Below are 111899 nucleotides of genomic sequence, written 5' to 3'. Positions count from 1 at the left end.
CGACGCGGCCTTAGTGCCCGCGGAACAGATTCATGATGTCCTGCTTCTCCTGCTCGCCGACCTGTTCCGGCGCGGCGGCCGCGGCGCTCGCCTGGGCGTCGAGCGTCGCCTGACTGACGCCGACCGTTGCGATGAAACCGTGGCCCGGCGTGAAATCGTCGAAATAAAGTTCCGAGCCGATTTCGCTGACGTCGTCGGGGCGTGCCATCTTGTACTCGGGCACGCCCTTCAGCGCGCGTCCCATGTACTCGATCCACACCGGCAGCGCGAGGCCGCCGCCGGTTTCCTTGTCGCCGAGGCTGCGCGGATTGTCGTAGCCGATCCACGCGATCGCGGTGAGCGTGTGCTGATAGCCGGCAAACCACGCGTCGCGCGAGTCGTTGGTCGTGCCGGTCTTGCCGGCGAGATCGGTGCGCTTGAGCACGTTGCTCTTTGCGCCGGTGCCGTGCTGCGCGACGCTTTGCAACAGACTGTTCATCACATAGGCGTTGCGCGGGTCGATCGCATACGGCGCGTTTTGGCCGGCCACGAGCGGATGCGCTTGCGCGACGACGCCGCCGCGCTGATCGGTGACTTCCGCGATCAGGTAAGGATTGATCCGGTAGCCGCCGTTGGCGAACACCGAGAACGCGCCCGCCATCTGCAGCGGCGTCACGAGGCCCGCGCCGAGCGCCATCGGCAGATAGGCGGGATGGCGGTCCGCGTCGAAGCCGAAGCGCGTGATGTATTGCTGCGCGTACTTCGGGCCGATCTGATTCAGGATGCGGATCGACACGAGATTCTTCGATTTCTGCAGCGCGGTGCGCATCGTCATCGGACCGTCGAAGCCGCCGCCGTAGTTCTTCGGTTCCCACGCCTGGCCGCCGGTTTCGGCGGCGCTGAAAAAGAGCGGCGCGTCGTTGATGATCGTCGCGGGCCCAAGGCCTTTTTCGAGCGACGCCGAATAGATGAACGGCTTGAAGCTCGAGCCCGGCTGACGCCACGCCTGCGTCACGTGATTGAACTTGTTCTTGTTGAAGTCGAAGCCGCCGACCAGCGAACGGATCGCCCCGTCCTGCGGCACCACCGAGATGAACGCGCCTTCCACCTGCGGCAATTGCGTGATCGACCAGTCGCCCTCGTCGTTCTTCACGAGCCGCACGATCGCGCCGGGCCGGATGCGCTGATTCGGCTGCGCGCGCGGGCCGAGCGCGAACTGCGCATAGCGCAGGCCATCGCCCTGAATCGTTGCGACGTTGCCGTCGATGAAGGCCGCCTGCACCTCCTTCGGGCTCGCCGCCGTGACGACGGCCGCGATGATTTCGCCGTTGTCGGGATGCTCGAGCAGCGCGTCGTCGATGGCCTGCTCGCGCTCGTCGGCGTCGGCCGGCAGATCGATGAACGCCTCCGGGCCGCGATAGCCGTGACGGCGCTCGTAGTCCATCAAGCCTTTGCGCACCGCGTGATAGGCGACGTCCTGATCGGCCGAGTCGATCGTGGTCACGACGTTCAGGCCGCGCGTGTAGGCTTCCTCGCGATATTGCGCGTACATCATCTGCCGCACCATTTCCGCGACGTATTCCGCGTGCACGCTGTACTCCTTGCCCATGCCCTTCACGACGAGCCGCTGCCGGCTCGCCTCGTCGTACTGTTCCGGAGTGATGTAGTGCAACTCGTACATGCGCTGCAGGATGTACTCCTGGCGCACCTTCGCGCGCTTCGGATTGACGACGGGGTTATACGCGGACGGCGCCTTCGGCAGACCGGCGAGCATCGCCGATTCCGCGAGCGTCAGGTCTTTCAGATCCTTGCCGAAGTACACGCGCGCGGCGCTCGCGAATCCATACGCCCGCTGACCGAGATAGATCTGATTCATGTACACCTCGAGAATCTGATCCTTGCTCAGCTTCGACTCGATCTTGTACGCGAGCAGCATCTCGTAGATCTTGCGCGTATAGGTTTTCTCGCTGGACAAAAAGAAGTTGCGCGCCACCTGCATCGTGATCGTGCTCGCGCCTTGCGTCGCATGGCCGTTGGTCAGCGCGACGATGCCGGCTCGCGCGATGCCGGTCAGGTCGACGCCGCCGTGTTCATAGAAGCGCGCGTCCTCGATCGCGAGGATCGCTTTCTTCAGGCTGTCGGGCACGTCCTGAATGTGCACGATGTCGCGCCGCTCCTCGCCGAATTCGCCGATCAGCACGTGGTCGGCCGTATAGATCCGCAGCGGCACTTTAGGTTGGTAGTCGGTCAGCGCATCGAGTGACGGCAGGTTCGGCGTTGCGACGACGAGCGCGTAGCCGAGCACCAGCGCTACGCACACGATGCCCGCCACTATCAACCCGACAAAGCCGAGGATCAGCTTCAGCCATAGCGGACGTTTGCGCTTTTTCGGCGCGGGCGGCGGAGACGTAGGAGACGTGGCTTGCATAGGAGTACCGGAAAAACAGTCCCGCGATTATAGCCGCCAGGGTTTTGCTGCTTTCGGAAGCCTTACGAATGGCGTGCAATCGGCACTCGCCAGGCGGCGCGGGAACGACTTCGCTGTAGTCCCAACTGTAGTCGCTTTGATGCCGCTCGGGGCGGCTTCGCAGCCGCGTTGGCCATTCGGCTGAATGTCGTTAGGACGCGCGTCTGCCGACAATGATCCCTCGTTATTCGCGTTCCGAGGGAGGACGGTATGGCTTATAAAAATTCATGGCTTCAGGCGGTGCGGGAGGGCCGGCAGCGTTTCGCCGCCGGCATCGACGTCGGCTCGCGAAACGTGCGTCTCGTGGTGGTGAGTCAACGCGCACGGGGTGCGCTGCATCTCGAACATATCAGCACGGTGCCGCTCGCGGCCGGCGTAATGGCGGGCGCGGAGATAGCCGATCGGCAGGCCGTTTCGCGGGCATTGCGCGATGCGTTCGCCGGCTTGCCGCGCGTATGCGCGACGCACGCGCTGCGCTGCGCGATGGCCGTGCCTTCGTCGGCCACGCTGACGACGACAGTGCCGCTCGCGCGGCTCGCCGCACAGAGCGACTGCGAGGCGGAGGACGGTGGCGTTGCGCTCGCCGGACTTGCGCCCGCGGTGATGGGCGAAGCGGAGCGTATCGCCGGGCTCGAGCGTCATGCGCTCGCGGTCGACTGGTACGTCGACGAGACGCCGTCGCCGCAGCGCTCGGTCAGGATCGCGGCGACCTCGCGTCAGCATCTGGAAGCGCGGATCGAATGCGCGGCGACCGCGGGCATTTCGTTATCCGCTATCGATGGCGAACCGCACGCGGCATTGCGCGCACTGCGCCATGCGGCGAGTCGCGAGCTCGACCCGAACGAACCATACGCGGCGGTGTGGGTCGGCACGGACGGCGTGTACGGCTGGAGTGTCGTCGATGGCGCGAACGTCGGCGAGATGCGCTATCCGGCGCCCGAGCATGCCGATCTCGCCGACGCGTTGCGCGATCTCACGCACGGGCCGGAGTTCGACTGCGCGCTGATCGGCGGCGAAATCGATCTGCTCGACGGCGTCGGCTTCTCGCTCGCCGATATCGGCGACGTGCTCGGCTGCTCGGCCCTCCCGTTCGAGTGCGCGCTGCTCGGCAGCCACGCGCGGCCGCTCGACGACGCGTTGCTGCACGAGCCGGCTGGCGCGGTCGCGTTTGGGCTCGCGTTGCGCGGGGTGCTGGAATGAGGGGCGTTCTGTCGTTTTCTTCTGGCGTGGCAGCGAGTCCCGATCGGGGTGATCAGCGTGCCGCTGTGCCGTGGCTCGGCGGCTTCAATTTGCTGCCGTATCGCCAACGCAACGCGCGACTCGCGCGGCGCCGCTGCATGCGCGACTGGGCTGTGGCGGCTTGCGTCGGTGCCGCAGGCGTGTTGCTCGTCGCCGGTTGGCAGAGCTTCGCCGCGGCGCGGTTGGATGCGCGGCGCGCTGCGATCGAACAGGCGTTGGCCCCGCTCGCCGCGCCGCTCGCGGAGCACGCGAAGTTGTCGCGGGCTGAACAGGAGCAACGCGAAGCCGCGGCGCGCGCCGCGAGTCTCGCGAAGCCGCTCGCGCATCTGCGGAATCTGCTCGACGCGCTGAGCTTCGAGCCCGGCGATCGCATCGTGTTGCGGCAGTTTCGGCAGCGCGAGTACGAGACCGAATTGCTGGCGACTTCGAGCGGCCATATCGCATCGGCTGAGTGGCTCAAGCGGCTCGGCGCGATCCACGGCGTGCAGGGTGCGGAGATGCGCGATTTGCGTCGGCCGACGGGGAAGGGCGGCGCGTCGACGGAACCGGCGATTGGCGGACCGGTGGAATTCGATGCGCGCCTGCGCTGGGGCGATCCGCCGCCCCGGGCGACGCACGCGTCGAGGGCCGCACGAAAGGGAGGGGCGCAATGAGCACGACCTTTTTCGAGCCGGGCGGTGCGGCGCACGGCACCGCGGTTTTGTCACGCTGGGTCAAGCGGGCGCGTATGCCGCTCGAGGCGTGGAGCTCGCGCCGTCGCTGGCTCGTCGCGGCGGCGATCGCTGCGCTCGTGTTCGGCTTCGGCGCGTACAGTTGGAACACGGCCGATCTCGCCGGTCTGGAAGCGAGCCGCGCGGCGCTCGCGCTCAGCTCGCAGCGTCTCGCGGAGGCGCGGCACGCGCTCGCACAGCTGCCGTCGCTGCGCCGGGCAGCCGCGGCGATGTCGGCCACGGTGTCGAGCGCCGTGTCGTGGAATTCCGCCGACGACGTGCGCATCGTCTCCGAACTGGCCACGCAGAGCGGCGTCGCGTTGCTCGCAGTTGAACCGGGCGCGGCGAGCGGCGAGGGCGTCGAACGCAAGCGCGAGCTGCAGTTCACCGCGCGCACGGACTTCGTCCATCTGATGGCGTTTTTTCACGGGCTCGCGCAACTGCCGGTGCTGATCGTTCCCGCCGACGTGACCGTCAAGCAGGACGGCAAAGGTCTCGCGGTGGCCGCGACGCTGCAGGTGCACGACGCGCTGCGACCGGCGCCTGAGACCCCGGCTGCGAGCGCCGGCGTAAGCACTGACGCCGACGATGACGACGAAGGCCTCGTATTCTTCGATCCGTTCGCGAAGCCGCAGATCTCCGCGAGCGGCGAGCCGGGCGATGTTTCCGAGTTGCGCCTTATTGGTCTGCTGCGCGATCGTACCCGCGGGCTCGCCCTGCTCGACACACCAGACGGCACGACGACGGTCGCGGCCGGGCAGCAACTGGGCGTCGAGCGAGTCACGCAGCTCGACGCGCTCGGCATTACGCTCGCGAACGGCGGCGCGACGCGCACCCTGACGCTGACGCAGACGGAGGCGTCATGATGCGCATACTCAAACGATGGAGCGTGGCGAGGTTGACGGGCGAACGCGAGGTCCGCGTCGTCGCCGGGCTGTGTTTTGGGCTCTACGCCGCAGCGACGCTCGGCGCGGGCGTCGCACGGGCAGCCGCGCCACCGCTGCTGCCGCCGTTGCCGACTTACGCCGCGCTCGACGATCCAGCCGCATCGACCGAGACCGCCCATGAGACAGCGCCGCTGCCGAGCGGCGGCATCGGTCAGGCAGCGAATCCGTTCGCCTACGTCTCTGCGTCAAGCGCGGCCCCGGAACCGGACACCCTCGAGCCGGCCCCGCGTGCCGCCGTCGCGCCCGACGGTTCCCCGGACGACGCCGCCAACGGCCCGAATCTGCCGCCGCCGCCAAAACAACCCGCGGCTCCGGCTCGCGACGACGGCGCCGGCACGCCCAGTCTGGAGGGCCCGCCGGTCCCGCTGCCGCCGCGGCCGCGCCTCGCCGACGCAGCGGCCGATGCCGACTCGGGCCTTCCCGCGGGCAACAAGCCGATCTCGCTGAACTTCCAGCATGCGCAACTGGGCGCGGTCCTGAAAGCGTTCGCCGAGTTCACCGGCCTGAACATTGTCGCCAGCGACAAGTTGCGCGGCGCCGTGTCGATACGGCTCGATCAGGTGCCGTGGCGCACCGCGTTCGACACGCTGCTCGACGTCAACAATCTGGCGATGGAGCGCCACGGCAACGTCATCTGGGTCGCGCCCGCCGCCGAACTCGCCGCGCGCGAACGTCAGCGCTTCGAAGCTCACGCGCGCGCCGCGGACCTCGAACCGCTCGCGAGCCGCACGTTCGAGCTGCACTACGCGCACGCCGAGGACGTGCGGCGCCTGCTGACCGGTTCCGGCACCCAGCGCGTGCTGTCCAAACGCGGCGCCGTCACCGCCGATCCGCGCACCAACCTGCTGTTCGTCACCGATCTCGCGGGGCGGCTCGAGCAGATCGCGGCGCTGATCGCCTCCGTCGACCGGCCGACTCGCCAGGTGCTGATCGAGGCTCAGATCGTCGAAGGCGACCAGGGTTTTTCGCGCAATCTTGGGGTGCGGCTGTCGCTGGCCGGCACGAGCGCGGATGGTACGTCGAGGGGGCTGACGGGAGGAACGGACGGCACCGTGTACGATCTGTCGGCCCGTCCGATCTCCGGATTCGATGCCGCGACCGCTGGCCTCACGCTATTCGCCGCGCACGCGACACGGCTGCTGAATATCGAACTCTCGGCGCTCGAATCAGAGGGACATGGGAAAATCGTGTCGAGCCCGCGGGTTGTCACGGCGGACCGGATGAAGGCGATCGTCGAGCAGGGCACCGAGCTGCCATATCAGGCGAAGGTCGGCCAGGGCGTATCTGGCGTGCAGTTTCGCCGCGCGACGCTCAAACTGGAGGTCGAGCCGCAGATCATGCCGGATGGCCGCGTAGTGCTCGATCTCGACGTCGCGAAGGACAGCGTCGGCGAGCAGACCGACGCCGGGCCCGCGATCAACACCAAGCACGTGCAAACGCGCGTCGAGGTCGAGGATGGTGGTACGGTGTCGATCGGCGGAATTTACGAGACCGATGACCGAGACGACGTCGAACGGGTGCCCATCCTCGGCAAAATACCGGTTCTGGGCGCGTTGTTCCGCCATCGGACTCATCGCGACACGCGCAGCGAACTGGCGGTTTTCATCACGCCGCGCGTGGTGCGGGAAAATTAGGGCATATAGGGCAAGCTTGCGCCGCCGTCCGTCGGCGGCGCGCAGGCTCGACAAGGCAGCCGCTTTGCCAGTAAGCTGCGGCACGAACTACACCGGATTAGCCAGAGGACACCGTTGCAAGCGCGGGACGCACACGCCAATGTTTTTTTCGTAGGGCTCATGGGGGCAGGAAAGACCACTGTGGGTCGGGCGGTTGCGCGCCGTCTCGAGCGCCCGTTCTTCGATTCCGACCATGAAATCGAGGCGCGCACGGGCGCGCGCATTCCCGTGATCTTCGAACTGGAGGGCGAAGCGGGCTTTCGCGATCGCGAAGCGAGCGTGATCTCGGAGCTGACCGCGCGCGACAATATCGTGCTCGCGACCGGGGGCGGCGCGGTGCTGCGGCCGGAAAACCGCGAAGCGCTGAAAAGCCGCGGCCTCGTGATCTATCTGCGCGCCAATCCGCATGACCTGTGGCTGCGCACGCGCCGCGACAAGAATCGTCCGCTGCTGCAAACGGAAGACCCCAAGGCGCGCCTCGAAGCGCTCTATGAAGTGCGCGACCCGCTGTACCGCGAATGCGCGCACTTTGTGATTGAAACCGGCCGGCCCTCGGTCAACGGGCTCGTCAACATGGTTCTGATGCAGCTCGAGATGGCCGGCGTCGCCAAACATCCTGCGTCATAATGGACCGTATGATTACCGTCAACGTCGAACTGGGCGAGCGCGCCTATCCCATTCATATCGGTGCCGACCTGATCGGCCGGACCGATCTGTTCAAGCCGCATATCGCCGGCAACTCAGTCACGATCGTCACCAACAGCACCGTCGATCCGCTCTACGGCGACAAGCTGCGCGCCGCGCTCGCGCCGCTGAACAAGCAGGTGTCCACGGTGGTTCTGCCGGACGGCGAAGCGCACAAGAACCTGCAGACGCTGAACCTGATCTTCGACGCGCTGCTCGGCTCGCGCGCCGACCGCAAGACCACGCTGATCGCGCTCGGCGGCGGTGTGATCGGCGACATGACCGGGTTTGCCGCCGCGTGCTACATGCGCGGCGTGCCGTTCATCCAGGTGCCGACCACGTTGCTGTCGCAGGTGGATTCGTCGGTCGGCGGCAAGACCGGCATCAACCATCCGCTCGGCAAGAACATGATCGGCGCGTTCTACCAGCCGCAGGCAGTGATCGCCGACATCGGCGTATTGCGGTCGCTGCCCGCGCGCGAACTCGCTGCGGGCATTGCGGAAGTCATCAAGACCGGCGCGATCGCCGATGCCGGTTTCTTCACCTGGATCGAGGCCAATGTCGAGGCTTTGAACCGCTGCGAGCCGGCGGCGTTGACCGAGGCGGTCAAACGTTCGTGCGAGATCAAGGCGTCGGTGGTGGCGCAGGACGAGCGCGAAGGTGGTCTGCGCGCGATCCTGAACTTCGGCCATACGTTCGGCCACGCGATCGAAGCCGGACTCGGCTATGGCGAGTGGCTGCACGGCGAGGCGGTCGGCTGCGGGATGGTGATGGCGGCGGATCTGTCCGTGCGCCTCGGCCATCTGGACGAAGCGTCGCGCAAGCGACTCGTCGACCTGGTGCTTGCCGCGCATCTGCCCGCGCGTGCTCCCGCGCTCGGCACGGATCGCTACGTCGAGCTGATGCAGATCGACAAGAAAGCAGAAGGCGGCACGATCAAGTTCATTCTGCTGAAGCGTTTCGGTGAGACACTGATCACCCGCGCGCCCGACGCCGAAGTGCATGCGACGCTGGCCGCCGCCGTCTAGATTCAACACGGCCCTGCAGCCACGCTTCACGCACCCGCGTCACGAGGCGCCGCCCATGTTTCGGAGAACCCGGTGACTGACAGGCGCAGCGACGATATCCAGCATGACGCGGCAAGCGCGCGCGCGGGCGCCGGGAACGGCGCCATCGGCGCCACGGCCATCGCCGCGGATGCCGCTGCCGCGGTGGCCGCACCCGCCGTCCCCGCGCCGACCCAGCAGGCGCTCGAAGCGCATCTCGCGCCGTACGCGGCGCATTCGAGCCAGTCGCGTGGACGTCGCTATGCGGAAACCGCGCCGAGCGCGCGCACCGAGTTTCAGCGCGACCGCGACCGCATCGTTCACTCCACCGCGTTCCGGCGGCTCGAATACAAGACTCAGGTATTCGTCAATCACGAGGGCGACCTGTTTCGCACGCGTCTTACCCATAGCCTCGAAGTTGCGCAGATCGCGCGCTCGGTCGCGCGTAACCTCCGCGTCAATGAAGATCTCGTCGAAGCGATTTCGCTCGCGCACGATCTCGGCCATACGCCGTTCGGTCACGCCGGCCAGGACGCGTTGAACGAATGCATGCGCGAGCATGGCGGCTTCGAGCACAATCTGCAGAGCCTCGCGGTCGTCGATGAACTTGAAGAGCACTACGGAGCATTCAACGGCCTGAACCTGTGTTTCGAGACGCGCGAGGGCATTCTCAAACATTGCTCGCGCGACAACGCGCGCCGGCTCGGCGAGTTGGGCGAGCGTTTTCTCGAAGGACGTCAACCGTCCCTCGAAGCGCAGATCGCCAACGTCGCTGACGAAATCGCGTACAACAATCACGATGTGGACGACGGTTTGCGCTCCGGTCTGCTGTCGCTCGAGCAACTCGCCGAAGTGGAGCTCTGGCAGACGCATTGTGAGGCGGCGCGCGGCGACTACCCGCAGATCGAAGGGCGTCGGCTGATTCACGAGACGGTGCGGCGCGTGATCAATACGCTGATTGTCGATCTGATCGAGACGACGCGGGCCAATCTCGCGCGCTACGCACCGGCGTCACTCGACGACGTGCGCGCGGCGCCCCCGCTCGTTGCGCACAGTGATGCGATCGCCGCGCAGGCCGCGGCGCTCAAGCGCTTTCTGTTCAGAAACATGTACCGCCACTATCGCGTGATGCGCATGGCCAACAAGGCACGCCGCGTCGTGGTCGGGCTGTTCGACGCGTTCACCGACGATCCGCGCCTGCTGCCGCCGGACTATCAATCGAGCGATGCGGCGCGCCAGCCACGTCTGATCGCGCATTACATCGCGGGGATGACCGATCGCTACGCGTTGAAGGAGTATCGGCGGCTGTTCGTGATCGACGATAACTAGTCGCTAGCGGCTAGCTGCGGCAAGGGGGGCAACGTTCGACCTTGCCGCATCGAAGCGGCCGTCGCGCCTCCTTGCCAGCACCCTCAAACCGCGCAAGCCAGCGTCATCGCGAACGCGACGCGAACAGCGCCCCCGCCACCAGCGCAAGCCCGCCGACGATCGCAATCGTCTGCCACGGATTCTCATGCACATAGTGATCGGCGTCCGAGATCGCGACGCCCGCGCGGTCGCGCATTGCATCGCGCGTGTCGTTCAGCCGCTCGCGCGCGGCGTCCAACTGTTTGCGCAGCCTGCCGCGCAAAGCCACGGCGTCGGCCTGCGTGCCGTCGGCCAAGGTCGATTCGAGTTCCGACAGCAGGGTGCGCAACTCGACCGCGATATCTTCGGCCGCATGGCGGCTATGGCGAGCGATGCGCCGCGCACGGCGACTCGCGCTGGTCCAGGATTCGCCGAGGGCGTCTCGCGTATTTGGAAGTGCTGTCATGGTCGCTCCGTCGATGAGTTGAAAGGCCCCGCGCATCGTCGCGCGGACACGCTATGCGCAGACGCAGTATCACGTCGCAGCGTAGGAAACGCCATCCAACGCAACTTCGATGCCAAGCGTCGCATCGCCCGTAACGTGGCAGCGCGCGCCTCGCGGCACGCTTCGCGTGGCCATAACGTTGCCAGATATTGCACGCAGGCGCGTCGCATTCGCGTCAAATTTACAAACGCCGATGCCGGATGACACTGCTATGCCGATGCCACCGCGACGCCAAACAAGAACGCCGTCATCTGCTCGATGACGGCGTACCCCAGGGCGCGAAAATTCGACTACCCTAATTCAAGCCACCTGCTGTCGCGATGCGTTAGAAACGGTAACCGATGTTGACGTAGGTGACGATCGGGTTCAGTTTGATCTTGGTTTGCGATTGCACGTTCAGCGTGCCGACGGGCGTGGTCGCTGCCGAATTGAGCTTCGCGGTCGTGCTGAGCGGCAGGTACGAGATCGACACGCCGGCGAACCAGTGTTGATTGAAGGAGTAATGGAAGCCCGCATTAAACACGGGTTCCCACGAACTATCCGTCGAGACACTGGTCGGACCATGCAGAACGTTGGCTTGGAATGAGCTGTTGGTGATGTGCTCGTCGGTGAACCAGATGCGGCTCACACCCACACCGAGATACGGCCGGAACGCAGCGGTCGGCGCGTTGAAGTAGTACTTGAACAGCAGAGTCGGGCTCCACTGTTTGGCCTGCCCGATCTTACCGAACTGCGCGAGGCTGCCCGTGCCTGACAGGTCGAAAGTAGGCGGCACGCCAATGACGAATTCGGTGGCGATGTGGTCGGTGACGAAGTATCCGGCGGTGAAGCCGATGGTGTCGGCCGAACCCAGCGAAGCGCCGGTGTTGGCTTCGGTGATGTTGGTTGGGCTGCCGCCAATGCTGGTCACGGTCAGCGGGTCGCTGCTCGATTGGGGCGCCAGGTGGAACCAGCCCGTCGTGACGTAAAAGCTGCCGGCCGATTGTGCGTGCGCTGCCGTGCTCATGCAGGCAAGCACTGCCATCCCCGTTACGGCCTGTTTTAATTTCATATGTGCTCCTCCAAAAAAGGCCCGCTCATTATGACTACAACGTTTGAAACAAACCATACGCGGCGGTTAGAGTTTTCTCCCTAAGCGCCGCGTGGTTTCTGGCTTGGCCGCATGGCGCCGAACCTTGCGCGCATGCGGATCTTCGGACCTTCGGGTATATACCAACGCGACTATTGGACACTCCAGCATGGCACGGCTTGCACGTCTTTATGTCCCCGACCAGCCGCAGCACGTCATCCTCCGCGGGCTCGATCAGCAGCCCGCCTTCGTCGACGACCAGGACTACGAGCTTTTCATCGACTGTCTGAAGGCGGCTTCCCGGGACCATCACCTTTCCATCCACGCTTACGCCTTGATGCCGGGCGCCGTGCAACTGCTCGTGACGCCCACCGAGGAGTCGAGCCTGCCCAAGGCGATGCAGGCTGTCGGGCGGCGCTACGTCGCGCACTTCAACCGGCGCTATGCGCGTCGCGGCACCTTGTGGGAGGGCCGTTACCGGGCCACGGTGATCGAAGGTGAGCGCTACTTCCTGCTGGCGAGCCGGGTGGTCGAAATGTGTCCGGTGCGCTTGCAACTGGTCAACGCGGCCGAGGACTATCGTTGGTCGAGCTATCGTCATCACATCGGCCTTACCCTCGACAGCCTGATCACGGATCACCCTCTCTACTGGTCGCTCGGCAACACGCCGTTCGAGCGACAGCGTGCTTATCGCGAACTGTGCGAGCAACCGCTCGACGAGCGCGAAGCCAGTCAGCTCCAGCAAGCCACATTGAAGGGTTGGGTACTCGGCAGCGACACTTACCGCGAGTGGGCGGCGCGCGCCGCGAACCGACGCGTGTCGCCGCTTCCGCGTGGCCGGCCACGCAAGGTGCGCGAGACGCCGCATACGCAGTGACGCGGCGACGCTTGCTACCCAGCGCCGCCGATAGAGCCGCTTTAAATCGGAATAAAGCGTTTTGCATCAAAGGACTGCATGAAGACGGCATTTCGTATGCCGTTTTCTTTTGCTTCAAATCGATGTGGCACCAATAAAAAATAGCCGCAATGCACCAATTTGATAATCGGGGGCGGATCACTACGTTTTATTTGCTATTTCCTTGATTCGTCGCGTATATTCCGATTTCCGACGCTTTTCGTCCCCGCGCAGTCTTGCTGCCAGAAGAGCGCCGTCGTGGTCGCGAAGCGCACTGCGGCAAAAAAATAATGGTTTAACGGCCTGTCCGGCCTCCTCACAGACGGTGTCCCCATGAACGACCACCAGCAACCGATTCACCCGGTTCCCGCCGCCCAAGGTCTGTACGACCCGCAAAACGAGCATGACGCTTGCGGCGTCGGCTTCGTCGCCCATATCAAGGGCCACAAGAGTCACGAAATCATCCAGCAGGGCTTGAAGATTCTCGAGAACCTCGACCACCGGGGCGCCGTCGGCGCCGATCCGCTGATGGGCGACGGCGCGGGCATCCTGATCCAGATTCCGGACGGCTTCTATCGCGAAGAGATGGCCCGCCAGGGCGTGACGCTGCCGCCCGCTGGCGAATACGGCGTCGGCATGATCTTCCTGCCGAAGGAGCACGCGTCGCGCATCGCCTGCGAACAGGAGCTCGAGCGCACGGTGAAGGCCGAAGGTCAGGTCGTGCTCGGCTGGCGCGACGTGCCGGTCGACCACGCGATGCCGATCTCGCCGACCGTGAAGGCGAGCGAGCCGCTGATCCGCCAGATCTTCATCGGCCGCGGCAAGGACATCATGGTGACCGACGCGCTCGAGCGGAAGCTGTACATCATCCGCAAGACCGCGAGCCACCGCATCCAGGCGCTGAAGCTCAAGCACGGCAAAGAATACTTCGTGCCGTCGTGTTCTGCACGCACGGTCGTCTACAAGGGTCTGCTGCTCGCGGGCCAGGTCGGCGTGTACTACCGCGACCTGCAGGACGAGCGCGTCGTGTCGGCGCTCGCCCTTGTGCACCAGCGCTTCTCGACCAACACGTTCCCGGCGTGGGAACTGGCACACCCGTACCGCATGATCGCCCACAACGGCGAAATCAACACGGTGAAAGGCAACGTCAACTGGCTGAACGCGCGTACCGGCGCGATCGCCTCGCACGTGCTCGGCGACGATCTGCCGAAGCTGTGGCCGCTGATCTATCCGGGCCAATCGGATACGGCATCGTTCGACAACTGTCTCGAACTGCTGGTGATGGCCGGCTATCCGCTCGTTCACGCGATGATGATGATGATCCCGGAAGCCTGGGAACAGCACACGCTGATGGACGAGAACCGCAAGGCGTTCTACGAATACCACGCCGCGATGATGGAACCGTGGGACGGCCCCGCCGCGATCGCGTTCACCGACGGCCGCCAGATCGGCGCGACGCTCGACCGTAACGGTCTGCGTCCGGCGCGCTACATCGTCACCGACGACGACCTCGTCATCATGGCGTCGGAAGCCGGTACGCTGCCTATTCCCGAATCGAAGATCGTCAAGAAGTGGCGTCTGCAGCCGGGCAAGATGTTCCTGATCGACATGGAGCACGGCCGCATCATCGACGACAAGGAACTGAAGGACAACCTCGCCAACGCCAAGCCGTACAAGAGCTGGATCGACGCCGTGCGCATCAAGCTCGACGAGATCGAGCCGAAGGCCGAAGACGTCGTGACGGAACGCCGCGAAGCTGCTGCGCTGCTGGATCGCCAGCAGGCGTTCGGCTACACCCAGGAAGACCTGAAGTTCCTGATGGCGCCGATGGCGCAAGCGGGTGAGGAAGCCGTCGGCTCGATGGGCAACGACTCGCCGCTCGCGGTCATGTCCAACAAGAACAAGACGCTGTACCACTACTTCAAGCAGCTGTTCGCGCAGGTCACGAACCCGCCGATCGACCCGATCCGTGAAAACATGGTGATGTCGCTCGTGTCCTTCATCGGCCCGAAGCCGAACCTGCTCGACACGAACAACATCAACCCGCCGATGCGTCTCGAAGTGTCGCAGCCGGTGCTCGACTTCAAGGACATCGCGAAGATCCGCGCGATCGATCAGTACACCGGCGGCAAGTTCAGCTCGTACGAACTGAACATCTGCTATCCGGTCGCCTGGGGCAAGGAAGGCATCGAAGCGCGTCTCGCGTCGCTGTGCGCCGAAGCCGTCGATGCGGTCAAGTCCGGCTACAACATGCTTATCGTGTCGGACCGCAAGACCGACCGCGACAACGTCGCGATTCCGGCGTTGCTCGCAACCGCCGCGATCCACACACACCTCGTGCAGCAAGGTCTGCGCACGAGCACGGGTCTGGTCGTCGAAACCGGTTCGGCGCGTGAAACGCACCACTTCGCGTTGCTCGCGGGCTATGGCGCGGAAGCCGTGCACCCCTACCTCGCGATGGAAACGCTGAGCCAGCTCGCGGCCGGCCTGAAGGGCGACCTGTCGGCTGAAAAGGCGGTCTACAACTTCACGAAGGCAGTCGGCAAGGGCCTGCAGAAGGTCATGTCGAAGATGGGCATTTCGACCTACATGTCGTACACCGGCGCGCAAATTTTCGAGGCGGTCGGTCTTGCTTCGGATCTGGTGGCGAAGTACTTCCACGGCACGTCGTCGAAGGTCGGCGGCATTGGTCTGTTCGACGTCGCGGAAGAAGCGATCCGTCTGCATCGCGAGGCGTTCGGCGACAACCCGGTTCTCGCCAACATGCTCGACGCGGGCGGCGAGTACGCATACCGCGTGCGCGGCGAAGAACACATGTGGACGCCGGATGCGATCGCCAAGCTGCAGCACTCGGCGCGCAGCAACTCGTACCAGACGTACAAGGAATACGCGCATCTGATCAACGATCAGACCAAGCGTCACATGACCTTCCGCGGCCTGTTCGAGTTCAAGTTCGATCCGACCAAGGCGATCCCGCTCGACGAAGTCGAGCCGGCGAAGGAAATCGTCAAGCGTTTCGCGACCGGCGCAATGTCGATGGGCTCGATCAGCACCGAAGCGCACGCTACGCTCGCCGTCGCGATGAACCGCATCGGTGGCAAGTCGAACACCGGTGAAGGCGGTGAAGACGCGAACCGTTATCGCAACGAACTGCGCGGCATTCCGATCAGGAACGGCGACACGATGAAGTCCGTGATCGGCGACGAAGTGGTCGTCGACATTCCGTTGAAGGAAGGCGATTCGCTGCGCTCGCGCATCAAGCAGGTCGCGTCGGGCCGCTTTGGCGTGACGGCGGAATACCTCGCATCGGCCGACCAGATCCAGATCAAGATGGCGCAAGGCGCGAAACCGGGCGAAGGCGGTCAGCTGCCGGGCCACAAGGTGTCGGACTACATCGGCAAGCTGCGTTACTCGGTGCCGGGCGTCGGCCTGATCTCGCCGCCGCCGCACCATGACATCTACTCGATCGAAGACCTGGCACAGCTCATTCACGATCTGAAGAACGTGAACGCATCGTCGAGCATCTCGGTGAAGCTTGTGTCTGAGTCGGGCGTCGGTACGGTTGCCGCCGGTGTCGCGAAGGCGAAGGCGGATCACGTCGTGATCGCCGGTCATGACGGCGGTACGGGAGCGTCGCCGCTGTCGTCGATCAAGCATGCGGGCACGCCGTGGGAACTGGGTCTCGCCGAAACGCAGCAGACGCTGGTGCTGAACCAGTTGCGCGGCCGTATCCGCGTGCAGGCCGACGGTCAGATGAAGACCGGCCGCGACGTCGTGATCGGCGCGCTGCTCGGCGCTGACGAATTCGGCTTCGCGACGGCGCCGCTCGTCGTCGAAGGCTGCATCATGATGCGCAAGTGCCATCTGAACACGTGCCCGGTGGGCGTCGCGACGCAAGATCCGGTGCTGCGTGCGAAGTTCCAAGGCCAGCCGGAACACGTCGTGAACTTCTTCTTCTTCGTTGCGGAAGAAGCGCGCGAAATCATGGCGCAACTCGGTATCCGCAAGTTCGACGACCTGATCGGCCGCGCGGAACTGCTCGACACGAAGAAGGGCATCGAGCACTGGAAGGCGAAGGGTCTCGACTTCTCGCGCGTGTTCTATCAGCCGCAAGTGCCGGCCGAAGTCGCACGCAAGCACGTCGACGTGCAGGATCACGGCCTCGACCGCGCACTCGACCACACGCTGATCGAGAAGGCGAAGGCCGCGATCGAGAAGGGCGAGCACGTGTCGTTCATCCAGCCGGTGCGCAACGTGAACCGCACGGTCGGCGCGATGCTGTCGGGCACGATCGCGAAGAAATACGGCCACGAAGGTCTCGCGGACGACGCGATCCACATCCAGCTGAAAGGCACCGCGGGTCAGAGCTTCGGCGCGTTCCTCGCAAAGGGCATCACGCTGGATCTGGTCGGCGACGGCAACGACTACGTCGGCAAGGGTCTGTCGGGTGGCCGCATCATCATCCGTCCGACCAACGATTTCCGCGGCAAGTCGGAAGAGAACATCATCTGCGGTAACACGGTGATGTACGGCGCGATCGAAGGTGAAGCCTTCTTCCGCGGCGTCGCGGGCGAGCGTTTCTGCGTGCGTAACTCGGGCGCGACGGCGGTCGTCGAAGGCACGGGCGATCACGGTTGCGAATACATGACGGGCGGCACGGTGGTCGTGCTCGGCGAGACGGGCCGCAACTTCGCGGCCGGCATGTCGGGCGGTATCGCGTACGTGTTCGATCCGGACGGCACCTTCGCGAGCAAGTGCAACAAGTCGATGGTTTCGCTCGACCCGGTGCTGCAACAGGCCGAACAGGAGCGCACGGTCGACAAGGGCGTGTGGCATCGCGACACGACCGACGAAGCGCTGCTCAAGGGGCTCATCGAGCGTCACTTCCAGTTCACGGGCTCCCCGCGCGCGAAGGCGCTGCTCGAAAACTGGGACGCGGCACGCCGTCAGTTCGTGAAGGTGTTCCCGACCGAATACAAGCGCGCTCTCGGCGAACTCGCCGCGAAGAAGGCGAACAGCGAAGTGCTCGCCGCCTGAACTGCCGTCGCAAGTCACATTTAGACGTACCCGCCGCGTGCCGATCGATCGACGCGCGGCGGGTCCAGATTACCCCTAGATACAGATAGAGAAGAGAACCACATGGGCAAGGCAACCGGTTTTCTCGAGTTCGAACGTCGCCACGAGACGTACGAGGCTCCGCTCACGCGTGTGAAGCACTACAAGGAATTCGTCGCGGCACTGACCGACGACGAAGCGAAGATTCAAGGCGCGCGTTGCATGGACTGCGGCATTCCGTTCTGCAACAACGGCTGCCCGGTCAACAACATCATCCCGGACTTCAACGACCTGGTGTTCCGTCAGGACTGGAAGAACGCGATCGAAGTGCTGCACTCGACCAACAACTTCCCCGAGTTCACGGGCCGCATCTGCCCGGCGCCGTGCGAAGCGGCGTGCACGCTCGGCATCAACGACGACCCGGTCGGCATCAAGTCGATCGAGCACGCGATCATCGACAAGGCTTGGGCCGAAGGCTGGGTCGCGCCGCAAACGCCGAAGCACAAGACCGGCAAGAAGGTCGCCGTGGTCGGCTCGGGCCCCGCGGGTCTCGCGGCTGCCCAGCAGCTCGCGCGCGCCGGTCATGACGTGACCGTGTTCGAGAAGAACGACCGGATCGGCGGTCTGCTGCGTTATGGCATCCCCGACTTCAAGCTGGAGAAGTGGCAGATCGACCGCCGCATGCGCCAGATGGAAGCCGAAGGCGTGACGTTCCGCACCAACGTGTTCATCGGCAAGCCGGACTCGCTGCCGGCGCACATCGGCAACACCGCGAAGGAAACCATCACGCCGGCCGAATTGAACGAACAGTTCGACGCGGTCGTGATCGCCGGTGGTTCGGAAACGCCGCGCGATCTGCCGGTGCCGGGCCGCGAGCTCGAAGGCGTGTACTACGCGATGGAGTTCCTGCCGCAGCAGAACAAGGTCAACGCCGGCGACAAGGTGCCGAACCAGCTGATCGCGAAGGGCAAGCACGTCGTCGTGATCGGCGGTGGCGATACCGGTTCGGACTGCGTGGGTACGTCGAACCGTCATGGCGCAAAGAGCGTCACGCAGTTCGAACTGCTGCCGCAGCCGCCGGAAGAAGAGAACAAGCCGCTCGTGTGGCCGTACTGGCCGATCAAGCTGCGCACGTCGTCGTCGCACGAGGAAGGCTGCGAGCGCGATTGGGCGGTTGCGACCAAGCGCCTCGAAGGCAAGAACGGCAAGGTCGAGAAGCTGATCGCCGCGCGCGTCGAATGGAAGGACGGCAAGATGGTCGAAGTGCCGAACTCCGAATTCGAAATGAAGGCCGACCTCGTGCTGCTCGCGATGGGCTTCACGCAGCCGGTCTCGCCGGTGCTCGAAGCATTCGGCGTCGACAAGGATGCGCGCGGCAACGTGCGCGCTACGACCGAGGGCGACAAGGCGTACTACACGTCGGTGGACAAGGTGTTCACGGCGGGCGACATGCGTCGCGGCCAGTCGCTCGTGGTATGGGCGATCCGCGAAGGCCGTCAGTGCGCACGTTCGGTCGATGCGTTCCTGATGGGCCATTCCGAACTGCCACGTTAAGCGTCTTCAATTTCAGGAAGACGCGGAGACGACAAGGTGCCCCAAGAAGGGCGCCTGTAGCGGTAAAGCGATGCAGTAAAAAAGAAACCGGGCTCGCCTGAAAGGGGGAGCCCGGTTTTCTTTTTGCCTCGCCGCAGTGCGTTCTGTCCGCCTCATTTGCGATGACGCGCGAGCGTCACGCGGTATGTGTTGGCGCGCGCCCGGCCCTCTTTTTTCTTACTAAACCCTACGATGTAACGCAAAACTTATTGGTCAACGTTAAACTGCGCTTGCAGCCCGGCTGCCCACCCGACCCTCCTATAACCCGTCGCCCCCGATGCCCGTCACCGCGAAAAACCGTTCGCCTTTCCGCGCCCTTACGAGCACGACCGTGCCCGTGGAGCGAGGCGTGCTGGGCGAAACCTCTGCGGCGCGGCGACGCTTTCTGAGGGGCTCCGCCGGTGCGATGCTGGCCGCGGGCTTCGGCAGCACGCTGCTGTCCGCGTGCGGCGGCAGTCTCGAAGCCGAGCAGCCGGCTACGCCGCGACTCGTGTCGGTCAGCAATTTCCGCGATGTCGGCGGCGCGGCGGCCGGCTATCTGACCGTCGACGGCAAGCAGATGCGGCGCGGCGTGTTCTTTCGCGCGAATGCGCTGACGCTGAGCGGCACGGACGCGGCGACACTCGGCAGGCTCGGCATCGTGTCGGTTTTCGACCTGCGCACGCCCGCCGAAATCGCGCGCACCGCCGACGTGCTGCCGGGCGGCGCGACATCCGCCACGCTGAATGTGCTCGGCACGAACGACTTCGTCACGCCCCCGGTCGACTCGTCCGTCGACGCCGTCGCATTCATGCAGGCGCAGGCGCGCGCGTATGTGACGGGCGCGCCGCAGCGAGCCGCCTATGGCGCGTTGCTCAGCGCGCTGGCCAACGGCACGGGCGCGCAGCTATTCCATTCGAGTGCGGGCAAGGACCGCGCGGGATGGGTCGCGGCACTGCTGCTCAGCATCGCCAACGTTCCGCTCGACGTGATCATGCAGGACTACCTGCTCAGCAACGTCTATCTCGCGCCGTCGATAGCTGCCCAAACCACCACGTTGCGCGCGCAGGAAGGCGCGGCCATCGCCGCGGCGAGAGCGCCGTTGTTCGACGTCGACGAGAATTATCTGCAGGCGGGCTTCGACCAGGTCCAGGCGAGTTACGGCACGATGGCGAGCTACCTGACGCAAGGCCTCGGCCTTTCCACGGCAACGGTCGACGCGCTGCGCAATCGGCTCGTGCATTAACGCGCTTGGGCCGTCCGATGGCGAAAAAAAGTCCGCCCCAGAGGAGCGGGCGGACGGAGAAGGGCGGCATCGAGGTTGCCCGGGGGCAACTATAAGGCCGCAACCCGCGCGACAGCCGATGCGGTAAGGACAGGTAAGTGCCCTTAGCGCGCCCCCTTACCTACGCGCATCCTCACGTCAGCGCCGGGTCCACCGGCAATTCGATCCGTACGTCGAGCCCGCCCCGCGCGTGATTGCGCACGAGGCAGCGTCCACCGCGATGGTGCGCGAGCCGCGCGACGATCGCGAGACCGAGGCCGCAATGGCCTTCGCCGCCGCGCGCGGCGTCGAGCCGCACGAACGGCTTCATCGCCGCGGCGATGCGGTCGTCGGGAATGCCGGGGCCGTGGTCGCGCACGCTGATGATCCAATGCCCCTCGTTGCACGCGGTTGAGATTTCCACCGGCGGCATGCCGTGTTCGAGCGCGTTGTCGACGAGGTTCGTCACCAGCCGGTCGAGCAGCGTGCGCGGCAGCGTGAACGACGGGCCGGCGCGCAAGTCGAGTGCGAAGAGCGGGGTTTCGGCGGGGTCCGCGGCTTCGGCGGGTTCAGCGGCCTCCGGGTAATCGCTCGAGGAAAACTGCTCGCGCAAGAACTCGTCGACTTCGACCGGCGGGCCGGCGTCCGCCGATTGGCCCGCGAATTCGAGGAACTGCTGGACGATGTTGGTCAGCGCATCGACGTCGCGGATCAGGCCCGCGCGCTCGTTTTCATCGACCAGCACGCTTGCGCGCAGCTTCAGGCGCGTAAGCGGCGCCTTCAGATCGTGCGCGACGCCGGCGAGCATCACCGCCTGGTCGTCGCCGGCTTCGTTCAGGCGCCGCATCATGTCGTTGAACGAGCCGATCAGATCGCGCAGTTCGCGCGGGCCCTGCACCGGCACGGGTTCGGGCCGGCCGCCCGAGCCGAATGCGCGCGACGCATCGGCGACGCGCAGCAACGGCCGTTGCATCTGCCAAACCGCGAACAGCGACAGGATCAGTCCGGCGGCCAGCATCGAGACGGATTCGATCAGAAAGCGCGGCGGCGGCGGAACGTCGACCGGAACGACGACCCAGTTCGACTTGCCCGGAGACAACACCCACAGTTGCGGCGGACGCAGATCGTCGACGGCGATCTGCGTGCCGGCCGGCAGGTTCTCGCGCAGATGCCGGCTCAGCTCGATCAGCATATGCTCGTGCGGCTCACGCAGATGCACGCTGGTCGGCATGTTCCAGGTGGGTACCAGATGCACGCGCATCGCCGGCGCGAGCGCGGCGCCCTTGATCGGCTCGCCGTTGATCGCCTGCAGCACGAGCAGAATGCCGCGCGCGAAGCCGTCGATTTCATGGCGCGGCGGCTGCATCGTCACCAGCACGAACCAGCTCGCCTGAATCGCGAACAGCACCGCCGCCGACAGCAACGCCATTCTGCCGAACAGCGTGTTCAGCGGGTTTCTCATGCGCTCGGGGTGGCCCCGTCCTCGAAGGGGGTGCCGTTGGCGTCGGGCACGAAGACGTAGCCCTTGCCGCGCACCGTTTGCACGTAGCACGGGTTCGACGGATCGTCCTCGATCACGCGGCGCAGGCGCCAGATCGGCACGTCGAGGCTGCGGTCGCGGAAGGCGAGATCGTCGCGATGCACGAGATCATGAATCAGCACGCGCGAGAGCACCTTGTACGGATTGTTGACGAAGATCTTCAGCAGCGCGAATTCGCTGTCGCGCAGCGGCAGCTTGGCGTCGTCGCGGCTCAGCGAGCGCGTCGCGAAGTCCAGTTCGAACGGACCGAAGTGATAGCGCTTGCGGGCTTCGGGCGCGCTCGTGGTGGACGGCCCGCGCCGGCGCAGCACGGTCTGGATGCGCACCAGCAGTTCGCGCGGATCGAATGGCTTGGTCAGATAGTCGTCCGCGCCAAGCGACAGACCGACGATGCGATCGGCCACCGTGCCGCGCGCGGTCACGAAGATCACCGGGATGTCGTCGCCGGCGGCGCGCAACGCGGTGAGCGCGCGCAGGCCGTCGGTGTTCGGCATCATGATGTCGAGCACGACGACCGACGGCCGCTCACGCTCGAGACGACGCTGCAAATGAGTGCCGTCATGCAGCACGGACGCATCGAAACCGTTGGACTGCAGAAACTTGCAAAGCAGATCGCGTACGACCGGATCGTCGTCGACGATAAGGACCTGTGGATTCATGGCGAAATTCTAGACTGGCGCGCCCGACGCGCGACCGCGCATTTCCTTACCAACGCTTACTGTGCGCCGCGGGGCGCTGGCGGGCGCGCGCCGTGGCGAATCAGCGAAGGTTCCGCGCCTACTGTAGCACTGCCTGCCCCTGCTCTCCGCAACGACCGCCACGCGATGACCACGCCTGGCAAGCACTGGAAAGTCCTCGCAAGCCCACGAAACGGATCGTAACAACCGCGCGAAAGCGTGCTTTGCTTGGCCCATCGTCGGCACTTGCGCGGCGCGATGATTCGTTCCGCAGCAAGTCGCTCCGCACGCCGAACGAGGTCCGCTGCCTCGGACGACGGCGTGCGTCGTTCAACCGACACCAGCGCGCAATGCGCACCTTCGCGAGGTCCATCATGACGATCCACAACACTCTCAGTTCCGCGCCTTTCTCCACGCTGGCGAAGACGCCAGCCACGGAAAAGTCCTCCAGTTCGGGTTCCACCAACGCAGCGGCGAAATCGCAGCAAAGCAGTGCGCTCCAGCAGCCTGCACTGCCTGTGCCGGGGACGGGGCTCATCGGTCATCTGGTCAACACGACGGCGTGAACTGGCGAGGTCCGCGTGCTGTTATCCAGAACTACTGAGCGTCGGAGTCGCGCCCTGGCGTGGCTCCTTGCCGGCTCGCTGCTGTTGCCGCTGGGCGGCTGCGGCGCCGCGGCGCTGCCGTGCCGGGTCACGGCGGCGACCCTGAAAGTGCTGCCGGTCGTCGGCCATGCGGCGGCGACGCCTTTCGACATGTGCGCTTCCGCGATCGACTGAATCATGACGCTCACCAGGATGGTCGGTGCATTGATGCTGCTCGGCGGTGTGCTGACGTGCGCCGCGCATGCGCAGCCTGACGCGCGCAGTCCGAAGGCGGCCAGCGCGGCATCGAATATCGTCGTCACCGACACGCGGCGGCGCTTGCCGGACGCGCCGTTTTCGTTTCGCGGCGTCGCGCTCGGCATCACGATCGACGAATTCCGCGCGGGCTCGGCCGTCCGCGCGACGCCGATCGGCAGCGTGCCGATCTGCGAGACCGACGTGCAGGCAGGTGCGCTCGGCATGCGGCTGAAATCGCACGATAGCCTGAGCGTCGCGTGCCGCTGGGCGCATCGCGATGATGAGCGCTGGGCGGTGTCGCAGGCGGTGGTCGATGGCGCGCCGGCACTCGAACATGTGATGCGCTTTACGCGTATCGACGGGCAAGGCGCATTGCGTCTCTACGAGATGTCGTTCGTGATCGACGAACTGACCGCGGAGGATCTGCGCGACGCGCTCGAAGATCGTTTTGGGCCGCCGCGTCTCGCGACGCGCAACGCGGCGGCACCGGGCGCGATGCCGATGTACGTATGGGAGAACGCGGTCAGTTCGATCACGCTTTGCTTTCTGCCGCGCAGCCGCAACGGCACGCTCACGTATCTGCTGAAGGGCTCGGATGCGTGGATGAAAGCGGTCGTGCGGCAGTGGCAGGCGAGCGGCGCCGACGCGGGCTGATGATTGTCTGGCAAGCCTGACTATCGGAATGAGCCCAACGCCGAAAGCGGGTGGCGACCCACTAGCGCCGCCACGCTTCAACTCCATTTCATCTTTCTCGCCACGGAGCCAGCATGACCGCATTACGTCTCATCCTTGTGTTCGGCGCCGCGAGCTGTCTCGCGGCCTGTTCGAGCGCGCAGACGAGGTCGATCGTCGAAACGCCGATGGCGCCGCCGCTCGCATCCGCGCCTTTGAACGTCAACACGCAAGGCGCGATCTATCAGGCCGGCGCACCGCTGCTGCTGTATGAGACGCCGCGCGCGCAGCATATCGGCGACGTGCTGACGATCCGGCTGTCCGAATCGTATAGCGGCAACAACAGCGGGAGCGCATCGGCGAACCGCGCGAGCAGCATCACCGCGGCCGCGGCGGACCAATCGACGAACGCCGCCGCGCGGCTCGCGAAACTGTTCAACATCGGCTCGGCCAGCACCGACTACAAAGGGCAGGGCCGTCTGAGCGACATCAGCGACATGACGGGCACGCTCGCCGTGACCGTGATCGGCACGGTGTCGGGCGGCAATCTCGTCGTGTCGGGCGAGAAGGTGATCGCGATGAGCGGTACCCGTGACCGTCTTCGGTTGTCGGGCATCGTCAATCCCAAGGATATCGAAGCGGGCAATTACGTTGCGTCGAGCAAGGTCGCGAACGCGCGCATCGAGCAGGCGGGCCTCGGCATGGTCAACGATGCGACGACGATGGGCTGGCTGCAGCGGATGTTTCTGAGTGTGCTGACGTTTTGACTGTCGGCCGCGTCAGCGCGGTGCCCGTTATGCGCGGCGCGCAGATCGCATCAACTGGCTTCGATCAGTTCGACTCGCACCGCTAGCCGAGCGGCGGCGTGAGCCCGCGCTCGGCCGCGCCGATCTCGCCGTCCGGCACGAACACATAGCCGCGTCCCCACACTGTCTGCACGTAGCGCGGTTCCGACGGGTCCACTTCGATCAGGCGACGCAAGCGCCAGATCGACACGTCGAGACTCCGATTGCGATGCGCGTCGCTATTGCCGTGCAGTTTCTCGAGCAACTGCGCGCGCGTGAGCACGGTCATCGCATGCGTGACGAACACCTTCAGCATCGCGAATTCGCTCGAACGCAGCGTGATGCGTTCGCCGCCGCGGCGCAGTTCGCGCGCGGGGAAGTTCACTTCGAAACGGCCGAAATGATAGGGCGCGCGTTGCTCGGGCGCGCCCGGCGCGATCGAGCCGCGACGACGCAGCACGGTGCGAATCCGCGCGACGAGCTCGCTCGGTTCGAACGGCTTGCCGAGATAGTCGTCGGCGCCGAGCTCGAGGCCGATCACGCGATCGATCGGATCGGAGCGCGCGGTCAGCAGAATCACGGGAATGTCGTCGCCAGCGACGCGCAATGCGCGCAGCGCGCTGATGCCATCGAGCTCCGGCATCATGATGTCGAGCACGACGAGAGCGGGGCGCTCCTGCTGCAATCTGCGCTGCAACGCCGAGCCATTTTCGAGCGTGGCGACGTTAAAGCCGCGCCCGTGCAGATACTCGCTGACGAGCTCGCGTACGACGGGATCGTCATCGACGATCAGGATGGTCTGGTTCATTCAGGTGATCTTAGTGATGCCCACGGGCCGCGCAAAGCGCATACCGCTTTCCAATCCTTTCCCGTGTAAGACGCTGCAAGCGAACCCCAAGCTGCGGGTATTCAGTGGGTCGGCGCGAAGGCCTGCGAGGTCTGCAAGGTCTGCTGTTGCTGCTCCTGGCGCGCGAAATCGGTTCGATCGACGACCATCCGCTCGATCAAGCCGCCAAGCTTCACCGAGGCCGACGAGAAGCGGTCGGTGTTCAGGCCGCCCGTCTGATAGCGCGCCGTGACCAGAATGCGACCGCTCTGGATCAGCGTCAGATCGATGATCGACAGGTACTGGATCGATTCGTCGCTGAACGAGCGACGCCCATAGTCGATCGCGGCGTTGTAGACGAGCCGCGCTTCGCAGCCGGCGGGTGAAGTGCCCGGATTGTAGACGTCCGAACGAATGCCGCGCCGCTCGAGCGCGAGCTGCAGCGCCGGCACGAAATCGCCGACCGACACCGTCGGGTTCACTTCGATGCACACGTGCTGCACATCCGCGGGCCGGCCATTGACGAAGGTCGGCGACGAGTAGTTAGACGCGATCGCGTAGCCGGCCTGGATCACGGAACCGGTGGCGTCGGCGGCCTGGATCAGCGTCCATGCGCAGCCGTCGAGCGTGAGTGTCAGCGTCGCGGCGAAGGCGGCGAGGGCGCAGCGACGCCGCGATATCAGCGAGGCGACCCGACCCGGACGCGAAGGCCTGGTTGCGGCTGGCGCGCGCACGGTTGGCGGCGAGGTCATAATGCGGCGCCCGATCCCGGTCACGAGATTCGCTGGGTCATCGAAAGCAGCAACGGCCGCGCGCTCAGCGCGTCACGCGCAGTCGCAGTTCGTTCTGACCTTGCACGCTTGCGGTGACGTTCACGCGGCGCGCGTCGGTGGTCACGACGAAATGCTGGCGCACAGGTGTGTTGACGTCGTGCACGACGCGCGGAAAACAGGCGGCGATGTCGGCGCCGAGTTCTTCGAGCGGATCGTTGATGACGCCGTCGGCTTGCCAGTGCGCGCGCCAGTGGCAGTCGTACGCGTGCGCGGTGGCGCGGCAATCGTCGGAGTGGGAGACGCCCGGCAGTTGCGCTGCGGTCTCGCCCGGCAGTTGCCGGAAATCGCTCGCATCGACGATGTGCGTCAGCGCCGCGCAGATATCGGCGGGCTGATTCGGCTCGGCCGTTTGCGCGGCATCGACGGTGTTCGTGACGAGCAGCGCGGCGCCGCAGGCGAGCGCGAGGCGCGGGAGCAAAGACGGGAGAAAAGGTGAAACACGGCGAGCGAATGACATGGGCGAGAAGTCCGGAGAGCGGTTGCGATCAAAGACGTGACTGACGTCAACGAAGGCCGACGCATGGCGCGGCCCGTACGACTATGGTCGCTGCTCGCAGGCATTTTCAAAGCGCGGAACAGCTTGTGCGCTTCGCAAATGCTTCCGAACTCTTCTCGTGTCTTTCCGGATGTTTCGCACGACGCGCGGAGCGGCGTCGTGCGCTTTTTTGACCTGAGCGCCGCGCGCGTCGCTTACGCCGCTATCGCTTCGGCCGAACGCTCGACGTCGAGCGTTTCGTCATGGAACGCAGCAAGCGATTCGCGATGCGCGACGCTGACGATCGCCGCCTTCGGCAACCGCTCGGTGAACAGTCGATAGAGCCGCGCCTCGTTTTCCGCGTCGAGCGCGCTGGTCGCTTCGTCGAGGAACAGATAGTCAGGCTTGTGCAGCAGCACGCGCGCGGCGGCGAAGCGCTGCTGCTCACCCGGCGACAGCACGCGGGTCCAGTGCCCCGTTTCCTGCAGACGGTCCGCGTATTCCGACAGATGGCAGGTGATGAGCGCGTCGCGGCATTCGTCGTCGCCATAGGTGTCCGCCGCCGATGGATACGCGAGCGCCGCCTTCAGCGTGCCGATCGGCATGTAGCTGACCTGCGGGATGAACATCATGCGGGCATTGACCGGCGCGTCGATCGAACCGTCGCCGAACGGCCACAGGCCCGCGAGCGCGCGCATCAGCGTGCTCTTGCCGGCGCCCGACGGACCGCGCACGAGCCAGCGCGAGCCCGGCCGGATCGCGATATCGCGGATGCGCGACAGGGGGTTGCCATTGGGCAGCGCGAGCGTGAGGCTGTCGGTGGTGAGCGTGTTGCTGTCGACGAAATGCAGGTTGATGCCGCCGTGTTCCGTGGCCGGCGACACCGATTCCTTCAGACGCGGCGCATGCACGACGCGCTTGAATTCGCGCAGCCGGTTCACGGTCGCGCGCCATTCGACGAGGCTCGTATAACTGTTGATGAACCACGAGAACGAATCACTGACGGTGCCGAACGCGCTCGAAATCTGCATCAGCACGCCGAACGTGAACGCGCCCGCGAAGTAGCGCGGCGCGGCGACGACGATCGGGAAAATGATCGCGATCTGGCCGTAGAAGCTCAGCACGAAGGTCAGGCGCTTCGTGTACTTCATCACCTGCCACCAGTTGTCGCGGATGCGGCCGAACAGCGTGCACGCGTTCGTCTTCTCGGTTTCCATGCCGTTGTAGAACGCGATCTGCTCGGCGTTCTCACGCAGCCGGATCAGACCGAAACGGAAATCCGCCTCGACCTTCTGCGCCTGATAGTTGATCGACACGAGCGGATGGCCGACCTTCTGCATAACGAGCGAACCGACCACCGCATACAGCGCGGCGGCCCACACCATATAGCCGGGGATATGCAGCGGCATGCCGCCGAGCGAAATACTCAGCGCGCCCGCGAGCGTCCACAGGATCGTGATGAACGACACCAGCGTGACGACGGTCGACAGCAGATCGAGCGTCAGCGACAGCGTGGTGGTCGCGAACGACTGCAGGTCGTCGCTGATCCGCTGGTCCGGGTTGTCGGCGAGGCGGTCACGCTCGATGCGGTAGAACGCGCTGTCGTTGAGCCACTCGTTCAGGTAGCGGGTGGTCAGCCACTGGCGCCAGCGGAATCCGAGCATCTGGCGCAGATAGCGCCCATACACGGCGAGGATGATGAAGCCGAACGCGAGTCCGGTAAAAATCATCAACAGATGCGGGAAGTCGTGGACGTTCTTCTGTTGCAGCGCGTTGTAGAAGTCTGCGCTCCAGCGGTTCAGGCGCACGTTGATCCAGACGACGATCAGGTTCATCACGATGATCGCGACGAGCAGCGCCCATGCGATGCCTCGTTCCTCGGAAACCCAGTAAGGCTTGATCAGGCTCCAGGCGGAGACCTTTTCGTCGGACGGCAGCGCGGGGCTGGCGGAAGTATGTGGTGTCATGAGCGTCCTGATGAAGTGCTGACCCGAAGTGCATTCCGGCGGCGTACGGGTCCGATCTGGTTACCCATGTCGGGCGATCCCGCTAACAGCCGGCCCTTTGCGAGGCCGTGACTGCGGCGGGTCTGCGATACCTGGCCGGGCATCGCGCCATCGCGATGAACGCGAGTCCGGACGGGCGCCCGATTCTGGCGTGACGCCCTTAAGCGAAAATTAATTTTTCGGGGCCGGCGTCCGCCGTGATTCCGCCGCCACGCATGCGGCCACGAGTGCCGCGCGCGCCGCGTTTTTTCGGCACCGGTCACGGCATTGTGCCAGACCGCCGGGCCGCTTCGCATCGACATCTCGTTAGACGGTGCCAGATCAAAATCGCGGCAGCGACGGCGGACCGCTGGTTTGCGGGCGCCGCGCCTTTTATGGTCTAATGACCTGCGACGAAACAGGGGTGCTTCGCCCACAGGCGGCATGATTTTCATGCCGGGGCGGCGAGGCTGAGAGAGACCCTTTGCACCCGATCCGGGTAATACCGGCGCGGGAAGTTTCCGGAAGCAACCGTCTTCCATTCCCCGCCGGGCGGCGAGCGCAGCTCACCTGCACACGCCGTGACCGGCCGGCTTCACCCGCCGGTTTCGTCCTGGGTACGTGCGTTTTTGGCCGTACGGAAAGGACTCGATGACCGCCTATTCTTCAGACATGCATCTTTCTCTTGGTCACGCCGCTTCCGGCGTGCCGTGCCGCTTTGGTTTTGCCCGCCGCAATCAAACGGAGAGCGCGCGATGAACCGTTCCGCTCGACCTGATTTCGCGGTGCTCGGCGGTGGTTTGTGCGGCCGGCTGGTCGCGTGGCGCCTCGCGGGCGACGGCCATCGCATAGCGCTCTATGAGCGCGGCAATGCCGCCGGGTCGCAGGCTGCCGCGTGGGTCGCCGCGGCGATGCTCGCGCCGCTGGCAGAAGCCGCGAGCGCCGAGCTGCTGATCACGCGGCTCGGTGCGAGTTCGCTCGAAAACTGGCCGCGCTTGCTTTCCGAACTGCCGGAACCGGTGTTTTTTCAGCGCAACGGCACGCTCGTCGTCTGGCATCACGCGGATCGCACGGAGGCGCCGCTGTTCGAGCGCCGCGTGCGCGCGAACGCGCCGGCCGAGTTGCTCGATGGCGGCTTCGTCGCGCTTTCGGGCGCGCAGCTCGGCGCCGCCGAACCCGCGTTGGCCGGCCGCTTCAATCAGGGCTGGCTGCTGCCGCGCGAGGGGCAACTCGACAATCGCCAGGTGCTGTCCGCGCTCGCCGCGGGGCTTGCCGAGCGCGGCGTCGACACGCACTGGAACACGCCGATCGGCGACGCGTCGCTGCCTGACGCCGGCATCACGATCGATTGCCGCGGGCTCGGCGCGAAGCCCGTGCTGCCGACGCTGCGCGGCATCCGCGGTGAAGTTGCGCGCGTGCATGCACCTCACCTGCAGCTGACTCGCCCGGTGCGGCTGCTGCATCCGCGCTACCCGCTGTATATCGCGCCGAAGCAGAACGGCCTCTACGTGATCGGCGCGACCGAGGTGGAGGGCGAGGACATGTCGCCCGTCAGCGTGCGTTCGGCGCTCGAATTGCTGAGTGCGGCGTTCTCGGTACATCCGGGCTTCGGCGAGGCGCGCATCCTCGAGCTGAATTCGCAGTGCCGGCCGACCTTGCCCGATCACCGTCCCGCGCTGCTGTGGGACGGCGCGCGCACGCTGCGCGTGAACGGCCTGTATCGGCACGGCTTTATGATCGCGCCGGAAGTCGCCGACGAAGCTGTACGTTTCGCGAGCGCGCTGCTCGACGGCCGCGTAGGGGACGTCGACGCATTTGCCGGCTGGCGGCGCGAGGCACGCTGGAGCGAGCTGTTCCAGCAGCATTTCGCGCGCGAGCCGGCCTGAGCGTGGCGGCCAACGTGCCGCGCGCGATGCCGCTTGCGCCATCGATTGAACCGTATTCGAACACCATGGACATTCATATCAATCAGAAGCCGTTGTCGTTGCCCGAAGGCTCGACCGTCGCCGATGCGCTCACCGCGTTTGGAGCGCGTCCGCCGTTCGCGGTCGCGCTCAACGGTGATTTCGTCGCGCGTGCGCAGCATGCGGCGCGCGCGTTGCAAACGGGCGACCGGCTCGACGTCGTGCAGCCGGTCGCGGGCGGCTGAGCGCGCTCGCGCCAGCCTGCCGCTTACCGAACGCAACAACCGTCGCCGAAAACCCATTGCCGTCACGCGGTCGGTTCTAGCCGCGACGGCAAACCAGGATGATGCAAATGACTTCTCACCAGAGCGCCGACGCGCTGACGCTATACGGTCAAACTTTCGTAAGCCGCGTGCTGCTCGGCACGTCGCGCTACCCGTCGCTGCAATCGCTGTCCGATTCGATCGACGCCGCGCGCCCCGGCATGGTGACCGTCGCGCTGCGCCGTCAGATGAACGAGGGCAACGCGGAAGCCGGCTTCTTCGATCTGCTCAAGCGCCACGGCGTGCCGTTGCTGCCCAATACGGCGGGCTGCCTGACCGTCGGTGAAGCGGTGACCACTGCGCATATGGCGCGCGAAATCTTCGAGACCGAGTGGATCAAGCTCGAACTGATCGGCGACGACTACACGCTGCAGCCCGACCCGGTCGGCCTGATCGAAGCCGCCGCGCGGCTCGTCAAGGATGGCTTCAAGGTGCTGCCGTACTGCACCGAGGATCTGGTGATCGGCCGCCGTCTGCTCGACGCTGGCTGCGAGGCGCTGATGCCGTGGGGCGCGCCGATCGGCACCGGCAAGGGCGTGATCAATCCGTACGGGCTGCGCGTGTTGCGCGAACGGCTGCCGGACGTGCCGCTGATCGTCGATGCCGGGCTCGGCGTGCCGTCGCACGCGGCCCAGGTGATGGAGTGGGGTTTCGACGGCGTGCTGCTGAACACGGCGGTGTCGCAGGCGACGCACCCCGACGCCATGGCGCGCGCGTTCGCGCTGGGCGTCGAGGCGGGCCGGCAGGCGTATCTCGCGGGCCCGATGGCCGAGCGCGAGAGTGCGCACGCGAGCACGCCGGTGGTCGGCATGCCGTTCTGGCATCAGGATGGAGGTGCGGCATGACGCAGTCATTGACGCTGAAAGACCGCGATCTGTTCTGGCCGACGGCCGACGAACTCATCGAAGCCGCCGAGCGCATCCGCGCGCGGCTCGGCGACTGGCCGCCGACCCACGCGCCGTGGCGCATCTGCCTGACCGCGCCGGACGAACCGAACGGTGGCGACCTGATCGTGATCGCCGACGCGCAGCAGCACGGCGAGCAGATCGCGCGCTGGCTGACGCGGGGCGCGGGCGTGATCGTCGCCGCGGAAAACCGCGCGACGCTGCATCTGGGCGGTGAGAAGTACGGCCTCGAAGGTCATCTGGCGGAAGACTGGATTCCCGCGCTGGCCGCGTTCCTCGACTGCGGTTTCGATCCGCACGACGCACTGGTGCTCGCGCTCGCGTGGCGCGACGGCGACGAGACCCGCGCCGACGACGCTTTCCCGTCCGACCTCGGCCGCTTTCCGCGACTGACCGGCCTGCCGCCGGCACCCGCCAGGGCGTTCCCGCGCTGCCCGGACAAGCTCGGTCTGTATCCGGTGCTGCCGACCGCGGACTGGGTCGAACGGGTAGTCGGCTACGGCGTGAAGACGGTGCAGTTGCGCCGCAAGTCGGCCGAACCCGCCGACGAACTGAAGCGCGAGATCGCCCGCTGTGTGGCCGCCGGCCGCGCGCACGACGCGCAGGTGTTCATCAACGACCACTGGCAGGCCGCGCTCGAGGCGGGCGCGTACGGCGTTCACCTTGGTCAGGAAGACGTGCATACCGCGAATCTGTCCGCGCTGGCCGACGCGGGCATTCGCCTGGGCCTGTCCACGCACGGCTTCTACGAGATGCTGAAGGCGCTGCATTTTCGTCCGAGCTACATTGCATTGGGCGCCGTATTCCCGACCACGACCAAGGTCATGCCGACCGCGCCGCAGGGCTTGCGGCGCCTCGCGCGCTATGTGCGGCTGCTCGACGGCGTGGTGCCGCTCGTCGCGATCGGCGGGATCGATCTGCAGGTGCTGCCGGAGGTGCTCGCGACTGGCGTCGGCTGCGCGGCGGTGGTGCGCGCGGTCACCGAAGCGGCCGACCCGGCCGCCGCTGTTTCGGCGCTGCAACACACGTTTACGCAATAATCGTCAGGCATAGTCAAGGAACGGGGCACCTCAAGGCAGCTTTTGCATGATGGCCCTATAATTCGGCCTTCCGTGTAAAAGGACTGTCAGTTTGGTGCCTTCCTCCCCCGAGACAATACTCGAGCTGCGCGACGTCGACTTCGGTTACGGCGACCGGCTCGTCCTGTCGAATCTGAATCTGCGCTTTCGTCGCGGTCAGGTCGTCGCGGTCATGGGCGGCTCGGGTTGCGGCAAAACCACTGTGCTGCGGCTGATCGGCGGCCTCGTGCGCGCGCAACGCGGCCAGGTGCTGTTCCATGGCCAGGACATCGGCGGGCAGACGCGCGAAGGCCTTTACGCGCTGCGCCGCAAGATGGGCATGCTGTTCCAGTTCGGCGCGCTGTTCACCGACATGTCGGTGTTCGAAAACGTCGCCTTCTCGCTGCGCGAACACACCGATCTCCCCGAAGACCTGCTGCGCGACCTCGTGCTGATGAAGCTCAACGCGGTCGGCCTGCGCGGCGCTCGCGATTTGCTGCCGTCGGAGATTTCGGGCGGCATGGCGCGGCGCGTGGCGCTCGCGCGCGCGATCGCACTCGACCCCGAACTGATGATGTACGACGAGCCGTTCGCCGGCCTCGACCCGATCTCGCTCGGCATCACCGCGAACCTGATCCGCACGCTGAACCAGGCGCTTGGCGCGACGTCGATTCTCGTCACGCACGACGTGCCGGAATCGTTCGCGATCGCCGATTACGTGTATTTCCTGTCCAACGGCGGCGTGCTCGCCGAAGGCACGCCGGACGAGCTGCGCGCGTCGACCGACCCGACCGTGCGCCAGTTCATCGACGGCGCGCCGGACGGCCCGTTCCGATTCCACTATCCGGCGCAGACGCCGCTCGCGGCGGATTTCGGCATCGGCGGAGGCCAGTCATGATCAGTACGATCGGTCGCTCGGTCATCACCGGGCTCGGCACCGCCGGCTACGCGACGCGCTTCTTCCTGCGCCTCGTGCTCGAAATTTTCCCGCTGCTGCGCCGCCCGCGTCTTGTCACGAAGCAGATCCACTTCGTCGGTAATTATTCGCTCGTGATCATTGCGGTGTCCGGGCTGTTCGTCGGCTTCGTGCTCGGGCTGCAGGGCTATTACACGCTGAACCGTTATGGATCCGAGCAGGCGCTCGGGCTGCTGGTCGCGCTGTCGCTGGTGCGCGAGCTCGGGCCGGTCGTGACCGCGCTGCTGTTCGCCGGGCGCGCGGGCACGTCGCTGACCGCCGAAATTGGCCTGATGAAGGCGGGCGAGCAGCTAACCGCGATGGAAATGATGGCCGTCGATCCGGTCAAAGTCGTGATCGCGCCGCGCCTGTGGGCGGGCATCATCTCGATGCCGATCCTCGCGGCGATCTTCAGTGCGGTCGGTGTGCTGGGCGGTTACGTGGTCGGCGTGCTGCTGATCGGCGTCGATGCCGGCGCGTTCTGGTCGCAGATGCAAAGTGGCGTCGACGTGTGGCGCGATGTCGGCGCCGGGGTCGTCAAGAGCGTGGTGTTCGGTCTCGCGGTGACCTTCGTCGCGCTGTTTCAGGGCTACGAGGCGAAGCCGACGCCGGAAGGCGTGTCGCGCGCGACGACCCGCACGGTCGTGTACGCGTCGCTCGCGGTGCTCGGGCTCGACTTCCTGTTGACCGCACTGATGTTCAGCTAAGGCCGCGCAGCGTGCCGGCTTCCGGCGGCGCACGATGTGCCGCGCACGGCGGGAAGTGGCGGCGGCGCGGTGGATTCACTTTGGGATGACGATGAAAAAGAATGTTCTCGACTTCTGGGTCGGCCTGTTCGTGGTGCTGGGTTTCGTGGCGTTGCTGTTTCTTGCGCTGAAGGCCGGCAATATGAGCTCGTTGTCGTTCCAGGCAACCTACCCGGTCAAGCTCAAGTTCGACAACATCGGCGGGCTGAAGCCGCGCGCGCCGGTAAAGAGCGCTGGCGTGACGGTCGGCCGGGTTGCGTCGATCGGCTTCGATAGCAACACCTACCAGGCGCTCGTCACGATCGATATCGACAAGCAATTCGAGTTTCCGAGAGACACTTCGGCGAAGATCCTGACCTCGGGTCTGCTCGGCGAGCAGTACATCGGGCTCGAGCCGGGCGGCGACTCGGAAATGCTGAAGGCGGGCGATACCATCACGATGACGCAATCGGCGATCGTGCTGGAAAACCTGATCGGCCAGTTCCTGTATAGCAAGGCCGCGGATTCCGGCGCAGCGAAGCCCGCTGCATCCGCCCCCACACCGGCGCCGGGAGCGCCGGCCTCCGGCGCTGCCGGCCAGTCAGGCCAATAAGGAGAACAACGATGCAGACGAAACTGCAGACCCCGCGCAGCGGCGCGCGCGTCCTACAGTTCGGCAAGGTCGCCATGGCGGCTGCGCTACTCGCCGGTTGCACGACCGTGCAGACGCCGACCAAGGGCGACCCGTTCGAAGGGCTGAACCGCACGATCTTCACCATCAACGACAAGGTCGACCAGTACGCGATCAAGCCGGTCGCGCAGGGCTATGTGTTTGTCACGCCGCAGCCGGTGCGCGACAGCGTGACGAACTTCTTCTCGAACATCGGCGACATCTATATCGCGGCGAACAATCTGCTGCAGTTGCGCATCGCGGACGGCGTGTCGGACATCATGCGGATCGTGATCAACACGTTGTTCGGCGTCGGCGGCCTGTTCGACGTCGCGACGCTCGCGAAGCTGCCCAAGCACGACAACGACCTCGGTCTGACGCTTGGCCACTACGGCGTGCCGGCGGGCCCTTACCTCGTGCTGCCGCTGTTCGGGCCGAGCACGGTGCGCGACGCATTCGGCTCGCTCGGCAACTACTACGTGAACCCGATCAGCTACATCGATCCGCCGGGCCTGAGCTGGGCCTTGTGGGGCTTGAACATCGTCAATACGCGCGCGAACCTGCTCGGCGCGAGCAACCTGCTGGAAGGCGCGGCGCTCGACAAATACTCGTTCGTGCGCAATGCGTATCTGCAGCGCCGCCAGTATCTGCTCTCGGATAACCGCCGGCGTCCGCAGGACCTGCCGAGCTATGAAGAGGAAGCGCCGCTGCCGAAGTACGACGAAGGCGAGACGGGCGCGGCCGCGGGGGCGGCAGGTGCGCCGGCCGGCGCTGCAACCGGTGCGGCGGGCGCTGCCGCGGGCACGCAGGGTGCTCCGGCAAAGGCGGCTCCCGCATCCGGCGCGGCCGTGGCAACACCGCAGGGCGCATCGGCACCGCAGGGCGCGTCGGCGCCGGAGGCTGCGTCGGGCACCGAAACCCCACCGCTAGACCTGAAAGGCGGCCCTGAAACGCAGATTCCGGCCGGTCAGCTGGTGCCGCCCACGCGCTTCAACTTCCCGTCGTTCAGATTGCATTGAACGTGCAGCCGTAACAGATCGATACGACTCTCGCAGTTTGCGCATGGATTGCCGTCGAACTCGCGTGATAAGGTCCGTTCAAACTGTTGCACTATTTTTGAGGCAAAGCTCGATATGAAAAAATTCTTCCTGATTCCGTTGTTTGCCGTGTTGTTTTCATTCATCAGCGCGGGCGCATCGGCGCAAACCGTCGACACCAACTCCCCCGAGGTGCTGATCAAAACCGTCACCCAGCAGGTGATGGACGCGATTCGCGGCGACAAGTCGATCCAGCAGGGCGACATCACCCACATCACGGCGCTCGTCAACGAAAAGATCCTGCCGTACACGGACTTCCGCCGCACCACCCAGCTCGCGATGGGCCGCAACTGGCGCACCGCGACGCCCGAGCAGCAAAACCAGGTGGTCGAGCAGTTCAAGATGCTGCTGATCCGCACGTACTCGGGCGCGCTCGCGCAGGTGCGCGACCAGCAGATCCAGTTCAAGCCGTTCCGCATGAACCCGGACGACACCGACACCGTGGTGCGCTCGGTCGTGATGAACAATGGCCAACCGATCGAACTCGACTACCGTCTGTACAAGACGGCGCAAGGCTGGCGCGTGTATGACCTCAACGTGCTCGGCGCGTGGCTGATCCAGGCATATCAGCAGCAGTTCAACGAGCAGATCCAGCAGAAGGGCGTGGACGGACTGATCCAGTTCCTCACGCAGCGCAATCAGCAACTCGCCGCGGGCAAGCAGTCGTGAGCGACGTGCTGAACCAGGTCGCGAACCGCTTCGACAGCGGCGCGACGCTGACCCACGAGAGCGCGAAGGCCGCGCTCGCGGCGGGTCTGCAACGCATTGCGGCGGGCGCGCGCGGCGTCGATTGCGCGCCGCTCAAGCAATTCGATTCGTCGGCGCTCGCCGTCCTGCTCGCGTGGGTGCGGGCCGCGGCGGCGCGTGGCGGCAAGTTCGAAATCGTCAATCTGCCGGCTGGTCTCGCCAGTCTCGCGCAGGCCTACGGCGTCGATACGCTTCTCTCTCCTGTCGCCTCCAGCATGGTTGCGTCAGCGCGACATTGACGCTCCTCTAGCGTCGTCTCCCCCCTTCCGGCCAGGCCGGGGGTGTCAGTTTTTGCCCTATAATCAAACGTTTTTTTGGGGCGTTGAACTGGCCCCCTAATCGGCCCCGGTTCCGTTTCTTCCAGCATTTGCACGTCCCCAAGCTCCATCGGGGCTACTTCAGGCGCCGCGACGCGCGCGGCCCATAGTCATGTCAGCCATAGAAATTCGTAACGTCAAGAAGCGCTACAAGGACTTGCAGGCGCTCAAGGGCGTCAGCCTCACGGTCGAAGAAGGCGAGTTCTTCGGACTGCTCGGTCCGAACGGCGCGGGCAAGACGACGCTCATCAGCATACTCGCGGGTCTCGCCCGCGCCGACGAAGGCAGCATCGCGGTGCGCGGTCACGACGTCGTCGACGATTTCCGCAATGCGCGCCGCGCGCTCGGCGTGGTGCCGCAGGAACTCGTGTTCGATCCGTTCTTCACGGTGCGCGAAACCTTGCGCATCCAGTCGGGCTACTACGGTCTGCGCAACAACGACGCATGGATCGACGAGATCATGGCCAATCTCGATCTCACCGAAAAAGCCGATGCGAACATGCGCGCGCTGTCGGGCGGCATGAAGCGCCGCGTGCTGGTCGCGCAGGCGCTCGTGCACCGTCCGCCGGTGATCGTGCTCGACGAGCCGACCGCGGGCGTCGACGTCGAGCTGCGCCAGACGCTGTGGAAGTTCATCTCGCGCCTGAATCGTGAAGGCCACACGATCGTGCTGACCACGCACTACCTGGAAGAAGCCGAATCGCTGTGCGACCGCATCGCGATGCTGCGCCGTGGTGAGGTCGTTGCGCTCGATCGCACCAGCACGCTGCTGCAGCGCTTCGCCGGCATGCAGCTGTTCGTGCGCTTCGCGCACGGCGTGCTGCCCGCCGATCTGCGTCCACTCGAGGCGGAAAGCGGCGCGGGCAACGGCAATGGCCGCCAGCACCTGCTGCGCCTGACGAGCTACGACGACGTCGAGCGTATCCTCGCGCAATGCCGCGCGGCCGGTTGTACATTCGAAGAAATCGAGGTCCGCAAAGCCGACCTCGAAGACGTATTCGTTCAGGTGATGAACGGTCCAGAAGTGATCGAGGGGCTCGCATGAGCGGCTACAGTGGATTTAGCACGCTGTTTTACAAAGAACTGCTGCGTTTCTGGAAGGTATCGTTCCAGACCGTTCTCGCGCCGGTCATCACCGCGCTCCTTTATCTGACCATCTTCGGCCACGCGCTGCGCGGCCACGTCGAGGTCTATCCGGGCGTCGAATACACGAGCTTCCTGATTCCAGGTCTCGTGATGATGAGCGTGCTGCAGAACGCGTTCGCGAATAGTTCTTCGTCGCTGATTCAATCGAAGATCACCGGCAACCTCGTGTTCGTGCTGCTGCCGCCGCTGTCGCACTATGAGATGTTCGCGGCCTACGTGCTCGCGGCCGTGGCGCGCGGGCTGTGCGTCGGCTTCGGCGTGTTCATCGTGACGATCTGGTTCGTGCCGCTCGCTTTCACCTCGCCGCTCTACATCATCGTGTTCGCGATGTTCGGCGCGGCGATCCTCGGCACGCTGGGTCTGATTGCCGGCATCTGGGCCGAGAAGTTCGACCAGCTCGCCGCGTTCCAGAACTTTCTGATTATGCCGCTCACGTTCCTGTCGGGCGTGTTCTACTCGACGCATACGCTGCCGCCCGGGTGGCGCGAAGTATCGCGGCTCAATCCGTTTTTCTACATGATCGACGGCTTTCGCTATGGCTTTTTCGGCGTGTCGGATATCGACCCGCTGGTGAGCCTCGCGATCGTCGCCGGTTTCTTTGTGGTGCTGGCTGTCGTGGCGATGCGCATGCTCGCCACCGGCTACAAGCTGCGCCACTGACGAGGAGCTTCTCTCATGTTGCCGACTCCCGAACAGGTCAAACAGTACATTGCAGCTGGACTCGCGTGCGAGCATCTCGAAGTCGAAGGCGACGGTCAGCATTTCTTTGCGACGATCGTCTCGCCGAGCTTCGAAGGCAAGCGCCTGATCCAGCGTCACCAACTCGTGTATGCGGCGCTCGGCGAGCGCATGCGCGAAGAAATCCACGCGCTCAGCATGAAGACGCTGACGCCCGCCGAATGGCAGAACGCGTAATCTGGAAATTTAGTGCGAGTTACTCACGAAGGGCGCGACGCAGCTAGCGGCGCGCCGAACACAGACAAAGCAGGTCCGGGCGCGAACCGGGCCGATCAGGAACCGACAGGCATGGATAAAATCATCATTGAAGGTGGCTACCCGCTCTCCGGTGAAGTTGTCGTCTCGGGTGCGAAGAACGCGGCATTGCCGATCCTGTGCGCGGGTCTGTTGACCGCCGATCCGGTGCATCTGGAGAACGTGCCCGATCTGCAGGACGTGCGCACGATGCTCAAGCTGCTCGGCCAGATGGGCGTGCGTATCGAGGCAGGCGAAGGGCGCGTCGCGCTCGACGCGTCGAAGGTCGACAACCTCGTCGCGCCGTACGAGATGGTGAAGACGATGCGCGCGTCGATCCTCGTGCTCGGTCCGCTCGTCGCGCGCTTCGGTCATGCGCGCGTGTCGCTGCCCGGCGGCTGCGCGATCGGCGCGCGTCCGGTCGACCAGCACATCAAGGGTCTGCAGGCGATGGGCGCCGAGATCACGATCGAGCACGGCTTCATCGAAGCGCGCGCGAAGCGTCTGAAGGGCGCGCGCATCGTCACCGACATGATCACCGTGACCGGTACCGAGAACCTGCTGATGGCGGCGGTGCTCGCGGAAGGCGAAACGATCATCGAGAACGCCGCGCGCGAACCCGAAGTGGTCGACCTCGCGCACCTGCTCGTCGCGATGGGCGCGAAGATCGAAGGCATCGGCACGGATCGCCTCGTGATCCAGGGCGTCGACAAGCTGCACGGTGCGAAGCACACGGTGATTCCGGACCGCATCGAAGCGGGCACCTTCCTGTGCGCGGTCGCGGCGGCAGGCGGCGACGTCACGCTTCGCAAGATGCGTCCGCTGCTGCTCGAAGCCGTCACCGAAAAGCTGCGCGAAGCGGGCGTGACGGTCGAGGAAGGCGACGACTGGATGCGCGTGCGGATGGACAAGCGCCCGAGCGCCGTCACCTTCCGCACCTCCGAATACCCGGCGTTCCCGACCGACATGCAGGCGCAATTCATGGCGCTCAACACGATCGCGGATGGTACCTCGCAGGTCGTCGAGACGATCTTCGAAAACCGCTTCATGCACGTGCAGGAGCTGAACCGTCTCGGCGCGAGCATCACGATCGACGGCAACACCGCGCTCGTCACCGGCGTCGAGAAACTGTCCGGCGCGAAGGTGATGGCCACCGATCTGCGCGCATCCGCGAGTCTCGTGATCGCCGCGCTGCGCGCCGAGGGTGAAACGCTGATCGACCGCATCTATCACCTCGATCGCGGCTACGACCGCATGGAAGCGAAGCTCAACGCGATCGGTGCGAAGGTGCGCCGCGTTTCCGGGAGTCAGGCATGAGTTCGATGCCGCAAACGTCGTCGTCGCCGGCGGTGAGCGCGCCGCTCACGCTCGCGTTGTCGAAAGGGCGTATCTTCGAGGAAACGCTGCCGCTGCTCGCGGCGGCCGGCATCGAAGTCGCCGAAGATCCGGAGAGCTCGCGCAAGCTGATCCTGCCGACCACCGACCCGAACCTGCGCGTGATCATCGTGCGCGCGACGGACGTGCCGACCTATGTCGAGTACGGCGCGGCCGACTTCGGTGTGGCCGGCAAGGACGTGCTGCTCGAGCATGGCGGCAGCGGTCTGTATCAGCCGGTCGACCTGGACATTGCGCGTTGCCGGATGTCGGTCGCGGTCGCGGCGGGTTTCGATTATGCGAACGCAGTGCGCCAGGGCGCGCGTCTGCGGGTTGCGACCAAGTATGTTGAAACCGCGCGTGAGCATTTTGCCGCCAAGGGCGTGCACGTCGATCTGATCAAACTGTACGGTTCGATGGAACTCGCGCCGCTGGTCGGCCTCGCCGACGCGATCGTCGACCTGGTCAGCTCGGGCAATACGCTGCGCGCGAACAATCTGGTCGAGGTGGAGGAGATCATGCAGATTTCGTCGCGCCTCGTGGTGAACCAGGCAGCGCTGAAGCTGAAACGCGCCGCTTTGCGGCCGATTCTCGACGCGTTTGCCAATGCGTCGTCGAAAACCGGCGCCCCGGCGGCCTGACTGAACGATGGCACTCTGATCACGCTGCGACTCAGCGCCTTACCGAAACGGATACCTGTATGTCTATCAAGATTCGCAAGCTCGATTCCACCGCTCCCGACTTTCACAAGTCGCTGCATGCGGTGCTCGCGTTCGAGGCGAGCGAAGACGAAGCCATCGAGCGCGCGGTCGCGCAGATTCTGAACGACGTGAAGGCGCGAGGCGACGAGGCAGTGCTCGAGTACACGAACCGCTTCGACCGCATCGATGCGAAAAGCGTGGCCGAGCTCGAACTGCCGATGGCGGAGCTCGAAGCGGCGCTCGAAAGTCTCGAGCCGAAGCAGCGTGCGTCGCTGGAAGCGGCGGCGGCGCGCGTGCGCGGCTATCACGAGAAGCAGAAGATCGAGTGCGGCAGCCATAGCTGGCAGTACACCGAAGCTGACGGCACCGTGCTCGGCCAGAAGGTCACGCCGCTCGATCGCGCGGGCATCTATGTGCCTGGTGGCAAGGCCGCGTATCCGTCGTCGGTGCTGATGAACGCGATTCCGGCGCGAGTGGCCGGCGTGCGCGAAATCGTGATGGTCGTGCCGACGCCGGACGGTGTGAAGAATCCGCTCGTGCTCGCGGCGGCATTGCTCGGCGGTGTCGATCGCGTGTTCACGATCGGCGGCGCGCAGGCGGTGGGCGCGCTCGCGTACGGCACGCAGACCGTTCCCGCGGTCGACAAGATCTGCGGCCCCGGCAACGCGTATGTCGCGTCGGCGAAGCGTCGTGTGTTCGGCACGGTCGGCATCGACATGATCGCGGGGCCGTCGGAAATCCTCGTGCTGTGCGACGGCACGACCGATCCGCGCTGGGTCGCGATGGACCTGTTCTCGCAGGCCGAGCACGACGAACTCGCGCAGTCGATCCTGCTGTGCCCGGACGACGCGTTCATCGCGCGTGTGCAGGAAGCGATCGACGAACTGCTGCCCACGATGCCGCGCCACGAGGTGATCCGCACGTCGCTCGAAAACCGCGGCGCGCTGATCAAGGTGCGCGACATGGCCGAGGCCTGCGCGATCGCCAACGACATCGCGCCGGAGCACCTCGAAATTTCGGCGCTGGAGCCGCATCAGTGGGCGCAGCAAATCCGCCACGCGGGTGCGATCTTCCTTGGCCGCTACACGAGCGAGAGCCTCGGCGACTACTGCGCGGGCCCGAACCATGTGCTGCCGACGTCGCGTACCGCACGGTTCTCGTCGCCGCTCGGCGTTTATGATTTCTTCAAGCGTTCGAGCCTGATCGAAGTCAGCGCGGAAGGCGCGCAGACGCTCGGCGAGATCGCCGCCGAACTCGCATACGGCGAAGGTCTGCAAGCGCACGCACGCAGCGCCGAATTCCGGATGCGGCTGAACAACAACGAACGCGGCTGAGGCGGAAGCGGCGAGGGCGGAGACTGCCGCGCGAGCGATGCATCGAGCCCACCCGCCCCGTTCAATAACGACCACAGAGACTAACCCGAACGCCCTGCACCGACGCCGAGCCGGCGGTCTTCGCACGGCCCGGCCCCGAAGCTATGACGACACCTCAAGACATCATCCGCAGCGACGTGCTCGCAATGACGAGCTATCCGGTTCCGGACGCAACCGGCTTCATCAAGCTCGACGCGATGGAGAACCCGTTTACGCTGCCGTCGGAACTTGCCGCGCATCTCGGCGAGCGTCTGGCGGGCGTCGCGTTGAACCGTTATCCGGCGCCGCGTCCCGAGCAGTTGATCGAGCGCATCCGTCAAGTGATGGGCGTGCCGGCGGGTTGCGACGTGCTGCTCGGCAATGGCTCCGATGAAATCATCAGCATCATGTCGGTCGCGTGCTCGAAGCCGGGCGCGAAGGTGCTCGCACCGGTGCCGGGCTTCGTCATGTATCAGATGTCGGCGAAGCTGGCGCATCTCGAATTCGTCGGCGTGCCGCTGAAAGCCGACTTCACGCTCGATACCGACGCGATGCTCGCGGCGATCGCCGAGCACGCACCGGCGCTTATCTATCTCGCGTATCCGAACAACCCGACCGGCACGCTGTTCGATGACGCCGGAATTGAGCGCATCATCGCCGCGGCGGGCAAGAGTCTCGTCGTGATCGACGAGGCGTATCAGCCGTTCGCGCAGAAGAGCTGGCTGCCGCGCGCCGACCAGTTCGACAACGTCGTCGTGATGCGCACGGTGTCGAAGCTGGGCCTCGCCGGAATCCGGCTCGGTTACCTGGTCGGCAAGCCCGCGTGGCTGACCGAATTCGACAAGGTGCGCCCGCCGTACAACACCAACGTGCTGACGCAGGCCACCGCCGGTTTCCTGCTCGACCACATCGGCGTGCTCGACGCGCAGGCCGCGCAGTTGCGCGACGAACGCGAGAAGCTCGCGCAGGCGGTGGCCGCGCTGCCGGGCGCCGAAGTGTTCGACAGCGCGGGCAACTTCCTGCTCGTGCGGGTGCCCGATGCGTCGGTATTGTTCGAAACCCTGCTAACGGCACGTATTCTGATCAAAAACGTGAGTAAAATGCACCCATTGCTGGACAACTGTGTGCGTTTGACCGTCGGTTCGCCGAACGAGAACGCCCAGTTGCTCGCCGGCCTGAAACTCGTGTTGCGGTAATCCGCTCCATTGAGCGGCGGCACTGAGCCGCTGCATTGAACGGCTGCATTGAGCGGCCCGCCATTCGTCCACCCCACATTACTAGCGCTTTTAAGCCAGATTCGAGGAATTGCCATGCGCCTTGCGGAAGTCGTTCGCAACACCAGCGAAACGCAGATCCGTGTGAAGATCAACCTGGACGGCACCGGCCAGCAGAAGCTGGCCACCGGTGTGCCGTTCCTGGACCACATGCTCGACCAGATCGCCCGCCACGGGCTGTTCGACCTCGAGATCGAAGCGCATGGCGACCTGCATATCGACGACCACCACACGGTCGAAGACACCGGTATCACGCTCGGCCAGGCCGTCGCGAAGGCGATCGGCGATCGCAAGGGCATCCGCCGCTACGGTCATTCCTACGTTCCGCTCGACGAAGCGCTGTCGCGCGTCGTGATCGATTTTTCCGGCCGTCCGGGCCTCGAATTCCACGTGCCGTTCACGCGCGCGCGCATCGGCACGTTCGACGTCGACCTGTCGATCGAATTCTTCCGCGGCTTCGTGAACCATGCCGGCGTGACGCTGCATGTCGACAATCTGCGCGGCATCAACGCTCACCACCAGCTCGAAACGGTGTTCAAGGCGTTCGGGCGCGCGCTGCGCATGGCCGTCGAGCTCGACGAGCGCGCGGCCGGACAGATTCCGTCGACCAAGGGCAGTCTCTGACGCAACGGCCGTAGCAGGCTATAACACAGGGTTTCACCGCCCCCAACGTCTCCAGGCCACTCACCTTCACGCGACTCATCGGGCAGGATCGCATTTGCCGGCACGTCGTTCGACGCCGCGCGGCGGCATCGATGGATCGAGGGCAGAGCGGCCAAACTTGAAATGAAAACTTCGATAGCGATTGTGGATTACGGAATGGGCAACCTGCGCTCGGTTGCCCAGGCACTGCGCCAAGCGGCGCCGGAAGCGGACGTGGCGATCGTCGATCGTCCGGAAGCGATCCGTGCGGCCGACCGCGTGGTGCTGCCCGGCCAGGGCGCGATGCCCGACTGCATGCGCAGTCTCGGCGCGTCCGGTCTGCAGGAAGCGGTCGTCGAGGCGTCGCGCAGCAAGCCGCTGATGGGCGTGTGCGTCGGCGAGCAGATGCTGTTCGACTGGAGCGCCGAGGGCGACACGCCGGGGCTGGGTCTGTTGCCCGGCAAGGTGGTGCGCTTCGAGCTCGAAGGCCGCCTGCAGGACGACGGCTCGCGCTTCAAGGTCCCGCAGATGGGCTGGAACCGCGTGCGTCAGGCGCACCCGCATCCGCTGTGGGACGGTGTCGCCGACAACGCGTTCTTCTACTTTGTGCACAGCTACTACGTGGTGCCGGACAATCCGGCGCACACGTCGGGCGAGACGGTCTACGGCGTGCCCTTTACCTCGGCTGTCGCGCGGGATAACATTTTCGCCACCCAGTTTCACCCCGAAAAGAGCGCCGAAGCGGGTTTGCGCGTGTATCGCAACTTCGTGCACTGGAACCCGTGAACGCCTTTCTTTATCCCGTTGCCGCGCGTGCGTCGCGCGGTGCCGCGGTCCCGCATCCGACCGGCGCCCCACTGGAGCGCCGAAAGAGTTGTACTAAACTAGCGAGACGGTATTGCGGCGGGCTGATCCGCCAGCCGCTGCCGCCGACCTTCAATCCACTCCCAGATAACACCCGATTGCTATGCTGCTGATTCCCGCCATCGACCTGAAAGATGGTCAGTGTGTACGCCTCAAACAGGGCGATATGGACCAGGCGACGATTTTCTCCGAGGAACCGGCGGCAATGGCCCGACATTGGGTCGACCGCGGCGCGCGTCGTCTGCATCTCGTCGATCTGAATGGCGCGTTCGCCGGCAAGCCGAAGAACGGCGATGCAATCCGGGCGATCATCGATGAAGTGGGCGGTGAAATTCCGGTTCAGCTCGGTGGTGGCATCCGCGACCTGAACACGATCGAGCGCTATCTGGACGACGGTTTGTCGTACGTAATCATCGGCACCGCGGCGGTGAAGAACCCCGGCTTCCTGCAGGACGCGTGCACCGCGTTCGGCGGCCACATCATCGTCGGTCTCGACGCGAAAGACGGCAAGGTCGCGACTGACGGCTGGAGCAAGCTGACCGGTCACGAAGTGGCCGACCTCGCGCGGAAGTTCGAGGACTACGGCTGCGAGTCGATCATCTACACCGACATCGGCCGCGACGGCATGCTGCAAGGCATCAACATCGAAGCGACGGTGCGCCTTGCGCGCGCGGTCAAGATTCCGGTGATCGCCAGCGGTGGTCTGTCGAACCTCGCGGACATCGAATCGCTGTGCGAAGTCGAAGGCGAGGGCATCGAAGGCGTGATCTGCGGCCGCGCGATCTATTCGGGCGACCTCGACTTCGCGGCCGCGCAGACGCTCGCGGACAAGCTGCGCGAAGCGGACGACGCTTAAGCGCGGCGTCGGCCGCGTTTGCCGGGAAGTGTGCGGCGTGGCACTCACCTTCGGCTTGCGGCACTCGCTCGACCGACGGTTTGCCGGGTAGCGCGCTTCACTCGATCACGCAACCGGGACCTCGCCGGCCCGCGGCCAGCACTCCACTCGCGGCGCGACGCAACCGCTCGCGCCGGCACCGTGCCGCTCGCCCGCAAGCGAGCGGCCTCATCAGCGGTATTGGCAGAATTGCACGATCATGGCTCTAGCTAAACGCATCATCCCCTGTCTCGACGTCACCGCGGGCCGCGTGGTCAAGGGCGTCAACTTCGTCGAACTGCGCGACGCCGGCGACCCGGTCGAAATCGCGCGCCGTTACGACGACCAGGGCGCCGACGAACTGACGTTCCTCGACATCACCGCGACCTCGGATCAGCGCGACCTGATCCTGCCGATCATCGAGGCGGTCGCCTCGCAGGTGTTCATTCCGCTGACGGTCGGCGGCGGCGTGCGCGCGGTCGAAGACGTGCGGCGCCTTCTGAACGCGGGCGCGGACAAGATCAGCATGAACTCGTCGGCGGTCGCGAATCCGCAGCTCGTGAAGGACGCGACCGACAAATACGGCTCGCAGTGCATCGTCGTCGCGATCGACGCGAAGCGCGTGTCCGCCGACGGCGAAACGCCGCGCTGGGAAGTGTTCACGCACGGCGGGCGCAAGGCCACTGGTCTCGACGCGGTCGAATGGGCGCGGAAGATGGCCGAACTCGGCGCCGGCGAAATCCTGCTGACCAGCATGGATCGCGACGGCACCAAGAGCGGCTTCGACCTTGCGCTGACGCGCGCGGTGTCGGACGCGGTGCCGGTATCGGTGATCGCCTCGGGCGGCGTCGGCAATCTGCAGCATCTCGCCGACGGCATCAAAAGCGGTCACGCGGATGCGGTGCTGGCCGCGAGCATTTTCCACTACGGCGAACACACGGTCGGCGAGGCCAAGCGCTTCATGGCCGACCAGGGCATTTCGGTGAGGTTGTGACGTGACGAATCCTTCGGCAGTGAACTGGCTCGATAAGGTCAAGTGGGACGCGCACGGCCTCGTGCCGGTGATCGCGCAAGAAGCGTCGACCAACGACGTGCTGATGTTCGCGTGGATGAACCGCGAGGCCCTCGCGAAGACCGTTGAGACCGGCCGCGCTGTGTATTTCTCGCGTTCGCGCCAGCGCCTGTGGTTCAAGGGCGAGGAGTCGGGCCACGTGCAGCATGTGCACGAAGTGCGGCTCGATTGCGACGAAGACGTCGTACTGCTGAAAGTCGAGCAGGTGTCGGGCATCGCATGCCACACCGGCCGCCACTCGTGCTTTTTCCAGAAATTCGAAGGCTCGGTGGACGACGGCGACTGGCAGGCCGTCGATCCCGTGCTGAAAGACCCCGAACACATCTACAAATGACGCAATCCATGCAAAACCCGTCGCCCGCCGAGGCTTCCACGCTCGACACGCTGCTGCGCCTCGCGGCGGTGATCGATGGCCGCAAGGGCGGCGATCCAGACACCTCGTACGTCTCGCGCCTGTTCCACAAGGGCGACGACGCGATTCTGAAGAAGATCGGCGAAGAAGCCACCGAAGTTGTGCTGGCCGCAAAGGACACGCGCCACGGCGGCGCGCCGAAGGCGCTGGTCGGCGAGGTCGCGGACCTGTGGTTCCACTGCCTCGTGATGTTGTCGCATTTCAATCTGAGCCCCGCCGACGTGATCGCCGAACTCGAGCGTCGCGAAGGCCTGTCGGGCATCGAGGAAAAGGCGCTGCGCAAGAGCCGCGAGCGTGAGGAAAACGGCGACTGAGCAGCCGGAGCGGAAATCTGGCGTTTCCGCTTGAACTCGCGCGCGCTGGCACCTATATAGCGGTAACCGCACCTTCGTGAGGACGCAAGCATGGAACAGCCGCAAGGAAGCTATCCGCCGCCGGTCTACCGCCACGCGATGGAGCCTGAGCGGGAGCGCAGCCTGCGCACGCTCACGCACGTGCTGTACGCGCTGTATGCGGTCCATTGGCTGACCGGCGGGCTCACCATCCTGATCGCGATCATCATCAACTACGTGAAACGGCCAGACGTGGCCGGCACGCCGTACGAAGCGCACTTCGAATGGCAGATTCGCACGTTCTGGATGGGCCTCGTCGGCTATGCGATCGGCGCGTTGCTATTGGTCGTCGTGATCGGCATTCCGGTGCTGTGGGCGGTCAGCATATGGATGTTGTACCGTATTATCAAAGGCTGGCTGTATCTGTACGATAACAAGCCATTCGCGAATCCGGCCGGCTGGGTCTGAACGCTAGCCGGTCCGAACGCGCGGACCGGCAGTCGGGTCGAACCTCGTCGCGTGCGGCTTCGCTCGCCTAAGTCATACCAGGAATACGATGAGTCACGATCCGAACTGTCTTTTCTGCAAGATTGCCGCTGGCGAAATCCCCTCGACCAGAGTCCACGAAGACGACGAGTTCGTCGCATTCCGCGACATCCGTCCGGCGGCCGAAACGCATGTGCTGGTGATCCCTCGCAAGCACATTGCAACGCTGTCGAACTGCACGGAAAGCGACGCGCCTCTGCTTGGTAGAATGCTTGTCTTGGCCGCTCGACTGGCCGAGCAATTGGGGGTCGCGTATAGCGGCGGCGAAACGGGCTTTCGCACGGTAATCAATACCGGTCCGGGCGGTGGTCAGGAGGTGTATCACCTGCACGCGCACATTCTCGCGGGACCGCGCCCGTGGCATCGCATGGGCTGAGCGGGGGCGCATGGGTTGCACGCGCCGCGTAGCGAGAGCACACCGCTGCGAGTTTTGGTCGAGGACAATAGCGCCGCCGTTATTTTTACCGCTGTGTAATACCGTCGACGTGATCGCCTGACCACAATGACGGCGATTCACACTGCGGCGCACCTTGCGAGCGCGGTGGCGCGACCTGCGGTAACGTAGAGATAGAGGCAGACGAAGCGCACGCGCTTCAGGTTAGGCAAATTTGCCGCATCGAGATGCGGCGTCGGGGTTAAGGAGAGTAGTCATGGGTTCGTTGAGTATTTGGCATTGGTTGATCGTTCTGTTGATCGTCGCACTCGTGTTCGGCACGAAGAAGCTGCGCAACATCGGCAGCGATCTGGGCGGCGCTGTGAAGGGCTTCAAGGAAGGCATGAAGGAAGCCGAATCGCCGTCGGCCGACGCGCAACAGCAGCGCGAACTGCCGCGCAACGGCGCGGTGGACGTCGAAGCGAAAGAAAAGACGCAGCAATCGGGCGATTACCGCTAAGCCGCGGCGTTTGCGCCGTTCCCGCGTTTCTGACGGACATTCCACTTCATGCTGGACCTCGGTCTAACCAAGATGGCGCTGATTGGCGTCGTCGCGCTGGTCGTCCTCGGGCCTGAGCGCCTGCCGCGTGTCGCCCGCACGGCTGGCGCGCTGTTCGGCCGCGCACAGCGGTACATCAACGACGTGAAGGCCGAAGTCACGCGCGAAATCGAGCTCGACGAATTGCGGCGCATGAAGACCGAGTTCGAGAAGGCCGCGAGCAACGTCGAAACGACAGTTCAGGATAATCTGCGCAAGCATGAGAATGAACTGAACGAGGCGTGGAAGAGTGGTACGTCGGTGTCGCCGAGCATCGCCGGCGGCGCGCTCGAAGACGCCGGCAGCGGCGTCAGCGGCAGCGCCGGTGCCAACTCGTGGCCCGTCAGTACGCCGGCCGCCGCGCCCAAACGCAAGACCTGGCGCGTCCAGCAGAGCGCCACCCCCACCTGGTACAAGCGAGCGAGCCTGCGCCGCACGCGCGTGCAGTCGGGCGCCGCGCGCGTTGCGCGGCACACACCTGCCAACCTGCGTCGTCCGACGCGGTTTTTCTGATGTTCAGATCGACAATCTCTAACCGAGGGCCGGTGTGAGCGACCCCCAGCAATCCCAGAACGAAGGCGCCGAAGAGACCTTCATTTCCCACCTCGTCGAACTGCGTGACCGCATCATCCGTGCGGGGCTCGCCGTCATCGTCGTGTTTATCGGGCTCGTGTACTGGGCACCGGATATCTTCAGATTGCTCGCGCGTCCGCTGATGATGAATCTGCCGAAGGACGGCAAGATGATCGTCACCGACGTCACCGGCTCGTTCTTCGTGCCGATGAAGGTGACGATGCTGGTCGCTTTCGTGATCGCGCTGCCGGTCGTGCTGTACCAGATCTGGGCGTTCGTCGCGCCGGGGCTCTATCAGCACGAGAAGAAGCTGGTCGCGCCGCTGGTGGCGAGCAGCTACACGCTGTTCCTGTGCGGCATGGCGTTCGCGTACTTCGTCGTGTTTCCGACCATCTTCCGCGTGATGGCGCACTACAACGCGCCGCTCGGCGCGGAAATGACAACCGATATCGACAATTACCTGAGCTTCGTGCTGACGATGTTCATCGCGTTCGGTGTCACGTTCGAGGTGCCGATCGTCGTCGTGCTGCTGGTGCGGATGAACGTGGTAACGCTGAAGAAGCTGAAGGAGATCCGGCCGTATGTGATCGTCGGCGCGTTCGTGGTGTCGGCCGTCGTAACGCCGCCCGACGTGTTTTCGCAGCTGATTCTCGCGGTTCCGCTGATTCTGCTGTACGAAGCCGGCATCGTCGCGGCGCGGTTGATCGTCGGCAAGCAGCCGGTGGTTGTCGAGGATGCGAGTCCGCCGCCGTCTAGTTGAGGTGCCGCGAGCCGGTGCCGGGCGTCAAATGAAAAGGGCAGTCCATCGGACTGCCCTTTTTCGTTGCGTTGAGTCGCGGCCTTGACCTCAACCGCCCTCGTCATCCGGCTGATCGCCGCCGTTTTCGTCTTCCGGCTGTTTCGGCGGCGGCGGGCGTTTGCCGATCATCACGTCGAGATCGATCTGATGGCCTTTGCGCACCAGATGGACTTTTGCCGCCGTGCCTGGCTTGATCTGCGCGATCACGTTCAACAGGCGCGTGGTATCGGTGATCACCTGGCCGTTCACGCTCGTCAGAATGTCGCCGGGCTTGATGCCCGCGCGGTCGGCCGGGCCGCTTTTCAGCACCCCGGCGACGATCGCGCCCGACTTCTGATCGAGCCCGAACGACTCCGCGATCTCCGGCGTCACGTCCTGCGGTTCGACACCGATCCAGCCGCGCGTGACCGTACCGGTCGTGATGATGCTCTCGAGCACGCTGCGCGCGGTCGACACTGGAATCGCGAAGCCGATGCCGAGCGAGCCGCCCGAGCGCGAGTAGATCGCGGTGTTGATACCGAGCAGATTGCCGTTCACGTCGACGAGCGCACCGCCCGAGTTGCCGGGGTTGATCGGCGCGTCGGTCTGGATGAAGTTTTCGAACGTATTGATGCCGAGGTGGTTGCGGCCCAGCGCGCTGACGATGCCCATCGTCACGGTCTGCCCGACGCCGAACGGATTACCGATCGCCAGCACGACGTCGCCGACGCGGATCTGGTCCATCCGGCCGAGCGTGATGGTGGGCAGATTGCTCATGTTGACCTTGAGCACGGCCAGATCAGTCTCCGGGTCGATGCCGATGACCTTCGCGCTGGCGGTGCGGCCGTCGGCGAGCGCGACTTCGATCTGATCGGCGCCGTCGACGACGTGCTGGTTCGTTAGAATGTAACCTTCCGAACTCACTATCACGCCTGAGCCGAGATTCGAGGCAGGCTGCTCCTGCTGCTTGCGATTGTTCCTGTCGCCGAAGAAGTAGCGGAACAGTGGATCTTTGGCGCGCGGGTCGGGCGGCAGCGAGCCATCCTTGCTGGAGAACACGTTGACGACCGCGGGCATCGCCTTTTGCGCCGCTTCGGCATAGGACGTTTCGGCATGCCCTTTGCTGATGCCCGGCGCCACTTCCCGCAGCGCCACGATCGGTTCGGCGAGTTGTCTGCCGAATTGTGCTTGACGCTGCAGCCACTGCGGTTTGAGGGTCGCAATGATGAACATCAGCGCCAACAGCACCGTCACCGCTTGGGCAAATAACAGCCAAAAGCGTCTAAGCATCTGAAGACAAGAGGTCTATATGGATCGGATTGAACTTGAATTGTACTTGAACAATCTCCTTGAAACCGCGCGCTTCAAGGACTATTGCCCGAACGGACTGCAGGTCGAAGGCCGCCGCCGGATCAACAAACTCGCGACCGGCGTGACCGCGTCGGTGGCCTTCCTCGAGGCCGCGCTCGACTGGGGCGCGGACGCCGTGCTGGTCCATCACGGCTACTTCTGGCGCAACGAGGCGCCGCAGATCACCGGCCGCAAGCATGCTCGACTGAAGCTGCTGCTCGCCAACGACCTGAACCTGTTCGCCTATCACCTGCCGCTCGACGATCACCCCGAGTTCGGCAACAACGCGCAGATCGGCGAGAAGATGGGCTGGATCAGCGACGCACGTTTCGGCGACAACGATCTCGGCTGGCTCGCCACGTTGCCGATGCCGATTTCGCTGTCGCATCTGAGCGCGGAAATCGAGCAGACGCTGGGCCGCACGCCGCTCGTGTTCGGCGATCCCGATATGCAGCTGCGCCGCGTCGGCTGGTGCACGGGCGCCGCGCAAGGGATGTTCGACGCGGCGATCAACGCGGGCGTCGACGCCTACGTGACTGGCGAAGTATCGGAGTCGGTGATGCATACGGCGGCGGAAAGCGGCGTCGCGTTTCTCGCGGCCGGCCACCACGCGACCGAACGCTTCGGCGTGCAGGCGGTGGGCAAGCATCTGTCCGAATCGTTCGATATCGAACACCTGTTTATTGACATTCCGAATCCCGTTTGAATTGCGAATTGCATTAACGAAGAAAAAGGCGCGAATACCGTAGAAGGCGCTTAAAAGGAGGTGGAAAAAAGTTTGCGATCGGTACGGACAAACCCTGAGTTATCAAGGGCTTCGCACGGTTTTTGGCAATCGGCCCTTGTAAATGGCGACTCCATTCGAGCAAACTAGCGGCGGTAGAAGCGACGTGAAGGAAAAATCCAACTCAGAAGTGGGGCGTGTGATGCGAGACAAAGAAGAGGAACGCGTCGATGGCAGCCGCCGTAACTGGCTGGTAGCGACGACCGTAGCAGGCGGCATAGGAGGTGTTGCCGTTGTCGTACCCTTTGTTAGTTCGTTTGCACCATCCGAAAAGGCCAAGGCCGCAGGGGCCCCGGTCGAAGTCGATATCAGTGGTCTGAAGCCCGGCGACATGATGACGGTCGCCTGGCGTGGCAAGCCGGTGTGGATCATCAACCGCACCGACCGCATGCTCGCCGATGTTCAAAAAGCCGATAGCCAGGTAGCGGACCCCCACACGGAGAATCCCTTCTCGATGCCGCTGCCGGACTACTGCAACAACGAATTCCGTTCACGCGCCGAGAACAAGCATCTGCTGGTTGCCGTCGCCGTTTGCACGCATCTGGGCTGCACGCCGACGCCGCGCTTCCAGGAAGGCCCGCAGGCCAATCTGCCCGACGACTGGCCCGGCGGCTTTCTGTGCCCGTGCCACGGCTCGACCTACGACATGGCCGGCCGCGTCTTCAAGAACAAACCCGCCCCGCAGAACCTCGACATCCCACGCTTCATGTTCACGTCGGCGACGGCCCTTGTGATCGGGAAGGACGAAAAAGGAGAAGCGTAATGGCGAGCGAACACGAAGTAGAGACGACCGGGCTGGCTGGTTGGATCGACCAGCGCTTCCCGATGACTGCCACGTGGAAGAAGCACGTTTCCGAGTACTACGCGCCGAAGAACTTCAACTTCTGGTACTTCTTCGGTTCGCTTGCATTGCTGGTGCTGGTCAACCAGATCGTCACCGGCATCTGGCTGACGATGAACTACAAGCCCGATGCGACGCTTGCGTTCGCGTCGGTCGAGTACATCATGCGCGAGGTGCCGTGGGGCTGGCTGATCCGCTACATGCACTCGACGGGTGCGTCGATGTTCTTCGTCGTCGTGTATCTGCACATGTTTCGCGGGCTTTTGTATGGCTCCTACCGCAAGCCGCGCGAGCTGGTGTGGATTTTCGGCTGCCTGATCTTCCTGTGTCTGATGGCCGAGGCGTTCTTCGGCTACCTGCTGCCGTGGGGCCAGATGTCGTTCTGGGGCGCGCAGGTGATCGTGAATCTGTTCTCGGCGATTCCGTTCATCGGTCCTGATCTGTCGCTGTGGATTCGCGGCGACTACGTCGTCTCCGACGTCACGCTCAACCGCTTCTTCGCGTTCCACGTGATCGCGATTCCGCTGGTGCTGGTCGGCCTCGTGATCGCGCACCTCGTCGCGCTGCACGAAGTCGGCTCGAACAACCCGGATGGCATCGAGATCAAGGCGAAGAAGGGGCCGGATGGCGTGCCGCTCGACGGTATTCCGTTCCACCCGTACTACTCGGTGCACGACTTCATGGGTGTGGCGATCTTCCTGCTGATCTTCGCGGCGATCATCTTCTTCGGGCCGGAAATGGGCGGGTACTTCCTTGAAGCGAACAACTTCGTTCCCGCGAATCCGCTGCAGACGCCGCCGGAAATTGCGCCAGTCTGGTACTTCACCGCTTTTTATGCGATGCTGCGCGCCACCACCGATCCATTCAAGATCGTGCTGATGATCGTCATCGCGCTACTCGGGTTGCTCGCGCTGGTGCGCGCACGCGGCAAGTGGAAGATCGGGTTGCCGGTTCTCGCGGTGCTGGTGATCGTTGCGATGGTGTTCACCGAATCGAAGTTCTGGGGCGTCGTAGTGATGGGCAGCGCGGTGATTTCGCTCTTCTTCCTGCCGTGGCTGGACCGCTCGCCGGTCAGGTCGATTCGCTACCGGCCGTTCTTCCACAAGGTTTTCTTCGGGATCTTCGTGATCGCGTTCCTTACGCTCGGCTTCCTCGGCACGCGGCCGCCATCGCCCGCCGCGACGCTGATCGCGCAGATCTGCGCGCTGGTCTACTTCGCTTTTTTCCTCGGCATGCCCTTCTGGACGCGGCTTGGCAAGTTCAAGCAGCCACCGGAACGGGTGCGGTTCAAGCCTCACTAATCGCGAGCCAGGAGAACACGAAGATGAAAAAACTGCTTTCGATGTGCGCGCTGGTCGGCGCGACCGTGCTTGCGCTGCTGGCCGCTCCGGTCCACGCGGACGAGAATTTCCCGCTCAATCGCGCGCCGGACAACACGAACAATTTCGCTTCTTTGCAGCGCGGCGCGCAATTGTTTGTAAACTACTGCCTGAATTGCCACAGCGCGAACCTGATGCGCTACAACCGCCTGACCGATCTCGGCATTACGCCGAACGAAGTCCAGGCGAATCTGCTGTTCACCACCGACAAGGTCGGCAACACGATGACCGTGGCGATGCGCCCGGACGACGCGAAAGCGTGGTTCGGGGCGACGCCGCCGGATTTGTCGGTGGAGGCGCGGGCGCGGGGCACGGACTGGCTGTACACGTATCTGCGCAGTTTTTACCGCGACGATACGCGGCCGACCGGCTGGAACAATCTGGTGTACGAGAACGTGAGCATGCCTCACGTGCTGTGGCAGCTTCAGGGGCAGCGAGCGGCAAAATTCGGTGATGAAACCGACGAAAAAACCGGCGAAAAGGTACACAAATTCCTCGGTTTCCAGCAACTCACTCCGGGGACGATGTCGCCGGTAGATTATGATTCTGCTGTGGCCGACCTCGTGTCGTACCTGTCATGGATGTCCGAACCGACGCAGCAAACCCGCAAGCAACTTGGCGTGTGGGTGCTGTTGTTCCTCGGTATCCTGAGCTTTTTCGCCTGGCGACTGAACGCCGCGTACTGGAAACATATCAAATAATCACGCCGCTATACGGCGTGGGGCCGGCGCCAGGAAAGACCTGCTGAACGGTTTTTCCGTGCGCTGGCCCTTCAGCTTTTTGAGGAAACGTAAACATGATGGTTCTGTATTCCGGCACTACTTGCCCGTTCTCCCAGCGTTGCCGGCTGGTGTTGTTCGAAAAGGGCATGGACTTCGAGATCCGCGACGTCGACCTGTTCAACAAGCCGGAAGACATCGCCGTGATGAATCCGTATGGTCAGGTGCCGATTCTCGTCGAACGGGACCTGATTCTGTACGAATCGAACATCATCAACGAGTACATCGACGAGCGTTTCCCGCACCCGCAGCTGATGCCGGCCGATCCGGTGCAGCGCGCGCGGGCACGCCTGTTCCTGCTCAACTTCGAGAAAGAGCTGTTCGTCCACGTCGGCACGCTCGAAAACGAGAAGGGCAAAGCAGCGGAGAAGAATCACGAGAAGGCGCGCCTCGCGATCCGCGATCGCCTGACGCAGCTCGCGCCGATCTTCCTGAAAAACAAGTACATGCTCGGCGAAGAGTTCTCGATGCTCGACGTCGCGATCGCACCGCTGCTGTGGCGCCTCGACCACTACGGTATCGAGCTGTCGAAGAACGCCGCACCGCTGATGAAGTACGCCGAGCGCATTTTTAGCCGCCCGGCTTATATCGAAGCGCTGACGCCGTCGGAAAAGGTGATGCGTCGTTGAGTTTGGCTTTGGTGCGCGGGCGCCGCATCGCTTCGATGCGCACCCGCGTCCGCAAGAGGACTGTTGATGCAAGAGATTTCCACGAAGCCTTATCTGCTGCGCGCGCTTTATGAGTGGTGCACGGATAACGGCTACACACCGCACATCGCGGTCCGCGTCGACAATCAGACGCGCGTGCCGCGTCAGTTCGTGCGAGACAACGAGATCGTGTTGAACATCAGCTTCGAGGCGACCAGCCAGCTGCAGATGGGCAACGAGTGGATCGAGTTTAACGCGCGCTTCTCCGGCAAGTCGCACAAGATCGAAGTGCCGGTCGCCAATATTCTCGCGATCTACGCGCGCGAGAACGGCCAGGGTATGGCGTTCCCGGTGGAATCGGCGGGCGGCGAGGCTCAGGATTCCGGCGCGGATGCCGCGGACGAAGCCGACACGCCGGCGGCGCCGCGCGCCGTCGAAACCGCGCCGGCCGACCCGGCCGCGGCCAGCGACGCCGACGACAAACCGCAACCCGACGATGATGGATCGAAAGGTGGCGGAAGGGCTCGCCTTAAGATCGTGAAATGAAGTAGAATCACGGCCTCATGCCGGCTTAGCTCATCAGGTAGAGCGCTTGACTTGTAATCATGAGGTGGCGGGTTCGAGTCCTGCAGCCGGCACCAGATTGCTTTATCAGCAGTAACTGGAAATCCTTGAAAACCCCGTCGAAGCACACGCTTCGGCGGGGTTTTTCTTTTTCGGCGGTCGAGTCGGCAAGCCAGACGACTTGACCTCGCCGCCGTCCATGCACAGCGTCGATCCGGTCATCCAGCGTGCTGCTGGCGATATGACGAAAGCCATCAGCTCCGCAATTTCCTCCGCTGTGCCATAGCGCGAGATGCCAGCAACGGCAGACAGAGATCGAGATCGACACCGAGCGCTTTCACGCCCGCCTGCTCGGGCTAGGACGTCGTTTCGTCGAGATTCGGTCGATTGCGCGCCGCCGGCACGTTCGAATCAAAATCGCCCGACCCGCGTGCGCGACAGTTGTTTTCACCTGCCGAGGGCGGTTTTTTCGTCTTTCGCCCATGCCGGAAAGACGTGAATGCGGCGTGAGGTGAGCCGCCGGATGGCTCAAAAATCCCGATAATCTCTTTCACCTTGTCGATAGTAGACTTTTTAGTCTTCGATCGGCGCGCCAAAATGCAGCGTGGCCTAAGGTGCGACGTCTGATGGCTCAAAAATCACGATATCTCCTTCACCTTGTCGATCCTGGACGTTTTAGTATCCATTTGCCGAACTTCGCTCCTATCACAGCCAAAGGTGAGCAACAGAATGGCAGCAAATTCACGATATCTCTTTCACCTTGTCGATTATGGACTATGTAGTCTGAATCTGGCCGCGAAATGCCACCCCGCGCGCTAAGGTGCGCCGCCGAACGGCTCAAAAATCACAATAACTCTTTCACCTTGTCCATTGTGGACTTGGTTGTCCAAATTCAGCGCGTCTAAACTTACCTGATCTTCGTCCCCAATCCATGCCGCGCCGTGAAGCCGCACGGCGGCGGTACGGTACTATTCGGGCGTCGCCCCGGGATGGCGGGCAGCCGCCAGACGTTCCGGTCCGCTGCCGCGGTTAACTTCGCCGGCGACGTCACATCGACTCCATTGCACCATGACCAGCCCCGCAACTCTCACCTGGCCTGAAGCCGACGGCTCGCGCACCGCACGCTGGCGCTCCGAAGCGGCCGTGCCGCCGCCGAAGCGCGTCGTCGTCGCCGACGACCGCACCACTGCCGACTCGGCCTACCGCCTCGCCTGCGAAGGCACCGCGCTGTTGTGGCACGGCGACTTCCAGAACGCGCGCCAACTGTTGCAGGCGGTCGCGCGTCGGCTCGAACGCAAGCCGCGCAAGCAAGGCGCGACACCGCTCGACGCGTTCAACCTGCATCGGCAGGCGCAGTCGCAGCGCGCGCGCACGCTCGGCATGATCCTGATTCCGCTCGATGCGGACTACGGCATTTCCCTGCGCCGCGCGCCCGACGTGCGGCAGGCCTGCATCGAAGCGTACGGACCGGCGACCGGCGAGGCGTCGGTCGTGTCGTTGCGCGAGTTGCTCGGTTTGATCGGCGCGCATGAATGGCGCAAGAAGGGTGTCGAGATCGCGGCGCTCGGCGAGCGCATTCATCCGCATTACGGCGTGTTCTCACCGGTGCGCGGCGAGTACGTCGATCTGGTCGCGCGCACGGCGCTACCGTCGCTGGACCTCGCATTCGATATCGGCACCGGCACCGGCGTGCTGGCCGCGCTGCTGGCTAAACGCGGCGTGCGCAAGATCGTCGCGACGGACCAGGATGCGCGCGCGCTGGCGTGTGCGCGTGAAAATCTCGTCCGTCTTGGGTACGCCGGGCAGGTCGAGATCGTACAGGCCGATCTGTTTCCGGACGGCCGGGCACCGCTCGTCGTCTGCAATCCGCCGTGGGTGCCGGCGCGGCCCGCGTCGCCGCTCGAATACGCGGTCTATGATCCGGACAGCCGGATGCTGCTCGGCTTCCTGAACGGGCTCGCCGATCATCTGACGCCGGGCGGCGAGGGCTGGCTGATCATTTCGGATTTCGCCGAGCACCTCGGGTTGCGCACGCGCGAATGGCTGTTGGCGGCGATCGAGCAGGCGGGGCTCAGTGTAGTGGGACGCGAGGACATTCGTCCACGGCATCCGAAGGCCAGCGATCAGAACGATCCGCTGTATGTTGCGCGAGCCGCCGAGATCACGTCGTTGTGGCGGCTCAAGGTGCGGTGACGGCGAGTGCGCGCGTCACGCCGATGCGCGGCGCGCGTCCAGATACGCGCATGCGCCCCGGCCGGCCACCAGCCCGCTAGCAAAACAGGCCGTCAGCAGAAAACCGCCGGTCGGTGCTTCCCAGTCGAGCATTTCGCCCGCGCAGAATGCGCCGGGCATCCGGTCGATCATCAGATGCGCGTCCAGCGCCTCGAAGGGGATGCCACCCGCCGTGCTGATCGCTTCGTCGATCGGTCGCGCGCGCAGCAGTCGCACCGGCAGCGCCTTGATCTCCTGGGCGAGGCCGCGCGCATCGGCGAATGCTTCTTTCGACAGAATCTCGTGCAACAGCGCCAGCTTGACGCCGCCGATGCCGATCCGCCCATGCAGATGACTCGCGATCGAGCGTGAGCCGCGCGGCCGCGTCACTTCCTCGATGACTCGCTCGAGCGGCAGGCCCGGCAGGAGATCCAGCGAGATGGTGACCTCACCGTCGGCCAGAATCCGCTCGCGGATCGGCGCCGACAGCGCGTAAATCAGGCTCCCTTCGAGGCCGGTTTCGGTCAGAAGTATTTCACCTTGTCGATTGTGGACTTTTCCGTCTACATCGGTGAAGGAGATCGCGATCGTCTTGATCGGCTGACCGGCGAAACGCTCGCGCAGATACGGGCTCCAGTCCGCGTCGAAGCCGCAGTTCGCGGGGCGCAGTGGCGTCACCGGCACTTCGCGCGACGTCATCAGCGGCACCCACGCGGCGTCGGAGCCGAGCCGCGGCCAACTCCCGCCGCCGAGCGCGAACACGACCGCGCCGTAGCGCACCGTCTGTTCACCGTCGGGCGTGGCGAAGCGCAGCGCGTGCGCGGCGTTGTCTTCCGACACTGACGCCCAGCCGTTCCACTTGTGACGCATGTGGAACTGCACGCCCGCTTCGCGCAGCCGATGCAGCCACGCGCGCAGCATCGGTGCGGCCTTCATGTCGGACGGAAACACGCGCCCCGAACTGCCAACGAACGTCTCAACGCCCAACTCGCGCAACCAGGCGCGCAGCGCGTCCGGACCGAATGCGTCGAGCAGCGGCGCGATGCGCGCGCGGCGCGCGCCATAGCGGTCGAGAAACGGCTCGAGCGCTTCCGAATGCGTGATGTTCATGCCGCCTTTGCCCGCCATCAGGAACTTGCGGCCGACCGACGGCATCGCGTCATATACGTGGACTTGCACGCCGCGCCGGGCAAGCGTCTCGGCGGCCATCAGGCCGGCGGGGCCGCCGCCGATTACGGCGACGCGGGCGGAATCGAGCGAGGAGGGCATGCGGTTCGGCGAATCTGCGGGGGAAAAGGCGGTGCGCCGCCAGCGACCGAACGGACGGGCGGCGCGAAGGGCGTTATTGTCACACCGCGCGCGGCGCGCGGCAAACGCCGTCGAACGCAGTCGAACTTCGTTCACCGCTTGGCTCGCGCCGCACGCGACCTATACTTTTCACACATCTTCCATCGGACGTCGTTCGCGTCGTTCCCTCGCGTCAATTCCCATCACATCACTTGCGACGCAGCCACTGCGGCGCGCTTCACTGCCGCGCGCCGGCAGCCGACGCCCATCGCCTGTCGAATCGATGGAAGAGTCGATCGTCTGGTTCAAGGAGATTGTCATGACCCGCAAATACATCGACTGCCGCGAATTTCCGAGCGAAATGAACTGCACCGTCGCGATGTCCGCCGACAGCGACAGCGAGCTGCTCGAAGCCGCGGTCCAGCATGCCGTCAGCGTTCACAAGCACGCGGATTCGCCGGAACTGCGCGCGCAGCTGAAGACGCTATTTCATGAGGGAACGCCGCCGGCCGAGGCGCCGCGCGCTTGAGATACCCGTGCAAGGGGAGTGTGGAAGCCCGCGTCGCGAGCGGCATCTAGCCGCCGCGCGCGATCGTGTAGCAGCAGTGTTGTGGTGAACGCGATACGCGAAACGCGATACCAAGCCATCCTAACCGAGATGCCGACGCGCTAGCCCGGATACGCCTCATCGACCTTCAGTCCGGCGAGCTTGAAGATCACCCGCAACGTCTGCGGCTTGATGTCGCGTCGCGACGCGAGCGTCGTCATCACGAAGTCGAGCACCTTGGCGTACTTGAGCATCGTCAGGCAAGTTTCGAGGTCGACGTTGCCGTCGCGCATGACCTCGGCGAGCCGCAGCATTTCCGTGGAGATGTCGCGAGCCATCTCCAGTTCGAGTTGCTGTTTCTCCGACCATGCCGGCGCGGTGGTCAGCTTCGCCAGCATTTCCTGAAACTTCTGTTCGACATTTCCGTTGGGTACCGTATCCATTGCCGCCTCTTCTGTGATCATCCGAGCGCGCGACCGGTTGCGAAGCCGGCCGCTGCTGGTTACGTAACGTTCGGCCCGCGTTGCGGGACCGCTCTCCCCACATGCATCCGCTTCGCGTGTCCGGTCGCACGGCCGGACAGCCTCCTGTTTTCGGCGACACGGCCTGCGCCCGCGGGCTCAGCCGGCGCGCAAGCTGTTTTCAGCCATTATCGAGACACTTCCGCGCGGCGCCTGTCGAGCAGGAAGTGTTCCCAGCAGAGCACCGATGTCGCGTCGTCCGCGCGGCGTGCTCGCTGGGAATGTCGCAGTTTGGGTAAACTGGCAGTAACTTTTCTCTTTTTCCGTCATCTGTCGCACGTTCGCGCTGCGATTGATGGCGACCCACACGATGTCCGGCAAAACCCACGAAATCCGTCCCAACCAGTCCGTCGAACTGCTCAAAGAGCTCCACATCCTCACGCGCGACGGCAAGATGAATCAGGACAGCCGTCGCAAGCTGAAGCAGGTCTACCACCTGTTCCAGTTCATCGAGCCGCTGCTCAAGGACCTGAAGGACCAGCAGGGCTCGCTGACGCTCGTCGATCACGGCGCGGGCAAGTCATACCTCGGTTTTATCCTCTACGACCTGTTTTTCAAGGAGTTTCAGGACGCCGCTGGTGGGGCTTCGCACATTTATGGCATCGAAACGCGCGAAGAGCTGGTGACGAAGTCCGAAGAGCTGGCGGCGCGGCTCGGCTTCAAGGGGATGTCGTTTCTGAATCTGTCGGTGGCCGAGTCGATCACGTCGACGCGGCTGCCCGCCGAAATCGACATCGTGACCGCGCTGCACGCGTGCAATACCGCCACCGACGACGCGATCCGTTTCGCGCTCGAAAAGCACGCGAAGTACATCGTCGTCGTGCCGTGCTGCCAGGCCGAGGTGGCCGGCGTGCTGCGGCAGAACAAGGGCAAGGCGCTGAAGAACGCGCTCACGGAAATCTGGCGGCATCCGCTGCACACGCGCGAATTCGGCAGTCAGATCACGAACGTGCTGCGCTGTCTGCAACTCGAGGCGCATGGCTATCAGGTCAGCGTGACCGAGCTGGTCGGCTGGGAACACTCGATGAAAAACGAGCTGATCATCGCGCAGTACAAGGATCTGCCACGGCGCCGGCCGGCTGAGCGGCTCGGCGAAGTGCTGGACACGCTCGGGCTCGATGCGCTGAAGGAGCGGTTTTTCGTGCCGGCCTGAGGCGCAGCCTGGCGCTTCACCTAGCGCTTCATCAACGCATCCCAGCCGGCGAGGCCAATGCGCCGCAGCGTTTCCTGATTGCGCTCATAAATCTCTTCGGCGTCGGGAAAGGCCTGTACCGCCCGCTCGATGCTGTCTTCACGCAGCAGATGCAGGATCGGATAGGGCGCCCGGTTCGTGTAGTTTTCGATGTCGTCGGGCTCGCTGCCTTCGAACTGGTAGCGCGGATGGAAGCTCGCGATCTGAATCACGCCTTCGAGCCGCAGTTGCTGGATCAGGCGGTCGGCGAAGAACAGGCAGTCGTTGAAGTCGAGAAAGTCGCCGAACGCGCGAGGCAGGATCAGCAGCGTCGTGTCGATGGCGGCGGGGTCGGCGGCGACGAGCGTCTGCAGTTCAGCTTCCAGGTCGGAGAGTACCGCTTCGAGCGTGTCCGCTTCGCTCACCGCATAGCGAATCTGCTCCTTCACATGCACGGCCTTCGCGAACGGGCACAGGTTCAAGCCGATCACGGCTTCCGTCAGCCAGTGACGGGTCGTGGCAATAACGGCATCGTGGGATTCGGCGGGCAACGGCATGGCGGACGGATGCGACGAGGAAACGCGCAATTCTAAAGGACCCACTGACGGACTGACTCAGCGAGCCTGCCTGTCCCCGCAAGCGGCCGCAATCAACTGCGCGGCGACTTTCGGCGCGGCGAGGATCGGCCCGCAGCCCGGCCCGTAAGTCTGGCTCGCCGCGTACACGCCCTCGATCAGCAGACCGAGCCCATCGGCAAGCGCTTGCGGATCGTCGGCGCCGGCCGCCGTCGACAGTTCGACGAGGCGCGCCATCAAGCGCTGCTTGTTGCGGAATACGAACTGCCGCGCCGGATGCGCGGTATCCGAAAACTCCACCGACACGTTCACGAACGGGCAGCCGCGGTAATGATCGACCGAGGCGCGCACTGCGAGGTCGTCGAAGTACTGCTGAAGCTGCTTCGCCGGCTCGCCCGGATGCTTCGCGAAACTCTTCTCGACGTAGCCGAAGAACTGCTCGTCCTTCTGTTCTAGATACGCTATTACCAGCTCGTCCTTCGACGAAAACTGCCGGTACAGGCTCATTTTGTTCACACCCGCGCGCTCGACCACCGCATCGACGCCTACCGTGCGCACGCCCTCGCGATAGAACAACTCGCTAGCCGCGCGCAGCAGATGCTGTTGCGCCTGCGGCCCGGCGGTCTGTGCGCCGCGCGCGCGCCGTGAGCGAGTAGTGGCGGGCTTGAGAGTTTCGCTGTCGGACATGGCAAGTCACCCGATTGAATTGACGCCTTGACATGTTACCGACCAGTAACTAACATCGCAACACTATTGTGACTGATCTGTCACAAATCATTTACCGAAGTCGTAACAGTAACAATACGAACGATGCCGCCACCCCGGCCGCGTCGATTGGAGAACCGATGAACTGGGCTGCGCGACTGATAGGCGGACGTTTCCACTATGGCTGGTTGACCGTCGCCGTGGTGTTTCTCGTGTTGCTCGCGGCGGCGGGTACGCGCGCGACGCCGAGCGTGATGATGGTGCCGCTCGAGCACCAGTTCGGCTGGAGCCGCGCGACGATTTCGCTCGCGATCTCGGTGAACATCGCGCTGTACGGGTTGATGGGGCCGTTCGCGGCCGCCGCGATGCAGCGCTTCGGTGTACGTCCGACGCTACTGGCGGCGCTCGGTACGATGGCCGCGGGCGTCGCGCTGTCGTCGCTGATGGCGCATCCGTGGCAGATGGTGTTGATCTGGGGTGTGATGGTCGGCGGATCGACCGGAGTCGCGGCGCTGTCGCTGTCGGCGACCGTCGTGACGCGCTGGTTCACGACGCGCCGCGGTCTCGTGATGGGTATCCTGACCGCCAGCTCGGCGACCGGCCAGCTGGTGTTCCTGCCGCTGCTCGCGGCCATCGCCGAGCATTACGGCTGGCGCCAGGTCGTCTGGGTCGTCGCGCTCGCGGCGGGCATCGTGATTCCGCTCGTCGCGTTCCTGCTGCCCGAGCATCCGGCCGACATGCAGTTGCGCCCATACGGCGAACCGCACGACGCGCCGATTACCACGACCGTCACCAGGCAGAATCCGCTCGCGATCGCGTTCGGCACGCTCGCGTCGGCGAGCAAAACGCGCGATTTCTGGCTGCTGTTCTTCAGCTTCTTCATTTGCGGCGCGAGCACCAATGGCTACGTCGGCACCCATCTGATCGCGATGTGCGGCGACTACGGGATGACCGAAGTGCAGGGCGCGTCGCTGCTCGCGGCGATGGGCGTGTTCGACCTGTTCGGCACGACGCTGTCGGGCTGGCTGTCGGATCGCTTCAATAGCCGCGTGCTGCTGTTCTGGTACTACGGGCTGCGCGGCCTGTCGCTGATGTATCTGCCGCACGCGTTCGGCATCGACTTTTTCGGGTTGCCGCTGTTCGCGGTGTTCTACGGTCTCGACTGGATCGCCACGGTGCCGCCGACCGTGCGTCTCGCCACCGACGTCTACGGCAAGGAATCGGCGCCGATCGTGTTCGGCTGGGTGGTCGCCGGCCACCAGCTCGGCGCGGCGTTCGCGGCGCTCGGCGCGGGCATGCTGCGCGCGAGCCTCGGCACTTATACGGTCGCGTCGATGATTTCCGGCGGCTTGTGCCTGATCGCCGCGGTGATCGTGCTGCGCATCAACCGCCCGGCCAAAGTGCCGGCACCGCAGGCAATCTGAATCGCCTTCGCGAACCGCGCAGATTCACCGTTAGCAAAGCAACGGCGCACGGCCCATAACGGGCCGTGCGCGCTTTTTCATCCAGCGCGCATAGCCCCCCGCCGCAAGTTGGAGCGCGCACCGAAAGCCCGTTATGCTATGTGGCCTCGGGCAACCGCCCGACCATCATGAATTTCTACCGAGAGAAGCGCATGGCCAAGAAACCCGCCTCAACCGAAGTTGCCATTCACGAGCTGATTGCAGGCCGTTGGAGCCCGCGCGCGTATTCGAGCGAGCCGGTCAGCCGCGATCAATTGCGCGCCGTGCTCGAAGCGGCGCGCTGGGCGCCGTCCTCGTATAACGCGCAGCCCTGGCGTTTTGTCGTATTCGATCGCAGCGTCGATGAAGTCGCGTTCAAGAAGGCTTTCGCCACGCTCGTGCCGTTCAACCAGGGCTGGAATGCGCCCGCGCCGGTGCTGATCGCGGTCACCGCGCACACCCTGACCAACAAGGGCGACGTCAATCGCTGCGCGCTCTATGACGCGGGCGCGGCGGCGATGTCGCTGGTGCTGCAGGCGCACGCGCTCGGCCTCGCCGCGCACCAGATGAGCGGCTTCGACGTGAACGCGTTCCGCACCACCTTCGAATTGCCGAAAGACGTCGAGCCGATCGCGATGATCTCGCTTGGCCATTACGGCGACGTCGACAAACTGGACCCCGTCCTGCGCGAACGCGAGAAGGCGCCGCGTCAGCGCGTGGCGCTCGCGGAAATCGCGTACGGCGGCGGCTGGAAGAAGGCGTTTTGAGCAACGGATTCGCGGCGCTTGCCGCGTGACTTCGCCAGGCAGTCAGGTACGCGCGGCACGGTCCGCGCGTTTTTCATCGGCGCTGTGTGCGCCGAGCTCTTCATCCGTCACGCTCGACAGCGGTGCCGCCACATGCTCGAGCGGCTTGCGCTCAGCGTCGACACCCCAGATCGCTGCGACGAGCGCCGCCGCGAGCATCAAGCCCGAGCCGACCAGATAGCCCGAAAACACTTCGCTGCGCTGATGCGTGTCGATCAGCCGACCGAAAAACGCCGGCCCGATGATGCCGCCCAGCGCGGTGCCGAACGCATAGAAAACCGCGATCGCGAGCGCGCGGATTTCGAGCGGAAACGATTCGCTGACGGTCAGATACGCGGAACTCGCGGCCGCTGACGCGAAGAAGAAAATCACCATCCAGGCGACCGTCTGCGTGACGACGGTGAGCAGTTGCTGCTCGAACAGATAGCCCGACAGCGTCAGCAGGATCGCCGACATCGCGTACGTCGCGGCGATCATCTTGCGTCGGCCGATCACATCGAATAGCCGCCCGAGCACGAGCGGCCCCAGGAAATTACCGAGCGCGAAAGGCAGCAGATACCAGCCGATGTCGCCGCCCGGCACGTGATAGAAGTCGGTGAGGACGAGCGCGTAGGTGAAAAAGATCGCGTTGTAGAAGAATGCCTGTGCGGTCATCAACGTGAGACCGACCAGCGAGCGGCGCCGGTGCACGTTGAACAGCGTATGGAACACCTCGCGTAACGGTGTATGGTCGCGCGCACGCAGACGTAGCCGCGTGAGGGCGTCGTCGGCGAGCGTGTGGCCGTCCTCGCGAAAACGCGTTTCGATGCCCTCGACGATCGTCCGTGCGTCACGCTCGTCACCATGCGTGAGCAGCCAGCGTGGGCTTTCGGGTATCCAGATGCGCATCGGCAGAATCCCGAGCGCGAGCACCGCGCCGATGAAAAAACACGCGCGCCAGCCCCAGTCGGAAGGCAGCAGATGCGGGTCGAGCAGTACCAGCGAGCCCGCGGCGCCGAGCCCCGCGCCAACCCAGAACGTGCCGTTGATGCCGAGGTCGGTCCAGCCGCGCACGCGTGCCGGCGTGAATTCCTGGATCGTCGAGTTGATCGCCGTGTATTCGCCGCCGATACCCGCGCCGGTCAGGAAGCGGAACAGCATGAAGCTCATCAGATTCCACGACAGCGCGGTCGCCGCGGTCGCGGCCAGATAAAGCGTCAGCGTGATGAAAAACAGCTTGCGGCGGCCAAGCCGGTCGGTCAGCCAGCCGAAACCGAGTGCGCCGAGCACCGCGCCGGCAATGTACGCGCTGCCCGCAAGGCCGACGTCGGCATTCGAAAAGCGCAGCGCCGGGCTGGTTTTCAGCGCGCTCGCGACCGCGCCCGCCAGCGTCACTTCGAGCCCGTCGAGCAGCCACGTCACGCCGAGCGCGACTACGATCAGGGTGTGAAAGCGGCCCCACGGCAGGCGGTCTAGCCGCGACGGTAGGTCGGTTTCGATCAGCATGGCGTGGTGGGCATCGACGGCGGCGGTGGGCGGCACGCTCATACGCGAAGTCTCCTCGATGGCGAAATGCGGCGGCGTATCCGGTCCGATCCAGCAAGATCTGTTCCGCGCCACGATTTCGGACGATCTTGCCGCGGTTCCGTCAGCTTCAGTTGATGCTGCCGGAGTTTTCGTGATACAAAGCCGCTCCCCTTTCTGTGCGCGCCAGCCGTGAGCGGCCATTCCTGCCATGAACTATTGCGCGATTGACTTCGGTACTTCCAATTCGGCCGTTGCGATTCCGAGCGGCCCGCAGCTGAAGCTGGCGCCGGTCGAAGGCGCGTACACGACGCTGCCCACGGCGGTCTTCTTCAATACCGACGAAAACACCACCGAATTCGGGCGCGCGGCGCTTGCCGCCTACATCGACGGTTTCGACGGCCGGTTGATGCGCTCGATGAAAAGCATTCTCGGCTCGCCGCTCGCCGAAAATACGACCGATCTCGGCGATGGCACTGCGATCAAGTACACCGACGTGATCGCGACCTTCCTGACCCATCTGAAGCGCGCGGCCGAGGCGAGCGCCGGCGGCGCGATCGAGCGGGCCGTGCTGGGCCGCCCGGTGTTCTTCGTCGACGACGACCCGCGCGCCGACCAGATGGCGCAGCAACAGCTCGAAGCCGCTGCGCGCACGGTCGGCTTGCGCGATATCCACTTTCAGTATGAACCGATCGCCGCTGCGTTCGACTATGAATCGCATCTGAGCGCCGAAGGACTCGTGCTTGTGGCGGACATCGGCGGTGGTACGTCGGACTTTTCGCTCGTGCGAGTGGGGCCGGAACGGATGAAGCGCGTCGAACGCAAGGACGACGTGCTCGCGCATCACGGTGTGCACGTCGCGGGTACGGACTTCGACCGGCGCGTCGAACTCGTGACGATCCTGCGCGAACTCGGTTATCAATCGCTAGATCCGCAAGGGCGCGAAATCCCGAATCGGATTTATTTCGATCTCGCGACCTGGCACCTGATCAACACCGTCTACACGCCGAAGCGCGTCAGCGAACTCGCATTGATGCGGCACCTTTTCACCGAAACGAAGCACCACGACCGGCTGATGCGCGTGGTCGAGCAGCGTTTTGGGCACGCGCTCGCGGCGCACGCGGAAGAGGCGAAGATCGGCGTGGCGGCGGGCGGCGAGACCGTGATCGATCTCGAGCAAGTGGAAGAGGATCTGCGCCTCGCCTTCGACGAAGCGCAACTCGTCAAAGCCGGAGAGGACGAAACGCGACGCATCGTGCAGGCCGCGCGCGATACGGTGCAGGCGGCGGGTGTCGCACCGCGCGACGTCGACGCGATTTATTTCACCGGCGGTTCGACCGGCCTCGCGTTTCTGTCGGGCGCGCTGGCGGCGGCGTTCCCGGACGCGAAAGCGGTGTTCGGCGATCGTCTCGCGAGCGTGGCGACTGGCCTCGGTATTCATGCCCGGCGCATGTTCGGATAATCGCGAATAATCGGAAAATAATCCGCCGCGAATTGCGAATACGGCAATTTAATCATTGATTTCGATTTGCCGCCGATAAAGAAAAAACCCCGCCGAGGCGGGGTTTTTTGCGTCCAGAAGGAAGCTAGAAGCTTACACCGGCTTGATGTTAGCTGCTTGCTTGCCCTTCGGGCCCGTCTTCACTTCAAACGTGACCTTTTGGTTTTCTTGCAGCGTCTTGAAGCCGTCGACGCGAATTTCCGAGAAATGCGCGAACAGATCTTCACCGCCGCCGTCCGGAGTGATGAAGCCAAAGCCCTTAGCGTCGTTGAACCACTTGACGGTACCGGTTTCCATATTACTTTTTCCTAAAAATGGTGAATAAGGCCGAAGCCCGGGGTGCATGAAAATCAAGGAAGGGGGTAATGGGACCAACCGGAGTACCGTTGATGGGCGAACTACGAAAGAACCACTTCACTCGCCACTTGAAATCCTGCTGGAACGTTATACGGCGAATTCGGACGAAGGTCAACAGTCTGCACGAAACTTATCGGACTGGCGCGATGGTTTCTTACAAAATTTACATATCTGGACGATCTTTTGCCAGGGAGAACCCTTAGTCGGTTTCCCTGCAGCAACGCGGTGCAACCGTTAAACTACGCGCCGCGCGTCGGTTGCACCTATTCCGCATCTGGACGCGCTTTCATGCGCGTCACCACGTCCTCACCGCCACGAGCGATGTCACGCGGTGCCGACATGGTTCTGATTTAGGAGAAGACGTGAAAAGTTCTATACAACGGAACATCGGGCCATTCGCGCTGATGCTGACCGGTCTGGGCTCGATCATCGGATCGGGCTGGCTGTTCGGCGCGTGGAAGGCTGCAAAGATTGCCGGTCCCGCTGCAATTTGCGCATGGATCATCGGCGCGGTCGTGATTCTCGCGATTGCGCTGACCTACGCGGAACTCGGCGCGATGTTTCCGGAATCTGGCGGGATGGTGCGCTATGCGCGCTACTCGCACGGCGCGCTGGTCGGTTTCATCAGCGCGTGGGCCAACTGGATCGCGATCGTGTCGGTGATTCCAATCGAGGCCGAAGCATCGATTCAATACATGAGCACGTGGCCCTATCCGTGGGCGCATGCGCTGTTCGTCGACGGTTCATTGACTACCAACGGCCTGGTGTTGTCGGCCGGCCTCGTGATCATCTACTTCCTGCTCAACTACTGGGGCGTCAAGCTGTTCGCGCGCGCGAATTCCGCGATCACGATCTTCAAATTCCTGATCCCGGGCGCAACGATCGTCGGTCTGATGATGACCGGCGTCCACACCGAGAACTTCGGCCAGGCGAGCACATTCGCGCCGTACGGCTGGTCGGCGGTGCTGACCGCGGTCGCGACGAGTGGGATCGTGTTCGCGTTCAATGGTTTCCAGAGTCCGGTCAACCTGGCCGGTGAAGCGCGCAATCCGGCGAGGAGCGTGCCGTTCGCGGTGATCGGCTCGATCCTGCTCGCGCTCGTAATCTATGTGTTGCTGCAGATCGCGTACATCGGCGCCGTGAATCCGGCCGACGTGATGAAGGGCTGGAGCCACTTCAACTTCGCTTCGCCGTTCGCGGAGCTGGCGATCGCGCTGAACCTGAACTGGCTGGCGTTCCTGCTGTACGTCGACGCGTTCGTCAGCCCGAGCGGCACCGGTACGACCTATATGGCGACCACGACGCGGATGATCTACGCGATGGAGCGCAACAACACCATGCCAAAAATTTTCGGACAGGTGCATCCGTTGTACGGCGTGCCGCGTCAGGCGATGTGGTTCAACCTGTTCGTGTCGTTCATCTTCCTGTTCTTCTTCCGCGGCTGGAGCTCGCTCGCGGCGGTGATTTCGGTTGCGACCGTGATCTCGTACTTGACCGGCCCGATTAGCCTGATGGCGCTGCGTCGCGCGGCAACCGATCTCGAGCGCCCGCTGCATATCGCCGGCATGAAGGTGATTGCGCCGTTCGCGTTCGTCTGCGCGTCGCTGATCCTGTACTGGGCGAAGTGGCCGCTGACCGGCGAAATCATTCTCCTGATGGTCGTCGCGTTGCCGGTGTACTTCTACTTCCAGGCCAAGCAGGGCTTCGAGGGCTGGAACCGCGATCTGAAGGCCGCCTGGTGGCTGGTCGCGTACCTGCCGATCATGGCGATCCTGTCGCTGATCGGCAGCAAGCAGTTCGGCGGCTTCGGCGTCCTGCCGTACGGCTGGGACATGCTCGTCGTGATCGCCTTCTCGTTGGTGTTCTACTTCTGGGGCGTGAACAGCGGCTATCGTTCGGAGTATCTGGACGAGCGGCTCGTGCACGACGAAGTGCTCGAAGGTATCGGCGCGCACTGAGCGTTCGTCCAAGCGAAGGGGCCGCTCGAAGCGGGGCCTTCACGTTAGAAAAAAGCCCGCCTGATCGATGATCAGGCGGGCTTTTTCGTTGGTCGTTACGGCTGGCTGGTTCCGCGGCGGATCAGGCGGTGCCGAACACGTAGTTCGTCATCGCGAGTGAGCGCTGGTAGGTGCCGAGCGACTGGATCGCAAGCGAATAGTCGTCGTCGGCGGCGCCGAGGGCGGCGAACACCGGCAACAGATGCTCGTCGGTCGGATGCATCAGCACCGCGTGCGGCGCCTGGCGGCGATAGTCGAGCAGCGCGTCGATATCGCGCGCGACGAGCTTGTCTTCGAACCAGTCGGTGAATTCGGTCACGCGCGGATCGGCGTCTTCCGGGCGAGCGGAGAAATCGGCGGCGCGCAGGTTATGGGTGATCTGACCGGAGCCGACCACCATCACGCCTTCGTCTTTCAGCGCGCGCAGCGCCCGGCCGACGCGGAAATGATGCGCGGCGTCCTTGTGCGGCTGGATCGACAGTTGCGCGATCGGCACGTCCGCTTGCGGGAACATCAGCAGCATCGGCACCCATGCGCCGTGGTCGAGTCCGTGCGGCTGCACGTCCGCGACGATGCCGCTCGCGCCGAGCAGCGCGGCGGCGCTGCGCGCGACGTCGGGTGCGCCCGGTGCCGGGTATTGGATTTCGTAGAGCTGGCGCGGAAAGCCATAAAAATCGTGGATGGTTTCAGGCGCCGTCGCGATGCTGGCGAGTGGCTGCGCGGTGCCCCAGTGCGCCGACAGCATCAGGATTGCCTCGGGACGGGGCAATTGCGTGCCGAGCGCGCCGAACTCGGCGGACGGCATCGACGGATCGATCGGCAACGTGGGCGAGCCGTGGGACAGAAAGAGCGAAGGTAAGCGGTTCATGACAGCAACGCGGCCGTGACAGCACGGCACGGAGAAATTGGGTTACTACCAATATAAGTCCACACGCCAGCTTGATAAATGGGCTCGCGGGGAATTGATTGTGTCGTGATTGTTGTTAATTATTGTTGCCGCAGCTAATCCTGCGCGTCCCGCAGTCCTTGCCATGCCGGCGACAACGCCGGTCCCAGCGCAAACAGATCGAGCACGCGTGCGACCGTGTGGTCGACCATCTCGTCGATCGAAGCAGGCTGGTTATAGAACGCGGGCAGAGGCGGGAAGATCACGCCGCCCATTTCGGTGACGGCCGTCATATTGCGCAGATGCGCGAGGTTGAACGGCGTTTCGCGCACCAGCAGCACGAGGCGGCGACGCTCCTTCAGGGTGACGTCGGCGGCGCGGGTGATCAGGTTGTCGGCGAAACCGTGCGCGATGCTCGCGAGCGTTTTCATCGAGCAGGGCGCGACGACCATCCCGTCGGTCGCGAACGAGCCGGACGCGATGCTTGCGCCGACGTCGCGCACCGAATGGACGACATCCGCGAGCGGATGCACGTCTTCTTTGCCCAACTGGAGTTCATGCTGGATGTTGAGCCAACCCGCGCTCGAAATCAGCAGGTGGCTCTCGACGCCGCCGAGCCGCCGCAACGTCTCGAGCAGCCGGATGCCGTAGATGGCGCCGGTGGCGCCGGTGATCGCGACGATCAGCCGGCGGGGCGCCGCGGTGCGTGCTTGCTGCATGGCTTGCGGCGCCTGATAAAGCGAACGAAGCGTTGAACGCTCAGGCCGCGGCGAACAGCTGCTGCAGTTCGCCCGATTCGTACATCTCCATCATGATGTCCGAGCCGCCGATGAACTCGCCCTTCACATACAGCTGTGGAATGGTCGGCCAGTTCGAGAACACCTTGATCCCCTGACGGATTTCGTCGTCTTCGAGCACATTGACGGTCTTGATTTCACCGACGCCGCACGCTTTCAGGATCTGGATGGCGCGGCCGGAAAAACCGCACATCGGGAACTGGGCCGTGCCCTTCATGAAGAGAACGACGTTGTTGCCGTCGACGATTTGCTTGATGCGTTGTTGCGTATCCATGACTGACCTTGCGGTTCCGATAAAGGATGGGAATAGGCTGAAATGATAGCGGATTTCGCTACGGGCGGCCGCAGCCGCGTCGCGCCTGGGGTTTTAGCCTCGGCGACCGCGCTTAGGCCGCGGCGGCGCGCAACACGCCCCCGCTGATGCGCTCGATGCCGGCGAGATCGCGCTCCGAGCGGACCTCGGCAAAACCGCGCGCGCGCAGCAACGCGCGCACGGCTTCGGCCTGGTCGTAGCCGTGTTCGATCCACAGCGCGCCGTCGGCGACGAGACGCTCGGGCGCACCGGCGACGATCGCGCGGATCGCGCTGAGGCCGTCGGCCTCGTCGGTGAGCGCGCCGCGCGGCTCGAAGCGCAGATCGCCTTCGGCCAGATGCGGGTCGCCGCTCGCGATATACGGTGGATTGCTGACGATCGCGTCAAAGCGCGGCGCGGCGTCGAGCGAGCCGTACCAGTCGCTGTGCAGGAACGTTACGGCGCCGCCGGGACGCTTCGCGTCGAGCAGGCGCGCGCCGTTGCGCGCAGCGACGGCGAGCGCGTCGGCCGAGCGGTCGAGTGCCCAGAGCTTGGCGTCGGGCCGCATCGACGCGATCGCCACCGCGATTGCGCCGGTTCCGGTACCGAGATCGAGCACACGCGGACGCGGCCGGGCTTCAATCGCCGCGAGCGCGGTCTCTACCAGCAGCTCGGTTTCGGGACGCGGAATCAGCACCTGTGGTGTTACTTCGAATTCGAGCCCGAAGAACTCGCGCGCGCCGACGAGTTGCGCGACCGGCTCGCCGGCTATGCGCCGCGCCTCCAGCGCGCGATAACGATCGACGCTCGCGCGTTCGAGCGGCTCTTCGCCGCGCGTGATCAGCTGCGTGCGCCGCCAGCCGAGCACATGCGTGAGCAGAATCCGCGCTTCGAGCGGCGGCAATGGCGATGCACGCAATAGCACGTCGGCCGTCGCGGGGGCAGCGGCGGGCTCGAGCGGGACCGGGGAGGCGTCGGTCATTGTCGGGGCGTCAGTCCGCGTCGCCGAGCGAGGCCAGCAGCTCGGCCTGATGCTCGCTGACGAGCGCCGCGATCAGTTCTTCGAGATCGCCGTCCATGATCGCGTCGAGGCGATATAGCGTCAGGTTGATGCGGTGATCGGTGAGGCGCCCCTGCGGGAAATTGTACGTGCGGATGCGCTCCGAGCGGTCGCCCGAACCGATCAGGTTCTTGCGCGTCGCCGCTTCCTTCGTCTGCTGCTCGTGCGTCTGCTTGTCCTTGATGCGCGCTGCGAGCACCTTCAGCGCGCGGTCCTTGTTCTTGTGCTGCGAGCGGTCGTCCTGACATTCGACGACGATCCCCGTCGGTAAGTGCGTGACACGCACCGCGGAATCGGTCTTGTTGATGTGCTGGCCGCCCGCGCCCGACGCGCGGAACGTATCGATGCGCAGATCGGCCGGATTGATCTCGACTTCACCGATCTCGTCCGCTTCCGGCATCACCGCGACCGTGCAGGCCGACGTGTGAATGCGGCCCTGCGTTTCTGTGGCCGGCACGCGCTGCACACGATGCCCGCCGGACTCGAACTTCAGCTTCGAATATGCGGCATCGCCGGCAATTCGCACGATGACTTCGCGATAGCCGCCGAGATCCGATTCGCTCGCCGACATCATCTCGACCTGCCAGCGGTTGCGTTCGGCATAGCGCAGATACATGCGCAGCAGATCGCCAGCGAACAGCGCGGATTCGTCGCCGCCGGTGCCCGCGCGGATTTCGAGGAAGATGTTGCGCTCGTCGTTCGGGTCTTTCGGCAGCAGCATTTTCTGCAGTTCGACGCCGAGCGTCTCCATACGATCGCGCGCCGCGCGGATTTCCTCTTCGGCGAAATCGCGCATCGACGCGTCGGCGAGCAGTTCCTGCGCGGTGGCTGCGTCGTTCTGCGCCTGTCGCCACAGACCGTAATGCTCGACGACCGGGCCGAGCTCCGCGTGTTCGCGCGTGAGCTTGCGGTATTGGTCGAGGTTGGCGGTGATGTCCTCGCGGCTCAACAGGTCGTTCAGTTCGGCCAGCCGGGTGGTCAGCTGGTCGAGCTTGCGTTGCATGCTCGTTTTCATCGGGCGGGTAGCGGAGCGGACTCCGGAAAGGATGCGGCCAGGGAAAAGGGCGAATGCCCGGGGCGGAAGCACTTCGCGAGCCACGGCGGTGGCGCGCGGGGTGCGGCGAGCACTGCGCCGCTAACGCTCGGAAGAGCCGGAGTGTTTGTAGAAGCCGCTCATCAGCTCGATCAGCTTGTCACGGTTGTCGCTGCTCGCGCGGTTCAACGCGTGAGTAGGACCATGGATCAGCTTGTTGGTGAGCGACTGCGACAGTGCTTCGAGCACTGCGGCCGGATCGTCGCCGCGCGCGAGCATTTTCTGCGCGCGTTCGACTTCCGCGCGGCGCAGCGTATCGGCCTGCGTGTGCATGTGGCGGATCACCGGCACGATGCTGCGCGCGTCGAGCCATTGCATGAAGTTCTGCACGCGCGTTTCGATGATCGCTTCGGCCTGCGCGACTGCGGCCTGGCGCGACGCATTGCCTTCGCGGACGATCGCGCCGAGGTCGTCGACGGTGTACAGGAACACGTCTTCGAGCTGGCCGGCTTCGGGTTCGATATCGCGCGGCACCGCGAGGTCGACCATGAAAATCGGCCGGTGACGGCGCGCCTTGACCGCGCGCTCGACCGCGCCGAGACCGATGATCGGCAGCGTGGACGCCGTGCACGACACGATGATGTCGAATTCGTGCATCCGGGAGGGCAGCTCGGAGAGTGGAATGGCGCGGCCGTTGAAGCGCTCGGCGAGCCGCATACCGCGCTCGGCGGTACGGTTCGCGACGACGAGTTCACGCGGATGTTGCGCGGCGAAATGCGTCGCGCAGAGCTCGATCATTTCGCCAGCACCGATGAACAGCACGCGCTGGTTCGCGATCTTGTCGAAAATGCGTTGGGCGAGGCGTACCGCGGCGGCGGCCATCGACACCGACTGCGCGCCGATTTCGGTGGTGCTGCGCACTTCCTTTGCGACGGCGAAGGTGCGCTGGAACAGCTGGTTCAGGTAGGTGCCGAGAGCGCCGGCTTCGGAGGCGGTGCGAACCGCGTCCTTCATTTGTCCGACGATCTGCGTCTCGCCGAGCACCATTGAATCGAGCCCCGATGCGACGCGGAACGCGTGACGCACGGCTTCGGACTGCGGCAGCGCGTAGACGTGCGGCGCGAGTTCATCGATGGGGAGGTTGTGGTACTTCGACAGCCACTGGACCGAGGCTTCGCGCGCGGCGAGATCGTCGGTCGCGCAGTACAGTTCGGTGCGGTTGCAGGTGGACAGAATTGCCGCTTCCGGCGCATTGGGGGCCATGCGGCCCACCCAGATGCCTTTGAACGTATCCAGAGCGGGCTTGATCTGTTCGAGCGGAAACGCCACGCGTTCGCGCAAGGCGACAGGCGCAGTGTGATGGTTAATTCCGATCGTTAGAAGCTGCATTTGGGGGAGCTATCGTTCAGCCCTATATTATAGCGTTTTCACGATTCTCACATCCTGCACGCGGTATACCCCGCATGTGTCAGCTCTCGCCTGTCTGGGGCTCCGGCGGAATCGCGTCGAGCTGGTAACCGTAACCATAGACCGGCGTCAGCGCGTAGCCAAGCTCCGGGCGTAGCTGCAGCTTGCCGCGCACGCGCGACGCGTGAGTGTCGATGGTGCGCGACTTTACGTCGCGGCGGCGCGACCACACGGTTTCGAGAATATGCGCGCGCGACACCGGTCGGGCCAGATTGTTGAACAGCAGTAGCGCGAGGCGGAATTCCTTTGGCGTGAGGATGACGGTCATCTCACGGAAGGTCACGGCGCAATTCGCCGCGTCGAAGGTATAGCCGCCGATCACGTCGCGCCGGCGTTTGGGCGGCCGGCGCAGGCCCGCGCGGCGTTGCAGCGCCTCGACGCGCGCGAGCATTTCGGGGCCGCGCACTGGTTTGCTGAGGCAGTCGTCGGCGCCGGCGTGCAGCGCGGCTACGATCTGGCACTCGCGCGGTGCCGAAATCAGCATCATGATGGGCAGACCTGGCAGAATGGAGCGCGCGCGCGGGATAACGTCTTCGGCGCAATGGTCGCCGGCCCAGCTTTCGGTGATCAGCAGGTCGAAAAATTCATCGGTGGCGTGCTGCAGGAAGGTGGCGCTGGTGGTGAAGTGAAGGCACACATGGCCGCCGGCGAAAATGAGCCGGTCGACCAGTTTGGCGTGTTGCAGGTCGGGTTCGATAAGGGCGATGCGCATGGCACGGCGTCAGCCGGGCAACGAGCGGAGCGCGAGGTGTTTTCGTCAGGCTTGCAACTTGCCTAAGCACACCCCGACCCCTAAACTCAACCGCTATGCGGAAAGCGCCGTGCTGAACTTCTATAGTTAAAGAGCCCAAAATGCTAGCCTTGGCGGCTCCGTCGGCCTATGAGACGAATCCGAAATTGAACTTGTCCTGTTTCGGCACCCAATCCGGAGCCCACGCCTGATGGGTTGGCCGGGCATTCTCGTTCTCGGCGTCGTGATCGGCCTCACGGGCTGGTGGTTGCACCCGCTGCCCAGGGTGAGCCGCGCGCGCTGGTGGGTCGCGCTCTTGGCCGGCGTGCTCGGCACGAGCATCGCGCGCATGGCCGGCAACGTGACAGGTCTTTTCCATGACGGCGACATGCTCGAGTGGCCGGTATGCACCGCCGTCGCGCTTATCGCCGTCGCCGTAACGGTCGGCCTCTTTTCGCGCCGGTCAATCCGTCGATGAATCCTTGCAGGTAACTCCATGAACGCCCGACTCCCCGAAACCTCCTCCATTCCCGAGCGCCTCGCGAGCCTGCGCGCCGCGATGGCGCGCGAAGGCATCGCCGCTTACCTCGTGCCGTCGGCCGATCCGCATCTGTCCGAGTATCTGCCAGGTCGCTGGCAAGGCCGCCAGTGGCTGTCGGGCTTCACCGGCTCGGCCGGCACGCTGATCGTCACCTCCGATTTCGCCGGCGTCTGGACCGATAGCCGCTACTGGGAGCAAGCGAGCGCGCAACTCGCCGGCACCAGTGTCGAGCTGATGAAGATGACTGGCGGCCAGCTCACGACGCCGCATTTCGAATGGCTCGCACAGAACGTCGCGAGCGGCGGCACGGTCGGGGTGGATGGCGCGGTGCTCGGCGTCGCGGCCGCGCGTGCGCTGAGCGCAGCGCTGAACGCACGCGGCGTGCAGCTGCGCACCGACGTCGACCTGTTCGACGCGATCTGGGCGCAGCGCCCGGCGCTGCCCGCCGACGCCGTCTTCGAGCACTCCGCGCCGCAAGCGGGCGTCGCGCGCGCGGACAAGCTCGCGCAGGTACGTCACGCGATGGCCGACAAAGGCGCGCAGTGGCACTTCATCTCGACGCTCGACGACCTCGCCTGGCTGCTGAACCTGCGTGGCGCCGACGTCAGCTACAACCCGGTGTTCGTCGCGCACGCGCTGGTCGGCGTGGATCGCGTGTCGCTTTTTATCGCTGACGGCAAAGTGTCGCCGGCGCTCGCCGACGTGCTCGCGCGTGACGGTATCAGCGTCGAGCCGTACGCCAAAGCCGCCGACGCGCTCGCCGCGCTCCCAGCCGGCAGCACGCTGCTGGTCGACCCGCGCCGCATCACGTACGGCTCGCTGCAGGCGGTGCCGTCGGGGGTCAAGGTGGTCGAAGCGGTCAATCCGTCCACGTTCCTCAAGTCGTGCAAGACCGCCGCCGATGCCGCGCACGTGCGCGACACGATGGAGCAGGACGGCGCGGCCCTCGCCGAATTCTTCGCCTGGTTCGAAAGCGCGCTGGGCCGCGAACGCATCACCGAGCTGACGATCGACGAGCGTCTGACGGCCGCCCGCGCGCGCCGTCCTGGGTTCGTGTCGCTGAGCTTCGCGACGATCGCGGGCTTCAACGCGAACGGTGCGATGCCGCACTATCGCGCGACCGAAGAGTCGCATGCGGTGATCGAAGGCAACGGCCTGCTGCTGATCGATTCGGGCGGCCAGTACCTGAGCGGCACGACCGACATCACGCGCGTCGTGCCGATCGGCACGCCGAGCAATGAACAGCGCCGCGATTTCACGGTCGTGCTGAAGGGCATGATCGCGCTGTCACGCGCGCAGTTCCCGCGTGGCATCCGCTCGCCGATGCTCGACGCGATTGCGCGCGCGCCGATCTGGCAGGCCGGCGCCGACTATGGTCACGGCACCGGTCACGGGGTCGGCTACTTCCTGAACGTGCACGAAGGCCCGCAGGTGATCTCGCACTACGCGCCGGCCGAACCGTGGACCGCGATGGAAGAGGGCATGATCACCTCGAACGAGCCGGGTCTGTATCGGCCGGGCAAATGGGGCGTGCGCATCGAAAACCTCGTGCTGAACGTGGCCGCCGAAAAAACCGAATTCGGCGACTTCCTGAAGTTCGAAACCCTGACGCTGTGCCCGATCGACACGCGCTGCATCGAGCTGTCGCTGCTGCGCGACGACGAGCGCGCGTGGCTCAACGGGTATCACGAGACGGTGCGCGCGCGCCTCTCGCCGCATGTGTCGGGTGACGCAAAGGTGTGGCTCGAACTGCGCACACAACCGATCTGAGCGTAGCGGCGATCTTCCAAACGGAGCGTGGTGCATGGCGATCAAGGCAGTGGTGTTCGATTTCGGCGGCGTGCTGATCGACTGGAGTCCCGAGTACCTGTACCGCGAGCTGATTCCCGACGAATCGGAGCGCCGCTGGTTCCTCACGCACGTCTGCTCGATGGACTGGGTGATCCGCCAGGACGGGGGGCAGCCGATCGTCGAAGCCACCGACGAGCTGATCGCGCAGTTTCCCGATCACGAATCGTTGATTCGCGCGTTCTACGAGCGCTGGCATCAAATGGTGGCGGGGGTGCTCGACGACGGCATCGCGCTGATGGAAAAGCTCGAAGCGGCCGATGTACCGCTCTTCGGGCTCACCAACTGGTCGGCCGAGACCTTCCCGTATGCGTGGGAGCATTATCCGGTGCTGCGGCGCTTTCGCGACATCGTCGTGTCGGGGCGCGTGAAGCTCGTGAAGCCCGATCCGGCGATCTTCGCCGAGATGCGCCGGCGCATCGAGCTGCAGATGCCCGGCGTCGAGCCGGCCGAGCTCGTCTTCATCGACGACAACGCGAAAAACGCCGAAGCCGCGACGGAGCTCGGCTGGCACGGCGTGCATCACACGAGCGCCGCGCAAACGGAGGCGAAGCTGCGCGAGTTGGGCTTGCCGGTTTGAGCTGAGCGCTGCCGTTACTGTCCCAGCAGATTTTTCAACGCATTGCCGAGGCCTTTGACGGTCTCGCCCGCGCCCTTCGCGACCCCTTCGACGCTGACCCCGAGCGCCTTCGCAAACCCCTCGCCGATGCGCTTGAGGATCCCTTCGCGCACCGAGAACTTCGGATCGCGCAGATCGCCGTCGAGCACGAAATGCAGTGTGATGTTGCCGTCATGCGTCTTCAGCGCGGCGACCGCGGCGCGGGTCGGAATCGACATGAACGTCTCGAGCGGATTGTCGGTTTCGGCGAGCTGCAGATTGTGGACCGTCACCGTGCCGGGCGCGTGCAGGTGATAGTTGCGCACCGTCGATTCGATCGACAGATCGACGGTACCGCCCGTCACCTGCGCGCGCGTGCCGGCCTTCTTCAGCAGATAGGGATCGAGCATCGCGACATCGACACCATGCAGCGTGGTCGTGGTCTGCGAGTCGCGGCTGGCGATCCTGATCCAGCCGTCGAACGTCACGGTGCCGGTATGCGCCGGACCCCTCAGTGAGCCGCGAACGCTGACGTTGGTCGGCTCAGCAAGCGACGGCAGATGCAGATTGTCGACGCTCGCGTTTGCGTTGCTGACCGTGACCTTGAATGGCGGCGGCCCGACGCTCATGTCGTAGAAGTGGAAGTTGCCGTGTTCGAAGCGGATACGGTCGACCTGCTGTTCCCGTGGGATCGACGGCGCTGTGTTAGCGCCGCCCGGACGATCGCCGCGGTTCAGCGATTCGCGCAGATTCGGCAGCAGATTGAGCGAGCCGTCCTTGGTGCGTAGCACGGACATGTCGAAGCCGCGCACGACGACCTCGCGGATATGCATGCGCCGCGCGATCAGATCGCGCACGTCGGGGGTGATCGTGATTTCGTCGGCGCGTAGCGGTTCGCCCGCCGGCCAGCCTGGCGGCGCCTTCAGCACGACGTGGGTCAGGTGTACCGAGGTGAGGCCGACGTCGATACGGTCGGCGCTGCCGAGCGGCCCGAGCGCCGCGCTGACGCGATTCTTGACTTCCTGTTGCGCGAATTGCATCGCGCCGACCGCGATCAGAATCAACGCCAATAGCGTTCCGCCCACGACGACGATCCAGCGCCTGCCCTTCGACATCGCCATGCCTGTGTCTCCTCGTCACGGCGCCGCGCGTCGCGCAGCGCCGTGTTGACCGTCTGTCGTGTGCGCGGGACTTTCACGCGCGCCTGCATCAAGTGACGAATAGCAACGCGCATGCCCCGTGGCCCGTCCGGCATTGCGCCAGAGGGGCCGGTGTGCCCCGCTTATTAGCGCGAGATCGGCTTGTAGCGCAGACGCTTCGGCCGCGCGCCTTCCTCGCCGAGACGAGCGCGCTTGTCCGCTTCGTATTCCTGGTAGTTGCCGTCGAAGAACGTGACTTGCGAGTCGCCCTCGAACGCGAGGATATGCGTCGCGATACGATCGAGAAACCAGCGATCGTGCGAGATCACCAGCACCGAACCCGCGAATTCGAGCAGCGCGTCTTCGAGCGCGCGCAGCGTTTCGACGTCGAGGTCGTTCGACGGTTCGTCTAGCAGCAGCACGTTGCCGCCCGCGATCAGCGTCTTCGCCAGATGCAGACGACCGCGCTCGCCGCCGGACAGATTGCCGACGATCTTCTGCTGGTCGCCGCCCTTGAAGTTGAAGCGGCCGATATACGCGCGCGACGGTGTCTCATACTTGCCGACCGTCAGCACGTCGGCGCCGCCTGAGATCTCCTCGAACACCGTCTTGTTGGCTGCGAGCGCTTCGCGGCTCTGGTCCACATAAGCGAGCTTGACGGTCGGGCCCTGCACGATTTCGCCCGAATCCGGTTGTTCGCGGCCGGTCAGCATACGGAACAGCGTCGACTTGCCGGCGCCGTTCGGACCGATGATGCCGACAATCGCGCCGGCCGGAATCTTGAAGCTGACGTTATCGAGCAGCAGACGATCGCCGTACGACTTGCTGACGTTCTTGAACTCGATCACTTCATTGCCGAGGCGGTCGCCGACCGGAATGAAGATTTCCTGCGTTTCGTTGCGCTTCTGGTAGTCCTGGCTGTTCAGTTCCTCGAAGCGAGCGATACGCGCCTTCGACTTCGCCTGGCGGCCCTTCGGGTTCTGGCGCACCCACTCGAGTTCCTTCTTGATCGCCTTCTGGCGCGCCGACTCCGACGCTTCTTCCTGCTTCAGACGCTCTTCCTTCTGATCGAGCCAGCTGCTGTAGTTGCCCTTCCACGGAATGCCGTGGCCGCGGTCGAGTTCGAGAATCCACTCGGCGGCGTTGTCGAGGAAGTAGCGATCGTGCGTGACGGCGACCACGGTGCCCGGGAAGCGCGTCAGGAACTGCTCGAGCCATTCGACCGATTCTGCGTCGAGGTGGTTGGTCGGCTCGTCGAGCAGCAGCATGTCGGGCTTTTGCAGCAGCAGCTTGCACAGCGCCACGCGGCGCTTTTCGCCGCCCGACAGATGCTCGATCTTCGCGTCCCATGCCGGCAGGCGCAGTGCGTCGGCGGCGATTTCGATCTGCTGCTCGGCGCTGCCGTCGGTGGTCGCGAGGATCGCTTCGTACTTCGCCTGCTCGGCGGCGAGCGCGTCGAAGTCGGCGTCCGGCTCCGCGTAGGCCGCGTAGATTTCGTCGAGCTTCTTCTGGGCATTGAACACGTCGCCGAGACCTTCTTCGACCGCTTCACGCACGGTCTTCTGCGGATCGAGTTGCGGCTCCTGCGGCAGATAGCCGATGTTCAGGTTCGGCATCGGCGTGGCTTCGCCTTCGATCTCCGTGTCCACACCCGCCATGATGCGGATCAGCGTCGACTTGCCCGAGCCGTTCAGACCGAGCAGGCCGATCTTCGCGCCGGGGAAGAACGATAGCGAAATGTCTTTGAGGATCTGGCGCTTGGGCGGCACGATTTTGCCGACCCGGTTCATGGTGAAAACGTATTGGGCCATTTGCTTGCAGTAGACGTTGACGATGCCGGCCGCGTGCGGGCGGGCAGTCGGGGTTGAATGGGTAATCGGTGTCAGGGCCGGGCGGAACATCCGGCGCCGGCCGGCGCGGCGTCGGATTCGACGACGCTGCCGCGCGCGGCGTGTGGTTCAGGTGGCATTGTACTTCGCGGCGGGGGGCAGGCGGCAGGGGCCGGACCGCTGGCGGGCCGCTTCACGGACCGGGTGGTGCGCTGTTTGCGCGCGCTGTGTCGCCGATCTTCGGAGCCATTGCGCGACGCCGCCGTGCGGTGAGCAGGCGGCGGCGTCCAGCCGCAGTGTCAGTTCGCGCGCTGTCCCGTCACCGGATCGAAGAAGTGCAGATGTCGTGCGGGCAGCGCGAGCTGCAGCGCCTCGCCTGCCGCCGGACGATGAGCGTGCGGCAGTCGCGCGGTCACGTCGTGCTTGCCCCAGCGGCCGTGGGCGAGATTGTCCGCGCCGAGAATCTCGCAGGAGTCGACGGTGAGTGTGGCATCGGCCGTGCCAGGGCTCAGATGCTCGGGGCGAATGCCGAGCGTCCATTCGCGGCCCGTCGCGACCTCGCGGCCGATCGACGGCACACCCGCGAGCGGCAGCTTCGGGCCGTTGCCGGCGACGTCGAAGGTAGAACCGTCGTCAGAAACGCGGCCTTCGAGCAGGTTCATCCCCGGCGAGCCGATGAAGCTCGCGACGAACACCGTGGCCGGCCGCTCGTAGACTTCGGTCGGCGCGCCGATCTGCTCGGCGTGGCCCTTGTTCATTACGATCACGCGTTGCGCCAGCGTCATCGCTTCGATCTGATCGTGCGTGACGTACAGGCTCGTGGTCTTCAGGCGCGCATGCAGGCGCTGGATTTCGAGGCGCATCTGCACGCGCAGACGGGCGTCGAGATTCGACAGCGGTTCGTCGAACAGAAACACCGCCGGCTCGCGCACGATCGCGCGGCCCATCGCGACGCGTTGCCGCTGCCCGCCCGACAGTTCGCGCGGCTTGCGTTGCAGCAGCGCGCCGAGTTCGAGAATCTGCGCGGCGGCTTCGACGCGTTTCGCGGTCTGCGCGCGATCGACGCCCGCGATCTTCAGCGCGTAACCCATGTTCTCGGCCACGCTCATATGCGGATATAGCGCGTAGTTCTGGAACACCATCGCGATGTTGCGGTCCTTCGGCTCCAGATCGTTGACGACCTTGCCAGCGATCGAAATGCTGCCGTCGGAGATGCGCTCGAGCCCGGCGACCATCCGCAGCAGCGTCGATTTGCCGCAGCCGGACGGGCCGACCATCACGACGAATTCGCCGTCGGCGACGTCGACGTCGATGCCGTGCAACACGAACTGTTTGCCGTCGTAGGTTTTCTTAACGCTTTGCAGAGTCAGTGCAGCCATGCCGTTCTAGCCTTAATTTTTGAGTGCTTGTCGCGGTCCGCGATACCGCGTCATTTTTCCGAATCCACGAGGCCGCGCACGAACCAACGCTGCATCGTCAGCACGACGACGAGCGGCGGCAGCATCGCGAGCAGCGTGGCCGTCATCACCAGATGCCATTCGGTCGCGGTATCGCCGGAGGCGATCATGCCCCTGATGCCGATCACCGCGGTGATCAGCGACTGCTGGCTGGTGATCAGGATCGGCCACAGATACTGGTTCCAGCCGTAGATGAAGGTGATCACGAAGAGGGCGGCCATCGTGGTCCGCGACAGCGGCAGCACGACGTCCCAGAAGAAGCGCAGCGCGCCTGCGCCGTCGATGCGCGCGGCTTCCATCAGCTCGTCGGGCAGCGTCTTGAAGAACTGGCGGAACAGGAACGTCGCGGTCGCCGACGCGATCAGCGGCAGCGTCAAACCGGTGTACGTATTGCTCAGATGCATCGACGACACCACCTGCACGGTCGGAAAAATGCGCACTTCGACCGGCAGCATCAGCGTGATGAAAATCAGCCAGAACGCGGCGGTGCGAAACGGAAAGCGGAAGTAGACGATCGCGTATGCGGAGATCATCGACACGGCGATCTTGCCGATCGCGATTACGAGCGCCATCACGAGGCTGTTGAGCAGCATGCGGTTGAACGGCGCCGCCGCGTTGCCGGTGCCTTGTGTCCAGATTGTGACGATGTTCTCGAACAGGTGCGTGCTGGGCACGAGCGACAGCGGCACCGTGAACACCTCGTGCTCGTTCATCGTCGCCGCGCAGAACGCGACGTACACCGGAAACACCACCAGCGCGACGCCGATGATCAGCACTGCGTGACAGAACAGGTCGAAACCGCGTCGGTTCTCGATCATGAGTATTGAACCCTGCGTTCGATGAAGCGGAATTGCACGACGGTCAGCGCGACGACGATGATCATCAGCACGACCGACTGCGCGCCGGAGCTGCCGATGTCGAGCCCCTGGAAGCCTTCGGCGAAGATCTTGTAGATCAATGTGCGGGTCGCCTGGCCTGGTCCGCCGCCGGTCGCCGCGTCGATCACCGGGAAGGTATCGAAGAACGCGTAGGTGATGTTGATCACCAGCAGAAAGAACGTGGTCGGCGACAGCAGCGGCAGCGCGATGCCGAAGAAGCGGCGCACCGGACCGGCGCCGTCGATCGCGGCCGCTTCGATCAGCGAGCGCGGAATCGCCTGCAGTCCCGCGTAGAAGAACAGGAAGTTGTAGCTGATCTGCTGCCAGACCGATGCAAGCACGACGAGGAACATCGCCTGTCCGGGGTTCAGCGCGTGATTCCACACGACGCCGTATTTCGCGAGCGCATACGTGACGAGACCGATGCTCGGGTTGAACAGGAACGACCACAGCACCGCGGCGATCGCGGGCGCGACCGCGTACGGCCAGATCAGCAACGTTTGATAGGCCTTCGCGCCGCGCGTCACACGATCAGCGCAGACCGCAAGCAACAGGGAGATCACGAGGCCCGACACGGTGACGAGCGTGCAGAACACGATCGTCGTGTTGAACGACGCGAGATATAAAGGATCGGCGAACAGCTGCTTGAAGTTCGCGAGTCCGACGAACTGGCTCGACGTGCCAAATGCGTCCTGAGTTTGCGTCGATTGCCAGAGCGCGACGCCGGCCGGCCACAGGAAGAACACCAGCGTGATGATCAGCTGCGGCGCGACGAGCAGGTAGGGCAGCGCGCTGGTGCCGAAGTAAGAGCGCTTATCCATCGGGATGTCCAGAGTGTGGTGCAACAACGGGTTCCGGCGCGGTGGCGCCGGAACCCTGCCAGCAGGCGATGCTTAGCTACCGGCCTTTTCGAAGCGGCGCAGCAGTTCGTCGCCGCGCGAGACGGACGAATCGAGCGCCTGTTGGGGCGTCTTCTTCTCCGCCCACACCTGCTCGAGTTCTTCGTCGATCACGGTGCGGATCTGCGGCATGTTGCCCAGACGCAGGCCCTTCGTGAACGGCAGAGGCGGCTTGTTCAGCATCTGGCGGATCGCGGTGTCGCTGCCCGGGTTCTTGTCGTAGAAGCCCTGCTGGCGCGTCAGCTCGTACGCGGCGGTGGTGATCGGCAGATAGCCGGTGTCCTGGTGCCACTTCGCGGCGACCGGCGCCGTGGCCAGATACGCGAGGAACTTCGCGACCCCCTTGTAGACGGCCGGGTCCTTGCCCGACAGCACCCACAGGCTCGCCCCGCCGATGATCGCGTTCTGCGGCGCGCCCTTCACGCTGTCGTCGTACGGCATCATGCCGGTGCCGAAGTTGAATTTCGCGTATTTCTTGATCGTCGCGAGCGAGCCCGACGAGTTCGTGATGATGCCGCAGTCGCCGCTATAGAACTTCGACACCGGTTCGTCCTTGCGGCCGACATAGGTGAACGTGCCGTCCTTCGCCATGCTTTGCAGGAACTGGATGTGCGCGACCTGCAGCGGCTTGTTGAATTCGAGCTGCGCGTCCATGCCGTCGAAGCCGTTGTTACGCGACGCGAACGGCGCCGCGTGCCACGCGCTGTAGTTCTCGAGCTGAATCCAGCTCTGCCAGCCCGACGAGTAGCCGCACGACATGCCCGACGCCTTCAGCTTCTGCGCATCGGCGTGCAACTCGGCCCAGGTCTTCGGCGGCTGGTTCGGATCGAGGCCGGCCTTCTTGAACGCATCCTTGTTGTAGTACAGCACCGGCGTCGAGCTGTTGAACGGCATCGAAATCAGCTCACCGGTCTTCGAGTCGCTGTAATAGCTGGCGATGGTCGGCACGAAGGCCTTCTGATCGAGCGGCACGCCCGCGTCCTTGAAGACTTGCGTGACCGGGACGATGGCTTTCTTCGCCTGCATCATCGTTGCGGTGCCGACTTCGTAGACCTGCAGGATCGCCGGCGCGTTGCCGCTGCGATAGGCGGCGATGCCGGCGGCGAGGGTCTGGTCGTAGGTGCCCTTGAACACGGGCACGATCTTGTAGTCGCTCTGCGATTTGTTGAAGTCGTTCGCAATGTCGTTCAGACGTTCGCCCAGCGCGGCTTCCATCGCATGCCAGAACTGGATTTCGGTCGCGGCGTGAGCTGCCTGGCTGACGCCGATGCTCAATACCGCGGCGACGGAAAGTGAGCGGAACAGCGGCTTGTAATTCATCGATTTATCTCCTGTTCGTAAGGGCGCGGACGCGAATCGCGCGATTCTAGTTGTGTTCGATGACATTCCGGCGTCGGATGCCGTGCGGCGCGGTCCAAGGGTGACGGCGCGCCGGAAGCCGAAATTTAGCATTGGCTGTCACGGAAAGGAAATAAATGGGCGGTGGTTCGGGAGGATCGCGGGCCATGCAGAGCATGGCGAGGTGCCGGATAGTGTGTTGCGCGACCATTACCATGGTTGAAATTTGACGCGTTGCGCAAGTCGTAGCGCGCAAACAAAAAAGCCCGCAACCCCTGAGGGTTCGCGGGCCTTACTCGCGCAGCGCAGTGTGCGCCGCTTCGCGCTTACACGTTGAACAGGAAGTTCATCACGTCGCCATCGTGCACGACGTACTCCTTGCCTTCCGCGCGCATCTTGCCGGCTTCCTTCGCGCCTTGTTCACCCTTGTAGGTGATGTAGTCGGCGAAGCTGATCGTCTGCGCGCGGATGAAGCCGCGCTCGAAGTCGGTGTGGATCGCGCCGGCCGCCTTCGGCGCCGTATCGCCGATGTGGATCGTCCACGCGCGCACTTCCTTCACGCCAGCCGTGAAGTAGGTGTGCAGGCCGAGCAGCTTGTAGCCCGCGCGGATCACGCGGTTCAGGCCCGGCTCTTCCATGCCCATGTCGGCGAGGAAGACTTCCATGTCGGCTTCGTCGAGGTCGGCGATGTCCGCTTCGACCGCCGCGCACACGGCCACGACCGGCGAGCCTTCCGCGGCCGCGAACTTCGTGACCGCGTCGAGGTGCGGATTGTTCTCGAAGCCGTTTTCCTTCACGTTGGCGACGTACATTGTCGGCTTCGCGGTGATCAGGCAGAAAGGCTTGAGCGTGGCCTTTTCTTCATCGCTCAGATCGAGCGCGCGGACTGGCTTCGCTTCGTTGAGTTGCGCGCGGACCTTTTCCAGCACCGCCACGTTCTTCACGGCTTCCTTGTCGTTGCCAGACTTGGCCGCCTTGGAATAGCGCGCGAGCGCCTTTTCGACGGTGCCGAGGTCGGCAAGCGCGAGTTCGGTGTTGATCACCTCGATGTCCGACAGCGGATCGACCTTGTTCGCGACGTGAATCACGTTGTCGTCTTCGAAGCAGCGCACGACGTGCGTGATCGCATCGGTTTCGCGGATGTTCGCGAGGAACTGGTTGCCGAGGCCTTCGCCCTTGCTCGCGCCGGCCACCAGACCCGCGATATCGACGAACTCGACTACCGCCGGCAGGATGCGCTCCGGCTTGACGATTTCGGCAAGCGCCTTCAGACGGGTGTCCGGCACTTCTACGATGCCGACGTTCGGCTCGATCGTGCAGAACGGATAGTTCTCGGCGGAGATGCCCGCCTTCGTGAGTGCGTTAAACAGGGTGGACTTGCCGACGTTAGGCAGGCCGACGATGCCGCATTGGAGGCTCATGGAAATCCTTCAGTGAATCAGTAAGTTGCGTGACGGGCTCGACGCTGCGCGCGGATTCGGAAAGCCTTCGCGTAGGGTGGGGCGCGGCAGGCTCAGCGGAGCGGACAAGTCACCGAATCGGGGCGTTGGCTCGACGATTGGGTGCGAGTTTTCACGGAAAACGCAATTGTAACCCGTTCGCCCGCGCGTACCGGGCGGCGCATTTGCGCATAGCCACTGTAGAATCGTCAGTTCAAAGCCGGTTGAGCTCCATTTCCGGGGGACCAGCGTGCGAATGATGAGATGGGTCGGAATTGGCGTCGCCGCAGCGATCGTAGTTGGCCTGGTCGCGGTATGGGTCGCGCCGGATTTCGACGAAGCCCAGGCCCCCACGGACCGTCAGACGATCGACTGTTTGTCGACCCACCTGTCGCACGAAGATCGCGCTGACATCGCGCGGTTCGCTGACAAGAACGACTACGACTCGTTGTGGAGCGTGTTCGACCGCGTGTTCCCCGACTGCGCGGTGCGCAGCGATCAGCGCGATCGCAAGGCCGAACTCGAGGCGGCCGCATGGCGCAACCTCTCGTCCGATCGCGATTTCATGCGCATGCGCGAGGCGAACGCGGCGCTCGCGGCGAGCGCCTCGACCCGTTAGCACGACCCATCAGGGGCCCGCGCACCGAGCCCGAATGCCGCGCCCGTCGATCCGTCCCCCGCACCCCCCGCGGCTATAATGCGCGCATGAACGCACACCATCAGACCTTTGATGCCGCCGTGATCGGCGGCGGGCTCGTCGGCAAGACCGCGGCGCTCGCGCTCACGCAAGCCGGACTGCGCGTCGCACTGCTCGCGCAGCCTTGCGCGGCGCTGCCCGCCGGCGCTGCCTTCGACTCGCGCGTCTATGCGTTGTCGTCGAGTTCGCAGGCCTTGCTCGAACGGCTGCGGGTCTGGCAGGCGCTCGATCACTCACGGCTCGGTCCCGTCTACGACATGCGCGTCTACGGCGACGCGCATGCCGAACTGCATTTCTCCGCGTTTCAGGCATCGGTGCCGCAGCTTGCGTGGATCGTCGAGTCGTCGGTGATCGAGCGCGCGCTCGATGCCGCGCTGCGCTTCCAGCCGAACCTCACGTGGATCGACACGCGCGCGCAGGCGCTCGATTTCTCCGTCGACAGCGCGAGCGTCGGCCTTGCGAATGGCAACGTACTCGAAGCGGACCTGGTAGTCGGCGCGGACGGCGCGCACTCGTGGGTGCGCGCGCAGATCGGCTCTAAGATGGTGCGCCGCGACTACCGGCAGATCGGCGTGGTCGCCAATTTCAAGGCAGCGAAGCCGCACGGCGAAACCGCGTACCAGTGGTTTCGCGACGGCGAGATCATCGCCTTGCTGCCGATGCCCGACGGCCACGTGTCGCTGGTCTGGTCGGCCCGCACCGAACACGCCGAGCAGTTGCTCGCGCTCGATCCCGAACGGCTCGCCGCCGAAGTCGAGCAGGTGAGCGGTGAACAGTTCGGCGCGCTCGAGTGTGTCACGCCCGCGCAGGGCTTCCCGCTCGCGCTGCAAACCGTCGACCGGCTGGTCGCGCCGCGTGTCGCGCTGGTCGGCGATGCCGCGCATCTGATCCACCCGCTGGCGGGGCAGGGCATGAACCTCGGCTTGCGCGACGTCGCCGCGCTCGCGAGCACGATCGGCGGCAAGGAGTCGTTTCGCGATCTCGGCGACATGGTGCTGCTGCGTCGCTACGAACGCGCGCGCCGCGAAGACATCCGCGCGCTGATGATCGCCACCGACGGCCTGCAGAAACTGTTTTCGGTGCCCGGTCCGCTCGCGCGCGCCGTGCGCAATACTGGCATGGCGTTCGTCGGCGCGCAGCCATTCATCAAGCGCTGGCTCGTGTCGGCCGCGCTGGGGTAAACCGCAACGAGGCGTCGTGCGGATAGCCGATGGCCGGTCACGGGCGCCCGGGACAGGTATCATGACCGGATCGACGCGCTGCGATCCGCCCCCTATCCGGCCCTTATCCGCCCCCGATCGAACCTGATCGAGCCTGATCGGACCTGATCGGACCGATAGGCGGCCAAAGCGCGCGGCCGGAACGTAACGAACGCGCAGATGCGCGAATGACCCCCAGGACTCCAGCATGAAAAAGACTTTCCGCATCGCCGCCGCCGCGCTCGCGATCGCTGCCGTCACGCTCGGCTGCTCGGCGCAGGCCGACCAGACCACCGACAAGCTCAAAGCCACCCTGCAAAACCGTCTGTCCGACGTGACGATCAAGGGCGTGTCGAAGACGCCGATCGCTGGCCTGTACGAAGTGAACCTCGGCACCCAGATCATTTACAGCGATGCGAGCGGCGACTACCTGATGCTCGGCGACATGGTGGACTCGAAGTCGCGCAAGAATCTGACCGAGGCGCGCCTGTCGGAAACCAACCGCATCGACTTCGCTAGCCTGCCGTTCGGCAACGCGGTGAAAGTCGTGCGTGGCAACGGCGCGCGCAAGATCGCGGTGTTCTCCGATCCGAACTGCCCGTACTGCAAGCAGCTCGAAAAAACACTGCAGTCGATCGACAACGTGACGGTCTACACCTTCCTGTACCCGGTGCTGTCGCCGGATTCGACGGCCAAGTCGAAGTCGATCTGGTGCTCGGCCGATCGCGCGAAGGCGTGGGAATCGTGGATGCAGGACCGTCAGGCGCCGACCGCCGCCGCCAGCTGCGACACCGCCGCGATCGACAAGAACCTCGCGCTCGGCCGTTCGATGAACGTCGAGGGCACACCGACGGTGTTCCTCGCCGACGGCCGCCGCCTGCCGGGCGCCGTCCCGGCCGACCGGCTCGACAAGGAACTGTCGGCGGTGCACTGAACATCGCGCTGCACGAAGCGCCATGCACGCCTCGGGCGCGCAACAGATGCAACGTTCAAACGAAAGGAGGCGCATGTAGCGCCTCCTTTCGCATCGAGCCCCGAACTTCTTCGCCTCACTCTCCCGACACTCCCAATCGCCGCCGATGAAGCCGATCCGCTACACCATCGTTCCGAGTAACCCCGCCGCCCATCTGTTCGAAGTCACCGTGACCGTCGCCGATCCCGATCCGGCCGGCCAGCGTTTCATGCTGCCGGTGTGGATTCCGGGCAGCTACATGGTGCGCGAGTTCGCGCGCAACATCGTGACGCTGCGTGCGGTCAACGACGCGGGCCGCAAGGTGCGCGTCGAGAAGATCGACAAGCACACGTGGCAGGCGGCGCCGGTCAAGGGTGCTTTGACGCTGCGCTACGAGGTGTACGCATGGGACATGTCGGTGCGCGCCGCGCATCTGGACGACACCATCGGCTTTTTCAACGGCACGAGCGTGTTCCTGTCGCCGCTCGGCCATGAAGACGCGCAGTGCGTGGTCGATATCCAGAAGCCGCAGGGCGCCGCGTATCGCGACTGGCGCGTCGCGACCGCGCTGCCGGAAGCGCGCGGCACCAGGCGCTACGGCTTCGGCGAGTACCGCGCGCAGAACTACGACGAGCTGGTCGACCATCCGGTGACGCTGGGCGAGTTCGCGCTCGCGACGTTCAAGGCGCACGGCGTGCCGCACGATGTCGTGATTGCCGGCCGCGTGATCGGGCTCGACATGGAGCGGTTGTGCCGCGACCTGAAGCGCATCTGCGAGGCGCAGATCGCGCTGTTCGAACCGAAGTCGAAGAAGGCGCCGGTCGAGCGCTACGTGTTCATGACGCAGGCTGTCACCGACGGTTACGGCGGGCTCGAGCATCGCGCGTCGACCGCGCTGATCTGCAATCGCACCGATCTGCCGGTGCAGGGCCGCGATGCGATGAGCGAGGGCTACCGGACCTATCTCGGTCTGTGCAGCCACGAGTATTTCCACACATGGAACGTGAAGCGGATCAAGCCGGCCGTATTTGCGCCGTACGACCTCGGCGTCGAAAACTACACGTCGCTACTGTGGCTGTTCGAGGGCTTCACGTCGTATTACGACGACCTGATCCTCGTACGCAGCGGCGTGATCTCGCAGGACGACTATTTCGGCCTGCTCGGCAAGGTGATTGGCGGTGTGCAGCGCGGCAGCGGACGCCTGAAGCAGAGCGTCGCCGAAAGCTCGTTCGACGCATGGGTCAAGTACTACCGTCAGGACGAGAACGCGCCGAACGCGATCGTCAGCTATTACACGAAGGGCTCGCTGATCGCGCTCGCGTTCGACCTGACGATCCGCGCGCAGACCGGCAACCAGAAATCGCTCGACGACGTGATGCGTCTGCTGTGGACGCGCTTTGGCCGTGATTTTTATCGCGGCAAGCCAGTGGGCGTCGACGAAAGCGAGATCGAGACGATTTTTGCGGAAGCAACCGGCGCGCAACTCGCCGAACTGTTCGCCGAGGGCGTGCGCGGCACGCGCGATCTCCCGCTCGACGCGTTGCTCGCGCCGTTCGGGGTGACGCTCACGCCGGACGTCGACAAGAACGGCAAGCCGTCGCTCGGCGTGCGGCTGCGCGGCGGCGCTGACTGCGCGCTCGCGACGGTGCACGAAGGCAGCGCCGCGCAGAAGGCGGGCCTTTCCGCTGGCGACGTGCTGATCGCGCTCGACGGCCTGCGCGTGACCGGCGGCAATATCGATGCTCTGCTGGCGCGCTACCAGCCGGGCGCGAAGGTCGAGGTGCACGCGTTCCGCCGCGACGAGCTGCGGGTCACGCAGGTGAAGCTCGACGGTCCCGAAGTGGCGCGCTACAAGCTCGCGGTCAGCGATCACCGACCTGCCGCGCGCAAAGCCCTCGAGCGCTGGCTGACGAAGTGATCGGCGTGCTGGTGGGCCGCACCCGACGGCGGTCCACCGACCGTCGCCTGTCCCGTCATCAATCGGCGGAGGAGGGCGGGGGATTGTTCCACCCATGCAACAATCCGTCGCCGCCGGACGGCTTTTTCGCCGGCCGGTAAAAAAACACAATGACTCCACTCGCGCAACACTGCGCGCCCCCTACTGGAGTCAACCATGACCACGATCCTGCAAATCAACTCGGCAGCCCGTTCGCAAGGCGCGAACTCGACGCTCCTCGTCAACGAACTGACCGAAAAGCTGCAACAGTCGAATCCGGGCGCGCAAGTCGTCGTCCGTAACCTGCAAGCCGAACCGCTGCCGCACCTCGACGACGCCGTGCTCGGCGCTTTCTTCACGCCGGCCGAGCAGCGCACGCCGGAACAGGCTGAGATCGCCGCGCGCAGCGAAGCGCTGATCGCCGAACTGCAAGCCGCCGACGTCATCGTGATCGGCGCGCCGATGTACAACTTCGGCATCTCGTCGCAACTGAAGACGTACTTCGACTTCATCGCGCGTGCGGGCATCACGTTCCGCTACACCGCGAACGGTCCGGAAGGCCTCGTGACGGGCAAGAAGGTCTACGTCGTGTCGGCGCGCGGCGGCAAGTATCTGGGCACGCCGAACGATAGCCAGACGCCGTATCTGAAGAGCTTCCTCGGCTTCCTCGGTATGACCGACGTGAACTTCATCTACGCCGAAGGCCTGAACATGGGCCCGGACGCCGCGACCGCCGCGCTGAGCTCGGCACGCGAAGCGATCGCCGCGGTTTAAGCGGGTTCGTCGTGCCGCATTGCGCCGCTTCGATGCGGCTCAAGCGGTGAAATAAAAAACGCCACGGATGGGTTCACCCTCCGTGGCGTTTTCGCTTGGTATCGCCATCTTCCGACGGCGACGCCGTCACGCAAGCATTTGCGCGTCGTCCGGCAGACGCCAGTCGATCGGCTCGCGGCCGTGCTGCTGCAGATATTCGTTCGCCTTCGCGAAATGGCCGCAACCCAGAAAGCCGCGATGCGCGGACAACGGCGACGGATGCGGCGCCTCCAGCACATAGTGCGACTTGCCGCCGAGCAGCGCGCGCTTGGCCTGCGCATGCGCGCCCCACAGCATGAATACGAGGTTCTGATGCCGCGTAGCCAGTTCGTGGATCAGCGTGTCCGTGCATCTCTCCCAGCCGCGTTTCGCGTGGCTCGCGGCGCTGTCGCGCTCGACGGTCAGCACCGTATTCAGCAGCAGCACGCCCTGTCTGGCCCAGCTGTCGAGGCACCCGTGCTGCGGCGTTGCGTGACCGAGACTCGCGCCGATTTCCTTGAAGATGTTGCGCAACGACGGCGGCGGCCGCACGTGCGGCGCGACCGAAAACGCGAGACCGTGCGCCTGCGGCGTGCCGCGGTCTTCGCCGTGGTACGGGTCCTGGCCGAGAATCACGACTTTCACTTCGTCGGGGCTCGTCAGGCGCAGCGCGCGAAACACGTCGGCCGGATAGATGGTTTTGCCGGCGGCACGCTCGCCGTCGACGAAGCGGCACAGCGGCGCGTAGGTGTCGCTGTCGATGAAGGGTTTCAAATGCGCGCGCCAGGCCGCCGGCAGCGCGGCGAATTGGGCTTCGAGCGTGGGCGGGGCGGCGGTGGCGGTGTCGGTGTCGGCCGAGGCTGCGGCGGGAGCTGGCGCGGCGTCGTCGAACAACGATGCCTGCGGCGAACTGGAGCGGGTACGGGTAGCGGAGGTCATGGCGGGGAAGTGTCGCAGCAAACGCTGGCTAGCTCAAGTTGCGGCGAGCGAGCGCATGAGGTGCCGCGGGTTTCGGCAACCTGCGCCCGTTTCGGGCTTATCCCGCGCGCAACCGATAGCCGCGCTGCGCCTTGCTGATGTCATCCGGCGCGAGGCCGGCAATCCGTTTGCCGAGTTCGGCGGCCAGCGTGTGAAGCGCGGCTTCGTCGCCCGACTTCAGTTCGAGCTCGATCTCCGAGATCGGCGCGCGGCGCGCTTGATCGTCGACTTCGGCGAGCACGTCGCCCTGGTCGATCGCCGCCTCTATCTGAGCGCCGTCGGTGTCGAGCAGCCAGAGTGTGCGGGTGAAATTCGTGTGGAACAGCTCGATCAGCGCAGGCGCGGCCTGTTTCAGAGCGTCTGCGGCGGCGGGTTCGTCGCAGGCGCTCAGCAACGAATCGATTTCGAGCTTCGGGCCGGCGACCGGCATTTCCCATTCGTGCCGGCTATGCAAGCCGTTCGTCGCCGTACCGACCGTCTTGAAGGTCTGCAGCCAGCCGTCCGGCGTCTGCCGCAGACGCAGCGCGCTCTTCGAGGACGCCAGCGTCAGCTGCGGCGTGTCGAAGTAAATGTTCACGAGCTTGATCGCGCGTCCCTGCTTGCCGGCGCGCGCGGCGAACCACTGCGTCGCCGCCTGCACCTGCGATGCCGGCAGGGCCAGCTTGATTTCGCGTTCCATGCTCATGGTACGTGTCCTTGCTTATGCGAGCGCCGTGCTCAGAAAAACATCCGCGCAAGCTCCACGCCCGGCTCGTCCGCGCGCATGAACGCCTCGCCGACGAGGAACGTATGCACGTTGCGCGCGCGCATGCGCTCGACGTCGTCGCGCGACAGGATGCCCGATTCGGTCACGACGATGCGGTCGTCGGGAATCGCGTCGAGCATGCCGAGCGTCGTGTCGAGCGAAGTCTCGAAGGTGCGCAGATTGCGGTTGTTGATGCCGATCAGCGGCGTCTTCAGCGTCAGCGCTTCCTTGAGTTCAGCGCTGTCGTGCACTTCGACGAGCACCGCGAGACCGAGCGAATGCGCGAGCGCTTCGAGGTCCTGCATCTCGGCGGTTTCGAGCGCGGCGGCGATCAGCAGGATCGCGTCGGCGCCCATCGCGCGTGCTTCGACGACCTGATACGGATCGACGATGAAGTCCTTGCGTATCACCGGCAACTGGCACGCGGCGCGCGCTTGCTGCAGATAGGCGACGCTGCCTTGGAAGAACTGCACGTCGGTCAGCACGGACAGACACGCCGCGCCGTGCCTCTCGTATGAACGCGCGATGTCGGCCGGCACGAAGTGCTCGCGCAGCACGCCTTTCGACGGGCTTGCCTTCTTCACTTCGGAGATCACCGCGGCTAGACCCGTCGCGTGCTTCGCGCGAATTGCGCCGACGAAGTCGCGCAGATCGCGCGAGGAGGCTTCGAGCCGCAATTCTTCGAGCGGTACGCTCTGCTCGGCCGCCCGGATTTCTTCGCGTTTGACCGCGATGATGCGGTCGAGAATGTCGCTCATAAATGTCTCGCTACGTGATTACTGCTTGAATTGCTGGGTGAAGCGCACCAGTTCGTCGACCTTCGCGCGCGCGTTGCCGCTCGCGATCGCTTCGCGCGCGAGCACGATGCCGTCCGCGATCGTGGCCGCGACGTTCGCCGAATAGAGCGCCGTGCCGGCGTTCAGCGTGACGATTTCGCGCGCGACGCCGGGCTTGTTGTCGAGCGCATCGAGCAGCATGACCTTCGACTCGTTCGCGTCGGCCACCTTCAGCGTGCGGTTCGACACCATCTGCATGCCGAAGTCTTCCGGATGGATCTCGTACTCGCGGATCTCGCCGTCGCGCAACTCGCCGACCAGCGTGGCGCCGCCGAGCGAGACTTCGTCCATGCCGTCCATCCCGTACACGACGAGCACGTGCCTCGCACCGAGGCGCTGCATCACGCGTACCTGAATGCCGACGAGGTCGGGGTGGAACACGCCCATCAGCTGATTCGGCGCGCCGGCCGGATTGGTGAGCGGCCCGAGGATGTTGAAGATCGTGCGGATGCCGAGCTCGCGGCGTACCGGCGCGACGTTTTTCATCGCCGGATGATGGTTCGGCGCGAACATGAAGCCCATGCCCGTTTCAGCGATCGATGCCGCGACCTGCTCCGGCTGCAGATCGATGTTGACGCCGAGCGCCTCGAGTACGTCCGCGCTGCCCGACTTGCTCGATACGCCGCGATTGCCGTGCTTCGCGACCTTCGCGCCGGCCGCGGCCGATACGAACATCGTCGCGGTGGAAATGTTGAACGTGTGCGCACCGTCGCCGCCGGTGCCGACGATATCGACGAAGTTCGAGTTGTCCTGCACGTCGACGTGCCGGGCAAATTCACGCATCACCGTGGCGGCCGCGGTGATTTCGCCGATGGTCTCTTTTTTGACGCGCAGGCCGGTGATGATCGCCGCCGACATCACCGGCGACAGCTCGCCGCGCATGATCAGGCGCATCAGGTGCAGCATTTCGTCGTGGAAAATCTCGCGGTGCTCGATGGTCCGCTGCAAGGCTTCCTGGGGCGTAATGGACATGATCTCGTCTCTCTTCTGGTCAGGCATTGCGGGAAGCCGGATGATGCGCAGCCCTGCCGCCGACGGCCAGCTTCGACTGCTTGACGAAGTTTTCGAGCAGCGCGTGCCCGTGTTCGGACAGGATCGATTCCGGGTGGAACTGCACGCCCTCGACGGCCAGTTCCTTGTGACGCACGCCCATGATTTCGCCGTCTTCGGTCCATGCCGATACTTCGAGGCAGTCGGGCAGCGATTCGCGTTCGATCGCGAGCGAGTGGTAGCGCGTCACGGTGAAGTGCTTCGGCAGGTCCGCGAACACGCCCTTGCAGTCGGTTTCGATCGTGCTGACCTTGCCGTGCATGATGGTTTGCGCGCGCACGACGCGGCCGCCGAACGCTTCGCCGATCGCCTGATGGCCGAGGCACACGCCGAGAATCGGCGTCTTGCCGGAGAATTCGCGCAGCACCTCGAGCGTGATGCCCGCGTGTTGCGGATTGCTCGGCCCCGGCGACAGGCAGATGCGCTCAGGGTTCAGCCTGGCGATTTCATCGAGTGTGATTTCGTCGTTGCGGTAGGTGCGTACGTCTTCGCCGAGTTCGCCGAAGTACTGCACCAGGTTGTAGGTGAACGAGTCGTAGTTGTCGATCATGAGCAGCATGGTGTGTCTCCGGTCAGAAGTCGCTATCGAGGCCGTCCTGGACCTGCTCGGCGGCGCGCAGCACAGCGCGCGCCTTGTTTTCGGTCTCTTGCCATTCGGATTCCGGCACCGAATCGGCGACCACGCCCGCGGCCGCCTGCACATACAGATTGCCGTTCGCGATCACGCCGGTGCGGATCGTGATGGCCAGATCCATCTCGCCGGTGAACGACAGATAACCGACCGCCCCGCCGTAGAGGCCGCGCTTGATGGGTTCGAGCTCGTCGATCAGCTCCATCGCGCGGACCTTCGGCGCGCCCGACAGCGTGCCGGCCGGGAAGGTGGCGCGCAGCACGTCGAAATTGGTCATGTCGTTCTTGAGCTTGCCTTCGACCGAGCTGACGATGTGCTGCACGTGCGAGTACTTTTCGATCACCATCTTGTCGGTCACGACGACCGAGCCGATCTGCGCGATGCGGCCGACGTCGTTGCGCGCCAGGTCGATCAGCATCACGTGTTCGGCGATTTCCTTCGGGTCGTTCAGCAGCTCGGTCGCGAGCGCGGCGTCGCGCTCGGGCGTGTTGCCGCGCGGACGCGTGCCGGCGAGCGGGCGGATCGTGACGATACGATCCTCGCCGCGCTTTTCCTGGCGCACCAGAATTTCCGGCGACGCGCCGACCACGTGGAAGTCGCCGAAGTTGTAGTAGTACATGTACGGCGACGGATTCAGTGAGCGCAGCGCGCGATACAGCGACAGCGGATTGTCGCGGTACGGCTTGGTCAGGCGCTGGCCGACCTGCACCTGCATCAGTTCGCCGGCGGCGATGTATTCCTTGGCCTTGCGCACGGCGGCCAGGTAATCGTCTTTCGCGAACTCCCGGTAGATCTCGGTGCGCACGCTGGCCGACACGACAGGCGGCTCGACGGTGACGCGCAACCGCTGGCGCAGTTCGCGCAGACGCTGCTTCGCCTTCGTATACGCCTCGGCCTGGGTCGGGTCCGCGTAGACCACCAGATAGAGCTTGCCCGCGAGGTTGTCGATGACGGCGACTTCCTCGGTCAGCAGCAGCTGGATGTCGGGCAGGTTCAGATCGTCCTTCGGCGCGCTGTGCGCGAGCTTCTTCTCGATGTAGCGCACCGCGTCATAGCCGAAGTAGCCGGCGAGACCGCCCGTGAAGCGCGGCAGCCCCGGGCGTTGCGCGACCTTGAAGCGCGCCTGGAACTGCTGGATGAAGGCGAGCGGATCGCCGTCGTGCGTTTCGACGACCTTGCCGTCGCGCACCACTTCCGACACGCCGTTGCGCGTGCGCACAAGAGTGCGCGCCGGCAGCCCGATGAACGAATAACGCCCGAAGCGCTCACCGCCGACTACCGACTCCAGCAGGAAAGAGTTTGCGCCGTTGCGCTCGGTCTGCGCGAGCTTCAGGTACAGCGACAGCGGCGTTTCGAGGTCGGCGAGCGCTTCGGCGATCAGCGGGATGCGGTTGAAACCCTCGTTGGCGAGGGACTGGAATTCGAGTTCGGTCATGTTCCGATCCTGTACGGTGGTCCGGCGGCAGCAAGCGTCGGGCAAAGCGGGGCTGAGCGCCTCCGGTCAGAGCATGGGTCGACGTTCTCGACACGATAATACCGACCGGCGCGGGTCTTCCATCGGCGCGTGCGAGCGGTGCCGGTGAGCAACGGTACCTTGCGGGTACGCGCAGGCCCAATCAGCCGATGCAGCAGCGCAAATACAGAACGATGGAAAAAGCGCGTGAGCGCAGCGAAGTAAAAAACGGTTGCCGAAGACAAGCTTCAGCGTACCTCAGGCGAGGTTAGCGCGACCAGCGACGCCAGGGCCAGGCTCCCCGGTCGATGCTAATCAGACTCCGTTTTTTATTCAGAAACATGAGGATGAAGGACTGTTAAGTCGTGGATTGGTGCGCTGCGATCGCCTTGGCGGCGTCGAGCAGCGAGGCAACTATACCATCGGATTTTATTGTTTGTATAGCTTGGCCGTGGTTGTAGCCGTAGGGCACGGTCAACGTCGCCATGCCGGCCGCGCGGCCCGCCAGCGCGTCGTTTTCCGAGTCGCCGATCGCGACCGTGGCGCTCGGCTCGACGCCGAGTTGCGCGGCGGCGGTCAGCATCGGCAGCGGGTCGGGTTTCTTTTTAGCGAGACTGTCACCGCCGAGCACGACGCTGAAATACTGCGCGAGTCCATATTGCTGCAGCAATTCGAGCGCGAAGCGGTGCGGCTTGTTGGTCACGCAGGCGAGCTTCAGGCCCGCGTCGCGCAGCGCGCGCAGACCGGCTTCGACGTCTGGATAAAGCCGCGTGTGCACGCCATTGATCTTCGCGTACTCGGCTTGATAGATCGCGAGCGCTTCGTCGAAGCGCTCTTGCGCGTGTTCGGTTTCGAAGCGCGGCGCGAGCACGCTGCGGATCAAATGCTCCGAACCCTTGCCGACGTAGCCGACCACTTCCTCGCGCGTCGTTTCTTCCGCGTCGAGCTGAGCGAGCATGCCGTTCAGGCCGGCGGTGAAGTCGTCGGCGGTGTCGATCATCGTGCCGTCGAGGTCGATGATCGCGGCTTCGAGGCGCGGGCCGGTGAAGGACGGGGCGGGGTACGGAGCGGTCATCGTCGGATCAGCGCTGGACGGTGGCGAGGGCGGCGCGCATCTTGTCGATCACGACCTTGTGATCGGGCTGGCCGAAGATTGCCGAGCCGGCCACGAACGTGTCCGCGCCGGCCGCCGCGATTTCCGCGATGTTGTCGACCTTCACGCCGCCGTCCACTTCGAGATGGATCTCGCGGCCGGTGCGCTCGTTGTACGCGTCGATGCGCTTGCGCGCTTCGCGCAGCTTGTTGAGCGCCTCGGGGATGAACGACTGGCCGCCGAAGCCCGGATTCACCGACATGATCAGCACGAGGTCGACCTTGTCCATCACATGATCGAGATAGTTCAGCGACGTCGCCGGATTGAACACTAGGCCGGCCTTGCAGCCGTGATCGCGGATCAGCGACAGCGTGCGGTCGATGTGATCCGACGCTTCCGGGTGAAAGCTGATCAGGTTCGCGCCGGCTTTCGCGAAGTCCGGCACGATGCGGTCGACGGGGCGCACCATCAGGTGCACGTCGATCGGCACATCGACGTGCGGGCGGATCGCTTCGCAAACGAGCGGGCCGATGGTCAGGTTCGGTACGTAGTGGTTGTCCATCACGTCGAAGTGGATCCAGTCGGCGCCAGCGGCGACGACGTTGCGGACCTCTTCACCCAGACGGGCGAAATCGGCGGAGAGAATGCTGGGGGCGATGCGAAATTGCGTCATGACGGGGGCGAATGCAAGCGGGAAAGCGCCATTTTACCGGTTTTGCGCGTGCGGACCGGCGTGCGCGCAGCGCCTGGCGTGGCGGAATCGCTCGATGAAACGTTGCAAAGCGGCGGCGCAATAATGGCATCGAAAGGCAGCGCGGCAAGCGGCCGTGTCTCAACGTCTTAGACACTCCTGGCCGAAAGGCGCGTCAGGTTGCGGCCATGCCGCGCATCAAGCAGAATGCCACTCCATGAGCGCCGCATCGCCGCTGCACCTGCAGACCATTGGCGTTCGGGGCCTCCCACGATTTTTCACAGCCCGTTTGATCAGATCGGAATCAGGATGAGCCAGTACGAATTCAGCGTGTCGGCGCAGGTGCAATACCTGCCCGAAGAATCGGACCCGGAGCGTCGCCAGTACGCCTTTGCCTACACGCTGACCATCCGTAACACCGGCCAGGTGCCTGCACAGTTGATCGCGCGTCATTGGATCATCACCGACAGCGAAAACACCGTACAGGAAGTCAAAGGCCTGGGCGTGGTCGGTCATCAGCCGCTGCTCAAACCGGGTGAGCATTTCGAATACACGAGTTGGGCGGTGATCGCGACGCCGGTCGGCACGATGCGCGGCGATTACTTCTGCGTGGCGGAGGATGGCGAGCGCTTCGAGGCGCCTGTGCCGGAGTTCGTATTGCGCATGCCGCGAACGTTGCATTGAACCGGCGCGGCGCTGCGCGGTCTTTAATGAGTTCGTGTGGGCGCGCGACGCAGCGGGCAGTTGAGTAGCAGGTTGGATGAGCGCTCGGGCGAGCACTTGATGCACGAGGGGTTGCGCGGTGTTGCGTGCAGCCCGCTGGCCAGGGTCAATGCGGCTTTTGCTGTTGGGACCGGTCCGCCGACCTCGCACGTCCCGCTTTTTTCTTGCCGGACGACGTCCACACAACGATAAAGACGAGCAGGAATAGCGCGACCAGCGATTCCAGCGCGAAGATGAGCATCGGGTATTCGTCGAACAGATCAGACATGGCGGTTTCCATCAAGAACGAACATTGTATGCGTTTTATCCGCAGGGCCGGCGCGTGGCTCGGAGCATTGTCGGTTGCAGTGTTGCTTGCCTCCTGCGGGGGCGGCGGCGCGATCCGGCCTTCACCGCCGAGCGGCGCGGCGATCATCCCTGGCCAGATCGCGTCGGCGCGCCTGACCGCGGTTGCATGGCAACAGGTGCCGGGCTGGCAGGACGACTCGCTGATCGGCGTGACCGCCGCGTTGCGGCAAAACTGCACGAGGCTCGCGCGTCAGCCGAACTGGTCGCGTGCCTGCGCGGCGGCCGTGCAAATCGACGATCTCGACGTCACCAGCGCGCGCGCCTTCTTCGAAGCCTACTTCACGCCGTTCCAGCTCGCGAATAGCGACGGCACGCTCGACGGTCTGGTCACCGGTTACTACGAGCCCCTGCTGAGGGGCTCGCGCACGCGGCACGGCGTATATCAGACCGCGCTATACCGCTGGCCCGCCGCCTACCGCGCGGGGGCGCCGTTGCCGGCGCGCGCCCAGCTCGAACGCTCGGGCGCGCTCAGCGGCAACGAACTCGTGTGGGTCGACGATCCGATCGAAGCGTTCTTCCTGCAGGTGCAAGGCTCCGGGCGCATCGTGATGGAAGACGGCAGTGTGATGCGAGTCGGCTTTGGGGGGACCAACAATCAGCCGTACAAGTCGATCGGCCGCTGGCTGCTCGATCATGGCGAGATCACGCCGGCGCAGGCGACGATGCAGGGCATCAAGGCATGGGCCCGCGCGAATCCGACGCGCGTCGATGGCCTGCTCGACACCAATCCGCGCTTCGTGTTTTTCCGCGAGATGCCGTCGGCCGAAAGTGTGCCGAGCGGCGGCGCGGACGGTCCGATCGGCGCGCTCGGCGTGCCGTTGACGCCGGAGCGCTCGATTGCGGTCGATCCGAGCGCGATTCCGCTCGGCACGCCGGTGTTCCTGCAGACCACGCGGCCGCTGACGAATTCGCCGATGAACCGTCTCGTGTTCGCGCAGGACACTGGCACCGCGATCAAAGGTGGCGTGCGCGCCGACTACTTCTGGGGCCTCGGCGACGATGCCGGCGATCTGGCTGGCAAGATGAAGCAGGGCGGCCGGATGTGGTTGCTGCTGCCGAATTCGTGAGGCGGTGGGGTGGAGACGAAGCGTGACTGCCGCTTGAATCGCAGCAGTTTTCGCGAGGCGGGTTTGAGGCTGCTGCGAAGCCGTCAATAGATGTCGTTGAGATCGGCGTCACGTGTGGATCAGGATCCGTGCGTGACGCCGTTTTTCGTTGGGCTCTTACGCTGCGCGGCGTTGCGCGTGGCCCGAGTTAGAGGCCCGACTTGCGCTTGTCCACCACGCGCCGTGCCTTGCCCACCGAGCGCTCGATTCCGTTCACCGGCAGCACGTTCACCACGGCGCTCACGCCAATCAGCGCCTTGATGTCGTAAGCCAGCGCGTTTTTCGCGGCGGTTAGCGCGGCGGTATCCGGCGCGCTTTCGGGGCACGGTTCGACGTTCAGCGTCAACACGTCGAGCGGCCCCTCCTTCGTCAGCACGATCTGATAGTGCGGCGCCAGCGCGCGCTGCTTGAGCAACAGTTCTTCGATCTGCGTCGGGAACACATTGACGCCGCGCACGATCATCATGTCGTCCGAGCGGCCCGTGATCTTTTCCATACGCCGCATCGTGCGGGCGGTGCCCGGCAGCAGGCGTGTGAGATCGCGCGTGCGGTAGCGGATGATCGGCAGCGCTTCTTTCGTCAGCGACGTGAACACGAGCTCGCCGAGTTCGCCATCGGGCAGCACCTCGCCCGTTTCGGGGTCGATGATCTCGGGGTAGAAATGGTCTTCCCAGATCGTCGGGCCGTCTTTGGTTTCGACGCACTCCGAGGCGACGCCCGGGCCCATCACTTCGGAAAGACCGTAGATGTCGACCGCGTCGATGCCCATCCGTTTTTCGATCGCCTCGCGCATATCGTTGGTCCACGGCTCAGCGCCGAAAATGCCGATGCGCAATGAGCAGCTGGCCGGGTCGATACCCTGGCGTTCGAATTCGTCGGCGATCGACAGCATGTAGCTCGGCGTCACCATGATGATGTCGGGCCGGAAGTCCTGGATCAGCTGGACCTGCTTTTCGGTCTGGCCACCGCCGAACGGAATCACGGTGAGCCCCGCGCGCTCGGCGCCGTAATGCGCGCCGAGGCCGCCCGTGAAGAGGCCGTAGCCGTAGCTCACGTGCACCTTGTCGCCGCGCTTCGCGCCGGCGGCGCGCACCGAACGGGCGACGAGATTCGCCCAGGTGTCGATGTCGCGCGCCGTATAGCCGACGACAGTCGGCTTGCCGGTCGTTCCGGACGACGCATGGATTCGCGAAATCTGCTCTTGCGGCACGGCGAACATCCCGAACGGATAGTTGTCGCGCAAATCCTTTTTCGTCGTGAACGGAAACCGAGCGAGGTCCGCGAGCGACTTGACATCGCCCGGATGGACGCCGGCTTCGTCGAACTTGCGCCGATACACCGGCGAATTTTCATACGCATGGGTGAGCGACCATTTGAGCCGTTCAAGTTGGAGCGTGGCGAGCTCGTCGCGGCTGGCGGTCTCGATCGGATCGAGCGGAAGAGCGGTGCTCATCGAATGTCTCCTTGCTGCCTCAGTATCTAAGTCTGATATGTGACGCATTGGCGCCAGAGCGCCACGCGGACAATCGTCCGCGTGGGCGGTTCTGGCTGGCCGCCGTCAATTGTTAGTCGCCGGTGGGAATCAGGTTACCCTTGATTTGCGCCGACTTGCCGCGAAACATTGCGACGGTCTCGCCGGCGCGATTCGTGACGCGAATATCGTAGATTCCAGTGCGCCCGCTCAATGTCTGTTCGACCGCTTCGGCACTCAGCACGTCGCCGCCGTGGACCGGCCGCAGATACTCTATAGAGCAGCCGGCCGCGACCGTATTGATGTTGTAGGTGTTACAGGCGAACGCGAAGGTCGAATCGGCGAGTGTGAAGATCAGGCCGCCGTGGCAGATCTGATGGCCGTTCAGGAAGTCGTCGCGCACCGCCATGCGCAGCCGCGCATAGCCGGGGCGCACTTCGAGAATCTCGAGCCCGAGCGCGCGACTGCAGGCGTCGTTTTCGTACATTGCGGCGGCTGTCGCGCGGGCGAGTTCGTCTGCCGTCATCTGGTCGGGGCGGGTGGTTTGTGTCGACATCTCAACGTCCCTCGAAACGCGGCGCGCGTTTTTCGATAAATGCCTGCACGCCTTCCGCGTAATCGTGCGAGGCGCCTAGTTCGCGCTGCAGATCGCGCTCGAGATCGAGTTGCTGGTCGAGCGTTTGCGTCGTGCCGGCACGCATCGCCCGCTTGATCGCAGCGATCGCGCGCGTCGGTTGCTGGGCGAGCTGGGCACCGAGTTTTGCCGCTGCCGGCGCTAGTTCAGCGTCGTCGAGCACTTGCCAGATCAAGCCCCAGCTTTCGGCTTTTTCGGCGCTGAGCTTGTCGCCGGTGACCGCGAGGCCGAGCGCGCGGGCCATGCCAACGCGCTGCGGCAGAAACCACGTGCCGCCCGAATCCGGCACGAGGCCGATCTTCACGAACGCCTGGATGAAACTCGCGGAGCGAGCCGCGAGCACCAGGTCGCACGCGAACGCCAGATTGGCGCCCGCACCGGCAGCCGTGCCGTTGACCGCCGCGATCACCGGAAACGGCAGCGCCTGCAGACGGCGGATCAGCGGATTGAAGTATTCATCGATCACGGCGCCGAGGTCGGTCATGGCGCCGGGCGTGAAATCGAGGTCGGCGAGATCCTGGCCGGCGCAGAAGCCGCGGCCTGCGCCGGTGAACACGAGCGCACGGGCGCCGGACTTTTCGACCTGGTCGAGCGCCGCGCGGAGTTCCTGATGCATCGCGCGCGTGAAGCTGTTGAGCTTATCCGGGCGGTTCAGCGTGATGGTGGCGACGTGGCTCGATGAGTCGATGTCCAGCCGGATCGCTTCATATGACATGGGGTGTCTCCTCAAACTCTCTTTGGCCGATGGGCGCGGTGGCTCGGCTGGGGGCGGCGCGTGATGCCGACCGGATGTTTGATGTTAGTCAGAGCGCACGACCCGGTCCATCTGCCGAACGGCATAGGACGAAGTCGTGCGTAGCGTTGAAGCCGTGTCTTACGCCTTTCAGCCAGCTACCGCCGGCGCCGCTTTCGGTTCAACATGAACGCGGCTTTGAACGACACGGAAGCGGTTCGCGACGAAAGCGGCATCGGCCAGCGCGGCATTGGCGGCCGGGTTGGCGCCGGTGCCGTGGAAGTCGGAAAAAGCCGCGGACTGGTTGACGAACACACCGCCGGTCAGGTTGATCGACAGCGCGACACCGCCGCGAATCGACGCTTCGTACGCGGTTTCGAGCACCGCGTCGTCCGTGCTGTAGACCGCCAGCGTCAGCGCGCCATGCTCGGCGGCGATGTCGCCAGCGAGCTCGAGCGACTGCGCGGTCGAGTTCGTCGCAATGACGAACGAGATCGGCCCGAACCATTCTTTCGTGAACCGGGCGTGATCGGTCGCGGCGTCGAGTTGCAGTACGAGCGGCGTGCGCACGCGAGCGCCGGCAAAGGCCGGATGTTCGAGAGTCTGGCTCGCGACGAGAACGCGGCCAAGTTTGGCGGCTTCATCGATGCGCTGCACGACGCCTTCGTTCTGGATCGCGCCGAGCAGTTCGACAGCGCGGGCCGGGTCGGCGACGAGCTTTTGCACCGCGCCGGCAAGCGCCTGGGCGACATCGTCGAAGCTGAGCGTGCCTTCTGCGGTGCGAATGCCGCCGCGCGGCACATAGATGTTTTGCGGCGCCGTGCACATCTGGCCCGAGTACAGAGCCAGCGAGAACGCGATGTTGCGGACGGCCGCCTTGATGTCGTCGACCGAGTCGATGACGATCTGGTTGACGCCGGCTTTCTCGGTATAGACCTGCGCCTGGTGCGCGTTGCGCTCGAGCCAGGTGCCGTTCTGGGTGCTGCCCGTGAAGTCGATCAGCTTGATCTCGGGGCGCTGTGCCAGTTGCTGGACGAGGGCGCCGTCGTTCGGGTCGGTGGCCAGCAGCGTGACGACGTTCGGATCAAAGCCCGCTTCGCGCAACACGTCGCGCGCGATGCGCACGGTCAACGCGAGCGGCAGGATTGCGCCCGGATGCGGCTTGACGATTACCGTGTTGCCGGTGGCTAGATCGGCGAACAGGCCGGGATAGCCGTTCCACGTCGGGAATGTGCAGCAGCCGAGCACGAGACCGATGCCGCGCGGCACGACGGTGTAGCGCTTGTGCATCGCGAGCGGCGGGTTTTTGCCTTGCGGTTTTTCCCAATGCGCGTCGGCAGGAATGCGACGCAGTTGATCCCAGGCATACGCGACCGCTTCGAGCGCGCGATCCTGCGCGTGCGGGCCGCCTGCCTGGAAGGCCATCATGAACGCCTGGCCGGTCGTGTGCATCACGCTGTAGCCGAGTTCGAAGCTGGCGCGATTCAGACGCGCGAGGATTTCGAGGCTCACGCCGATCCATGCCTGCGGGCCGGCCGCGCGCCACTCGCGTTGCGCCGCCGTGGATGCGGCGATAAGCGCGCCCGGATCGGCTTTCGGGTAACGCACGCCGAGCGGGAAGCCGAACGGCGAGACTTCCGCGCCGACGGTTTCTCCAGTCGACGGTTGGTCGAGGTCGAACGTCTTGTCTAGATGCGCCTTGAACGCGGCTTCGCCGTCCGCGTTGGCTGTTTCCCCGTACACTTTCGGACTGGGCATCTCGGCGAACGGGCTCCAGTAGCCGCGCGTTTCGAGCGCGGCGAGCGCTTTGTGCAGCGTGTCTTCGTGCTTGGTGAATAGCGGATGTGTCATGGCAAAGGGGGCTCGGCTGTACGTTGGGGGAAAAACTGTCAAATAATTGACCGACCGGTTGGTTGGGGAATGGTAGCATCACTACGAACGATGCGCGAAGCGTTTTTCGCGTGCGATTAACCCTTATGGAGGCGGCATGGCTTACGAAAACATTCTGGTTGAGACGCGGGGACGGGTCGGACTGATTACTCTCAACCGTCCAAAGGCTCTAAATGCACTGAACGACGCGCTGATGGACGAACTGGGCGCCGCGTTGCGCGAGTTCGACGGCGACGAATCGATTGGCGCGATCGTCGTAACGGGCGGCGAGAAAGCGTTCGCGGCCGGCGCGGATATCGGCATGATGGCGTCTTACACTTATATGGATGTCTACAAGGGTGACTACATCACGCGAAACTGGGAAACGGTTCGCTCGATTCGTAAGCCGATCATTGCCGCGGTGGCGGGCTTCGCGCTCGGAGGCGGCTGCGAACTCGCGATGATGTGCGACATCATTTTCGCCGCCGACACGGCGAAGTTCGGTCAGCCGGAAATCAAGCTCGGGATCATGCCGGGCGCGGGCGGCACGCAACGCTTGCCGCGGGCGGTGTCAAAAGCGAAGGCGATGGACCTTTGTTTGACCGCCCGTTTCATGGATGCCGCCGAAGCGGAGCGCGCCGGACTGGTTTCGCGCGTGATCCCGGCGGCATCGTTGCTTGACGAAGCGGTTGGTGCGGCTGCCACTATCGCGGAGTTCCCGCTGCCAGCGGTGCTGATGGTCAAGGAGTCGGTCAATCGAGCCTATGAAACGACGCTCGCGGAGGGCGTGCATTTCGAGCGCCGCCTGTTCCATTCGCTCTTCGCTACCGAAGACCAAAAGGAGGGCATGGCCGCGTTCGTAGAGAAGCGCAAACCGGTTTTCAAGCACCGTTAATACGCTTGTCAAAATATCGCTTGCAAGTCGCAATGGCGGCGACTAGAATTCCGCTCTTTCGTGCTCCGGACACCGGAGCGCGGGGAAGCGGGAAGCCTTTATGGCGAGGGCTTCAGCGGCGTGGGCAGGTTAAGCGGGTGATAAAAACCTGTTGACGATCCGGCGGAAGTTCTCCATAATCTCGTTTCTCTGCTGCAG

Annotated in this window: 111 protein-coding genes, 1 tRNA gene and 1 riboswitch; of the genes, 68 read left to right on the top strand and 44 right to left on the bottom strand. The window is 64.5% G+C overall.

Annotated elements, in window-relative coordinates; all coding sequences use genetic code 11:
* Positions 1 to 10: 10 nt before the first annotated feature.
* Positions 11 to 2407 (bottom strand): penicillin-binding protein 1A, encoded by a 2397-nt coding sequence (locus tag VSR82_RS30205; protein ID WP_410850214.1) that lies wholly within the window; start codon positions 2405 to 2407, stop codon positions 11 to 13.
* A 249-nt stretch (positions 2408 to 2656) separates the two neighbouring features.
* On the opposite strand from VSR82_RS30205, the gene pilM reads away from it, so the two are divergent.
* The 7 genes from pilM (at position 2657) to VSR82_RS30170 (ending at position 10074) form a co-directional block, all read left to right on the top strand.
* Positions 2657 to 3646 (top strand): type IV pilus biogenesis protein PilM, encoded by a 990-nt coding sequence (pilM, locus tag VSR82_RS30200; protein ID WP_429461719.1) that lies wholly within the window; start codon positions 2657 to 2659, stop codon positions 3644 to 3646.
* On the top strand, positions 3643 to 4338 hold the full coding sequence (locus tag VSR82_RS30195) for a fimbrial assembly protein (protein WP_498858301.1): 696 nt from the start codon (positions 3643 to 3645) through the stop codon (positions 4336 to 4338). Before pilM ends, VSR82_RS30195 begins: the two co-directional genes overlap by 4 nt.
* Positions 4335 to 5261: a hypothetical protein gene (locus VSR82_RS30190; RefSeq protein WP_429461723.1), complete on the top strand. Its 927-nt coding sequence runs from the start codon at positions 4335 to 4337 to the stop codon at positions 5259 to 5261. The genes VSR82_RS30195 and VSR82_RS30190 overlap by 4 nt, the downstream gene beginning before the upstream one ends.
* Positions 5258 to 6976: a type IV pilus secretin PilQ gene (locus VSR82_RS30185; protein WP_429461725.1), complete on the top strand. Its 1719-nt coding sequence runs from the start codon at positions 5258 to 5260 to the stop codon at positions 6974 to 6976. Before VSR82_RS30190 ends, VSR82_RS30185 begins: the two co-directional genes overlap by 4 nt.
* Before the next feature lie 114 nt (positions 6977 to 7090).
* The gene (locus VSR82_RS30180) at positions 7091 to 7642 is read left to right on the top strand and encodes a shikimate kinase (protein WP_026228368.1); all 552 of its coding nucleotides are present in this window, start codon (positions 7091 to 7093) and stop codon (positions 7640 to 7642) included.
* Entirely contained in the window at positions 7642 to 8727 is a 1086-nt protein-coding gene (aroB, locus tag VSR82_RS30175; RefSeq protein WP_368584375.1) for a 3-dehydroquinate synthase, read from the top strand. Before VSR82_RS30180 ends, aroB begins: the two co-directional genes overlap by 1 nt.
* A 159-nt stretch (positions 8728 to 8886) precedes the next feature.
* Positions 8887 to 10074 (top strand): deoxyguanosinetriphosphate triphosphohydrolase, encoded by a 1188-nt coding sequence (locus tag VSR82_RS30170; RefSeq protein ID WP_368584400.1) that lies wholly within the window; start codon positions 8887 to 8889, stop codon positions 10072 to 10074.
* 103 nt (positions 10075 to 10177) lie between these two features.
* Here VSR82_RS30170 and VSR82_RS30165 read toward each other — a convergent pair whose 3' ends face one another.
* Positions 10178 to 10558, bottom strand: coding sequence for an ElaB/YgaM/YqjD family protein (locus tag VSR82_RS30165; protein WP_013090729.1), 381 nt, complete (start codon positions 10556 to 10558; stop codon positions 10178 to 10180).
* A gap of 364 nt (positions 10559 to 10922) precedes the next feature.
* Positions 10923 to 11648 (bottom strand): OmpW/AlkL family protein, encoded by a 726-nt coding sequence (locus tag VSR82_RS30160; protein ID WP_368584374.1) that lies wholly within the window; start codon positions 11646 to 11648, stop codon positions 10923 to 10925.
* A gap of 187 nt (positions 11649 to 11835) precedes the next feature.
* On the opposite strand from VSR82_RS30160, the gene VSR82_RS30155 reads away from it, so the two are divergent.
* The 4 genes from VSR82_RS30155 (at position 11836) to VSR82_RS30140 (ending at position 20434) form a co-directional block, all read left to right on the top strand.
* Complete coding sequence (locus tag VSR82_RS30155) at positions 11836 to 12543, top strand: transposase (protein WP_013090727.1); 708 nt, start codon at positions 11836 to 11838, stop codon at positions 12541 to 12543.
* Between the two features lie 351 nt (positions 12544 to 12894).
* Positions 12895 to 17598 carry a glutamate synthase-related protein gene (locus VSR82_RS30150; protein WP_410850220.1) on the top strand — a complete coding sequence of 1568 codons (4704 nt, stop codon included), beginning with the start codon at positions 12895 to 12897 and terminating at the stop codon, positions 17596 to 17598.
* 102 nt (positions 17599 to 17700) lie between these two features.
* Positions 17701 to 19170 (top strand): glutamate synthase subunit beta, encoded by a 1470-nt coding sequence (locus tag VSR82_RS30145; protein WP_410850221.1) that lies wholly within the window; start codon positions 17701 to 17703, stop codon positions 19168 to 19170.
* Between the two features lie 316 nt (positions 19171 to 19486).
* A complete protein-coding gene (locus tag VSR82_RS30140; RefSeq protein ID WP_429461729.1) occupies positions 19487 to 20434 on the top strand; it encodes a tyrosine-protein phosphatase in 948 nt (315 codons plus the stop codon).
* Positions 20435 to 20606: 172 nt separating this feature from the next.
* On the opposite strand, the gene VSR82_RS30135 is transcribed toward VSR82_RS30140, so the two are convergent.
* Positions 20607 to 21914, bottom strand: a complete 1308-nt coding sequence (locus VSR82_RS30135) for an ATP-binding protein (RefSeq protein WP_368584369.1) — start codon at positions 21912 to 21914, stop codon at positions 20607 to 20609.
* Complete coding sequence (locus VSR82_RS30130) at positions 21911 to 22651, bottom strand: response regulator (RefSeq protein ID WP_429461732.1); 741 nt, start codon at positions 22649 to 22651, stop codon at positions 21911 to 21913. The genes VSR82_RS30135 and VSR82_RS30130 overlap by 4 nt, the downstream gene beginning before the upstream one ends.
* Positions 22652 to 23043: 392 nt before the next feature.
* Between VSR82_RS30130 and VSR82_RS30125 the strand changes: the two genes are divergently transcribed.
* The 4 genes from VSR82_RS30125 to VSR82_RS30110 all read left to right on the top strand — a co-directional run bounded on the left by VSR82_RS30125 (position 23044) and on the right by VSR82_RS30110 (position 24950).
* Positions 23044 to 23235, top strand: coding sequence for a hypothetical protein (locus VSR82_RS30125; RefSeq protein ID WP_429461734.1), 192 nt, complete (start codon positions 23044 to 23046; stop codon positions 23233 to 23235).
* 15 nt (positions 23236 to 23250) lie between these two features.
* A complete protein-coding gene (locus tag VSR82_RS30120; protein ID WP_410850225.1) occupies positions 23251 to 23448 on the top strand; it encodes a DUF6726 family protein in 198 nt (65 codons plus the stop codon).
* A 3-nt stretch (positions 23449 to 23451) separates the two neighbouring features.
* Positions 23452 to 24165 carry a hypothetical protein gene (locus VSR82_RS30115; protein WP_429461736.1) on the top strand — a complete coding sequence of 238 codons (714 nt, stop codon included), beginning with the start codon at positions 23452 to 23454 and terminating at the stop codon, positions 24163 to 24165.
* Between the two features lie 113 nt (positions 24166 to 24278).
* The gene (locus tag VSR82_RS30110; RefSeq protein WP_429461738.1) at positions 24279 to 24950 is read left to right on the top strand and encodes a flagellar basal body L-ring protein FlgH; all 672 of its coding nucleotides are present in this window, start codon (positions 24279 to 24281) and stop codon (positions 24948 to 24950) included.
* A gap of 82 nt (positions 24951 to 25032) precedes the next feature.
* Here VSR82_RS30110 and VSR82_RS30105 read toward each other — a convergent pair whose 3' ends face one another.
* From VSR82_RS30105 to VSR82_RS30090, 4 genes are all read right to left on the bottom strand, one after another.
* Entirely contained in the window at positions 25033 to 25776 is a 744-nt protein-coding gene (locus VSR82_RS30105) for a response regulator (protein ID WP_429461740.1), read from the bottom strand.
* 101 nt (positions 25777 to 25877) lie between these two features.
* Positions 25878 to 26546 (bottom strand): hypothetical protein, encoded by a 669-nt coding sequence (locus tag VSR82_RS30100; protein ID WP_429461742.1) that lies wholly within the window; start codon positions 26544 to 26546, stop codon positions 25878 to 25880.
* A gap of 64 nt (positions 26547 to 26610) precedes the next feature.
* The gene (locus VSR82_RS30095; protein ID WP_429461744.1) at positions 26611 to 27084 is read right to left on the bottom strand and encodes a hypothetical protein; all 474 of its coding nucleotides are present in this window, start codon (positions 27082 to 27084) and stop codon (positions 26611 to 26613) included.
* Positions 27085 to 27317: 233 nt separating this feature from the next.
* Complete coding sequence (locus tag VSR82_RS30090; RefSeq protein ID WP_498858300.1) at positions 27318 to 29069, bottom strand: ABC transporter ATP-binding protein/permease; 1752 nt, start codon at positions 29067 to 29069, stop codon at positions 27318 to 27320.
* Between the two features lie 428 nt (positions 29070 to 29497).
* Positions 29498 to 29621, top strand: a riboswitch (TPP riboswitch).
* Between the two features lie 221 nt (positions 29622 to 29842).
* On the opposite strand from VSR82_RS30090, the gene VSR82_RS30085 reads away from it, so the two are divergent.
* The 28 genes from VSR82_RS30085 to tatC all read left to right on the top strand — a co-directional run bounded on the left by VSR82_RS30085 (position 29843) and on the right by tatC (position 51653).
* Positions 29843 to 30973 carry an FAD-dependent oxidoreductase gene (locus VSR82_RS30085; protein ID WP_429461746.1) on the top strand — a complete coding sequence of 377 codons (1131 nt, stop codon included), beginning with the start codon at positions 29843 to 29845 and terminating at the stop codon, positions 30971 to 30973.
* A 65-nt stretch (positions 30974 to 31038) separates the two neighbouring features.
* Entirely contained in the window at positions 31039 to 31236 is a 198-nt protein-coding gene (gene thiS / locus VSR82_RS30080) for a sulfur carrier protein ThiS (protein WP_368584358.1), read from the top strand.
* 107 nt (positions 31237 to 31343) lie between these two features.
* Entirely contained in the window at positions 31344 to 32159 is an 816-nt protein-coding gene (locus VSR82_RS30075) for a thiazole synthase (RefSeq protein ID WP_429461748.1), read from the top strand.
* Positions 32156 to 33259, top strand: coding sequence for a thiamine phosphate synthase (gene thiE / locus VSR82_RS30070; RefSeq protein ID WP_429461750.1), 1104 nt, complete (start codon positions 32156 to 32158; stop codon positions 33257 to 33259). The genes VSR82_RS30075 and thiE overlap by 4 nt, the downstream gene beginning before the upstream one ends.
* Before the next feature lie 94 nt (positions 33260 to 33353).
* The gene (locus VSR82_RS30065; protein ID WP_368584355.1) at positions 33354 to 34175 is read left to right on the top strand and encodes an ABC transporter ATP-binding protein; all 822 of its coding nucleotides are present in this window, start codon (positions 33354 to 33356) and stop codon (positions 34173 to 34175) included.
* Positions 34172 to 34939, top strand: coding sequence for a lipid asymmetry maintenance ABC transporter permease subunit MlaE (gene mlaE, locus VSR82_RS30060; protein WP_013090708.1), 768 nt, complete (start codon positions 34172 to 34174; stop codon positions 34937 to 34939). Before VSR82_RS30065 ends, mlaE begins: the two co-directional genes overlap by 4 nt.
* Positions 34940 to 35030: 91 nt before the next feature.
* Positions 35031 to 35570: an outer membrane lipid asymmetry maintenance protein MlaD gene (gene mlaD, locus VSR82_RS30055; RefSeq protein ID WP_368584354.1), complete on the top strand. Its 540-nt coding sequence runs from the start codon at positions 35031 to 35033 to the stop codon at positions 35568 to 35570.
* Positions 35571 to 35581: 11 nt separating this feature from the next.
* The gene (locus VSR82_RS30050; protein ID WP_429461753.1) at positions 35582 to 36646 is read left to right on the top strand and encodes an MlaA family lipoprotein; all 1065 of its coding nucleotides are present in this window, start codon (positions 35582 to 35584) and stop codon (positions 36644 to 36646) included.
* A 114-nt stretch (positions 36647 to 36760) separates the two neighbouring features.
* Positions 36761 to 37393, top strand: coding sequence for an MlaC/ttg2D family ABC transporter substrate-binding protein (locus VSR82_RS30045; RefSeq protein WP_368584352.1), 633 nt, complete (start codon positions 36761 to 36763; stop codon positions 37391 to 37393).
* Positions 37390 to 37710 (top strand): STAS domain-containing protein, encoded by a 321-nt coding sequence (locus VSR82_RS30040; protein ID WP_368584351.1) that lies wholly within the window; start codon positions 37390 to 37392, stop codon positions 37708 to 37710. The genes VSR82_RS30045 and VSR82_RS30040 overlap by 4 nt, the downstream gene beginning before the upstream one ends.
* A 190-nt stretch (positions 37711 to 37900) precedes the next feature.
* Complete coding sequence (locus tag VSR82_RS30035) at positions 37901 to 38833, top strand: ABC transporter ATP-binding protein (RefSeq protein WP_013090703.1); 933 nt, start codon at positions 37901 to 37903, stop codon at positions 38831 to 38833.
* Positions 38830 to 39594, top strand: a complete 765-nt coding sequence (locus tag VSR82_RS30030) for an ABC transporter permease (RefSeq protein ID WP_368584350.1) — start codon at positions 38830 to 38832, stop codon at positions 39592 to 39594. Before VSR82_RS30035 ends, VSR82_RS30030 begins: the two co-directional genes overlap by 4 nt.
* 15 nt (positions 39595 to 39609) lie before the next feature.
* A complete protein-coding gene (locus tag VSR82_RS30025; protein ID WP_013090701.1) occupies positions 39610 to 39849 on the top strand; it encodes a BolA family protein in 240 nt (79 codons plus the stop codon).
* 111 nt (positions 39850 to 39960) lie between these two features.
* Positions 39961 to 41223: a UDP-N-acetylglucosamine 1-carboxyvinyltransferase gene (murA, locus tag VSR82_RS30020; protein WP_429461756.1), complete on the top strand. Its 1263-nt coding sequence runs from the start codon at positions 39961 to 39963 to the stop codon at positions 41221 to 41223.
* Complete coding sequence (hisG, locus tag VSR82_RS30015; protein WP_176124279.1) at positions 41220 to 41921, top strand: ATP phosphoribosyltransferase; 702 nt, start codon at positions 41220 to 41222, stop codon at positions 41919 to 41921. The genes murA and hisG overlap by 4 nt, the downstream gene beginning before the upstream one ends.
* A gap of 59 nt (positions 41922 to 41980) precedes the next feature.
* Complete coding sequence (gene hisD, locus VSR82_RS30010; RefSeq protein WP_368584349.1) at positions 41981 to 43315, top strand: histidinol dehydrogenase; 1335 nt, start codon at positions 41981 to 41983, stop codon at positions 43313 to 43315.
* A 143-nt stretch (positions 43316 to 43458) separates the two neighbouring features.
* Positions 43459 to 44529, top strand: coding sequence for a histidinol-phosphate transaminase (gene hisC / locus VSR82_RS30005; RefSeq protein ID WP_498858299.1), 1071 nt, complete (start codon positions 43459 to 43461; stop codon positions 44527 to 44529).
* A gap of 114 nt (positions 44530 to 44643) precedes the next feature.
* Entirely contained in the window at positions 44644 to 45231 is a 588-nt protein-coding gene (hisB, locus tag VSR82_RS30000; RefSeq protein ID WP_176110143.1) for an imidazoleglycerol-phosphate dehydratase HisB, read from the top strand.
* Between the two features lie 162 nt (positions 45232 to 45393).
* Positions 45394 to 46035: an imidazole glycerol phosphate synthase subunit HisH gene (gene hisH / locus VSR82_RS29995; protein WP_368584347.1), complete on the top strand. Its 642-nt coding sequence runs from the start codon at positions 45394 to 45396 to the stop codon at positions 46033 to 46035.
* Positions 46036 to 46216: 181 nt separating this feature from the next.
* Positions 46217 to 46969, top strand: a complete 753-nt coding sequence (gene hisA / locus VSR82_RS29990; protein ID WP_169500003.1) for a 1-(5-phosphoribosyl)-5-[(5-phosphoribosylamino)methylideneamino]imidazole-4-carboxamide isomerase — start codon at positions 46217 to 46219, stop codon at positions 46967 to 46969.
* A 238-nt stretch (positions 46970 to 47207) separates the two neighbouring features.
* Complete coding sequence (gene hisF, locus VSR82_RS29985; protein ID WP_062128440.1) at positions 47208 to 47981, top strand: imidazole glycerol phosphate synthase subunit HisF; 774 nt, start codon at positions 47208 to 47210, stop codon at positions 47979 to 47981.
* Position 47982: 1 nt separating this feature from the next.
* Positions 47983 to 48393, top strand: a complete 411-nt coding sequence (gene hisI / locus VSR82_RS29980; RefSeq protein WP_429461762.1) for a phosphoribosyl-AMP cyclohydrolase — start codon at positions 47983 to 47985, stop codon at positions 48391 to 48393.
* Complete coding sequence (locus VSR82_RS29975; RefSeq protein ID WP_368584346.1) at positions 48390 to 48785, top strand: phosphoribosyl-ATP diphosphatase; 396 nt, start codon at positions 48390 to 48392, stop codon at positions 48783 to 48785. Before hisI ends, VSR82_RS29975 begins: the two co-directional genes overlap by 4 nt.
* 90 nt (positions 48786 to 48875) lie before the next feature.
* Positions 48876 to 49271 carry a DUF4870 family protein gene (locus VSR82_RS29970; protein ID WP_013090690.1) on the top strand — a complete coding sequence of 132 codons (396 nt, stop codon included), beginning with the start codon at positions 48876 to 48878 and terminating at the stop codon, positions 49269 to 49271.
* An 88-nt stretch (positions 49272 to 49359) separates the two neighbouring features.
* Entirely contained in the window at positions 49360 to 49725 is a 366-nt protein-coding gene (locus VSR82_RS29965; protein ID WP_013090689.1) for a histidine triad nucleotide-binding protein, read from the top strand.
* A 274-nt stretch (positions 49726 to 49999) separates the two neighbouring features.
* Positions 50000 to 50242 carry a Sec-independent protein translocase subunit TatA gene (gene tatA / locus VSR82_RS29960; protein WP_013090688.1) on the top strand — a complete coding sequence of 81 codons (243 nt, stop codon included), beginning with the start codon at positions 50000 to 50002 and terminating at the stop codon, positions 50240 to 50242.
* Between the two features lie 48 nt (positions 50243 to 50290).
* A complete protein-coding gene (tatB, locus tag VSR82_RS29955; RefSeq protein ID WP_429461765.1) occupies positions 50291 to 50833 on the top strand; it encodes a Sec-independent protein translocase protein TatB in 543 nt (180 codons plus the stop codon).
* Between the two features lie 34 nt (positions 50834 to 50867).
* Entirely contained in the window at positions 50868 to 51653 is a 786-nt protein-coding gene (gene tatC, locus VSR82_RS29950) for a twin-arginine translocase subunit TatC (protein ID WP_368584344.1), read from the top strand.
* An 87-nt stretch (positions 51654 to 51740) separates the two neighbouring features.
* Here tatC and VSR82_RS29945 read toward each other — a convergent pair whose 3' ends face one another.
* Complete coding sequence (locus tag VSR82_RS29945; protein WP_368584343.1) at positions 51741 to 52961, bottom strand: Do family serine endopeptidase; 1221 nt, start codon at positions 52959 to 52961, stop codon at positions 51741 to 51743.
* 19 nt (positions 52962 to 52980) lie between these two features.
* Between VSR82_RS29945 and VSR82_RS29940 the strand changes: the two genes are divergently transcribed.
* The 7 genes from VSR82_RS29940 to VSR82_RS29910 all read left to right on the top strand — a co-directional run bounded on the left by VSR82_RS29940 (position 52981) and on the right by VSR82_RS29910 (position 58092).
* The gene (locus VSR82_RS29940; protein ID WP_429461768.1) at positions 52981 to 53727 is read left to right on the top strand and encodes a Nif3-like dinuclear metal center hexameric protein; all 747 of its coding nucleotides are present in this window, start codon (positions 52981 to 52983) and stop codon (positions 53725 to 53727) included.
* A 220-nt stretch (positions 53728 to 53947) separates the two neighbouring features.
* Positions 53948 to 54568, top strand: a complete 621-nt coding sequence (gene petA / locus VSR82_RS29935; protein WP_368584399.1) for a ubiquinol-cytochrome c reductase iron-sulfur subunit — start codon at positions 53948 to 53950, stop codon at positions 54566 to 54568.
* A complete protein-coding gene (locus tag VSR82_RS29930; RefSeq protein WP_368584341.1) occupies positions 54568 to 55947 on the top strand; it encodes a cytochrome b in 1380 nt (459 codons plus the stop codon). Before petA ends, VSR82_RS29930 begins: the two co-directional genes overlap by 1 nt.
* Positions 55948 to 55970: 23 nt before the next feature.
* Positions 55971 to 56726 (top strand): cytochrome c1, encoded by a 756-nt coding sequence (locus tag VSR82_RS29925; RefSeq protein ID WP_368584340.1) that lies wholly within the window; start codon positions 55971 to 55973, stop codon positions 56724 to 56726.
* A 95-nt stretch (positions 56727 to 56821) separates the two neighbouring features.
* Entirely contained in the window at positions 56822 to 57433 is a 612-nt protein-coding gene (locus VSR82_RS29920) for a glutathione S-transferase N-terminal domain-containing protein (RefSeq protein WP_006052302.1), read from the top strand.
* 66 nt (positions 57434 to 57499) lie between these two features.
* Positions 57500 to 57997, top strand: a complete 498-nt coding sequence (locus VSR82_RS29915) for a ClpXP protease specificity-enhancing factor (RefSeq protein WP_410850241.1) — start codon at positions 57500 to 57502, stop codon at positions 57995 to 57997.
* A 19-nt stretch (positions 57998 to 58016) separates the two neighbouring features.
* Positions 58017 to 58092 (top strand) — tRNA-Thr (locus tag VSR82_RS29910).
* A 10-nt stretch (positions 58093 to 58102) separates the two neighbouring features.
* On the opposite strand, the gene VSR82_RS29905 is transcribed toward VSR82_RS29910, so the two are convergent.
* On the bottom strand, positions 58103 to 58327 hold the full coding sequence (locus VSR82_RS29905) for an SDR family oxidoreductase (RefSeq protein ID WP_429461966.1): 225 nt from the start codon (positions 58325 to 58327) through the stop codon (positions 58103 to 58105).
* A gap of 756 nt (positions 58328 to 59083) precedes the next feature.
* On the opposite strand from VSR82_RS29905, the gene VSR82_RS29900 reads away from it, so the two are divergent.
* Positions 59084 to 60208, top strand: coding sequence for a methyltransferase (locus VSR82_RS29900; RefSeq protein WP_429461771.1), 1125 nt, complete (start codon positions 59084 to 59086; stop codon positions 60206 to 60208).
* A 15-nt stretch (positions 60209 to 60223) separates the two neighbouring features.
* Here the strand turns inward: VSR82_RS29900 and VSR82_RS29895 are convergent, their stop codons facing one another.
* On the bottom strand, positions 60224 to 61495 hold the full coding sequence (locus VSR82_RS29895) for a TIGR03862 family flavoprotein (RefSeq protein ID WP_429461773.1): 1272 nt from the start codon (positions 61493 to 61495) through the stop codon (positions 60224 to 60226).
* Between the two features lie 337 nt (positions 61496 to 61832).
* Between VSR82_RS29895 and VSR82_RS29890 the strand changes: the two genes are divergently transcribed.
* Positions 61833 to 62042 (top strand): DUF1059 domain-containing protein, encoded by a 210-nt coding sequence (locus tag VSR82_RS29890; protein ID WP_176124292.1) that lies wholly within the window; start codon positions 61833 to 61835, stop codon positions 62040 to 62042.
* A gap of 140 nt (positions 62043 to 62182) precedes the next feature.
* Here the strand turns inward: VSR82_RS29890 and VSR82_RS29885 are convergent, their stop codons facing one another.
* Positions 62183 to 62503 carry a type II toxin-antitoxin system HicA family toxin gene (locus tag VSR82_RS29885; RefSeq protein WP_013090673.1) on the bottom strand — a complete coding sequence of 107 codons (321 nt, stop codon included), beginning with the start codon at positions 62501 to 62503 and terminating at the stop codon, positions 62183 to 62185.
* 388 nt (positions 62504 to 62891) lie between these two features.
* Here VSR82_RS29885 and VSR82_RS29880 point away from each other — a divergent pair, with 388 nt between their 5' ends.
* Positions 62892 to 63734 (top strand): class I SAM-dependent methyltransferase, encoded by an 843-nt coding sequence (locus VSR82_RS29880; RefSeq protein ID WP_176124293.1) that lies wholly within the window; start codon positions 62892 to 62894, stop codon positions 63732 to 63734.
* 20 nt (positions 63735 to 63754) lie between these two features.
* On the opposite strand, the gene VSR82_RS29875 is transcribed toward VSR82_RS29880, so the two are convergent.
* Together VSR82_RS29875 and VSR82_RS29870 are read right to left on the bottom strand one after the other, a co-directional pair.
* Positions 63755 to 64309 carry a DUF1415 domain-containing protein gene (locus VSR82_RS29875; protein ID WP_368584336.1) on the bottom strand — a complete coding sequence of 185 codons (555 nt, stop codon included), beginning with the start codon at positions 64307 to 64309 and terminating at the stop codon, positions 63755 to 63757.
* Positions 64310 to 64366: 57 nt separating this feature from the next.
* Positions 64367 to 65014 carry a TetR/AcrR family transcriptional regulator gene (locus VSR82_RS29870; protein WP_429461775.1) on the bottom strand — a complete coding sequence of 216 codons (648 nt, stop codon included), beginning with the start codon at positions 65012 to 65014 and terminating at the stop codon, positions 64367 to 64369.
* A gap of 158 nt (positions 65015 to 65172) precedes the next feature.
* On the opposite strand from VSR82_RS29870, the gene VSR82_RS29865 reads away from it, so the two are divergent.
* Positions 65173 to 66456, top strand: coding sequence for an MFS transporter (locus tag VSR82_RS29865; protein ID WP_410850246.1), 1284 nt, complete (start codon positions 65173 to 65175; stop codon positions 66454 to 66456).
* A gap of 191 nt (positions 66457 to 66647) precedes the next feature.
* Complete coding sequence (locus VSR82_RS29860) at positions 66648 to 67241, top strand: nitroreductase family protein (protein ID WP_184141689.1); 594 nt, start codon at positions 66648 to 66650, stop codon at positions 67239 to 67241.
* A gap of 42 nt (positions 67242 to 67283) precedes the next feature.
* Here VSR82_RS29860 and VSR82_RS29855 read toward each other — a convergent pair whose 3' ends face one another.
* A complete protein-coding gene (locus tag VSR82_RS29855; protein WP_368584334.1) occupies positions 67284 to 68807 on the bottom strand; it encodes an MFS transporter in 1524 nt (507 codons plus the stop codon).
* Between the two features lie 187 nt (positions 68808 to 68994).
* Here VSR82_RS29855 and VSR82_RS29850 point away from each other — a divergent pair, with 187 nt between their 5' ends.
* Entirely contained in the window at positions 68995 to 70245 is a 1251-nt protein-coding gene (locus VSR82_RS29850) for an Hsp70 family protein (RefSeq protein ID WP_429461778.1), read from the top strand.
* A 132-nt stretch (positions 70246 to 70377) separates the two neighbouring features.
* Here the strand turns inward: VSR82_RS29850 and VSR82_RS29845 are convergent, their stop codons facing one another.
* Positions 70378 to 70581, bottom strand: a complete 204-nt coding sequence (locus VSR82_RS29845) for a cold-shock protein (protein WP_013090665.1) — start codon at positions 70579 to 70581, stop codon at positions 70378 to 70380.
* A 422-nt stretch (positions 70582 to 71003) separates the two neighbouring features.
* Between VSR82_RS29845 and VSR82_RS29840 the strand changes: the two genes are divergently transcribed.
* Positions 71004 to 72599, top strand: coding sequence for an APC family permease (locus tag VSR82_RS29840; RefSeq protein ID WP_429461783.1), 1596 nt, complete (start codon positions 71004 to 71006; stop codon positions 72597 to 72599).
* A gap of 121 nt (positions 72600 to 72720) precedes the next feature.
* Here VSR82_RS29840 and VSR82_RS29835 read toward each other — a convergent pair whose 3' ends face one another.
* From VSR82_RS29835 to VSR82_RS29805, 7 genes are all read right to left on the bottom strand, one after another.
* Positions 72721 to 73506 (bottom strand): DODA-type extradiol aromatic ring-opening family dioxygenase, encoded by a 786-nt coding sequence (locus VSR82_RS29835; protein ID WP_152853639.1) that lies wholly within the window; start codon positions 73504 to 73506, stop codon positions 72721 to 72723.
* Positions 73507 to 73640: 134 nt separating this feature from the next.
* Complete coding sequence (locus VSR82_RS29830) at positions 73641 to 74243, bottom strand: UbiX family flavin prenyltransferase (RefSeq protein WP_429461785.1); 603 nt, start codon at positions 74241 to 74243, stop codon at positions 73641 to 73643.
* Positions 74244 to 74283: 40 nt separating this feature from the next.
* Positions 74284 to 74595 carry a Grx4 family monothiol glutaredoxin gene (grxD, locus tag VSR82_RS29825; protein ID WP_008918687.1) on the bottom strand — a complete coding sequence of 104 codons (312 nt, stop codon included), beginning with the start codon at positions 74593 to 74595 and terminating at the stop codon, positions 74284 to 74286.
* Positions 74596 to 74707: 112 nt separating this feature from the next.
* Positions 74708 to 75595 (bottom strand): peptide chain release factor N(5)-glutamine methyltransferase, encoded by an 888-nt coding sequence (prmC, locus tag VSR82_RS29820; RefSeq protein ID WP_429461787.1) that lies wholly within the window; start codon positions 75593 to 75595, stop codon positions 74708 to 74710.
* A gap of 10 nt (positions 75596 to 75605) precedes the next feature.
* Complete coding sequence (prfA, locus tag VSR82_RS29815; RefSeq protein ID WP_013090660.1) at positions 75606 to 76688, bottom strand: peptide chain release factor 1; 1083 nt, start codon at positions 76686 to 76688, stop codon at positions 75606 to 75608.
* A 120-nt stretch (positions 76689 to 76808) separates the two neighbouring features.
* On the bottom strand, positions 76809 to 78095 hold the full coding sequence (gene hemA / locus VSR82_RS29810) for a glutamyl-tRNA reductase (RefSeq protein WP_368584328.1): 1287 nt from the start codon (positions 78093 to 78095) through the stop codon (positions 76809 to 76811).
* 79 nt (positions 78096 to 78174) lie between these two features.
* Positions 78175 to 78885, bottom strand: a complete 711-nt coding sequence (locus VSR82_RS29805; RefSeq protein ID WP_368584327.1) for a response regulator transcription factor — start codon at positions 78883 to 78885, stop codon at positions 78175 to 78177.
* 229 nt (positions 78886 to 79114) lie between these two features.
* On the opposite strand from VSR82_RS29805, the gene VSR82_RS29800 reads away from it, so the two are divergent.
* The 3 genes from VSR82_RS29800 to VSR82_RS29790 are packed head-to-tail and all read left to right on the top strand — an operon-like array spanning position 79115 to position 81872.
* Complete coding sequence (locus VSR82_RS29800) at positions 79115 to 79381, top strand: hypothetical protein (RefSeq protein ID WP_368584326.1); 267 nt, start codon at positions 79115 to 79117, stop codon at positions 79379 to 79381.
* An 18-nt stretch (positions 79382 to 79399) separates the two neighbouring features.
* Positions 79400 to 81214 (top strand): aminopeptidase P family protein, encoded by a 1815-nt coding sequence (locus VSR82_RS29795; protein ID WP_429461790.1) that lies wholly within the window; start codon positions 79400 to 79402, stop codon positions 81212 to 81214.
* Positions 81215 to 81248: 34 nt separating this feature from the next.
* On the top strand, positions 81249 to 81872 hold the full coding sequence (locus VSR82_RS29790; protein WP_410850252.1) for an HAD family hydrolase: 624 nt from the start codon (positions 81249 to 81251) through the stop codon (positions 81870 to 81872).
* Between the two features lie 14 nt (positions 81873 to 81886).
* Here the strand turns inward: VSR82_RS29790 and VSR82_RS29785 are convergent, their stop codons facing one another.
* From VSR82_RS29785 to ychF, 7 genes are all read right to left on the bottom strand, one after another.
* Positions 81887 to 83011: a DUF748 domain-containing protein gene (locus VSR82_RS29785; RefSeq protein WP_429461793.1), complete on the bottom strand. Its 1125-nt coding sequence runs from the start codon at positions 83009 to 83011 to the stop codon at positions 81887 to 81889.
* Positions 83012 to 83175: 164 nt separating this feature from the next.
* Positions 83176 to 84840 carry an energy-dependent translational throttle protein EttA gene (gene ettA, locus VSR82_RS29780; protein WP_152853645.1) on the bottom strand — a complete coding sequence of 555 codons (1665 nt, stop codon included), beginning with the start codon at positions 84838 to 84840 and terminating at the stop codon, positions 83176 to 83178.
* A gap of 317 nt (positions 84841 to 85157) precedes the next feature.
* Positions 85158 to 86237, bottom strand: a complete 1080-nt coding sequence (locus tag VSR82_RS29775) for a sn-glycerol-3-phosphate import ATP-binding protein UgpC (RefSeq protein ID WP_429461795.1) — start codon at positions 86235 to 86237, stop codon at positions 85158 to 85160.
* A 50-nt stretch (positions 86238 to 86287) separates the two neighbouring features.
* A complete protein-coding gene (gene ugpE / locus VSR82_RS29770) occupies positions 86288 to 87133 on the bottom strand; it encodes a sn-glycerol-3-phosphate ABC transporter permease UgpE (protein ID WP_429461797.1) in 846 nt (281 codons plus the stop codon).
* Entirely contained in the window at positions 87130 to 88014 is an 885-nt protein-coding gene (gene ugpA, locus VSR82_RS29765) for a sn-glycerol-3-phosphate ABC transporter permease UgpA (RefSeq protein WP_429461799.1), read from the bottom strand. Before ugpA ends, ugpE begins: the two co-directional genes overlap by 4 nt.
* A 72-nt stretch (positions 88015 to 88086) precedes the next feature.
* A complete protein-coding gene (gene ugpB / locus VSR82_RS29760; protein ID WP_498858298.1) occupies positions 88087 to 89412 on the bottom strand; it encodes a sn-glycerol-3-phosphate ABC transporter substrate-binding protein UgpB in 1326 nt (441 codons plus the stop codon).
* Between the two features lie 344 nt (positions 89413 to 89756).
* Positions 89757 to 90851, bottom strand: a complete 1095-nt coding sequence (gene ychF / locus VSR82_RS29755; protein WP_368584320.1) for a redox-regulated ATPase YchF — start codon at positions 90849 to 90851, stop codon at positions 89757 to 89759.
* Positions 90852 to 91125: 274 nt separating this feature from the next.
* On the opposite strand from ychF, the gene VSR82_RS29750 reads away from it, so the two are divergent.
* From VSR82_RS29750 to VSR82_RS29730, 5 genes are all read left to right on the top strand, one after another.
* Complete coding sequence (locus VSR82_RS29750) at positions 91126 to 91488, top strand: hypothetical protein (RefSeq protein ID WP_410850266.1); 363 nt, start codon at positions 91126 to 91128, stop codon at positions 91486 to 91488.
* Positions 91489 to 91574: 86 nt separating this feature from the next.
* Entirely contained in the window at positions 91575 to 92747 is a 1173-nt protein-coding gene (locus tag VSR82_RS29745) for a UbiH/UbiF family hydroxylase (RefSeq protein ID WP_429461803.1), read from the top strand.
* 226 nt (positions 92748 to 92973) lie between these two features.
* Positions 92974 to 93699 (top strand): DsbC family protein, encoded by a 726-nt coding sequence (locus tag VSR82_RS29740; protein ID WP_368584317.1) that lies wholly within the window; start codon positions 92974 to 92976, stop codon positions 93697 to 93699.
* A 145-nt stretch (positions 93700 to 93844) separates the two neighbouring features.
* Complete coding sequence (locus tag VSR82_RS29735; RefSeq protein WP_429461807.1) at positions 93845 to 95635, top strand: M61 family metallopeptidase; 1791 nt, start codon at positions 93845 to 93847, stop codon at positions 95633 to 95635.
* A 195-nt stretch (positions 95636 to 95830) separates the two neighbouring features.
* Positions 95831 to 96427 carry an FMN-dependent NADH-azoreductase gene (locus VSR82_RS29730; protein ID WP_410850270.1) on the top strand — a complete coding sequence of 199 codons (597 nt, stop codon included), beginning with the start codon at positions 95831 to 95833 and terminating at the stop codon, positions 96425 to 96427.
* A gap of 126 nt (positions 96428 to 96553) precedes the next feature.
* Here the strand turns inward: VSR82_RS29730 and VSR82_RS29725 are convergent, their stop codons facing one another.
* From VSR82_RS29725 to rpe, 8 genes are all read right to left on the bottom strand, one after another.
* Positions 96554 to 97384, bottom strand: coding sequence for a uracil-DNA glycosylase (locus tag VSR82_RS29725; protein ID WP_429461810.1), 831 nt, complete (start codon positions 97382 to 97384; stop codon positions 96554 to 96556).
* Positions 97385 to 97481: 97 nt separating this feature from the next.
* Positions 97482 to 98108 (bottom strand): CYTH domain-containing protein, encoded by a 627-nt coding sequence (locus VSR82_RS29720; protein ID WP_429461812.1) that lies wholly within the window; start codon positions 98106 to 98108, stop codon positions 97482 to 97484.
* A gap of 32 nt (positions 98109 to 98140) precedes the next feature.
* On the bottom strand, positions 98141 to 98926 hold the full coding sequence (trpC, locus tag VSR82_RS29715; protein WP_368584312.1) for an indole-3-glycerol phosphate synthase TrpC: 786 nt from the start codon (positions 98924 to 98926) through the stop codon (positions 98141 to 98143).
* Between the two features lie 18 nt (positions 98927 to 98944).
* The gene (gene trpD / locus VSR82_RS29710) at positions 98945 to 99976 is read right to left on the bottom strand and encodes an anthranilate phosphoribosyltransferase (RefSeq protein WP_368584311.1); all 1032 of its coding nucleotides are present in this window, start codon (positions 99974 to 99976) and stop codon (positions 98945 to 98947) included.
* A gap of 19 nt (positions 99977 to 99995) precedes the next feature.
* The gene (locus VSR82_RS29705; protein ID WP_429461814.1) at positions 99996 to 100613 is read right to left on the bottom strand and encodes an aminodeoxychorismate/anthranilate synthase component II; all 618 of its coding nucleotides are present in this window, start codon (positions 100611 to 100613) and stop codon (positions 99996 to 99998) included.
* 13 nt (positions 100614 to 100626) lie between these two features.
* Positions 100627 to 102120 (bottom strand): anthranilate synthase component I, encoded by a 1494-nt coding sequence (trpE, locus tag VSR82_RS29700; protein ID WP_429461816.1) that lies wholly within the window; start codon positions 102118 to 102120, stop codon positions 100627 to 100629.
* Between the two features lie 376 nt (positions 102121 to 102496).
* Positions 102497 to 103213: a phosphoglycolate phosphatase gene (locus VSR82_RS29695; protein ID WP_429461818.1), complete on the bottom strand. Its 717-nt coding sequence runs from the start codon at positions 103211 to 103213 to the stop codon at positions 102497 to 102499.
* Between the two features lie 7 nt (positions 103214 to 103220).
* Entirely contained in the window at positions 103221 to 103904 is a 684-nt protein-coding gene (rpe, locus tag VSR82_RS29690) for a ribulose-phosphate 3-epimerase (protein ID WP_368584308.1), read from the bottom strand.
* A gap of 327 nt (positions 103905 to 104231) precedes the next feature.
* Between rpe and apaG the strand changes: the two genes are divergently transcribed.
* Positions 104232 to 104606: a Co2+/Mg2+ efflux facilitator ApaG/CorD gene (gene apaG / locus VSR82_RS29685; RefSeq protein ID WP_176110233.1), complete on the top strand. Its 375-nt coding sequence runs from the start codon at positions 104232 to 104234 to the stop codon at positions 104604 to 104606.
* A 145-nt stretch (positions 104607 to 104751) separates the two neighbouring features.
* Here the strand turns inward: apaG and VSR82_RS29680 are convergent, their stop codons facing one another.
* Positions 104752 to 104913, bottom strand: a complete 162-nt coding sequence (locus tag VSR82_RS29680) for a hypothetical protein (protein WP_429461822.1) — start codon at positions 104911 to 104913, stop codon at positions 104752 to 104754.
* A 28-nt stretch (positions 104914 to 104941) separates the two neighbouring features.
* On the opposite strand from VSR82_RS29680, the gene mltA reads away from it, so the two are divergent.
* Complete coding sequence (mltA, locus tag VSR82_RS29675) at positions 104942 to 106060, top strand: murein transglycosylase A (protein WP_429461824.1); 1119 nt, start codon at positions 104942 to 104944, stop codon at positions 106058 to 106060.
* 187 nt (positions 106061 to 106247) lie between these two features.
* On the opposite strand, the gene paaK is transcribed toward mltA, so the two are convergent.
* The 4 genes from paaK to paaN all read right to left on the bottom strand — a co-directional run bounded on the left by paaK (position 106248) and on the right by paaN (position 110788).
* Positions 106248 to 107552 (bottom strand): phenylacetate--CoA ligase PaaK, encoded by a 1305-nt coding sequence (gene paaK, locus VSR82_RS29670; RefSeq protein WP_410850278.1) that lies wholly within the window; start codon positions 107550 to 107552, stop codon positions 106248 to 106250.
* A gap of 112 nt (positions 107553 to 107664) precedes the next feature.
* Positions 107665 to 108126, bottom strand: coding sequence for a hydroxyphenylacetyl-CoA thioesterase PaaI (gene paaI / locus VSR82_RS29665; protein ID WP_368584304.1), 462 nt, complete (start codon positions 108124 to 108126; stop codon positions 107665 to 107667).
* Between the two features lies 1 nt (position 108127).
* On the bottom strand, positions 108128 to 108919 hold the full coding sequence (gene paaG / locus VSR82_RS29660; RefSeq protein ID WP_498858297.1) for a 2-(1,2-epoxy-1,2-dihydrophenyl)acetyl-CoA isomerase PaaG: 792 nt from the start codon (positions 108917 to 108919) through the stop codon (positions 108128 to 108130).
* Positions 108920 to 109087: 168 nt separating this feature from the next.
* Positions 109088 to 110788 (bottom strand): phenylacetic acid degradation protein PaaN, encoded by a 1701-nt coding sequence (paaN, locus tag VSR82_RS29655; RefSeq protein WP_429461829.1) that lies wholly within the window; start codon positions 110786 to 110788, stop codon positions 109088 to 109090.
* A gap of 136 nt (positions 110789 to 110924) precedes the next feature.
* Between paaN and VSR82_RS29650 the strand changes: the two genes are divergently transcribed.
* Positions 110925 to 111701, top strand: a complete 777-nt coding sequence (locus VSR82_RS29650; RefSeq protein WP_410850280.1) for an enoyl-CoA hydratase — start codon at positions 110925 to 110927, stop codon at positions 111699 to 111701.
* The last annotated feature ends 198 nt before the right edge of the window (positions 111702 to 111899 follow it).

Source organism: Burkholderia sp. JPY481 (genome assembly GCF_038900515.1).
GTDB classification, from domain to species: Bacteria; Pseudomonadota; Gammaproteobacteria; order Burkholderiales; family Burkholderiaceae; genus Paraburkholderia; species Paraburkholderia youngii.
The sequence above is the reverse complement of the archived record's forward strand: the minus strand, read 5'-3'. Positions and strand labels throughout refer to the sequence as shown.

Coding starts and splice junctions, on each gene's coding strand:
- grxD (WP_008918687.1), bottom strand. CDS start 74,595: ATGGATACGCAACAACGCATCAAGCAAATCGTCGACGGCAACAACGTC.
- VSR82_RS30135 (WP_368584369.1), bottom strand. CDS start 21,914: ATGAGAAACCCGCTGAACACGCTGTTCGGCAGAATGGCGTTGCTGTCG.
- VSR82_RS29895 (WP_429461773.1), bottom strand. CDS start 61,495: ATGCCCTCCTCGCTCGATTCCGCCCGCGTCGCCGTAATCGGCGGCGGC.
- VSR82_RS30125 (WP_429461734.1), top strand. CDS start 23,044: ATGACGATCCACAACACTCTCAGTTCCGCGCCTTTCTCCACGCTGGCG.
- VSR82_RS29795 (WP_429461790.1), top strand. CDS start 79,400: ATGAACGCCCGACTCCCCGAAACCTCCTCCATTCCCGAGCGCCTCGCG.
- tatA (WP_013090688.1), top strand. CDS start 50,000: ATGGGTTCGTTGAGTATTTGGCATTGGTTGATCGTTCTGTTGATCGTC.
- VSR82_RS29785 (WP_429461793.1), bottom strand. CDS start 83,011: ATGGCGATGTCGAAGGGCAGGCGCTGGATCGTCGTCGTGGGCGGAACG.
- apaG (WP_176110233.1), top strand. CDS start 104,232: ATGAGCCAGTACGAATTCAGCGTGTCGGCGCAGGTGCAATACCTGCCC.
- VSR82_RS29870 (WP_429461775.1), bottom strand. CDS start 65,014: ATGTCCGACAGCGAAACTCTCAAGCCCGCCACTACTCGCTCACGGCGC.
- VSR82_RS30100 (WP_429461742.1), bottom strand. CDS start 26,546: ATGACCTCGCCGCCAACCGTGCGCGCGCCAGCCGCAACCAGGCCTTCG.
- VSR82_RS29860 (WP_184141689.1), top strand. CDS start 66,648: ATGGCCAAGAAACCCGCCTCAACCGAAGTTGCCATTCACGAGCTGATT.
- VSR82_RS29865 (WP_410850246.1), top strand. CDS start 65,173: ATGAACTGGGCTGCGCGACTGATAGGCGGACGTTTCCACTATGGCTGG.
- VSR82_RS30115 (WP_429461736.1), top strand. CDS start 23,452: ATGACGCTCACCAGGATGGTCGGTGCATTGATGCTGCTCGGCGGTGTG.
- VSR82_RS29885 (WP_013090673.1), bottom strand. CDS start 62,503: ATGGATACGGTACCCAACGGAAATGTCGAACAGAAGTTTCAGGAAATG.
- VSR82_RS29800 (WP_368584326.1), top strand. CDS start 79,115: ATGGGTTGGCCGGGCATTCTCGTTCTCGGCGTCGTGATCGGCCTCACG.
- VSR82_RS30160 (WP_368584374.1), bottom strand. CDS start 11,648: ATGAAATTAAAACAGGCCGTAACGGGGATGGCAGTGCTTGCCTGCATG.
- VSR82_RS29875 (WP_368584336.1), bottom strand. CDS start 64,309: ATGCCGTTGCCCGCCGAATCCCACGATGCCGTTATTGCCACGACCCGT.
- murA (WP_429461756.1), top strand. CDS start 39,961: ATGGATAAAATCATCATTGAAGGTGGCTACCCGCTCTCCGGTGAAGTT.
- trpD (WP_368584311.1), bottom strand. CDS start 99,976: ATGTCCATTACGCCCCAGGAAGCCTTGCAGCGGACCATCGAGCACCGC.
- hisH (WP_368584347.1), top strand. CDS start 45,394: ATGAAAACTTCGATAGCGATTGTGGATTACGGAATGGGCAACCTGCGC.
- rpe (WP_368584308.1), bottom strand. CDS start 103,904: ATGACGCAATTTCGCATCGCCCCCAGCATTCTCTCCGCCGATTTCGCC.
- VSR82_RS29940 (WP_429461768.1), top strand. CDS start 52,981: ATGGATCGGATTGAACTTGAATTGTACTTGAACAATCTCCTTGAAACC.
- VSR82_RS29740 (WP_368584317.1), top strand. CDS start 92,974: ATGAAAAAGACTTTCCGCATCGCCGCCGCCGCGCTCGCGATCGCTGCC.
- VSR82_RS29735 (WP_429461807.1), top strand. CDS start 93,845: ATGAAGCCGATCCGCTACACCATCGTTCCGAGTAACCCCGCCGCCCAT.
- VSR82_RS29750 (WP_410850266.1), top strand. CDS start 91,126: ATGATGAGATGGGTCGGAATTGGCGTCGCCGCAGCGATCGTAGTTGGC.
- mltA (WP_429461824.1), top strand. CDS start 104,942: ATGCGTTTTATCCGCAGGGCCGGCGCGTGGCTCGGAGCATTGTCGGTT.
- VSR82_RS30075 (WP_429461748.1), top strand. CDS start 31,344: ATGACTTCTCACCAGAGCGCCGACGCGCTGACGCTATACGGTCAAACT.
- VSR82_RS30205 (WP_410850214.1), bottom strand. CDS start 2,407: ATGCAAGCCACGTCTCCTACGTCTCCGCCGCCCGCGCCGAAAAAGCGC.
- petA (WP_368584399.1), top strand. CDS start 53,948: ATGCGAGACAAAGAAGAGGAACGCGTCGATGGCAGCCGCCGTAACTGG.
- VSR82_RS29720 (WP_429461812.1), bottom strand. CDS start 98,108: ATGAGCATGGAACGCGAAATCAAGCTGGCCCTGCCGGCATCGCAGGTG.
- hisF (WP_062128440.1), top strand. CDS start 47,208: ATGGCTCTAGCTAAACGCATCATCCCCTGTCTCGACGTCACCGCGGGC.
- VSR82_RS29920 (WP_006052302.1), top strand. CDS start 56,822: ATGATGGTTCTGTATTCCGGCACTACTTGCCCGTTCTCCCAGCGTTGC.
- VSR82_RS29725 (WP_429461810.1), bottom strand. CDS start 97,384: ATGACCTCCGCTACCCGTACCCGCTCCAGTTCGCCGCAGGCATCGTTG.
- ettA (WP_152853645.1), bottom strand. CDS start 84,840: ATGGCCCAATACGTTTTCACCATGAACCGGGTCGGCAAAATCGTGCCG.
- VSR82_RS29880 (WP_176124293.1), top strand. CDS start 62,892: ATGTCCGGCAAAACCCACGAAATCCGTCCCAACCAGTCCGTCGAACTG.
- VSR82_RS29805 (WP_368584327.1), bottom strand. CDS start 78,885: ATGCGCATCGCCCTTATCGAACCCGACCTGCAACACGCCAAACTGGTC.
- VSR82_RS29835 (WP_152853639.1), bottom strand. CDS start 73,506: ATGAACCGCTTACCTTCGCTCTTTCTGTCCCACGGCTCGCCCACGTTG.
- VSR82_RS29745 (WP_429461803.1), top strand. CDS start 91,575: ATGAACGCACACCATCAGACCTTTGATGCCGCCGTGATCGGCGGCGGG.
- hisB (WP_176110143.1), top strand. CDS start 44,644: ATGCGCCTTGCGGAAGTCGTTCGCAACACCAGCGAAACGCAGATCCGT.
- VSR82_RS30185 (WP_429461725.1), top strand. CDS start 5,258: ATGATGCGCATACTCAAACGATGGAGCGTGGCGAGGTTGACGGGCGAA.
- VSR82_RS30195 (WP_498858301.1), top strand. CDS start 3,643: ATGAGGGGCGTTCTGTCGTTTTCTTCTGGCGTGGCAGCGAGTCCCGAT.
- VSR82_RS30085 (WP_429461746.1), top strand. CDS start 29,843: ATGAACCGTTCCGCTCGACCTGATTTCGCGGTGCTCGGCGGTGGTTTG.
- trpE (WP_429461816.1), bottom strand. CDS start 102,120: ATGACCGAACTCGAATTCCAGTCCCTCGCCAACGAGGGTTTCAACCGC.
- paaG (WP_498858297.1), bottom strand. CDS start 108,919: ATGTCATATGAAGCGATCCGGCTGGACATCGACTCATCGAGCCACGTC.
- ugpE (WP_429461797.1), bottom strand. CDS start 87,133: ATGATCGAGAACCGACGCGGTTTCGACCTGTTCTGTCACGCAGTGCTG.
- hisA (WP_169500003.1), top strand. CDS start 46,217: ATGCTGCTGATTCCCGCCATCGACCTGAAAGATGGTCAGTGTGTACGC.
- VSR82_RS30030 (WP_368584350.1), top strand. CDS start 38,830: ATGAGCGGCTACAGTGGATTTAGCACGCTGTTTTACAAAGAACTGCTG.
- VSR82_RS29945 (WP_368584343.1), bottom strand. CDS start 52,961: ATGCTTAGACGCTTTTGGCTGTTATTTGCCCAAGCGGTGACGGTGCTG.
- VSR82_RS29790 (WP_410850252.1), top strand. CDS start 81,249: ATGGCGATCAAGGCAGTGGTGTTCGATTTCGGCGGCGTGCTGATCGAC.
- hisG (WP_176124279.1), top strand. CDS start 41,220: ATGAGTTCGATGCCGCAAACGTCGTCGTCGCCGGCGGTGAGCGCGCCG.
- VSR82_RS30190 (WP_429461723.1), top strand. CDS start 4,335: ATGAGCACGACCTTTTTCGAGCCGGGCGGTGCGGCGCACGGCACCGCG.
- VSR82_RS30090 (WP_498858300.1), bottom strand. CDS start 29,069: ATGACACCACATACTTCCGCCAGCCCCGCGCTGCCGTCCGACGAAAAG.
- VSR82_RS30145 (WP_410850221.1), top strand. CDS start 17,701: ATGGGCAAGGCAACCGGTTTTCTCGAGTTCGAACGTCGCCACGAGACG.
- VSR82_RS29845 (WP_013090665.1), bottom strand. CDS start 70,581: ATGGAAACCGGTACCGTCAAGTGGTTCAACGACGCTAAGGGCTTTGGC.
- VSR82_RS29855 (WP_368584334.1), bottom strand. CDS start 68,807: ATGAGCGTGCCGCCCACCGCCGCCGTCGATGCCCACCACGCCATGCTG.
- paaN (WP_429461829.1), bottom strand. CDS start 110,788: ATGACACATCCGCTATTCACCAAGCACGAAGACACGCTGCACAAAGCG.
- VSR82_RS29975 (WP_368584346.1), top strand. CDS start 48,390: ATGACGCAATCCATGCAAAACCCGTCGCCCGCCGAGGCTTCCACGCTC.
- paaI (WP_368584304.1), bottom strand. CDS start 108,126: ATGTCGACACAAACCACCCGCCCCGACCAGATGACGGCAGACGAACTC.
- trpC (WP_368584312.1), bottom strand. CDS start 98,926: ATGAGCGACATTCTCGACCGCATCATCGCGGTCAAACGCGAAGAAATC.
- VSR82_RS29680 (WP_429461822.1), bottom strand. CDS start 104,913: ATGTCTGATCTGTTCGACGAATACCCGATGCTCATCTTCGCGCTGGAA.
- thiE (WP_429461750.1), top strand. CDS start 32,156: ATGACGCAGTCATTGACGCTGAAAGACCGCGATCTGTTCTGGCCGACG.
- pilM (WP_429461719.1), top strand. CDS start 2,657: ATGGCTTATAAAAATTCATGGCTTCAGGCGGTGCGGGAGGGCCGGCAG.
- VSR82_RS30045 (WP_368584352.1), top strand. CDS start 36,761: ATGAAAAAATTCTTCCTGATTCCGTTGTTTGCCGTGTTGTTTTCATTC.
- prmC (WP_429461787.1), bottom strand. CDS start 75,595: ATGACCGACGCCTCCCCGGTCCCGCTCGAGCCCGCCGCTGCCCCCGCG.
- mlaE (WP_013090708.1), top strand. CDS start 34,172: ATGATCAGTACGATCGGTCGCTCGGTCATCACCGGGCTCGGCACCGCC.
- VSR82_RS29650 (WP_410850280.1), top strand. CDS start 110,925: ATGGCTTACGAAAACATTCTGGTTGAGACGCGGGGACGGGTCGGACTG.
- prfA (WP_013090660.1), bottom strand. CDS start 76,688: ATGAAAACGAGCATGCAACGCAAGCTCGACCAGCTGACCACCCGGCTG.
- VSR82_RS29775 (WP_429461795.1), bottom strand. CDS start 86,237: ATGGCTGCACTGACTCTGCAAAGCGTTAAGAAAACCTACGACGGCAAA.
- VSR82_RS29930 (WP_368584341.1), top strand. CDS start 54,568: ATGGCGAGCGAACACGAAGTAGAGACGACCGGGCTGGCTGGTTGGATC.
- VSR82_RS30035 (WP_013090703.1), top strand. CDS start 37,901: ATGTCAGCCATAGAAATTCGTAACGTCAAGAAGCGCTACAAGGACTTG.
- VSR82_RS29695 (WP_429461818.1), bottom strand. CDS start 103,213: ATGACCGCTCCGTACCCCGCCCCGTCCTTCACCGGCCCGCGCCTCGAA.
- VSR82_RS30110 (WP_429461738.1), top strand. CDS start 24,279: ATGACCGCATTACGTCTCATCCTTGTGTTCGGCGCCGCGAGCTGTCTC.
- hisD (WP_368584349.1), top strand. CDS start 41,981: ATGTCTATCAAGATTCGCAAGCTCGATTCCACCGCTCCCGACTTTCAC.
- VSR82_RS30165 (WP_013090729.1), bottom strand. CDS start 10,558: ATGACAGCACTTCCAAATACGCGAGACGCCCTCGGCGAATCCTGGACC.
- hisC (WP_498858299.1), top strand. CDS start 43,459: ATGACGACACCTCAAGACATCATCCGCAGCGACGTGCTCGCAATGACG.
- VSR82_RS29965 (WP_013090689.1), top strand. CDS start 49,360: ATGAGTCACGATCCGAACTGTCTTTTCTGCAAGATTGCCGCTGGCGAA.
- VSR82_RS30130 (WP_429461732.1), bottom strand. CDS start 22,651: ATGAATCCACAGGTCCTTATCGTCGACGACGATCCGGTCGTACGCGAT.
- ychF (WP_368584320.1), bottom strand. CDS start 90,851: ATGAGCCTCCAATGCGGCATCGTCGGCCTGCCTAACGTCGGCAAGTCC.
- VSR82_RS29970 (WP_013090690.1), top strand. CDS start 48,876: ATGGAACAGCCGCAAGGAAGCTATCCGCCGCCGGTCTACCGCCACGCG.
- paaK (WP_410850278.1), bottom strand. CDS start 107,552: ATGAGCACCGCTCTTCCGCTCGATCCGATCGAGACCGCCAGCCGCGAC.
- VSR82_RS30095 (WP_429461744.1), bottom strand. CDS start 27,084: ATGTCATTCGCTCGCCGTGTTTCACCTTTTCTCCCGTCTTTGCTCCCG.
- VSR82_RS29830 (WP_429461785.1), bottom strand. CDS start 74,243: ATGCAGCAAGCACGCACCGCGGCGCCCCGCCGGCTGATCGTCGCGATC.
- VSR82_RS29915 (WP_410850241.1), top strand. CDS start 57,500: ATGCAAGAGATTTCCACGAAGCCTTATCTGCTGCGCGCGCTTTATGAG.
- mlaD (WP_368584354.1), top strand. CDS start 35,031: ATGAAAAAGAATGTTCTCGACTTCTGGGTCGGCCTGTTCGTGGTGCTG.
- VSR82_RS29890 (WP_176124292.1), top strand. CDS start 61,833: ATGACCCGCAAATACATCGACTGCCGCGAATTTCCGAGCGAAATGAAC.
- thiS (WP_368584358.1), top strand. CDS start 31,039: ATGGACATTCATATCAATCAGAAGCCGTTGTCGTTGCCCGAAGGCTCG.
- aroB (WP_368584375.1), top strand. CDS start 7,642: ATGGACCGTATGATTACCGTCAACGTCGAACTGGGCGAGCGCGCCTAT.
- VSR82_RS30140 (WP_429461729.1), top strand. CDS start 19,487: ATGCCCGTCACCGCGAAAAACCGTTCGCCTTTCCGCGCCCTTACGAGC.
- VSR82_RS30025 (WP_013090701.1), top strand. CDS start 39,610: ATGTTGCCGACTCCCGAACAGGTCAAACAGTACATTGCAGCTGGACTC.
- ugpA (WP_429461799.1), bottom strand. CDS start 88,014: ATGGATAAGCGCTCTTACTTCGGCACCAGCGCGCTGCCCTACCTGCTC.
- hemA (WP_368584328.1), bottom strand. CDS start 78,095: ATGCAGCTTCTAACGATCGGAATTAACCATCACACTGCGCCTGTCGCC.
- VSR82_RS29900 (WP_429461771.1), top strand. CDS start 59,084: ATGACCAGCCCCGCAACTCTCACCTGGCCTGAAGCCGACGGCTCGCGC.
- VSR82_RS30050 (WP_429461753.1), top strand. CDS start 35,582: ATGCAGACGAAACTGCAGACCCCGCGCAGCGGCGCGCGCGTCCTACAG.
- VSR82_RS29730 (WP_410850270.1), top strand. CDS start 95,831: ATGACCACGATCCTGCAAATCAACTCGGCAGCCCGTTCGCAAGGCGCG.
- VSR82_RS30155 (WP_013090727.1), top strand. CDS start 11,836: ATGGCACGGCTTGCACGTCTTTATGTCCCCGACCAGCCGCAGCACGTC.
- ugpB (WP_498858298.1), bottom strand. CDS start 89,412: ATGAATTACAAGCCGCTGTTCCGCTCACTTTCCGTCGCCGCGGTATTG.
- VSR82_RS30150 (WP_410850220.1), top strand. CDS start 12,895: ATGAACGACCACCAGCAACCGATTCACCCGGTTCCCGCCGCCCAAGGT.
- VSR82_RS29925 (WP_368584340.1), top strand. CDS start 55,971: ATGAAAAAACTGCTTTCGATGTGCGCGCTGGTCGGCGCGACCGTGCTT.
- VSR82_RS29850 (WP_429461778.1), top strand. CDS start 68,995: ATGAACTATTGCGCGATTGACTTCGGTACTTCCAATTCGGCCGTTGCG.
- VSR82_RS29705 (WP_429461814.1), bottom strand. CDS start 100,613: ATGCTGCTCATGATCGACAACTACGACTCGTTCACCTACAACCTGGTG.
- VSR82_RS30105 (WP_429461740.1), bottom strand. CDS start 25,776: ATGAACCAGACCATCCTGATCGTCGATGACGATCCCGTCGTACGCGAG.
- tatB (WP_429461765.1), top strand. CDS start 50,291: ATGCTGGACCTCGGTCTAACCAAGATGGCGCTGATTGGCGTCGTCGCG.